Consider the following 88,399-nt stretch of genomic DNA (forward strand, 5'->3'; position numbering starts at 1 on the left):
AAGGACTTCTACAACGCCCTGTTCGACATCGAGTTCCCCGGCGAGGACCGCGGCCGGTACATGGGCGAGGACGGCCGGATGAACCTGCGGCCCAACAACTCCTTCAGCCTGGAGCCCTACGCCCCCGAGCACGCCAAGTACGGCGGTCCGGCCGGTGTCGAACTCGCCGAATGGCACTTCCGGCACTCCAGCGAGCTGGTCATGGACGCCTTCCGCACCATGAACCTCCACCTGCGAACCGTGCTCCTCGGCACCTCCGCCCAGCTGATGATGGTCATGGCCGGCTGCTTCCTTCCCGATGAGGACCGGCTCGCCGAATACCTCGACGGCTACTACGAGTTCTGGCACCGGGCCTTCCCCGGAACGGGCTTCATCGGCTCGAAGGAGTACGAGAGCAACTACGCCGAGACGGCTCCCGCGCTGGGCCGACGCTTCGCCGGTATCCGCAGCGCCCTCGCCGAGGGTGAACTCGGACGGCTGCCGTCCTTCCTGCGCGGCTGGGCGGCCCACTGCCTGGAGCTGCGGGCCCGTATCGAGGACCTCACCGTCCGAGGCGAACTCCTCTTCCCTGCCTGGGACGGCCCCGCCCGCGAGGACACCGGACAGCAACGCACCGAGCCGGCCGACGCCGCACCGCTGGTGCCGCTCACCCAGGTGTCGGCGGTCCTGCCCCGGCTGCTCTCCCCGTACATGCATATGACCAACAACCGCCTGCACGTCACGATCCGCGACGAGGCCTACCTCTCCTTCGTCCTCGGCCAGGTGCTCCGTGATCCGGCGGGCACGAGGACGGCCGACGCATGACCCCCGCCCCCGACCGGGCGACGACCCCGCCCGCGGCCACCTCCCCGAAGGCGGACGCCATTCGCGCGTACCGTCCCGCGCTGCGGCCGGGTGTCCTCATCGGCCCGCCGCTGCTGCGCGGACCCCGTACGGTCCACCTGATCAGACACCCTGTCAGCGGCGCCACCTTTGAGGTCGGTCCCAAGGAGCACTTCCTCATATCCCGGCTCGACGGGACCCGCACCCACGACGACCTCGCACCCGCCTACGCCGAGCGCTTCGGGCGTCGCCTCACCGAGGAGCCCTGGATCCGGCTGCTCGGACTCCTCGGCACCCGAGGCCTGCTGGCGGGCGCCCCGGACCCGCCGGCCGCCGCGCCCCCACCGGCCCGCACCGGCGGCTTCTGGCACGGCACCCGCCGTATGGTCGCCGACGCGGACAGGACCACCGCGCGGCTGCACCACGTCCTGCGCCCCCTGCTGCACCCGGTCGTCCAGCTCCCTCTCCTGGCCGCCGTCCTCATCATGGTGCCGGTACTGGTCTGGCACACCGGGGAACTCATCGACGGCACAGAACAGCTGGTCCGGGAACCGGCCGTCCTGGCGGCCGTCGCCCTCTTCCTCTGGTTCAGCATCACCCTGCACGAACTCGCCCACGGGATCGCCGCGCAGCACTACGGCGGCCAGGTCACCGAGATCGGGCTGCGCTGGCGGTTCCCGGCGGTGATGCTGCACTGCACGGTCGGCAACTACCTCTTCATCCCCGGCCTGCGCGCCAAGCTCGTGATCGCCGGAGCGGGCGCCCAGCTCAACATGGTGCTCCTGCTGCCGTTCGCCGTCTGGTGGTTCCTCCTCCCCGGCACCGACACCGCCCGGCCGCTCCTCGCCGGGCTGCTGTTCCTCGGCAGCGTCCAGGGGCTCAGCAACCTCGTGCCGCTGCCCCCGCTCGACGGCTACCGCATGCTCGGCCACATCCTCGGCACCGCCCGGCTGGCTCCCGAGACCCGCACCTACCTGGCGCTGCGCCGGAGCGGCGGTGAGGCCCGTGCCGCGTACCCGCGCCGGGCCCGGCGCATCTACACGGCGTACGCCGCCGGCTTCGCCCTGCTGGTCCTCCTCGCCACGGGCGGCACCTGCACCGTGGCGTTCCTGCTGCTGACGAGGTGACCCACCGCGCGACCGACCCACCCGACCGGAAGGACCCCCGCACCACATGAGTGAGGTACAGGCGATGCCACCCACACCCCCCGCCGTCCGCGTGGACCACGTCTCCAAACGGTACGGGGACCGGCAGGCCGTCGACGACGTGTCGCTGGAGATCCACCGCGGCGAGTTCTTCGGCCTGATGGGACCCAACGGCGCCGGCAAGTCCACGCTGGTGGAGATCATGGAAGGGCTGCGCCAGGCCGACAGCGGCACGGTCGCCCTCTTCGGGGAGTCACCCCGTCCCCGCAACGTCGCGCTGCTGCCCCGGATCGGCATCCAGACGCAGTCCTCCGCGTTCTTCGTACGGCAGAGCGCGCACGAGCACCTGCGTACCGTCGCCGCCCTCTACGGTGCCCCCCGCACCGCCGTCGACACCACCCTGGAATCCGTCGGGCTCACCGAACAGCGGGACGTCCAGGTGGAGAACCTGTCCGGCGGACAGCGCCAGCGCCTCGCCATCGCATCCGCCCTCGTCCACGGCCCCGAGCTGATCTTCCTCGACGAACCGACCGCCGCCCTCGACCCGCAGGCCCGCCGCGCCCTGTGGGACGTGCTGCGGGCCCTCAAGGCCCAGGGCCGCACCATCGTCCACACCACGCACCACCTCGACGAGGCCGAAGCGCTCTGCGACCGGGTCGCGATCCTGGTGGACGGTGTCATCGCCGTCACCGACTCGCCGCACAATCTCGTCTCCGCCTTCGAGGCCCCCACCCGGCTGATGCTGCCGCTGGGCCGCCTCGAAGAGAAGGAGGCAGCGGACATTCCCGGCGTCGACCGGGTCACCGTCCAGGGCGGCTCCCTCGTCCTGGAGACCCGGTCGGCGGGCCGGGTCCTCAGCGCCATCGACAGAATCACCGGACTCGACGGCATCCAGACCCGCACCGCCGACCTGGAGGACGTCTACCTCGACCTCACCGCCCGGCTCGCCGGTTCCCAGCAGACCCCCAGCCGGAACGCCGACACCACGGAGCACCAGCCATGAGCGCCTACACCGCGCTGACCTCGGCGGGCTACCGCGCCCAGGTCCGCGACAAGACGACCCTCTTCTTCACCTTCGCCTTCCCGCTCATCTTCCTCGTCGTCTTCGGTCTCGTCTTCCGCGGCCAGGCAGTCGAGGAGAGCGGACTGTCCTACCTCTCCTACACCGCCGCCGGAGTGCTCTCCTGGGGCGTCGCGAACGCCGCCGTGTTCGGTATCTCGTTCACCCTGATGCAGTGGCGCAACGACGACATCCTGCGCCTCATCCGGATGTCGCCGTCCCCGCTCTCCGCCGTCATCGGCTCCCGTTACGTCATCGCCCTCGCCGTCGGCACCGTGCAGTCGCTGCTGTTCGTGGGCGTCGCCATGCTCCCGCTGTTCGGCCTCGAACCGGCCTCCGGATGGCCGCTGCTGATCCCGGTGCTGATCCTGGGCATCACCACCTTCCTGCTGCTCGGCGTGATCATCGGGTCCTTCGCCAACACCCCCGAGTCCGTCGCGGCCGTCGCCAACTTCTCGATGCTGCCCATGGCTTTCCTCTCCGGATCCTTCTTCCCGCTGGACTCCATGCCGTCCTGGATGCAGAAGGTCTCGCTGGTCATGCCGCTGCGCTATCTCAACGACTCCGTGTCCTACGCACTCGCCGGACGCGGCGAACTGTCGGACGTCTGGGTGGGCTGTGCCGGACTCGCCGTCTTCGCTCTGGTCTTCGGCACGTTCGCCGTCAGGACCTTCCGCTGGACGAGGTCGTCATGAACACACGGCCGAACGCACCGGCGCCCATGGCCGCCGCCCGGTCCGCGCTCCACACCGCGCTCACCGGCCGCCTGGGCCAAAACATCGCCGTGGTCCCGGTCGGCGCCACCGACGCGGCCCCCGGTGACCGCGGCGCTCCGGACCCCTGGGCGGCCGAGCGCCCCGCCGCCCGAGTCCACCTCACCGCATCCGCGGTCCTGATCGGCCCCTGGGGCGGCGACGGCACGTTCCCCGCCTGCGGGCGATGCCTGGCGATGCGCTGGCAGCGCCTGCGCAGCCGCAGCGAACGCGACGCCCTGGAGACCGGCGGCCCCGACGGCCCCCGCCCCACCGGCGCCTGGCCCCTGCTCACCGACCACACCTACGACTCCGTCGCCGCGCTCTGCCGCGCCCTCCTGGCCGGCCCCGGCGCCGAGCCCCCCGCCGGCCTCCCCGCCGACCGCGCCCTCCCCCAGGTCACCCGTCTCGACCTGACGAGCCTGCGGACCCGGACGTACCCCCTCCTCGCCGACCCGCTCTGCCCCGACTGCGCCCCGCCACCCGTGCCCGCCATGCCCCGCCCGCTCACGCTCGTCCCTCAGCCCAAGCCCGACCCGGACGGCTACCGGCTGCGCCCCGCGTCCGCCTACCCCCTGCCGGAGGAGGCACTGGCCAACCCGGTCTGCGGGATGCTCGGTGGCGGAACCTGGACCGACGTGACGTCGCCGACGACCGCTCCGGTCGCCGGAAGCGCCTTCGTACGCGGCTACGCCGGACTCAACGACGTCACCTGGAGCGGCCAGGAGAACGCCTTCTCCACCAGCCGCACGCTCGCCTTCCTGGAAGGTCTGGAACGCTACGCGGGAACGCACCGCCGCCGCCGGACCACTCCGGTCACCGGCTCCTGGAGCGAGCTGCGGGACGACGCCGTCGACCCCGCCGTCTGCGGGCTCTACGATCCGCTCACCTACCGCGACGACCCGCTCGTCGACCCCTTCGACCCGGACCGTCCCATTCCGTGGGAGTGGGGCTGGTCCCTGCGCGACGAGCGGCCCGTGCTCGTCCCGTCCCGCCTCGTCCACTACAGCGCCGGACTGACCTCCGACAACTTCGTCTTCGAATGCTCCAACGGCTGTGCCATCGGCGGCGGCCTGGAGGAGGCGGTCCTGGGCGGCCTCCTGGAACTCGTCGAGCGGGACGCCTTCCTCAACGCCTGGTACGGCAACGCCCGCCTCACCGAGATCGATCTCACGACGGTCGGCGGCCGGACCGCGCCCGCCATGGCGGAACGCGCCGCGCTCCAGGGATACGACGTCCATGTCCTCGACAACCGCATCGACCTGACCATTCCCGTCTGCACCGCGGTCGCCGTGCGCCGCGACGGCGGTCCCGGCATCCTCTCCTTCGCGGCGGCCGCCTCACTGGACCCGCGCGCGGCGGTCGAGGGAGCCCTCTCCGAAGTCCTCACCTACATTCCGCACCTCTCCCGTCAGACTGAGGAGCGCCGAGACGAACTGGAGGCCATGGCCGACGACTTCGACCGGGTCCGCCATCTCAAGGACCACGCCCAGCTCTACGGCCTGCCCCGGATGGCCCACCACGCCGAAAGCTACCTCCGTCCCCTGGCGGTGCGCCCCTTCGAGGCGGTCTACCAGGACTGGGAGTCCACCGGACGTCCCCGCACCGGCGACCTCCGCGACGACGTCCGGGCCGTCATCGGTGAGCTCACCCGCGCCGGCCACGACGTGATCGTCGTCGACCAGACCGCCCCGGAACAGGAACGCATGGGTCTGCGCACCGTCGCCACCCTGGTTCCCGGTCTCCTGCCCATCGACTTCGGCTGGAACCGCAGACGCGCCCCCCTGATGCCCCGTCTGCGGACCGCTCTGCGCCGGGGAGGCCATCGCACCACCGACCTGACCGACTCGGAGATCCGCATGGTCCCGCACCCGTTCCCGTGAACGGCGAGACGCCCGGCACCTGCCCCGGGGCAGGTGCCGGGCGCAGGGCCCGCTGAGCGCTTTCCGGCGTCCGGTCAGGCGGAGCAGGAGGTGGTGCTGGTGGTGGAGCTACAGGTCGAGGTCGAGCTGGTGCTGGTGGAGCCGGCCAGCACGACCTCGCTGGCGTCCGAGTAGTCGGAGATCTCGAAGGTCTCGGCCTCGAGCTCGAGAATCTCGTCGGCGAGGGTGCTGAGGTTCTTCTCCATGATGACTCCTCCGGTCCGGGCCCACTGTTTTCGGGGGCCACCCGCTGGCGTACACCCGGTGGGATGTACGCCCCCATTGCACCGTCCGTCACTCACCGCTCGGCACGCGTTCCGCTCACACATCGCTGGCACGCGCCGTCAGCGACGCCTCTCCGCCCGATACCCGACATGCCGCCAGGAGCCCGATCACCGTGCCCACTTCACCGAACGCGCCCGCCGCGCCCTCTGTGCTCGCAGCCATCGACGAGGTGATCCGCCCCGCGCTCACCTTCTACCTGGACGTCCACCGCCACCCGGAGGTGTCGGGCCAGGAGGCGCGCACCGCGGCCCTGTTCGCCGAGCGGCTCGCCGCGATCGGGCTCGACGTCACCCGCGACGTCGGAGGCCACGGGGTCGTCGGAGTGCTCCGCAACGGCGACGGCCCCCGCGTCTACCTCCGCGCCGAACTCGACGCCCTGCCCCTGGAGGAGCGGACCGGACTCCCGTACGCCAGCACCAACGGCGCCATGCACGCCTGCGGCCACGACCTCCACCTCGCCGCCGCCGTCGGGACCGCCGATCTGCTGGCCCGCGCCACCACCCGCTGGAGCGGCACCCTCGTCGTCCTCGGCCAGCCCGCCGAGGAGACCCTGACCGGTGCCCGCGCCCTGCTGGAGGACGGCCTGTACGCACGGTTCGGCCGGCCCCGCGCTGTCCTCGCCCAGCATGCCGCACCGCTGCCCGCCGGCCTGATCGCGCACGGCGGCCCGCACGCTCCGGTCGTCGCCGCGAGCGCCGCCCTGACCGTCGTCGTCCACGGCCGGGGCGGTCACGCCGCGACCCCCCAGCTCACTGTCGATCCCGTGGTCACGGCGGCCGCGGTGATCGGCAGGCTCCAGACGATCGTCGCCCGCGAGGCCGCCCCGTCCGAGCAGCTGAGCCTCACGGTGGGCACCGTGCACGCGGGCACGGCCGTGAACGTCATACCGGACACGGCCGAACTCGGCATCGGCGTACGGGCTCTCACCGACGACACCCTGGACCGGGCCCTGGCCTCGATCGACCGAATCGTCCGGGCGGAGTGCGCTGCCTCCGCCTGCCCCCGGGACCCCGGACTCACCGTGGTCACCCGATCCCCGGCGCTGCGGGGCGACCCGGCCGCGACCGAGGCTGTCCGGTCGGCCCACACCGGCCTCCACGGGCCGAGGCAGGTCGTCACCTGGCCCCCGTCCCTGGCCGCCGAGGACTTCTCCCTCTACGGCGACGCGGGCCTGGACCTCCACGGCGAGGCCGGCGTCCCCCTCGTCTACTGGATGCTGGGCACCGCGAGCCCCGCGCGGTGGGCGGCCTCGGGCGGCTCGGACGTCGCCCCCAACCACTCGCCACGCTTCGCTCCGGCCGTCCGCACGGCCCTCCCGGCCGCGATCACCGCCCTCACGGTGGCGGCCCTGGACCGGCTGGCCGGCTGACGGGCGGCTCGTTCACGAGGGCCGGCGGGCGACGAGTGACGGCTCATGGCGAACACCCCTGGACCAGCCCCAGGTACGGCCCGAACTCCGAGGCCAGCGTCAGCCGCCCCAGCTTCTGGTACTCCCGCTGGATCGCGTGGATCAGCGTCGTCATCGTCACCGCGCCCCCCGTGTCCGCCGCCAGGTACGCCGCCGTCACCGCGATCGAGCGGATGTTGCCGCCCGCCAGCTCGAAGTTCTCGGCACAGAACGCGAGGTCGAGGTCCGTGCCGCGCGGAAGCAGCGGGCCCAGACAGCGCTCCCACAGCACCAGGCGCTGCTCCGGGTCCGGGACCGGGAAGTCGATGACCAGATCCAGCCGGCGGGTGAAGGCGTCGTCGAGGTTGGCACGGAGGTTGGTGGCGAGGATGGCCAGGCCGTCGAAGGACTCCATGCGCTGGAGGAGGTACGCGCTCTCGACGTTCGCGTAGCGGTCGTGGGCGTCCTTCACGTCGGAGCGTTTGCCGAAGATCGCGTCCGCCTCGTCGAAGAGCAGGACACCGTTCACCCCCGCAGCCTCGGTGAAGATGCGTTCCAGGTTCTTCTCGGTCTCGCCCACGTACTTGTCGATCACCGTCGCCAGGTCGACCGTGTAGAGGTCCAGGCCGAGATCGGCCGCGATCACTTCCGCCGACATCGTCTTGCCCGTGCCTGAGTCGCCCGCGAAGAGCGCGGACACCCCCCGGCCCCGGCCTCCTCCCGGGCGCATGCCCCACTCCCCCAGCACCCGGTCGCGGTGGCGGGCGCGGGCGGTGAGTTCGCGGAGCTGGGCGTGGGCGTCCGGTGGCAGGACCAGGTCGTGCCAGGTCACGGCGGGCTCGATGCGCCGGGCCAGCCGGTCCAGGCCGGCCGCGTTCTGGGCACGGGCCCCCTGGCGTACGTGGGCAGGGGTGAGCGTTCCGCCGTCGAGCTGCGCAGTCCGGGCCGCGCTGCGGGCAGCACCGGTGATCTGTTCCGGAGTGAGGAGGAACGGGGCGAGGAGGTGGTCCGGGTCGATCGTGGCGGGGAGGGGGGCCGCGGCCGTGTGCGCGTACGCGTCGCTCCACAGCGCACCGCGTGCGGACGGCTCCACCCTCGGGGCGTACAGAAGGAGCGGCGGCGTCGTCGACCAGGACGCGTCCCACGGCACCCGGCCGACCATGACCGTCGGGACGGGCGTGGCCGTGAGCAGCCTGAGCAGGTGCGGGTGTTCGCGGGACAGCGCGTCCAGCGGGGCGCAGACCAGGCCCGCGTGTGTCAGCCGGGCCTCGCGGACCAGGGAGCGCACGGCATCGGCCGGGGCGGGGTCCTCCGCCAGGCGGGCCAGGTCCAGGCCCAGGACCCCCAGGCCCGCGCGTGTGAGCGCGGATGCGGCGAGGGCTGTGCCCGCCCCGCCCTGGTCCTCGCTCAGATAAGCCAGTCCGAGACCGTCGGCAAGGACCCGGGCCAGCGGTGCCGGATCACCGACGCCCGCCACCGCGTGCCACGGTACGAGGAGGTCGGCGAGGCGCGGGTCCCTCGTGTCGTCGCCCAGGAGGTGTGCGGTGACCCGGTCGGGGACGCGCAGTGCGCGGCTCAGGAACGGGCGGTCGAGGTCCTCGGCCAGGAGGAGGCCCGCGTCACGGAGCGGGGCGCGGGCCGCCAGCCGGCCCCGTGCCACCGCGTCGGCCGGTGACAGCCCGCACAGGCCGAGCGCCAGGCCGATCGACGGGCGCCGACGGGTCACGTCGTCGTTGAGGTAGCCGTAGAAGGCCTCGAAGCGGTCGTCCAGATCCGGCACGAGTGCGATCAGCAGGATCTCGATGTCGAGCGCGGTGAGCCCGAAACCGGCCTCCAGAGAGGTGAGCCGGGAGTCTGTGCCCGCTGCCGGGCCGGTCTCCCCCGCCATCGGCTCCGGAAAGCCCCGGGCGGCCTCCTCGTCCAGCAGACGCGCGACGTTCTCGGCCGTGAGGTAGAGCCCCCGGAACTCGTCCCCCGGGTCCGGATCCGTGCTCCGGCGGAACTCGACGGCATGGCGGATGCGCTGCTCGACGTCCACCGCGCGGGCGAGCAGATGGCGCAGATTCGGGTCCTCGGCGGGGTGGCCCGGCGGTGTCATGCGGTGCTGTCCCGCGTACGGCCGTCCTGTGTGCGGCTGTCCTGGGACCGGCCGTCCTGGGAGCGGCTGTCCTGGGTACGCCGGTTCTCGGTGATCCGGAGGGCGAGGCCCCGGCGCGGCTCCGTGGATCCGGGTGGGTCCTCGGGCGCCGGTCGTCCGGGGCGGCTTCCGTAGACCGGGAGCCCGCCGCGTCCCGGCATCGGGTCGCGCCGCGGTTCCGGGGGCGGCGGTACGTCCCCGAAGTCCGCCCGGAGCCCCTCCTCTCCCACCGGCGGACCCGCCGCGTACGTGGGCGACGCCGTGACCGGCACGCTCACCACCAGATCCAGCGAGGGCTTCAGCTCACCGCCCAGGGCGCTCCACACGTCCGCGAACGAGCGGTCCTCCGGCGGCGGCAGAGCGATCGACATCGGGACGGCTGCCCCTATCTCGGCGAGGGAGCCGGCCAGGCGCTCCGGGGGCAGGGCCTCGTACGCCAGCAGACAGCCGAGCAGGGAGGACAACAGCCGGTGCTCGTCCTCGGGGCGCTTGGTCCAGGCCGTGATCAGGTACGACAGCTTGAAGTAGCGGGGCGGGCGGCGCCGCGCGACGACGGTGCCGCGCTCGTCGTACTCGTTGTGGAGTCCGCGCTCGCGGCGTCGCATGTCCTCGCGGATGTCGTAGAGGTAGAGGTTGACCATCGGGGCGTTCACCTTGGCCGCCCATTCCCGGGTCGGTGCGTCGAAGACCACGGCGATCTGACCGCCTTCGAGCACCTCGGCCCGGATCAGGGAGCGCAGTACGTCATCCACTTCGTGGATCATCCGGAGATCGCTCCTGTCATGTCCGTCCCTTGAAGTCCGGTGGCTGGAGGTTGCGTTGGACCACCAGGACCGGTTTCCGGAGGCGGGGAAGGCCGCGGATGTCCGCGCGCAGGACGCGGGGGCCGAGGGTGTCCTTGCGCAGCACCAGCATCTGCACCTCGAACGTGCCGTCGCGGCCCACCCTCACCCCTGACCGGTCACCCGTGATCCCGGTGTCCCAGGTGAGGTGCACGGTCTCGCCGGGCGGACAGTCCTTGCCGCGGGCCAGTACGGGCTGCCCCGGCTTGGCCACCAGTGGGGTGACGGTGAGAGAGGGCTTCAGTACGCGCAGCCGGTCCGTGTCCTTGTTGTTGGCCGTACGGCGGTCCGGGAGCGTGCCGCGCACCGTGGCCCGCACATCGCCGGTGATCGCCGCCCGGTAGGTCGCCGTCTGCGTCACCTCGATCCGGCCGCCCGCCGGGATCGTGCACGGCTCGGCTGCCGTACAGCGGGTGAGGGTCCGCAGGCTCCGGTCCTTGCGGTCCGGCGGGGCCGGCCACGTCGCGCCGAGGACGACTCCCGTGGCGGTGTCCGGACCGGCGTTGGTGATGACGAAGCGGGCACGGGCGGGGCGGGTGACATATGTGCGGCCGGGGCTGACGTCGGCCTTGACCGCGAGCTCCGACGAAGGCGGTGGCGGTGGCGGGTCCGGCGGCGGCTTCAGCACCTCGAAGCGTGCGGTGTCCGTGCCGGTGTTGCCCGCCGTGTCGGTGGCCGAGCAGGTGACCGTGGTCGTTCCGACCGGGAAGAGCGAACCTGACGCCGGCGTGCAGTTCACGGGCAGCTCGCCGTCCTGTGCGTCCGTCGCCGTCGCGGTGTAGGTGATCCGCGCGCCTTCGTCGTTCTGCGGCCTCGCGATGCGGTCGTCCACCGTGACGACGGGGGCGTCGATGTCGTTCACGTCGATGCTGATCTGCTGCTGGAAGTCGGGGTCGGCAGCGGCGGCGGGCCCGATCGTGTCCGTCCCCGGCGCCTGGGTGCCGAGCAGGAACTGCACGGTGCAGGTGAGCGTGGTGCCCTGTGGCGCGTCGGCCGAGACGTCGACGGTCTCCGCGAAGTGTGCGGTCTCGCCGCTGGTCAGCCTACGGCTGGGCGGGTCGAGGGAGACCGTGAGGTGGGGGTCGCAGTTGTCGAGCCGGTAGCCGACCGAGGTGGGGAGGTTGTCGAAGCCGTCCATGATGGCCTGGGCCACCTCGTCGGGCTGGATCCCCTCCAGCAGGCGTCCCTGGGTCGCCTCGATGATGCGTGTCGCCTGTCCCTCCGTGGTCGGCGGCTCCTCGACGTACGTCGGGTTGTCCGGGTTGTGGGCGTCCCCGTTGCCGTTGAGTCCGTCGCCGATCTTGCTGTCCACGTCGACGCCGATCACCCGGACGCCCTTGTCCTGAAGGTCGAAGATCGTGTCATCGATGGTGTGGTGGTTGCTGGGTGCGTGGCTGGAGGCGTCACTCACGAGTACGACGACCGGGTTGGAACCCTCGCGGAAGACGGTCTTGCCCCCGGCCCCGTTGGCTATCTCCCACAGACCGTTGATCCAGTCCTCGGAGGGGCCGCGGCTCTGTCCGCCCAGCACCGTCTTCAGGCCGTTGACGCCTGTCTGAACCTTGCCGACGTCGTCCGTCAGCTCCTGGAGCACCTCGAACCCGGCGTTGAGATCGCCCTCCTGGTCGCCGAACGTGGCGACGGCGAAGCGCGAGTCGGGCTGCTCGGCCAGGATCTTCCCGGTGATGTCGGGGAGGTACTTCTGTACGTCGCCGATGGGCTCGGCCATGCTCTTCGTACCGTCCACCAGCAGCACGACCTCCGGCTTCGGCGGAATGGCCGGTGTACGCACCGACTTGTCCACCCCCGTCGACCCGCCCGGGTCGAGCGCCTCGTGCAGGCTCGCCGGAGTGACCCACGGCTCGGGCGGAACCGGGACAGCGGTGGCCACGCCCGTCCCCGCCGAAGCGGGGGCGAGGCCCGCGGCCAGCAGAAGGAGAACGAGGCCGACCGAGCGGCGCGCACCCGTGAGTCCGCGTGTGAGTCCGCGTGACTGTTTCGCCGGCCGAATCCACCGCACCGAATCTCTCCCCCGCACCCGGACCTCCCACCGAAGAACAGCGCCCCCACGGTCTCGCGGGCGCTCCGCTTCCGCAGTGAGAGGCGAGCCACTTCTCCGGGAAGCCGGAGCTGCCCTTTGGGGCAGCCCCGGGCCACAGGCACCGGACACCCGTACACCGGCGGCCCGCGAAGAGCGCACCGGGCCGCCACCACGTTCCGGGCGCGGAGGTGCCGACCGGGGATCGCGTGAGGACCGGGGATCGCGTGAGGACCGGGCGGGGGCCGGACGAGAGCCGGATGAACCGTCAGATCAGTCCCTGGCGCATGACGTACGCCACCGCGTGGGACCTGTTCCGCAGTTGGAGCCGGGTCATCACCGAGTGCAGCACGTTCTTGATCGTGCGTTCGGAGTAGGCCAGTTTCGTGGCGATGTCCGCGGTGTCATACCCCTCGGCCACCAGCCGCAGCACATCCACCTCGCGTGCCGCGAGCCCGGTGAAGTGCAGACCACGCGGCCCGAGCACCTGTCCCTGGAGCCGCCCCACCTCCGCGAGGAGCCTCCCGAGCAGGTCGGAGGGCAGGTGGCCCTCGCCCCGCGCCACCGTCTCGATGACGTGCACCAGGTGTTCGGGGGTGGATTCCGCCCGCCTGATCACGCCGACGACCCCGCACTCCGCCGCGCTCACCAGCTTCTGCTCATCGATGTCCGTGGTGACCAGCACCGCTCGCGAATCGCTGGTGCGCTGGATGTGGCGCAGCATCCTCAGCACGTCTTCGTCGACCGTGTCCACGACCATGACGACGACCTGGGGGGCGCTCTCGCCCTCGGACCATTCCATGACGTTGACTTCGGGGCGGGCCCTCAACTGACTGGCCACGCCTGCTTGCGAGATCGGGTCCTGAGCCCGTAACGCCACCGTGGTGCGTTCCATGCGTTCCATGCCGATGCTCCCCCTTGGGCAACAGCTGGAAGGCCACAACGTGCCCACGCCCCGCAGCCGTTGTCGTCCGTCTCATTGGATATGAGGCGGGCAAGAGATTCCCGCGTTTACCGGCAAGGAAACTAAAAGGGTGTCAGGGGCACGAGATCTGCCCGAAAGTGTTCCTTCCAGGCCGGTGTCCGACATCGGTGACGACTCTACGGTCCGCCTATGAGTCTCACGGCAAGTCTCGACGCATCGTCCGTCAGCGCCGCACCGGGCGAGGAGACGGCTGTCCCCCTACAGGTCCGCAACTCCGGTGCGACGGTCGAGGAGTACCGCTTCGAGGTGGTCGGTGCCTGCGCCGCCTGGTCGGCGGTGGAGCCGGCGGTTCTGTCGCTCTACCCGGGTGACTCCCGGACGGTTTCGCTCCTGCTGCGCCCGCCGCGCGATGCGACGGTGCCTGCGGGTGAGACACCGTTCGGGGTACGGGTGGTACCCACCGGTGAGCAGGGCGACACGGTGGTGCCGGAAGGCCGGGTGACCGTGCTGCCGTTCACCGAGACGACGGCCGAGCTGGTCCCGCGCAGCTCGCACGGCTCCCGTCGCGGACGGCACCAGCTCGCCGTCGACAACCGGGGCAACACACCGGTCACGGTCCGGCTCGGCGCCCAGCCGGGGAGCGAACTCGCGCGCGTCGCCTTCGACGTCGCCGAGCTCCAGGTGGCGCCCGGCCAGGCGGAGTTCGGAAAGCTGCGGGTGAGGCCCGCGAAGCGGATGTGGCGCGGTACGCCGGTGACGCATCCCTTCCAGGTATTCGCCGCCACTCAGGTGGCCGAGGGGCAGGAACCGGTGGAACCGGTCCTCGTCGACGGCTCCTACCAGCAGGAACCCCTCCTGCCACGCTGGCTGCCCCGGGCCCTGATCACGGCGGCCGTACTGCTGATAGCCCTGGCCGGGATCTGGTACGCGCTGCTGCGTCCTGCCGTCAAGTCCGCGGCGCGGGAGGCGGTCACGCCGGAGGCGGTACGTTCCGCGGCCGCGGCCGACAAGAGCAAGGCGCCGGACCAGGGCGGCACCGCGGGGACGGGCACCGATGCCGGCACCGGTGACTCCGCCGGGGCCGACGCGGGCGCCGGCACGTCGAAACCCACGCCGAGCCCTTCCGCCGAGGCGAGCGCGGGGGCGGGGGCGGGCGACGGAGCGGCCACTCCGACCAGTGCGCAGGTCCGGGTCAGGGACTCGGTGGGCGGCGGTTCGAACTCCTCGACCGCCCTTCAGGTGCCCAAGGGCCACACCTTCCAGCTGACCGACATCGTCGTGCAGAATCCGCAGGGCGACGCCGGAACCGTCGTGATCTCGGCCGGTGAGAACGCGAGTGCGCTGAGTCTCGGGCTGGAGAACTTCCGTGACTCCGACTACCACTTCGTGACGCCGATTCTCGTGCCGGCGGGCGGAAAGGTCACGATGACCATCGACTGCCGGAAGGTCGGCAAGCCGGTGGGTGCCCGCACACCCTCGCGATGCTCCGAGTCGCTGTTCCTCGGCGGCACGATGCGGCCCGACTCCGCCGGCTGACCGGGGCCAGGAGTGCGTGCCGGACCGCCGCCCGGACCGGCACGCACCCACGCGTCCACGAACTCACGCAGGCACGCCCGTGCGCCCGTGCGCCCGTGCGCCCACGCGTACGGGCAGGTGACGGAGGATTCCTCTCAGGCCGGCGGGGCCTCTTCCTCCTCCTCGGGGTTCTTCTCCTCGGCACGCTGGACGAACGACCCCTGCACATCGGCCGGCTGCTCGTCCTCGTCCTCCGTGGCCGCCCGCTGGACGGCGGGGGCGGCGGACGCCGGGACCGGTGCTGCGGCCGGGGCGGGTTCCGGGTCCGACAGCACCCGGTCGGCATTCGCCACGGCCTCCCGTTCGAAACGGTCCGAGGGATCGCTGACCCGGATGCCTCCCGGTGCCTCCGTGCCCTCCACCGGCCCGCTCCGCTGCTGAATCACATGAGTCAGCTCATGGGCCAGCGTCGTGCGGCCCTGCGGTGACGACGGGTCGTACGCGTCACGCTGGAACACCACGTTGTTCCCCACGGTGTAGGCGTGCGCGCCGACGCACTTGGCCGACTCGTGCGCGGCGGAGTCGTTGTGGATGCGCACGTCGGAGAAGTCCGCCCCCATCCGGCCTTCGAGATCCGTGCGGGTCTCGGTGTCCAGCGGGGTGCCCGCGCCCGACGAGATGACGTCGTGGACCGGCGAGCGAGACTCGTCCTCCGAGCGCTCGGCCTCTCCGGCCCTGGCGCGCTGGATCATCGGGCCGAGGGCCGCGTTGCCGATGCTCCGCTGGAGCGCGCTCATTCCGGCCGTACCGACCACGTCCGCCCGGCCGTTGGCCGCTGCCCGGTAGAGGTGGTGGGTGTCGGTTCCCGGATCGTGGGCGCCCGGGGAGCGCTGTGCGACGGAGGGTTCCCCGCGCAACTGTTCCCCCCGCGTCCACTCGTGGCCGTACTCGCTCTCCCGGGGCTGGGCGTTGTGGTGGTCCCGCTCGGGGTCCTGCTCGTGCTCATGGCCGTGGTCCTGTGCGTTCATCGTCGTCTCCCTGACCGCACCGTCGTGGGGGCGCACCGCGCAAGGCCGCGGTGACCGGCCCTCCTGCCGGTTCTCCACCCTCGCGCCGGATTCCCTGCCCCGTCCAGCCCGCGCCCGGCGGGACCGGGGCATCCCGGGCTGCCTCTTGAGGCAGCCGGACCGTACCAACGGCCGCTGCCCGCCGGGCCGGGATGCCGGGAACGCCGTGGTCCGTCCCCCTCCGGGGAACGGACCACGATCCCCGGGCGGACGAGATCCCGCGCCCGGCACGACGTACCGGCGATTCCCCGCCGGGAATGGGGCGGTGCCCACCGGACGCCGCCTTCCGCGGCCTGCGGTCACGGAGCGTTCACGGGAATCATGCCGAGCTGGCGCAACTGTGCGTACACGTCGACCACCCCCCAGATCTCCGCGATACGGCCGTGGTCGAAGCGGACGATGAAGATCTCGTCGTACGTGACGGACCTGCCGGTGGGCGGGAGGCCCCGGTATTCGCCCAGATGGGTCCCGGTGACGGTCTGCCTGCCGGCGCCCTTGTCCCCCTCGGCGATCACGTCCTCGACCGTGACGCGGATGCCGGGAAAGGCTCGCAGGAGCGCCGCCCACACCTGCTTGACTGCCGCCACCCCCGTTTCGCCGCTCGGCACGGGTGCGTGGAACAGCACGTCCGGGGCGACGACCTCGTCGATCATTCTGAAGACAACGTCCAGGTCGCTGCTGTTCATCGCGTCGTGGAAGCGGCCGAACGCCGCCTTGTTGCGCGTTTCCTGCCCTGCAGGCATGTCGTCTCTCCTCGGATCACTTCTGGAGCACGGCCCGGATCACCAGCCTGATCGACACCTTGTTGCCGACCAGGAGACCGCCGCCGTCGGTCCGGGCGGTGACGCCGAAGTCGCGCCGGTCGACGCGCGCGGTCGCGGAGAAGGCGGCCTGCCTGCCGCCGGACGGAGCCGGGCCGAATCCGTTCACCTCGACGGCCAGGGGCACCTGCCGGGTGACACCGTGCAGAGTCAGCTCACCGTCCACCGTCCAGCGGTCGCCGCTTCGGCGGATGCCGGTGGAGCGGTAGCTCATCGTCGGGTGGTTCTCCGCGTCGAGGTAGTCGGCGGAGCGCAGGTGGGTGTCGCGCTTCTCGTTGCCGGTGTCGATGGACGCCGTGTCGATCGTCGCGCTCAGCACCGATTCCCGCGGGTCTTCGCGCGTGACGATCGTGGCCTCGCCGCCGGTGAACCGGCCGCGCACCGTACCGGCCGTGAGGAAGCGGAGGGAGAAGGAGATCTCGCAGTGGGCCGGGCCGGCCTTCCAGGTGCCGGCCCGAAGGCCTGGGATCGTGGCGGTTGCCGGGACGGAGCTCATGATGTCCTTCATGGTTCGGGTGGGTCCCTCTTACCTGGAAGACGAACGGGGCCCCGCCGCGGGGACAGCCCGGGTCAGAATTCTTCGAGCCTCCGGCCGAGGAACCGTCGCTCGGGCGCCGAGGTGGCCAGTGCCATTGCCCGGCGGTAGGCGGTCCTGGCCTCGGTGGCCCGGCCGAGCCGCCTCAGCAGTTCGGCACGGGTCGAGTGGTAGTAGAGGTAGCCGTCGAGGTCGAGACGGTCGACCGCGCGCAGCGCGGTGGCGGGGTCGCCGGCCTGGGCGAGCGCTGCGGCGCGGTTGAGCTCGACGACCGGGGACCCGGTGAGTTCGGCCAGCCGGCCGTACAGCGCGGCGACCCGTGGCCAGTCGACCGGCTGCCGCGACTGCATCGACGCGATCACCGCCTGTACGACATGGGCGCCCCGCCCGCCGAGTGCGAACGCCCGGTCGAGCACGGCCCGCCCCTCGGCCAGCTGCCGGGCGTCCCACAGCGTGCGGTCCTGGTCATCGAGCAGCACCAGGTCCTGACCCGCGAAGCGGGCGTGCCGCCGGGCGTGGTGGATCATCATCAGGGCCAGCAGCCCGTGCACCTCCGGATCGTCCGGCATGAGCCCGGCGAGCACGCGTCCGAGGCGGATGGCCTCGGCCCCCAGGTCGACCCGGCCCCGGTAGCCCTCGTTGTAGATCAGGTAGACGACGGCCAGGACCGCGTCGAGCCGGTCGGGCAGCAGGTGCGCGCCCGGTACGGCGAACGGGATCCCGGTCGCCCTGACCTTCGCCTTGGCGCGCGACAGGCGCCGCTTCATGGTCTCCTCGGAGACGACGAACGCGCGGGCGATCTCCGCGGTCTCCAGACCTTCCAGGGCACGCAGCGTGAGCGCCACCTGCCCCTCCAGTGGCAGCGCCGGATGGCAGCAGGTGAAGATCAGCTCCAGGCGTTCGTCCTTGATCACGGTGTCGTCGAACTCCTCCATGACGGCCTCCGGTGCGGGCAGGAGGCGGATCTTCTCGGCCAGGGTGCGCTCCCGGCGGAGCCGGTCGATCGCCCGGTTGCGGGCCGTCTTCATGAGCCACGCACCGGGTCGCTCGGGTACGCCCGACGCGGGCCAGCGCTCGGCGGCGATCGCGAACGCCTCCTGTGCGGCGTCCTCGCCCCTGTCGAAGTCGCCGAGATACCCGACGAGTGCGGCCAGCACCCTGCCCCACTCGTCCCGGAAGACCTCTTCCAGCGCGGTCAGTGCCGTACCACCGGCCGGATCTCCACCATGCCGTCGTAGCGGGCGGCCGGGACGCGCGACGCCACTTCGATGGCCTCGTCCAGATCCGCCGCCTCGATCAGGCAGATGCCTCCGAGTACCTCCTTGGTGTCGGCGAACGGGCCGTCCGTGACGAGTGTCCGGCCACCGGCAACACGCACGCCCGTCGTCATCTCGACGGGCTGCAACCGCGCCGCCGCGACGCACCGCGTGTCATCGGCCAGTGTCAGGCACCCGGCATATGCCGCCTCGCGTTCCGCGTCCGACAGGGCGTCCTCCTGGCCGGGCGCCGCGTAGATCAGCAGGGCGTACTGCATCGCATCCTTCGAAATGAGTGGGCTCTCACCCACACGACGATCGAGCAGCAGCGTAGGGGACACCGCACAGGGACGCGCGCGGAACCATCCTGCCGGTCGAATGCTCGTTATTGCTCGAAAGTCGGTGATGGTGAACAACTCTTGACATGTCACCGCCGTTCCGGCGAGAGTCGTCTCCGCCAGTGATGCCGGTCGCGTAACGAGGAGCGTTGTCGCATGCCTGAAATCCCTGAAGTCTCACGCCGTTCGGTCCTGGGAGGAACGCTGGCCACCGGAGCGCTCGCGGTCGGGCTCGGCTCGGCCGCCGCACCCGCTTCGGCGGCTCCCGGGTCCGCCGCTGCCTCCCTGCTCGCCGAAGGCGCCCCGCCCCGCCGGGCAGCGGGGCAGAAGTCCATGGTCAATGTCCCGTTCGAGCCGCACACGACGGTCCGCGTGGGTGTCATCGGGCTCGGCAACCGGGGCTCAGGAATGACCACGGGCTGGTCCGTCATCCCCGGCTGCGTGGTGACCGCCGTCTGCGACATCCGCGCCGACCGCGCCAAGCGCACTGCCGACCGGCTGGTGACCGACGGAAAGCCGCGTCCGGCCGAGTTCGGCGGTTCCGACGGCAGTTACGCCGAGATGCTCAAGCGCGACGACATCGACCTCGTCTACATCGCGACGCCCTGGGAGTTCCACTACGAACAGGGCAAGGCCGCACTCCTGTCCGGCAAGCACGTGATCGTCGAACTCCCCATCGCGACCGAGCTCGACGAGTTGTGGGACCTCGTGAACACCTCGGAGCGCACGCGCAAGAACCTCATGCTGTCCGAGAACTGCAGCTACGGGCGCAACGAGCTGGCGATGCTCAAGATGGGCCACGAAGGTGTGTTCGGCGAGCTCACCAACGGTCACGGCGGCTACCTCCACGACCTGCGCTCGTTGCTCTTCTCCGACACCTACTACACCGACTCCTGGCGCCGGCTGTGGCACACCCGCTCCACCGCGTCCTTCTACGCCATGCACGGTCTGGCGCCGATAGCCGCCGCCATGGACATCAACCGCGGCGACCGGATGACGACGCTGACAGCGACCGCGACTGCTCCGCAGGGACTCGCCGACTACCGCGAACGCTTCATGCCGAAGTCCCACCCGTCCTGGAACGAGACGTACATCAACGGCGACCTGGTCACCTGCCAGATCCGGACGGCGAAGGGCCGGACGATCCGGGCCGAGCACGCGGTGAGCGCGCCCCGCCCGTACAGCCGGATCAACTCCCTCGTCGGCAGCCGGGGCATCTTCGAGGACTACGCGGGCACCTCGACCACCGACGCGCGTGTCTACTTCGAACCGGACCACAGCGGCGACACCTGGCGCGACTTCGAGACGTACCGCAAGGAGTTCGACCACTGGCTGTGGAAGGAACTCGGCGACGAGGCCGAGAACGGCGGCCACGGCGGCATGGACTACGTCCTGCAGTGGCGCACGGTCCAGCTGATGCGGGCGGGCCTGGTCCCCGACATCGACGTGTACGACTCCGCCTCGTGGTGCGCGCCCGTTCCGCTGAGTGTCATGTCCCTCGCCGCCAAGGGGCGTCCGGTGGAGATCCCGGACTTCACCCGCGGCTCCTGGGTCAACCTGCGCATGGGTCTCGACTCGCGCACCACCGAGATGCCCCCCGTCGTCTGACGACCTCCCTCTCCAAGGAGCACGCCATGAGACCGGCCCGACTGATCAACCCGCTCAGAGCCGCCGCGGTGGCGGCAGCGGTCCTGCTCGTTCCCGCACAGGCGGCCACGGCCGCGCCCGCGCCGCCGACGGCCACGGCCGAGGCGCGGACCGAGGTGACCGTCTCCCCCGTGGATCTCGACGGACCGGTCATCTCGACGGTGAAGGTGACCGTCAGGAACACCGCTCCGCAGCGCCTGCGTTCACTCAAGGTGTCGTTCGCCGGACCCGTCGGATGGGCGGTCCAGCCGTCCGTGTACACCGTGGACGGATCCTTGGCCATGGGCGCCTCCGCCACCGCGACGTTCCGGATCCAGGTCCCCGAGAAGCGGTCCGGGTTCGTGATCCGCACGTTCACGGCGACCGCGGCCTACCAGGGCGGCGACGGCCTGGGAACCGCCACCGGAACCCGGACCGACCGCTCGGGATCACCGCAGGCGAACCTGGCGGCGGCGTACAACGGTGTGGCGATCACCGACGAGTCCGCCACAGCGGCCGGTGACTACGACGGCGAGGGCAACAGCTTCTCGGCACAGAAGCTGGCCGCGGTCGGTCTCACGCCCGGAGCGAAGGTCGACGCCCTGGGCGCCACACTGACGTGGCCGGACGTGCCCGCCGGCACCAAGGACAACGTGGCAGGTGCCGGGCAGGCCGTCGCTCTGACCGGCCAGGGCTCCAAGCTGGTGTTCCTCGGCTCCGGCGTCGGGAGCGGCGCCACGGGCAAGGCCACCGTGTACTACACCGACGGCACCTCCACCACGGGGTCGTTCGGCTTCCCCAACTGGTCGTTCGACCCGCTCGACGCCCACGGCGCGACGCCGGTGAAGTCGACGGACGGCCGCAACCGGCCCGACGGGTACGGCAACGCCACGGTGAAGTACAGCGTGTTCGCCCACTCGATCGCCTTGGACCCGTCCAGGACCGTCGAGTTCGTAGTCCTGCCGGCGAACGGGAACGTCCACCTCTTCGACATGGCGATCGCTTCCTGAGCGTCGTCCACGACCGGCCGGGTCCCCGGGGGCACTCATCACCCGCCCCCGGGGACCCTCGTGACCGGTCAGCCGTTGGCGAGGAGCTGAAGCGTGTCGATGACACGGTTCGAGAAGCCCCACTCGTTGTCGTACCAGGCGACGACCTTGATGTGCCGGCCCTCGACGCGGGTGAGCTCCGAGTCGAAGATCGACGAGGCCGGGTTGCCCGTGATGTCGGACGAGACCAGGGCGTCCTCGGAGTACTCCAGGACCCCCGCGAGCGGCCCGTCCGCCGCAGCACGGTAGGCGGCCAGCACCTCCTCGCGCGAGACGTCGCGGGCCACTGTCGTATTGAGCTCGACGATCGAGCCGACCGGCACGGGTACGCGGATCGAGTCGCCCGACAGCTTGCCGGCCAGGTTCGGCAGCACCAGGCCGATCGCCTTGGCGGCACCGGTCGTGGTCGGCACGATGTTCACCGCGGCGGCACGGGCACGGCGGGCGTCGCGGTGCGGGCCGTCCTGCAGGTTCTGCTCCTGCGTGTAGGCGTGCACCGTCGTCATGAAACCGTGCTCGATACCGGCGAGTTCGTCGAGGACCGAGGCCAGCGGCGCGAGGGCGTTGGTCGTGCACGAGGCGTTCGAGACGATCGTGTGCAGGGCCGGGTCGTACGCGTCGGTGTTCACCCCGAACGCGAGCGTGACATCGGCCCCGTCCGACGGCGCGCTGACGAGCACCTTCTTCGCACCGGCGTCGATATGGGCGCGGGCGGCCTTGGCCGACGTGAAGCGGCCGGTGGCCTCCAGCACGATGTCGACATCGAGAGCGGCCCACGGCAGCCGCGCCGGATCACGCTCGGCAACCACCTTGATGCGGCGGCCGTCGACGACGAGAACATCCCCGTCGAGCGTCACCGGGCGCCCCAGCCTGCCGGACGTCGAGTCGTAGGCGAGCAGCCGTGCCAGGGCGGCGGGCTCGGTGAGGTCGTTGACGGCGACGACGTCGAGGTCGCTGCCGCGCTCCAGCAGCGCGCGCAGCACGTTGCGTCCGATGCGGCCGAATCCGTTGATGGCGATGCGAGTCATGGGGTGTCCCTTCGTCCCTGCGTTCCGTCACCAAGGTTCGCTCGCGGCACCCTGTCGCGGCAGCGGCGTGAGCGCCACGGTTCGAAAGGATCGCGCCACCCGGCGGCGCGCTACTCGCCTCCGGCGAACGTGCGCCGGTACTCACTCGGTGTGGTGCCGAGAATGCGGTGGAAGTGGAGCCTCAGATTGGTCCCCGTGCCGAGCCCGGTCTCGGCGGCGATCTGCTCGATGCTCCGCTCCGAGCGCTCCAGCAGCTCGCGGGCCACATCGATGCGGGCGCGCATGACCCACTGCATCGGGGTGTAGCCGGTGTCCTGGACGAAGCGGCGCGAGAGTGTGCGCGGTGAGACCGCCGCGTGCCGGGCGAGCGTCTCCAGCGTGAGCGGTTCACCGAGCCGGCCCAGCGCCCATTCACGGGTGGCGGCGAACCGTTCGCCGAGCGGTTCGGGCACGCTGCGCGGCACGTACTGCGCCTGGCCGCCGCTCCGGTAAGGGGCCGCCACCAGCCGCCGGGCCGCGTGGTTCGACGCGGCCACGCCGAGGTCCCCGCGCAGGATGTGCAGACACAGGTCGATCCCGGAGGCCGCCCCGGCCGAGGTGAGGACAGGGCCCTCGTCGACGAACAGCACGTTCTCGTCCACGCGGACGCGAGGATGCTTCGCCGCGAGCGCCCGCGCGTAGTGCCAGTGTGTCGTCGCCCGCCTGCCGTCGAGCAGACCGGTGGCGGCCAGCGCGAAAGCCCCCGTGGAGATGGCCGCGAGCCGTGCGCCGCGGGCGTGGGCGGCGACGAGCGCGTCGACGACGGGGTGCGGCGGTTCGTCGCGGTCGGGAAACCGGTAACCGGGGATGAAGACGATGTCGGCCCACTCCAGCGCGTCGAGGCCGTCGGCGACGTGGTACGACAGCCCGTCACCCCCTGTCACCAGGCCGGGCGCGGCGCCGCACACCCGTACCTCGTACGGCATGCTCGCGCGCGTCGTGAACACCTGGGCGGGGATCCCGACGTCCAGAGGCTTGGCGCCTTCGAGCACGAGGACGGCGACGCGGTGAAGGCGGGAGGCTGGCACGGAAGACAGGGTACGAGGGCCCGGCCGCACCGACGAGCGGGCCGGGTCCCTCGGCGCGGCCGGAACGGCTGCTCGTTCTCAGCCGGCGAACCGGGCCATCCACGCCTCGACGTCGTCGGCCGAGCGAGGCAGCCCCGCCGACAGGTTCTCGTGACCGTCGGCGGTCACGAGCAGGTCGTCCTCGATCCGGACACCGATGCCGCGCCACTCCTCGGGGACGGTGAGGTCGTCCGGCTGGAAGTAGAGGCCGGGCTCGACGGTGAGCACCATGCCCGGCTCCAGGACGCCGCCGACGTATTCCTCGTGCCGGGCCCGCGCACAGTCGTGGACGTCCAGACCGAGCATGTGCCCGGTGCCCGCCATGGTGAAGCGGCGCTGGAGACCGAGCTCGTACGCACGGTCGGCCGGGCCCTCGATGAAGCCCCACTCGACCAGCCGGACCGCGAGATGGCGCTGGGCGGCGTCGTGGAAGTCGCGGTATGCGGCGCCCGGCTTCACGGCGGCCATGCCGGCCTCCTGGGCCTCGTACACCGCGTCGTAGACCTTGCGCTGGAGCGGCGTGAACGTCCCGCTGATCGGGAGCGTGCGTGTGACGTCCGCGGTGTAGAGGGTGTGTGTCTCCACACCGGCGTCGAACAGGAGCAGCTCCCCCGGGCGTACCGGGCCGTCGTTGTCCGTCCAGTGCATGATCGTGGCGTGGTCGCCCGCGGCGCAGATCGTGCCGTAGCCGACGGAGTTGCCCTCCAGGCGCGCGCGGCGCAGGAACGTGCCCTCGATCCACCGCTCGGACGAGGCGACGGCCCCGGAGAGCTCTCCGACCGCGTCGGTGAATCCGCGCACGGTGGAGTCGACGGCCTTGCGGAGTTCGCCGATCTCCCAGTCGTCCTTGACGAGGCGGAGATCGCTGAGCGCCTCTTCGAGGCCGGCGTCGCGCTCCTCGTCGGTGCTGACGGCGGCTTCGAGGGCCGGGTCGACCCCACGGACGATCCGGGTCGGCACGTCGACGGCTGCGAGGTCGTCGGCTGCCGTGCGGACATCGCGGCAGGGCAGACCGAGCACACGCTCCGACTCCGCGAGGGAACGGCGCCGGCCCATCCAGAGCTCTGCCGTGGGGCCGGTCCAGAACTCGTCGTTGTCCCTGCTGTCCCGGGGCAGCTGGAAGCAGTAGGCGTCATGGCCGCCGTCCGCACGGGGTTCCAGGACGAGCGCACCGTCCCGGGCACGGTCTCCCGTCATGTGGGCGTATCCCGAGTACGGGCGGAAGGGGTAGGTGTCGTCGTTCGACCGGACCTTGAGATTTCCCGAGGGGATCACCAGGCGTTCGCCGGGGAAGCGCGCGGAGAGGGCGTCACGGCGGCGGGCCGCGTACGGCGCCTGCTCGCCGGGCTGCAGGTCGTGCTGCTCGGTGTCGGCCCACCCGGTCCTCATCAACGCGGACAGTTCCTCGGAGATCTCTGAGTAGAGACCGTTCTTCCGGCCTTTCGCCACGTCCTGCTCCTTCTTCGGCATGGTTACTCGACGGCAGCACCCGGAAGCTGGACTCCGGGCACACCGCCCTCCCTGCCGCCGGGCCCCGGCGGCTCACGGACGGTATCCCGCGCCGCCCACGTCCGGGGCGCGGGAGTGCCACTGGCACAGATCGGCCACAGGGCGGGCGGAAAGCGTCGATAATGCCGTGTATGACGAACGCGAAACTCGGCGAGGCCCTTCGGCTTCTGGGCGTCGATCCAGTGGCGAGCCGGGTGTATCTGGCGCTCCTGGAGCTGGCCCCCGCACCGCTGAGTGCCATCGGGTCCGCCGCCGGTCTCGGGCGGACGGAACTCGCCAGGGCGTACGCGTCGCTGGTCGGCGCCGGTCTGGCCAGTGCCGCCGAGGAGGGCGAGGATGTGGTGGCCCCGGTGCCGCCCACCGCGGGCCTGGAGATCCTGGCCCGGCACCGGGCGGCCGAGGTCGAGGAGTCGCGCATCGCCGTCGGGGGCGCGTTCGAGTCGTTCCGGCGGCAGCGGCTCGCCGCGTACAACGACCATCTCGTCGAGGTCGTGACCGGGGAGGCGGTGGGCTCCAGGATCCGTCAGGCGTGGGCGAGCGCGCGGGAGCAGATCCGTCAGTTCGAGTCTCCCCCGTACTTTCCGCTCCCTGGAGCGACGGAGGACGCGCTGGCCACGCTCGCCCGCGGGGTCACCCAGCGAGTCGTGTACTCGCGGGCGTCACTGGAGCACCCGGGCCATCTGACCGACGTCATCGAACCGTGTGTCAGGGCGGGCGAGCAGGCCAGGGTGCTGCCGGTGGTACCGGTCAAACTCGTGATCATCGACGACGCGTACGCGCTCGTGTCGTTGTCGATCAAGGAGGCCGACGTACACAACACGATGCTGGTCGTTCAGCCGTGCGGTCTGCTCTCGGCACTCGTGGCACTGTTCGAGCAGTCCTGGCAGAACGCTCTCCCCTTCCACGGCCACGTCACCCTGCCGGGCGGCCTGCCGCCCGGTGACCGCCGGCTGCTGTGGCTCCTCGCGGGCGGCGCGAGCGACGAGGTGATCGCCCGCGAGATGGGCATCAGCCGCCGCACACTGTTTCGCCGCCTGTCGGTCCTGATGGCCCGGCTCGGTGCCGCGAACCGCTTCCAGATGGCGTTGCAGGCGCAGCGCTCGGGTTGGCTGTGACGGGGTACGGCGCCGAGCCGGTGCGCCGCTCGCGCACCGGGTACGGCCCGGATGCGGCAGGCCGTTCGCGGCCGGACCCGTTTCCGGGCCCGGCCGCATCCGTGCGGACGCGCGTTCAGATCAGGTCGGGCTGGGGCTGGGGCTGGGACTGGGAGGGGGTGTCGAGGAAGCCGCCCGACTGGTGCTGCCACAGCTTGGCGTAGGCACCGTCCGATGCGAGCAGCTCGTGGTGCGTGCCCTGCTCGATGATGCGGCCGCGGTCCAGGACGACGAGCCGGTCCATGGCGGCGACCGTGCTCAGCCGGTGGGCCACCACGAGTGCGGTCCGTCCCTCCATGAGCCGCCACAGCGCCTCCTGCACGAGGAGCTCGCTCTCCGAGTCCAGGGCACTCGTCGCCTCGTCGAGCAGCAGGATCGGCGCATCGCGCAGGATCGCCCGGGCGAGTGCGACCCGCTGACGCTGTCCGCCGGACAGCTTCACGCCGCGCTCCCCCACCAGGGTGGCGAAGCCCTCGGGCAGCGCGTCGGCGAACTCCGTGACGTGCGCGGCCTCGGCCGCCCGACGGATCTCGGCGTCGGTGGCCTCCGGTCGGGCGAACGCGATGTTGTCCCGCAGGGAGCGATGGAACATCGCCGGGTCCTGCGGTACGTACGCGATCATGCTGCGCAGATCGGCCTGACGCAGTCTGCTGATGTCCTGGCCACCGATCAGAATGCGGCCGCCGTCGATGTCCATCATCCGCAGCAGCAGCCGGCTGAGCGTGGTCTTGCCGCCGCCGGACCTGCCGACCAGACCGATCTTCGCACCGCTGCGCACGGACAGGTCGAGGGACTCGAAGAGCGGCTGCGCTCCCGCGTGGGCGAACGTCACCTTCTCGAAGCGGACGTCCGCGGCGCGGGAGAGCAGCGGTTCCGGCGACTCCGGGTCGCGCAGGGCCGGCGGCTCCAGCAGCAGACCGGTGAACTGGCCGGCCTCTGTCATCGAGCTTTCCAGCCGCCGGTAGATCTGGTTGAACTCGAACATGATCCGGGTCGCGTTGGTGTAGTACATGAAGGCGACGACCACCCCTTCCACACCGTTCCCGCCTCCGCCCAGCACAACGGCGAGCAGCAGCCCCAGAGCGTTGGTCAGCACGGACAGCGGCGCGACCAGTGTGTCGATGCGAAGGTTGCCGTAGTCCCAGGACCGCAGCGTGAGCCGCCGCGACTCCGCGACGCGGGAGCGGTGCTCGGCGGCCTCACGCTTCTCGGCGGCGAACGCCCGGACCGTCTCCATATTCATCAGGCTGTCGGCCACATGGCCGGACACCCGGGCGATCGCCTGCTCACGCTCTCCCACGAGAACCTGGCGGCGGCGGATGAGAGGTGACACGCACAGCGCCGTCAACGTGATCATCGTCAACAGGCCTACGACGAGCAGCGGTTCGTAGCGCCAGAGCACGACCGATCCGAAGACCAGCGGCACGAAGTTCCCCACGACGGAGAATGTCAGCGTGTCGGCGAACTCCTCGAACCGGGAGGCGAAGCTCAGAACCCTTTTGGTGAGCGAGCCGGCGAAGTTCTCGTGGAAGAACGAGGCGTCCTTGGCGTACAGCTCGTCCATGCCCGTCACATACAGGTGCTCGATGGAGAGGGCGTCCAGGCGGTTCAGGAAGTGCAGGCCGATACGCCAGAGCGTCTCGGCGAGGAGAAGCACGCCGGCGAAACCGATGATGTAGGGGAGCATCGACCCGATCGAGGTGTCACCGTCGCCGGCGATGCGTCCGACGAGTTTCGCGACGACGAGCGGCGCGACGTAGTTGATGCCGATGTTGCCCAGAGCCGGCAGCAGCATCGCGGGCAGCGTCACCCGTTTTCGGCGGGCCAACTCCCTTCCGTAGTAACGAAGTGCGAGGAGCACGGAGCCCCGGCCCGGCGCTTCGTGCGATTCAGGTGATCCCGGTGATTCAGGTGATCCCATTTCAACCCTGTGTGATCGTTCGGCTGCGGGAAGAGACGCCTGCCCCACCGGCCGCGCGAAGTTCCGGATGCGTGTGGAAGCCCCGCCGGGGCGGTCCTGCGACGCACGGCACGCGGCGGTGCGTCGGTGTGAGTACGGGGGGGCGGGCGAGGGCTGTCAGTGTCCCGGCCCGCTGCGGGCCGAGTCCAAGCGTTTTTCTCGGCCACACGCTTTCCAGCCCCTGCGGGACAGCCCTTGCACTGCCGAGAGACGGATCCCCGCCCGGTGACGAGGGTTCCCCGCCGGTGAGAACCTTCCGGCGAAGACCTGGCGCGGGTCCGGTCAGTCCTTAATGGCCCCTTGCCACGACAGTCCCCAGCCGTATTCGAGATCTGCGGCCTGCTGCTTGAAGATGCCGGGCCCCGGGAGCAGGTACTTCGCCTCCCGCCGGACGATCAGTTCCCCGCCGTCGTTCTCGATCAACGCGATCGCGGCCACCTGCGAGGACACGGTGCACTCGTCCAGGTGCATCTCGATCGGCGGGCCGACGGGCGGATACAGCGTGGCGACACCGTTCAGTCCGGCGAAGCTGGAGGCCCCGGCGTAGATGACCACGAACACCAGAAGGCGCTTGATTTCGGCGGCGTGATCGAGATTGATCGTGAGGTTCTCGCCGTCGTCGCTCGTGCCGGTCCGGTCGTCCTGGTCCAACTGGACATAGGGCGGCTGATCGAACGAGCCGAACTGGTTGTTGATGGGGTGAACGATCCCCGTCGCCCCGTTCCGCAGCTCCCACAGACAGGAGAGGTCCAGGTCGACATCCTCCAGCCGGACGGCATCGGCTCCCTTCCGCATCCAGCCGCGCGGTGGCCGGCGGGCGCTCCAGGAGAGGTTGACCCGCATCGCGCCGGAGGTCGCGCCCTGCTTGGTCAGCGAAACCGAAGGGGCTGTCTTCGTCAGGGTGATCTTCGAGAGACTGACCGGCTGCACAGGGGCGGGCTGCGGGGCCGGGGGAAGCGGCGCGGGCGGTGCGGCCTCGTCGACGGTGATCCCGAAGTCCGTGGCGAGCCCTGCCAGCCCGGAATCGTATCCCTGGCCGACCGCCCTGAACTTCCAGACGCCGTTGCGCCGGTACAGCTCCCCGAGCACGAAGGCGGTCTCCGTGGTCGCGTCCGTCGCATCGAACCGCGCCGTCTCGGCACCGCTCACCGCGTCGAGTACCCGCACGAACAATCCGGGCACCTGTCCGAACGTACCGTCCGTGGACGCGGCGACCACGACGGTCCCGATCTCCTGCTCCACCGCCGACAGCGCCACGTCGATCGTCTCGACCGCACCGCCGCCGTCCTGGCGTCTGCCTTCATGGCGCACGGCACCACTGGGGTGAACGGGCTGGTTGTAGAACACGAAGTCGTCGTCCGAACGGACCCGGCCGGATCCCGTCAGCAGGAGTGCCGACACATCCACATCAGGGGCGCCCGGACCTCCGCGCCAGCCGAGCTCCACCCGCACGCGGGCGCTTGCCACCGGCGTGTTGGCGCCCTTGCGCATGGACATGTGGGTCCCCCTCCCTGACCGTTTCCCTACCCCGGCAGCGTACGGAATTCTGCTCAGACTTCCTGCCCGAAAGGATGAATTCCCCTGAATCCAACGGAAGTTGCCGGTCCCCGAGGCCCGGAAACCGCCGAGGAACGCCGATCACGGGTGTTCCGGCGGCGCATCATCTACGCTGCCCCGACAACCAGGTGACCGAGGACGAAGCATGGATACCGGCACGGAGAACCGCGGCCCGCGCATGACCGCCGTGCTGCGTGGACTGCGAGCGCCCAGCCTGGCCCCGTGGGCATTCCTCGACGAGCCACCGGCTCCGCCCCGGCCGGGAGTTCCGCGCGCGGTGTTCCTCGGCGTGTCAACGATTCTGCTCGACGACGGAGAGACCGCGTTCCTCACCGACGGGTTCTTCAGCCGCCCCGGACTCCTGCGCATGCGGTTCGGCCGCCTGCGACCGCATCGCGCGCGCATCGCCGCCGGCCTGCACCGGGCCGGGATCGACCGCCTGGACGCCGTGTTCGTCGTCCACTCGCACTACGATCACGCCCTGGACTCCCCCGTGGTGGCCGCCGCGACGGGCGCCCGCCTCATCGGCTCCCCCTCCACCCGCAACATCGCCCGGGGGCAGGGCTTTCCCGACGAACACTTCCAAGCCGCCGTCACCGGTGTGCCGTTCACGATCGGGCACTTCACGCTCACCGCCCTGCCCGCCCGGCACAGCCCGGGGGACATCGCCCCCGGAAGGATCGACCGGCCGCTGCGGCCACCGGTCCGCGCCACGGACTACAGAACCGGCGACTGCTACTCGCTCCATGTCCGTCACGGCGCACACCGGCTCCTGATCCACGCCAGTGCGCACAGCCTGCCCGGCGCCCTCGACGGCCACCGCGCCGAGACCGTATACCTGGGGATCGGGGCGCTCGGCAGGCAGGACGAGGCGTTCCGGGAGGAGTACTGGCACCGGCTGGTCACGGCTACCGGCGCCCGACGCGTCGTCCCCATCCACTGGGACGACTTCTTCCGTCCCCTCGACCGCCCCATGAGGCCGTTCCGCGCCTTCCTCGACGACTTCCCGGCCACCATGGGCTTCCTGACGTGCAAGGCGGAACAGGCGGGAGTCTCACTGGCCCTGCCCGTCCTGGGCCGCCGGACAGATCCATGGCCGCCCCGGACGGACATACCGCCGCCGGCGTACGCCGGATGAATACGGGGACGGCGGTGTCCCCCGTCGCCCCGCGCCGACACCCTTCGGCGGTCCTCCGCTCGGCAATCTCCGCATGCGCCCGCAGGCAGCACACAGACCCGCAGAAGTGATCGAACACGGCAACGCGGAACGACCTTGTCAGTCGGATCAAGGCAAGTTCGGCCATTCGAAACCGGGTTCTAGATTTCGCCCTCGTGCACCCGTGACGGCGAAAGCGGTTCGCCAGTTGACCGATTACCAGTCCGTGTCACGCCCCGAGGAACACCCCTGCCTCGCCCGCACGTTGCCGCACGCGTTCATCCCGCGTCCGGAGACGTGGCTCCGCGCTCGGGCGCTCTCGCCCCGCCCGGAGCAGCCCCGGGCTTCCTCACCGACGGCCCTCCGGCGGCTGACCGGACCTGCCCAGCAATCGTGACCTCGCATCCCGACACCTGATGGAGAAGCCCGGCTTGGACAGCGAACAGACCAATCTCCACGCATGGAACGCGTACGGCACACACCACATCGCGAGAGGAACGGAGATCCCCGATGCGGACGGCGTCTCCCGGGCCTCCTGGCCGACCGGACCGGGAGTGGAGATCCTCGGTGATCTGGCCGGCCGTCGTGTCCTGGACCTCGGCTCCGGCATCGGGAAGCACGCCGCCCACCTCGTACGCGAGCACGGAGCGGTGGTGGACGCCATCGACTCCTCACCTGGCCAGCACCGACGCGCCCGCGACCGGTACGGCGAACTGGAAGGGCTCCAGCTGTTCCTGGGCGATGCGGTCGATCATCTGCGGTCCGCCGAGCCGTACGACGTCATCTACTCCATCGGCGGATTCCCCTACATCGACCCCCACCGTCTGGTTCCGTCCCTCGCCTCGGCGCTCAAGCCGGGCGGAAGGCTCTGCTTCACCACCCTCCACACGAACAGCCTCGGCGACGGCCCCTCCTCGTCCTTCACCGCCCGGCCCGAGATTCTGCCGCTGACCGGCGGTGACGACCTCACCGTGCACATGTGGGTGCTCACTCCGGAACTGTGGGAGGACCTGCTCACCGAGCACGGACTGCGCGTCGAAAGCGTCGGCGTCCTCGACTGCCCCGACAGCGACAGCCATCTCTCGTACCGTGTCTTCCAGGTACGCAGGCGCACCAGCATCACCTCCCGGCCACGCACCTCCCGGCCGCCCGAGGCCCATGCGGCACTGGGGGTCGGGGCGATCCTCCACGGCCCGCAGGGACTGCTGCTGGGGCGGCACCGAAGAGGCACCCTGGAACTTCCCGGCGGAAGCGTGGAACCGGGCGAGACGCCGGCGGAGGCAGTCGTCCGTGAACTGCGGGAGAAAACGGGGCTCCGCACCCGGCCCGAAGACGTCGTCCTGCTCGGCACCCTCCTCGACGACGCGGACGGGGTCGTGCGCATGACCGTGCCGGCCGTCGTGACCGTCTGGGAGGGCGAGCCGTCCGACCGGCCCGGTGAGAGCGTGGGCTCCTGGCGCTGGTATCCGCCGCGCAACCTCCCCGACGGGCTCTTCGTCCGCAGCGCCCAGATCCTCACCGCCCGGCGTCCCGGGCTCCCCATCGCCCACCCGCCCGCGGCCTTCACTCCCTACGCACCACCGCTGCCGGCTGCCCGGCCCCCTGCCGACGCCCGGCGCCCGCTCCCGGCCGGGCCCACCGACCGCGACGCGAGCAGTACGGCGGTCATTCTCGTCAACAGCCGGGGCCAGTACCTGCTGCATCTGCGTGACGCGAACAAACCGATCTGCGACCCGGGCACATGGTCCCTGGTGGGTGGTGCCCCCGAGGGTACGGAGACGCTCGACGAAGCCATCGCCCGCGAGATCCACGAGGAGACGGGGCTGATCATTCCGGGGCTCGCCGCGTATGCCCCGGCCCGGACCACAAGGTCGCATCTCGCCGGCGGACGCGTTCTGGTCTACGTGGGCCACTGGGACGGCGACGCAGACGCGCTGCCCGTCACCGAAGGCATCATGTTCCGCTGGTTCGACGTGGCCACGATGAAACATCTGACCATGTGCACCTGGGCGCACGAGATGATCCTCGCCCACCACGCCGAGCAGGCGGAGCAGGCGGAGCAGGCCGCTTCAGGCGACCGGGGCCTGCCATCGGATCCCGGTCTTCCCCGGACAAGCGCCACATGAGTGCAGTCGGGTTCCCGGAGTTGCCGCCGGCATCGCCGGGATCCACCATCGTTCAGAAGGGTCAGAACGCGTTGATCAATTCCCCGGTTCATGAGCAGCGTCGCGTCGACGGAGCGGATCGGCAGCCAGGCGTGGAGCCGGGCAGCCATGGGATGAACCCCACGTGGCTGCCGCCGGAGCAGTACGCCGAAACGGTGCTGAAGGCGACCGCGTTCGCCTGCCTGTTCTTCACCGACGAACACGACAATCCGCTGCAACTGAGGGCGGTCTACTCGCGAATCCATCCCTGGCAACTGGTCGGCGGAACGATGGATCCCGGGGAGCGTCCCTGGGAGACCGCCCTGAGAGAGTGCCGTGAGGAGACCGGGATCGTCTTCGACGGTCGGCCCCAACTCCTGGCCTCGGTCTTCGGCCAGCCGGGGGCGGAGTGGCCCTACGCAACGATCGGTTTCGTCTTCGAGGGCGGCCGGCTCACCTCCGACGAGATCGACTCCCTCACCCTGGACCCCGCCGAACACGACGAAGCCCGCGTTCTTCCCCTGCCCCAGTGGCGACCGCATATGCCGCAGCGGGACTTCGACCGCCTGCAGAAGGTGGCGGAGGCTCGCCGGACGGGCAGGACGGCGTACTTCGGATCCTGGGACTGGGAAGGCTGACGCCCGGCCTCCTGTTGCCCGGCCTTCCGTAGCCGGCACAAGCCGCGATCGGGCGGGGCCGCGGCGTGTCCGCGGCCCCGCCCCGGGTCAGCTGGTGGGGAAGTTGTCGGGCGTACTGATCCGGCTCTTGAGCAGCGTCCCCGACTCGGTCAGCACACCGGCGCCGCTGTAGTCGCTGCTCTCGCAGGTACCCGGCTGGAACGCCGCGCTGCTCTCGGGGGCGTCGGAATACGTCCAGTTCGCGTATCCGATCTTCAACTGGTCGAGCAGGTCCAGCCAGGCCGTCGTGCTCTCCCGGTCCAGAGCTCCGCCGCCGGTGGCGCTCACCGTACCGAACTCGGTCACGAACAAGGGCAGTTGAGAGGCCGCTCTGCTCACAGTCGCACGGTAGGTGTCCTTGTGGCTCGCCGCGTAGAAGTGGAAGGCGTACATGATGTTGGTGGCGTTGACCGGGTTGTTGACGATCTCGCTCTCGTTGGAGCCATCAGAAACTCCCAGCGAGGACCAGCCACGGGTGCCGACGATGACGACAGCATCCGGGTCGGCGGCCCGGATCACCGGGATGACCTGCTCGGCGTAGCTCTTGACGGCCGCCCAGCTCACCCCGTTGGGCTCGTTGGCAATCTCGTAGATCACGTTCTTCTTACCGGCGTTGCGGGCCGCGACGGACGCGAAGAACGTCTTCGCACGGTCGAGGTTGAAGTTCGGGTCGCCGGGCGTCAGGGTGTGAAAATCGATCAGTGCGTACATGCCCCGCGCCTCGGCCATGTCGACCAGGCTGTTCACGCGGCTGGTGAAGCCCGCCGGATCGGTCTCGTAGCCGTCCTCCTGGACGTACATGGCGACGCGCAGCAGATCGGCCTTCCAGTCGTTCGCCAGCGCGTCCACGGACGCGTCGTTGTAGCACTGGCTGAACCACTGGATGCCGTGGGTGCTCATCCCCCGCAGTTGTACGGGGCGGTCGTACTGGTTGCACAGGTGCACACCGCAGACGTGAACCTGCCCGTTGATGTCCACCGGGGTGCCACCGTCCGGGTCGGGCGGCGTGGACTCATCGACGGATCCCGAACAGGCAACGCCGTTGAGCGAGAACGCGGTCGGCTTCGGGTTGGCACCCGTGAAGGAACCCACCAGCCCGACATCGGCCGTCGCGCCGGTGGCCAGCGTGCGGTTCCAGTCGATGCCCACGGCGGTGACCGTGGAACCGGACTGCGTCCAGGTGGCGTTCCATCCCTGGACGAGCTTCTGCCCCGCGTCCGGCATGACGACGGCGAGCGTCCAGCCGGAGACGGGTTCACCCAGGTTCGTGATCCTCACACCGGCCTGGAAGCCGCCCTGCCACTGGCTGGTGACCGTGTACTCGGCCTTGCACCCAGTGGCGGCCACCGCCTGGGGGCCGGCCAGCGCCGTGAGGCCCAGAATCGTTACGCAGGCCGCAAGTAGAGCCAAAAGGCGTTTCACAGCATTCCTCCTCGTACGAAGTGGACACGACGCAATGGGAGCGCTCCCGGAACGTGCGGACCAGGGAACCGCCGCCGCGATGGTCTTGTCAGCGGGTGACAACAACTGCGATATAGCGCAGGGTTGACGACTCGTCGTTGCGCGGTCAGCCCATAGGGACGACCACCCCCTGATGTTGCGACCGGCCGGACGCAACACGATTGGGAGCGCTCCCAATTTCGGGGGCCTGCGACGCGTCGTCAAGCTGTTGGACAGGATTCGCCATCACCGGCGTCTCCCGGGCGCGCGATCACCACCATTCGGCCACCACGTGACGGCCGGACGAACCGCCCACGGCCTGCTGGGCCACATTCCGCCGGACGGGCTCCGGCACCCTCAGCGGATTCTCCCGGATACGGCCCGTCGCGTTGATCGCGGACATTGGCGTCGCCCTCGCGGTCCCGCATCTCTCCGACATCGTTTCGCCACCACCCCGTTCTCCGGGTTCCCCCAGGCCGAGCACTCGTCGGGCCGTAAGATCAGGGACTCTTGGGGGTGGGAGCATGCTGAAGCGAAGTTCCGGTACACCGACGCTGGAGGAAGTGGCCGCCCTTGCCGGAGTGGGGCGGGGCACGGTCTCCCGGGTGATCAACAACGCGTCGGGCGTCAAGGCGTCCACACGCCGTGCCGTGCAGCGCGCCATCGACGAACTCGACTACGTTCCCAATCTGGCCGCGCGTTCACTGGCGGGGCGACGCGCGGACGCCGTCGCCCTGGTGATGACGAAGAACGACTGGCGACTGTTCGGAGAGCCGTTCTTCTCGGAGGTCGTACGGGCGGTCGGCGATGCCCTGACCGAAGCGGACGTGCAGCTGCTGCTCACGCTCGTCCGTACGGACACCGAGCGGCAGCGGCTCGTGAAGTACGTGCGCGGCGGCCGGATCGACGGGGCGCTGCTGATGTCCGTACGGGCCGAGGACCGGCTGCCGGACATGCTCGCCGACGCCGGGCTGCCCACGGTGCTGCTCGGCAGGCGCTCGGACGAGGAGCGGGTGACGTATGTGGACGCGGACAACGTCGGCGGCGCGCGGGCAGCGGTTGCCCATCTGACGGGCGGCGGGCGGAAGACCATCGCCGCGATCACCGGTCCGCCCGAGATGTACGCCTCCCAGTGCAGGCTGCGCGGCTACCGGGAAGCGCTGGGCGACGCCGGGCTCGACCAGCTGCCATCCCTGGTCGTACAGGGCGACTTCAGTGAGGCCAGCGGGCGCCGGGCGATGACCGGACTCATCAAGCGGCACCCGGAGGTCGACGCCGTCTTCGCCGCGTCGGACAGCATGGCCGCCGGGGCGATGACCGCCCTGCAGGCCGCGGGCCGCCGGGTGCCGCAGGACGTGGCGGTGGTCGGGTTCGACGATTTCGAACTGGCCGAGCAGTCCGAGCCGCCGCTGACAACCGTCCGCCAGCCGATGGAGGAGATCGGCCGGACCATGGTGCGGCTGCTGCTGGAGGAGATGGACCAGCCGCAGGTTGCCTGGCGCCATGTGATCCTGCGGACGCAATTGGTGGTGCGCGAGTCGACCTGAGAAATCGCCGGACGCCACGGCAGCCGTCGTGGTGTCCGGCGGTGACTCCGGTCGGGGCCCGGAGCCGCGTCCGGAGTCACCGCCGGGGTTCGGTCGGGGTCCGGGGCCGCGTCCGGCGCGCGCACCAGGAGGCACAATCTCGCGGATCTCCTGCTGTCCTCCGTCCCGAGTAGCCATTCCACCCACCGGCCACCCACCGGCACAGCCCGCGCTCCCCGGCATGTGCCGGAAAGTTCGACACCCCCGCGGCCTCGCCCCGATCGGCGACGGCCGTCCGGACCGAGTCAGGAATGGCACCAGAACGTCGAGGTGGAATGCGGCAGCACCCTCACCCTCCTCAACCATCACACAGAAGTCGTACATTCTTTCGGTGGGCAATCACCATCCGGTCACCATTCTTCGAAAACGCGGAGACATTCGCCGATCTGATGAACGCCAGCGGTTCGACGATAAAGGCGACGCCATCATGGATAGAATGCCCCGCTGCCCGCAATAGCGGCCAGCGAGGTCAACAGCGAGGCGGGGAACCGTGACGGAGCTGCGCAAACACGCAACCCAGGACGGTTCCGCCCGCGATTCCGAATATGCGTTCGCTTTTCTTTGCGTGCGACACTTACGCTTTGTTCACAAAACTCTTGAGCGATCTCAGCAAGGAGGCCCACGCAACGGCGGTGGGCCCTTTTGCGTTTCCTCGGGTGTTCGTGACCGCGTTGGTGAGCGGTGTTCGCGACAGGCGCCCACGTCCGGGGCCGCGAAGTGGACATGCCGAGAAGAGCGGGGGCTCCTTTTCCGCGAAGAGAGAGTGTGGAGTGTGATGCCATGAACCGATTGGGCAGAGACTCGCGCCGACCGGTCCGGAGGCCGGGACCGCTGACGCGTGTCGGGTTCTCCGTTCTGCTGCTGGCGGGCGGCGGCGTGGGAGCGGCGGCCGCACCCGCCGCCGCTTCCCCCACGGACGGCACCCTGACAGTCGAGGTGCTGCGCGACTTCTTCGGCACCGGCGTGATCAACCAGACGATGGACGTTCCGCAGCAGGGCATGAAGGTGGAGATCTCCGACCCCGCCGGACACCATGTCACCGGCGTGACGGACGCCACCGGCAAGGTCGTGGTGTCGCAGTCGACCGTACTGAGCGGCGGCCGGTACCGCGTGGACGTCGGCATCCCCGCGTCGCACGGCGACCATCTCCAGGCGGCACCCGCGTCGACGGCGGAGAACCACTTCGACAGCTTCACGTCCTTCGTGGACGTGTCGGACGGAAAGAACGCCTCGGTGGTGACGGGCGTGTGGAATCCGGCCGACTACGCTCTGCCGGACTCACGGTATTTCGTCGCGGTCCAGAACGGTGCGGGCGGGACCGACACCCGGGCTCTGGTGGCGTTCGGGACGGACACTCGGGGCACGTGTCCCGCAGACACGCCGTGCCCCGACACGCTGGCCACCCAGTCCCAGGTGGGCACGACGTACGGACTGGCCTACGACAGGTACCGGGACCGGATCTTCCAGGGCGCGTTCGCCCGCCGGTACACCGCGTACGGGCCGGAGGGCAGCGGTGCGATCTATACGGTGCCGGCCGACGGCGGGGGCACTCCGCAGTTGTTCGCGCGGGTGCCGGGAGCCGGGGTGACACCGCACGATGCCACCCGCATGAACAAGGACGCCGGATTCACCGACGCTCCGGGCAAGGAGAGTCTCGGCGGCGTGGCCCTGTCGGAGGACGGCTCCACCCTGTACGCGGTGAACCTGCTGACCCGCAGCCTGGTCAGCTTCGACGCGGGCGGGGACACCGCCTCGGCACCCGAGGCGACGGTACCGATTCCGGATCCGGGGTGCGCGAGTGCCGTCGACTGGCGGCCGTTCGGTCTCACCGCGCACGACAACAAGCTGTACGTCGGCGGCGTGTGCAACGCGGAGAGCACGCAGCAGCGCGCGGACCTGAAGGCCGTCGTGTACGCCTACGACGGCGAGCAGTTCACCACCGCGCTGACTCAGCCGCTCACCCAGAAGCGCGGCAGCGTGTTCAACTCCGACGCCGCCCAGGCCACCCACTGGAACCCTTGGAACACCGGGCTGGCCACGTGGGACGAGCGCAAGCTGGGCAACGTCTTCATCGATCCGCAGCCGGAACTGGCCTCCCTGGCCTTCGCGCGCGACGGCTCGATGGTTCTGGGATTCCGTGACCGGTTCATGGACGTGCTCAGCGAGGGCGGGCTCGACCCCCGCCCGCTGAACGACACGGCGGAGACGGGCATGTCCGGTGGTGACATCAACATGGCCTGTGCCACGTCCGACGATGGATACGAGTGGGAAGGCACCGGAAGCTGCCCCAACCACGCCACCCCGGCCAACTCCGGTGGCCAGGGCGGCGATGCCGTCGAGTACTTCCCCGGTGACTTCTACGTCGGCGCGCACCAGGAGACCGCGCTCGGGTCGGTGGCATACATTCCGCAGCAGCAGTGGGTCGTCAGCACGGAGTTCGACCCCACCGTCAACGTCGCGACCTCCGGGACCGGCTACCACAACATCGCGAACGGTCAGGGTCCGGGAAACGCTCCGAACGCCAACGCGTACCAGTTCGTCAGCCGGGAGCAGGGCGGGTTCGGCAAGGCGGGCGGCCTCGGTGACGTCGACTTCGCCGCGGCGAACGCGCCGATCCAGATCGGCAACCTCGTCTGGTTCGACGGCGACCACAACGGGATCCAGGACCCGGCGGAAATCCTGCTGCCGGAGGCGACGGTCAACCTGTTGGACGCGGACGGCAAGCAGGTCGCCACGACCAGGACCGATGCTGCCGGCGAGTACTACTTCGGTGGCGTAGGCGCCGCGTACGCACTCACCCCGGGTGCGAAGTACACGGTGCAGTTCAACGTGTGCACCGCGGACACCAGCCTGGTGCCCGAGCAGCCCTCGGCGAGCGAACTGCGGTTCACCCGCCCGCGAGCCGGCGACGACCGTGCGCACGACTCCAACGTGACCCCGCCGGTGGACGGGGAGTTGTGCAACGGCTCCGCACGTGTCACGGCGCCGGACAAGGCGGGCGAGGTCGATCACACGATCGACGCCGGTGTGTACATCCGAAAGAGGACGCCGCCCTCGAAACCGACCCCCTCCCCGAGCCCGACCTGGCCCCCGAAGCACCAGCACCCGCCCACGCATGACACTGCCGGTGGTTCGGGTGGTTGGAGCGGTTCCGGTGGTTCCAGCAGTTCCAGCGGTTCCGGCGGCTGGCTGGCGAACACCGGTGCCTCCGGGCTGCCACAGATGATCGCGCTCGTCGGTCTGGCGGTGGGTGCGGGCGTGGCCATCACGGTCGTGAGCAGGAAGCGTCGCGCCCAGAAGCCCTGAACGAACTACTGATCCGAACAACCGATCACGTCTCGGCCGGTCCACGAGGGCCGGCCTTGGCGTTGTCCGTGGCCAAGAGGGTGAATCAGAAAAGTGGCAGCATCGCGTCACGTGCGGAACGGGAGAGTCCGGCAGGCTCCACCGGACAAGGTCGCCGGTCGGCGCCCATGGCCGCGGCCATGGTGGGCGGCAGCCGTCGTCGGGCCGGCGGCCGTCCTGGTGACCGTGTTGCTGGTCGCGGAGAGCGGCTCCGGCCCGAGCGGGCCTCGCGCCCTGAGTCCGGACGAGGCGGACCGGCTGGCGCTCACTCGGTTCCGCAACTACGAGGCGCACGGCCGCGCGCTGACGATCACCGTCCCGGGAACCGCCGGCCGGCTGGCCGTCACCGGTTCCGTCGACTACGAGAAGCAGATCGGTTACGGGGTGGTGCACGGTACGGGGCGCAACACGTCCAGCGACGGGCTGATCCAGTGGACGGCCGACTCGGTGTTCTTTCATCCGCTGGCGAAGGCCCCGGCGCACCCACCCGTGTCGCCGCCCCGCTCAGGCTGGTTCCGCCGCCCGCTGCAGTCGGCCGGCAGCTCTCTGGACAGTTCGCTGGGCATCGTGCTCAGTCTCGGCAGCGACCGGCCGGACAACGCTCAACTGCTGCCTCAGAACGGCGCCCGCTGGTGGGGGCGGGACCGGGCGGACGGCCATGAGGTGGATGTCATGACCGGCCCGACGCCCGCCGCCCACGACCGCCCCGGTGCAGCCGGCCCCGGCTCGGCGAACCCGGGTTCGGCGAAACCCGGTTCAGCCGACTCCGGTGCGGCCGGCCCGAGCGCGGCGACCTCCGGCGCAGCGAGCAGAGTGCGCTACTGGGTCGGCTCGGACGGCACCATGTACCGGGTCCGCGTCGACCTGGCCTCCGCGCCGGAGCCGGTGGTCGTCGACTTCGACACCCGGAAGTACGTTCCGATCAAGGCCGTATCCGGGGTCTCCACGAGTCCGTAGCCGCTGTTCAGAACAGCTGTACCGTCCAGAACACCTGGACTTTCGGAACAACTGGGCCTTCAGAACAACTGCACCCGTGCGTTCCCGGCGAGCAGGGACACCGGGGGCAACGAGACGTCCGACGTGTCCGGCAGCACCGGAACGGCCGGGACCACGGTGGCACCCTCCGTGGTGGCCCTGGGGAACTGCGGCTGCGCACCAGGTGCTGCCACCTTGGTGAACGCGATACCGCCTGGTGCTGCTGGAGCGTTCCAACTGCTCTCCGGAGAGCTGGACTTGGCCGGTTGGGGGCAGGAGGCGGTGGTTGCGAGCCTGGCCGGTGACGTGGTGCGCAGGTCGTTCCCGCGGAGGCAGTTCCCCCGTCCTCGCGTGGCGGTGGGGAACGTCCATCCGATGTCGATGCCGTTGCCGGTGAACACGTTGTCCACGATCCTGTTGCCGACCGGAGGGATGTCGGAGGTGGCGGTGATCATCAGGCCGGCGTCGCTGTTGTCGGCGATGCGGTTGCGCGTGAACCGGTTGTCGCTGCCGCCATCGACGCCGATGCCGATACCCCATCCGCCATCGGCCTGCTCCGGGGTGGCCCGCTGCTGGTTGGCGGCGATCAGATTGCCCGCGATGACGGCGTCCCGCTGCGGGAGCAGCTTCTCCTGGTGGTCGGAGTTGGTGGTCAGGCCGACCCGATTGCCGACCAGGCGGTTGCCCACCACGTACATGTCCCCACTGGCGTTGGTGCCTTCGTAGCCGATCGCGTTGAGTTCGGCGACGTTGTCCCGCACCACGATGCGACAGGGACTGCACTGTCCGACGTAGATGCCCGAGTCGGCCGAGCCCGACGTGTACGAGTGCTCGATGACACCGTTCTGCGCTGAGAACGCGTAGATGCCGTACAGCCCGTTGCGGGTCGCCGTCACATGGGAGACGAGGAATGACTTCAGGAAGGTGACGGGTTCGTCGCCGGTGTCGTAACCGCCGGACTGTCCCGGCAGGCCGGCGGCGGCCTTCGCCGAGCCGGTGACCAGAACCCCGTTCTGCGTGTTGTTCCGCACGGTCAGGTTCTCCACGGCCACCCCGGGGGCGGAGACAACGACACCGTTCGGCTGACGCAACCGCCCGTCGATGACCACCTTGTGCCGGGACTCGCCGCGCAGCGTGATGCGGGCCGTCTTGATCGTCACCGATTCGTGGTAGATACCCGGGGCGACCAGTACCAGGTCACCGGGGTGGGCCGACGACACCGCGGCCGAGATCGTCGGGGCGTCGGCGGGCACTCGGATGGTCACATCCGCACCAAGCGGTCGTCTGTCTATGCTCGCTCCGTCGTCGCCTCCGCCACAACCGGACACAAGTACCAAGGTGCCCAGCACCGCCGCAAACACGCGAAGAACCGATCGAGGCATGATCCCATTCTGGCACGACGACCAACTCCGCCCCTGCGTGACGAGGTTGGTCGGCGCGTGTGAATTGCTGTGGCACTCTGCACACCATGCACCCTGCTGAGCCGCACCCGTCACGTCGTATGCTCCTGAATGTCACCGGGACCGTGGTGGCCGCCGGTCTGACGGCCGGGTGCACCTCGGACTCCGCCCAGGCGGGCCGGTCCGCCTCCGGCCCGGCGGCCACACCGGCCCCGGTCGTACCGACGGGCCCGCATCAGGCCGGCATCACGCTTCCCCAGCCCGCCCAGGGCAACCTGCTGGCGGTGGTGGCAGACGTCGTTGCGGGCGTGGCTCCCGGTCCTCTTCTGGCCGAACTCGGCCGGGCGATCGGCGGACTCACGGCGGGGACCGACCCCCGGCTGCTGGGCCTGGAGCCGGGCGATCTCACCGTGACCGTGGGCGTGGGCCCCCGGCTGGTGCGCACCGCCGGTGCTTCGCTGCCCGGCGCGGCCGACCTCCCGCGCTTCTCCCGCGAACGGATCGCCCCGCGGGCACGCGGCGGTGATCTGCTGTTGCAGATCTGCGCAGGCGACCCGGTGCTCCCCTCGGTCGTCGCCGCCGCGCTCATGGACCGGGGCGGAGACCGTATCCAGGAACGCTGGCGGCAGTCCGGACGTCGCGGCACCAACGTCTCCCTCGGCAACGGGCGGACCGCGCCACGGAATCCGTTCGGCTTCATCGACGGCATCGTGGGCCCGCATACGAAAGCCGAACAGCGGCACGACCTGTGGCTGGCCCGGCCTTCGGCGGTCGCGGGCGGCACCCTCGCCGTTCTGCGGCGCATGGAACTCGACCTGCCGCGTTTCGCCGCCCTGTCCGTGGCCGAGCAGGAGGCGGTCTTCGGCCGGCGACGGGCCAGCGGTGTGCCTCTCTCCGGGGGCGCAGCGGACTCGGGACCGGAGCTCGGCGCCAAGACGGCGGACGGACGCTATCTCGTCCCCGTGGACGCCCACGTACGCAGGGCGAACCCCGCCGCGGTCGGCGTCGGCCATCTGCTCCGCCGCTCGTACAACATCGACGACCCCGCGCCCGGCCTGCTCTTCATCAGCTTCCAGAACGAGCTGCGGGCCTTCACCGCCACCCTCGCCCGCATGGACGCATCCGACGCACTCCTGGATTTCACCACCACAACCGCCGCCGCGACGTTCCTGGTCCTTCCCGGATTCGACCGACAGCATCCGCTCGGTTCCCGGCTCTTCGGCTGATCGGTCGGCCGGGGAAGGCGAACTCCGCTCGGAACGAGCCTCCCCCCGGCAGATAGGGCCGGCTGCTGTACTGGGTGTGATCCGGGCCGTGGAGCTGCGCCGTCAGCGTGCCACCCAGGACGTACACCAGGCTGAGCACCTGGCACTGGCCCGGGACAGGAGAGCGCCGAGGCCCTGGACAGCAGGTTCCACGCCGGACCCGTCCCGCACGGCGGCGGGCAGATCCGCGCAGACCTCCCGCTGCCGCTCCGCACGGCAGAAACCCCGCTCCGAGCACTGGGGCGGGAGCGCCGCCGGGCGGCCGCCACCAGCCCGACGATCTCCAGCTCCCGTTCGCTGAGCCCGAAGCTGCCGGGTCACCTCAAGACCGTCGAGACGAGGCATGCGGATGTCCGCGAGCACCACCCGGGGCCGCAGCTCACGGGCCATCGCCATGCACTCGACGCCGTCGACCGCCTCACCCACGACGGTGATGCCGGGCTGCGCGTCGAGGATCAGCCGGAACCCGGCCCGCACGAGCTCCTGGTCGTCCGCGACCACCACGTCGATCTCCCTTGCCACCGCACGCATTTCCTACCACACCGCCCGACACCTCTCTCACTCGCGTGATACTCCCCGGCCACGGAAATCCCGGATGCCCCGCATCTCTTTTGAGCACCATCCCGATGACGCGTGGCGCGTAATGAGCGGCGGGGAGAAAAGCCGGGTCAGGCGTCATTACCGACCTGGGCCCCTCTCGTTTCCCCTGTGGGTGCCAGCAAGCCCATGGCATCGATCACCCAGCTGGATTGGAAGTTCACACGTGAGGCCTCAGGCCACCGAGACGCTACATATCGCCGAGCAGCGCCGGGCCGCCGACCGCAGCAGCGGCCACCGCACCCTGTCCGCGTCGGCCGCCGTGCACGCGTCCACCGCCCGCCTCCCCGGACGTGTCGGCCAGGACCACCGTTCTGCGCTGCGCGCCGCACTCGCCGCCGCCTCCGAGGACGCCCTCATCTACGACCTGGACGGCATCGGCCGCCAGTACACCGACCTGTGCGCCGAACTGCCCGGTGTCGCGATCCGGTTCGCTATGAAGGCCTGCCCCGTGGACGAGGTGCTCGGCCATCTCGCCCGGCTGGGTTCCGGCTTCGACGCGGCCGGACCGCAGGAGATCGTCCAGGCGCTGCGCACCGGGGTGGCCCCCGAATCGGTCCACTACGGAAACACCGTCAAGTCCGACCGCAGCATTGCCGAGGCCCACCGGCTGGGCGTGAGTGACTTCGCCAGCGACAGCGTGGAGGATGTCGCCGCGATCGCCGAGCACGCCCCCGGATCCCGGGTGTTCTGCCGGGTCGCGACGAGCGGCGAGGGTGCGTTGTGGGGCCTGAGCCACAAGTTCGGCTGTTCGCCGGATGATGCCCTGCGGGTGCTCGGCGCCGCACGGGCCTCAGGGCTGGTGCCCTCCGGTCTGTCTGTGCACGTCGGATCCCAGCAGATGACGGCGCAGGCTTGGGGAGAGGCGATCGAGACACTGGCCGCCCTGCTTGAGCGGCTCAACCGGCTCGGCATCGTCCCGGACCGGATCAACCTCGGTGGCGGGCTGCCCGCCCTCGGTGTCCTGGACCGGCGCGGGCGGGCACTGCAACCGCCGCTGGAAGAAATGTTCATGGTGATCCGCGCAGGCATGCAATGGTTGCGCTCCGTCAATGCCGCCCCGCTGGACTTCCTGCTGGAGCCCGGCCGCCACCTGGTCGCCGACCACGGAGCGATCCGTGCCCACGTCGCCCGGCTCACCTCCCGCCATCGGCTCGACGGCAGCCGTGAGGACTGGCTATACCTCAGCTGCGGAAAGTTCAACGGGCTCTACGAGATGGACCAGTTGCAGTACCGGCTGGAGTTCCCGGCCTGCCCCGACGGGCAGTTCGTCAACGCGGTCGTGGCCGGTCCGACCTGTGACAGTGACGACGCGTACGCCCAGGACGGCAGGGTACGGGTCCCGCGCACGATCGCCTCCGGCGACCCGGTCTGGGTCCATTCATGCGGTGCGTACGCCGCCGCCTATGCCACCCAGGGGTTCAACGGCTTCCCGCCCCTGCCGTACACCTGCGTCGGCGGCCCGGCTCCGGAAGGAGACGGCGCATGAACGACATCCGGATCCGGCTGCTCCAGGAGGAGGACTGGGCCGAGTTGGTGACCTTGGAGAAACGCGCCTACGCGGCGAGCGGCCTGTCCGAGGGAGAGGCGGCGCTGCGCTCCCGGCACGAGGCCTCGCCCTCGACCTGCTTCGTGCTGGAGCATGCGGGCGTCTTCTCCGGATACCTGCTCGCGCTGCCGTACCCGCTCTTCCGCTCCCCGGACCTGAGCCTGGCCGAAGAAGGCTCGGGTCCGGGCAGCAATCTGCACCTCCACGACCTGGTGATCGCCGAGCGGTCACGCGGCCGGGGGCTGGCAGGCCGGATGCAACGGCACGTGGAGGAGACAGTACGGACGGCTTCCTACGAGACGCTCTCCCTGGTCGCGGTACAGGGCTCGCAGGTGCTGTGGGCCACGCTCGGCTACCGCGCCCGGCCCGAGGTCGGGCTGCCCGCGAGCTACGGTGCCGAGGCGGTCTACATGGCGAAGCCTCTGGAAAACGGCACCACGACGGGGCCGTTGCATGACTTGCCCGTCAATGCCGCCAGCGGACCGCCTCGATGACATCCGCGTCGGTATGCGTCGCGAACAGCTCCGACTCCGCCCGCCGGACCGCAAGCACGGCTTCGTAGAGTTCGGCGCCGAGCGCCTGCCGGAGCACGGCGGACTTCTCGTAGGCGTCGGTCGTCTCCGGCAGGCTCGCCGGAAGGCGTTCGACGCCGCCGAGGGCCGCCGGGTCGCTCCGGGTCTCGGGAGGCAGGGGCAGAGCGGCGTCGAGACCGGCGAGTCCGGCGGCCAGCACCCCGCCGATCGCCAGATACGGGTTGGCGGTGGCGTCGAAGCACTTGACCTCGGCATTGGCCTGACCTGCGGTGGAGCCGGCGATCAGGCGCAGCGCCGCCTCGCGGTTCTCCAGGCCCCAGCAGCGGTACGCCCCGGCGAAGCGGGAAGGGACCAGGCGGAGGTAGGAGGCGACGCCGGGTGCGCCGAGGGCGAGCAGAGCGGGCAACTCGGTCAGTACGCCCGCGAGAAAGTGCTCGGCTTCAGGGTGGAGCCCGTGGCGGCCGGGGCCGCCGTGTCCGAGGTTCCCGCCCTGCCGCCAGAGGCTGAGGTGGAGGTGGCCGCCGTTGCCGATCTCGCCCTCGGTGAAGACGGGCGCGTACGAGACACGCAGACCGTGCCGGGCGGATACGGCCCGGATGGTGTGGCGCACCAGCATCGTGGTGTCGGCCGCTTCGACCGGCCCCTCTGCGGCGACCGAGACCTCGAACTGTCCGGCGGCGTACTCGGGGTGGAGTTGCAGCACGTCCACTCCTTGCCCGGTGAGTGCGCGCAGCAGATCCCGCAGGTAGTCGGAGTGCTCGATGACGCGGGTCATCCCGTACCCGGGACCGGCCGTTGCGGGGGCGCCGGCGGCGTCCGCCACCACCCACTCGATCTCGATCCCGGCTCGCACCGAGAGCCCACGCCGCTCGACGGCCTCGGTGGCCCGTCGGGCGAAGCCGCGCTGGCAGCCGGGGTGCGGGGTGCCGTCCTGGGTGTACCGATCGGCCGGGGCCCAGGCCCAGCCGGGCTGTGCGGCAAGCGGGGTGAGCCGGTCGAGGTCGGGGACGAGCCGCAGGTCGCCCATCGGACCGGTATTCGATGGCGCTTTGGCGAAGGAGTCGTCCACCAGGGAGACATCGAAGCAGGGAAGGGCACCGACACCGTACTGGGCGGCGTGTTCGAGTTGGGCGAGGGGGACGGATTTCACCCGGGTGAGCCCGGCGTTGTCGACCCAGCCGAACACCACCCCGTCGATTCCGTCGGCGGTGAGCTGAGCTTGGGCTGCACGGGCCTGAGCGGCCCGTTCAACCCGGGAGTGTGTGGTGGCCATGGTGTCCATGCTGGTGCTCGCGGCAGCGAACACACCCGTAATCGCCGGGAGTTCACTCGTCCGTGGGCAGACGGGTCAGAGGCATGGGAGAGGCCGGACAACGGTCCGTGAAACCTCGCTCTGCGAGTCCGTCAGGCGTGCCGGAGGCAGAGGGTTCCCCACTGGAAGCCTGCGCCGATCCCCGACAGCACATAGGTGTCTCCCGGAAGCAGGGAGCCTTCGGCGAGGGTGGTGTGCAGCGCGGTGAACAGACCGGCTGATCCGGTGTTGCCCAGCCGGTCGACGGTGATGGGCGCGCGCTCACGGGGAACGCCCAGGGCGGTCATGGCTTCGGTGAGGATGTTCAGGTTGGCCTGGTGCAGGAAGAAGTGCCGGATCCGGTCGACCGGCACGCCGGCGCGGCGGGCCGCGCTGGTGATGCTCTCGGGCAGCCGTGTGGTCGCGGCGTTCCAGACGGCGCGTCCGTCCATGGACAGGTAGTGGTCTCCGGCGGCGACGGTCGCGGGGCTGGCGGGAAGCCGGGAGCCCCCGGCGGGAATCTGGACGCCGTAGGAAAGCTGCGAGCCCAGGCTGTAGGAGAGCAGACCCGCTCCAGGGGTGTCGGTACGGGTGAGGACGACGGCTGCCGCGGCGTCGCCGAAGAACACACCGGTGGTGCGGTCGGTGGGATCGGTGATCCTGGAGGCGCAGTCGGCCGCGAGGAGCAGGATGGTGGTGATGGAGGGGTTCTGCAGGAGGTGGGCGGCGATCAGCATGGCCTGGACACCGGAGGCACAGGCGGCCTGGGTGACGTCCAGGGCCAGCGCACGGTGGGCGCCGATGGCGTCCTTGACGATCAGTGCGGTCGACAGGAGGGGCTGGTCCCCGGTGTAGGAGGCGACGATGACCGCGTCCAGTTGGGCGGGCCCGGTGCCGGCGGCTTCCAGAGCCGGGTGGGCTGCGGCGACGCACATGTCGGATGTCGCCAGAAGCGGGTCCAGGCGGCGGCGTTCGCGGATTCCGGTACGGCTGGTGATCCACGCGTCGCTGGTGTCCAGGGTGCGGGTGAGATCCTGGTTGGTGACGACCGTTGGTGGCAGGTGCATCCCGGTTCCGGCGATGGCGAACGGTACGGACAGGCCCGCACCGGTCTGGTGGACCAGGTCGCGGTCCAGGGCAACTGTCACTCCGCGGCCCTCCGCTCGGGCGCGATCGGTGTTCCCCGAAGAATTCTCATTCCCCATTCCTTTCGATGTCGGCTGCCCAATTCACAGCACTTTCAAAACCTTCACGATTCAAATGCCGCCGCATCATCTCACGGAATTCCGACCCTAAGTTCACTCTTTAACCAAGGAGAGTGAGGAAAGGCTTTCCTGATTGACGTCTGCATGCGGGAATTTCTCCGCCGTGCCGCGAGGACGCGGGGTACGGATAACGGTGGTCCTCGGTTTTCGCATGGGCGTCGGCGTATGCCATCACGCCCTCTCCTCCGACCCGGAGACGCGCATGGGCGGAACGGATGCGCGCCTGCGGGGCACCGCAGGACGCAGGGACGGCACGGAGGCGAGCAGCGTTCGGGTGTAGGGGTGTTCCGGCGTGCGCAGGATCGTCTCGGTGGGGGCACTCTCGACGATCCGGCCGTGCCGCATCACCGCCACGGCATCGGAGACGTGGCAGACCGCCGGCAGATTGTGACCGATGAAGAGCACGGACAGTCCGAGCCGCCGCTGGAGTTCGCGGATCGTGTTGAGGACGGAGGCCTGCACGGAGACGTCGAGCGCCGAGGTGATCTCGTCGGCGATCAGCAGGCCGGGGCCGGCAGCCAGGGCGCGGGCGAGGGAGACCCGCTGGCGCTGGCCGCCGGACAGCTGTCGCGGGAGGCGGTCGGCGAGCGCTGGGTCCAGGCCGACGAGACCGAGCAGCTCGGTGACCCGCTCCGCGCGGGCGGCCCGGTCGAGCCGGTGGAAGACGGTGGCGGCTTCGACGAGCGTCTGGCGGGCCGTCATCCGGGGGTCGAGCGTGGTGTCCGGGTCCTGGAGGACGACCTGGACGAGGCTGCCCAGCCGACGCCGGTCACGAACGGTGCGGGTGCGGACCTCCCAGCCGTCGATCAGCACCCGGCCACCGTGCAGGGGTACGAGGCCGACGATCGCCCCGGCCAGGCTGGACTTCCCGGAGCCGGACTCGCCCACGAGCCCGAGCGTGGTGCCGGAAGGAATCTCCAGCGAGACACCGTCCACAGCGGCGGGGGAGACGCGGGAGCCGGGGTGACGGACGGTCAGGTCGGTCACCTGAAGAGCGGTCATGAAGCGGCCACCGTCTCCAGGACCGGGGTCACCGGTACCGGATTCCAGCAGGCGACCCGGTGGGTGGCGTCGATGTCCCGCAAAGGCGGGACCTGTTCGGCACAGCGGTCGTCGCGGCGCGGACAGCGGGGCTCGAACGGGCATCCCGGTGCGGGCGCGAGCGGGTCGGGCGGCGCGCCCCCGATCGTCGGCAGCGGCCGGCCCCGGTCGGCGGCGAGGTCGGGCACCGAGGCGACCAGAGCCCGGGTGTAGGGGTGCCGGGCGCCGTCGGCGAGGCGGTCGGCGGGCACCTCCTCGACGATGGTGCCGGCGTACATCACCAGGACCCGTTCGCAGAACTCCCCCACGAGTGCGATGTCGTGGCTGATGAACAGGATCGCGGCGGAGGTGTCCCGTCTGATGTCGGTGAGCAGCTGCATGATCTGCCGCTGCGCGGTGACGTCGAGCGCGGTGGTCGGTTCGTCGGCGATGATCAGCTCCGGTCGCGTCATCAGCCCGGACGCGATCATCACGCGCTGCCGCTGGCCGCCCGAGAGCTGGTACGGACGTGAGCGCAGCAGGGCCGGGGACAGGGCGACCCGGCGCAGGGCTTCGGCAGCCTCCGCGGTGGCCTGGGCACGGCTCGTGCCCCGGTGGGCCCGGACGGCCTCGGTGAGCTGGGTGGCGATCCGCAGGGCCGGGTTGAGCGCCGAGGCCGGGTTCTGAAAGATCATGGCCAGAGCCGTCGCGAGGTGCTTGTCCCGTTCCTTGGGCGTCAGGGCGGCGAGGTCGGCTCCGAGCAGGCGCAGGGTGCGCCGGGAGACCCTGGCACCGTACGGAAGCAGGTCGGCGACGGCGAGCGCGGTGAGCGACTTGCCCGACCCCGATTCGCCGACGAGCCCGACGGCCTCGCCCGGCCGCACGGAAAGGCTCACACCGCGCACCGGCCGGATCGCGCCCTCGGGGGTGGGGAGTTCAACGGTGAGGTCCTCGACCTGGAGAACCAGCCCCTCCTTGGCCGGGCCGCTCGGCGCGGGTGCCGGTGCCGGGGTGCGTGGCGCCGGGCCGCGGCGGGCGACGGTCCCGGCCAGGGCCTCGCCGAGCAGCTGGAAGGCCAGGGCCGCGTAGAGAACGGCGAGGCCCGGGGCCAGCGCGGGCAGTGGCTCGGCGTAGATCCGGTCGAGCCCCTGGCTGAGCAGCAGCCCCCAGTCGTAGTCGGGCGGCTGGACGCCCAGGCCGAGGAAGCTCAGCCCGGAGAGCGCGACCAGAGTGGTGCCCGCCGCCGTGGTGGTGCTCAGGAGCAGCGGCTCCGCGATGTTGGGCAGGACATGCCGCCACAGCATCCGGTGCCGGCGCAGGCCGAGGACACGGGCGGCGGCCAGGTGGTCGGTGCCCGCGACGCCCGCGGCCAGGGTCTGGGCGAGCCGGGCGAATCCGGGGACACCCGCCGCCGCGAGGGCCAGCACGGCCCCGGCGGTGCCCGCGCCGAACACGACCGCGAGGAACATCGCGACGAGCAGTGCCGGGAAGGCGAGCAGGAGGTTGATCATCCCCGCGGTCAGCCGGCGGCCTCGCCGGCCGAGAACGGCGGTGGAGGCCCCGACGAGGATTCCCGAACCCGCACCGAGCACCACCGCCGCCAGCGCGAGCAGCAGGGAGGGCCTGGTGGCTGTCAGGACCCGGGCGAGCAGGTCCCGGCCGAGCCCGTCGGTGCCGAAGAGGTGGGCCGAGGAGGGTCCCTGGAGCACGGCAGAGGGGTCCGGGCGGTCGGCAGCCGCACCCCAGACCGGCGGACCGGCCAGGGCGAGCGCGACAAGGGACACCAGCATGACTGCGGCGACCCAGGCGATGGGCGGGAGCCGGAAGCCGGATGGAAGGCGCATGGTCACATCTCCCGGATGGCGGAACGGGGATCGAGTGCGGCGAGCAGAACGTCGACGAGGAGGCCGGCGAGCAGCACGGTGGTACCCAGCACCAGCACCATCGCCTGGACCACCGGGTAGTCCTGCGCGACCGCGGACTGGGCCATGGCGGAGCCGATGCCCGGCCAGGTGAAGACCTTCTCGACCAGCACGGTGCCGGCGATCAGGGCGGGCAGCAGGCTCCCGGCGACGGTGAGCGCGGCTGTGGCCGTGTTCGGTGCGGCGTGCCTGAAGCAGCGACGTACGGGAGAGAGCCGTTTGCTGCGGGCGGTGCGCAGGTAGTCCTCGTTCAGCACCTTCAGCGCCTCCACCCGGACGATGCGCAGCAGGACCGCGGTGGGGGCGAGGGAGAGCGCGAGGACGGGCAGGACGAAGGACCCGACGCCCGCCGCACCCGCCACCGGGAGCAGTTGGAGACCGACGGCGAGCAGTGCGGTGAGGCCGGCGGCGAGGACGAAGTCCGGTACCCCGGCCAGGCCGGCGGTGACCGCGGTGAACGCCAGCTCGGTGCGCGGGCGGCGGCCGTCGAGGGTGCGGACGGCGGCGAGAAGGCCGCCGGGCAGGGCAATGACGAGGGTGACCAGGAAGGCGAGCCCGGCGATCTCCAAGGTGGCAGGCAGCCGGGTGCGGATCATCTCGGCCACCGGAGTGCCGGTGACCAGAGAAGTGCCGAGGTCGCCGTGCACTAGGCCGCCGAGGTAGTGCCCGTACTGGGTGAGGAAGGGGGTGTCGAGCCCGAGGGCGTGCCTGCGGGCGGCCACCAGGTCGGGGGCGGCGTCCACGCCGAGCGCGGCCCTGACCGGATCGCCGGGGACGAGGCGGATCATCGCGAAGGAGGCGGTGAGCACGAAGGCGAGGGAGAGGAGCAGCCGGACGGTGCGGCGCCCCAGGAACACGGTCCAGGGGTGCCGCAGCAGCTGGGGTACGGACATGGCGGGCCCTCGGTCGCTGGGGTGGGCGGTCACTGGTGGAGCCGGATGCTGGTGGGAACGAGCTGGCCGCCGAAGGTGGTGGCGAAGGTGGTGCGGTAGCCGTACACGCTGCTCCGGCCTTCGGCGATCGGCAGCGCGTCGGCCGAGCGGAAGAGCGCGGCGGCGGCCCGGTTCCAGGTTCCGCATCCGGTGGTGTCGGTCTCCCGGAGCGCCTGGGCGACCAGGGTGTCGTACTCGGGATTGGTCACTCCCGCGAAGTTGAGGCCCTGGGCGGGGGCCGCGCCGGAGAAGAAGGGGATGAAGCCGGCCGGCAGCGCGAAGCCAGGGGTACTGCCGACCACCACGTCGAAGTCGGCAGTTTGGTACATGGCGTTGACGAGGGCGGGCAGGCTCTCGGTCACCAGGTCGACCTCGGCGCCGATATCCGTCCACTCCCGGGCCATCAGCTCGGCGACGGAGGCCAGGGTAGGGCCGAGATCGGGGCTGGTGATCAGGCGGAGCCGTAGCACCCGGCCGTCCTTGGTCAGCGGGCCGCCGGCGGAGCGGGTCCAGCCGGCCTCGCGCAGGGCCTCGACGGCGTTCCGCGCGGGCAGGTTGGCATCGGCGAGGTCGGCGTGGCAGACGGCGCCCTCGGCGCCGAGGTCGGCGGCGGGGCTGCCGGTTCCGCCGACGGCGACGTTGGCCAGGCCCTGGCGGTCGAGAGCGGAGACCAGGGCGCGGCGCAGCGCCCGGTCGGCGAGTACCCGTCCGGGACGCTGGTTGAAGAACGTGAGCCCGACCACGGTCGGCACATCGGCGGTGGACAGGCCGTGGCCGGTGAGCCGGGCGCGGTCGGGTCCGCTCACGCCCGCGATGTCGACACCACCGGTGAGCAGCAGATTCGCCGCTGTGGAGGACTGCGGCACCACCGAGATGACGATGCGCGCGGGAAGTCCGGGGCGCCTGGTGGTCGCCCCGGCGGGTCCCCAGGAGTAGTCGTCGCGGACGGTGAACTCGTACGGCCCGCCTGGGGTGTAGCGGGTCAGTACGTAGGGGCCGGTTCCCTGGGTGGCGCGCTCCAGTGAACCGGGACGGTCGAGACCGGCCGGGCAGACGATGGGGAGCAGACCGATGGTGCGGGTGAGGAAGGGGAACGGGGCGGCGGCGGTCGCCGACACCCTGCCGGCCCCTTCGTCGGCGCTCACGGTGAACGGGACATCCGGAAGGACGGTCCGGGCGCCGGCGAGCTGGTTGGCCGGGTCGCTCGCGTAGGTGAGGGCCCGGGCCACGGCCGAGGCGGTGAGGGGGGTGCCGTCGGAGCAGGTGACGCCTGGACGGAGGGTGAAGACGGCCGTGGTGGTGGTGGCCTCCCAGGAGGAGGCCAGGCCGGTGACCAGGGTGCCGTCGGGGGCGAGGTTGACCAGGGAGTCGTAGGCGTAGCGGGCCTGGGCGGCGCCGAAGGCGGAGTACGGGTCGAAGCTCGGTGTCTCGCCGGCCTCGGCGATCCTGACGGTGCCTCGGTGTACCAGGGGGGTGCTCGTCGAGGAGGTGGCTACGCCGCCGCAGCCGCCCAGCGCGACGGCCGCGGCCGTGAGAGCGGCCGCCAGGGCGACCGGCGGAGTGCGTCGGAGCATGGCGTCATGATCGCACCGGAGATGGACCTCGGCGTTCCAACTGACTTGCACGGAAGGCGTGTTCGAACATGGCGAACCGCCAGTCAGCCTGGCCGGGAGCCGCCGGAGGCGACCGGGGCCGTGATTCTCGATTCACCCGTACGAGGAGGCTCCGGCCCGTCGGGCCGGCGCGGGACGGGGCCTCTCGGGCGAGGGCGGCACACCCTTCCACGACACGAAGGCCCCGTGGGCGCGGAATCCACCCGGAACGGCCCCAGGAGCGAGAGCCACAGTTCCGGGGACAGCGGGCAACGGGCAGCGCGGGCAGCGGTGAACACGCAACTTCGCTGGACGATGAACAGGTAATCATTTCGCACAACATTCAGACGTGTGGCGACTGAGGTTACGCAAGAGGGCATTCATCACTCACATGAGTGAACCCGTACAGGGTCATTTGGCTGAACCGGGCGTGGCTCGACTACCGTGATCACGGGATCGGACGGCGCATTCCGGCATCCGGGAATCCGAACTCGTTGGATGAGCCCCGGATTTCGAGATGGAATTCTTCATATCCGCCCGGCTGTGCACTCCTTCGGTGTTCGGCGCTCCCGGGTTCCCTGTCATACGTATGCGTAGAGAGGATGGAACATCATGCCGCCTGTCGTACCGCCCTTCCTGGTCGGCCTCATCGTCGCGCCACTGGCCAAACGACTGCTCAAGCCACTGGTGGGTGGAGTCGTCAAAGCGTCCGTCGGCATCGCGATGGAGGTGAAAAAGGCAGCTCAGGAGGCTGGGGAGAACATCCACGACCTCGCAGCCGAAGTGGCCGCCGATGTGGTGGCAGCCCAGCTCGCCGCCGCCGAGGCCGAAAGCCACTCCGGTGACAGCCGGCACGCCGCTGAGAACACCCCCAAGGCGGAACCGAGGGCCCCGAAGATCCGCGTGACCGCCCCCAGCGCCGCCGGAAAGACGAACTGACAACCCGTAAGGGATGACAGCCGCCGCCTGGCGCGCATTCTGATCGTTTTCGACGGAGTGTGCCCGGGCGGTGGCCGTTGGCAGGGCCGTCCGGCCGAGATTAGCCGTCCACAATATTTCGCTCCGTCGCCGTAATCCGCCGTGTCCGTGGCGGCTCTCCGCGACCTCCGCAAACAGGTGATCGTACACATGCCATCGCTACTGGGTGCCGCCACCGGATTCCGTTCCGTGGAATTGGGTGCGAGCCCGCGCTCGGTCACACCGGGCCGCCAGCGCTGGGACGTCAAGCTGGTCCTCGGACGTCCCCGGACGGCCGAGCTCCTTGCCGCCGCGCTGCGCCACATTCCCGGGATCACCGAGGCCCAGGCCAGCCCCGTCACCGGCGGGGTGCTCGTCCGGCATGATGCGCGACTCCGTGCCACGGACATCGGCAGGATCATCCGCATGGCCGTTACCCGGGTCGCGGCGGAACCGGGCGGAGCGAGGCGTCCGGCACCGGCCCGCCCCGCCCCGGCCCCCCGGTCGGACCGCGGCCCGGCCCCGGGCCCGTTGCTGGCCGTCGGCGGGGTGGCGGCCGGGGTGACGGCCGGGGTGGCGCTGGTCAAGGGGTCGGCGCTGAGCAAGCAGCTGGTGGCTGCGGGCGCGGTTGCCGCGGCGACCGCGGTCGTGCTCCGTAAGGCCTGGCGCGGAGCGGCCGACGCGTCCCGTGACATGACAGGCGCCGGCGCCGAACGCCACCCCTTGCTGGAGATCGTCGGTCCGCACCGGCGCCGCCTCTACCGGGCCGCCGCCCTGTCCGTCGCCTGCCAGGCCGCGGAAATGGCGCTCGGCACCTTCCTCGGCTGGACGGGGCTGGTCCTCATCAAGGGCGAGGCGGCTCCGCTGGTCAGCCTCGGCCTGACCACGGCGTCCGCTCAACTCTGGGGCCTGGCAGGGCTGGTGGCCGTGGCCTGTGGAGCGGTGGCGGGCCTCTCGTACGCCTCGAACCTCCAGTGGCGCCGGCTCGGCCAGGACATCGAGCACGAGTGGCGGGGCCGCACGTACCGACACGTACAACACCTCGAACTGGGACAGCTGGAGGGTGAGCGGACCAGCCGGGTGGCCGGGGCCCTCACCAACGACGTCGGCCAGCTGGGCGCCTTCTTCGCCGGCCCGGCCAACGACGTACTGCAACTCGGCACCAGCACGGCCCTCCTGGTTCCGGCCTTCCTGCTGCTGGCACCCCAGATCGCCTGGATCGCCTTCCTGCCGATCCCGGTCATCGCCTGGCTGTCGCTGCACCACCAGAAGCAGGCCGCGGCGGACTACGCCGCGACCGGCGAGAGCCGGGCCAGGCTGGGCAGTCAGGTGATCAACTCACTCGAGGCCGGAGCGACCGTCAAGAGCTTCTGCACCGAGGACTACGAGGCCGCACGCATCGACGAACTGAGCGAGGCGGTCCAGGAGAGCAGCCGGCAGACCGACCGGAGCACGATCCGCCACGCCGAGACCGTCCGGTCCTGCACCACCGCGTCCATGGCAGGGACCCTGCTGATCGGCGGCCGTTCGGTGCTCAACGGCACCCTGCGCTTCGAAGTGTTCAGCCCACTGATCGGGCTGCCCCAGATGCTGCTGATGCGGATGAGCCGGCTCGGCGGCATCGCCGACCAGTACCAGCGCACCCTCGCCTCGTACGACCGGGTCCAGCGGCTGCGCGCCCTTCCCGTCGAGGCCGACAGCGGCGACGGGACGCTCGAACTCGCCGAGGTGCGGGGCGAGATCGTCCTCGACGAGGTCACCTTCGCCTACCCCGGCCGGCCGACGGCACTGGAGGATCTCTCACTGACCATCCCGGCCGGGCAGGTGACCGCCCTGGTGGGCGCCACCGGCTCCGGCAAGACGACGATCGCCAGGCTGCTGATGCGCTTCCAGGACCCCGGGTCCGGAAGGGTGCTGCTCGACGGACAGGACATGCGTGACCTACGGCGGCACCAGGTACGTCACGCCATCGGCTTCGTCGCCCAGGACCCGTTCCTCTTCGACGGCAGTATCGCCGACAACATCCGCTACGGAACCTTCGGGGCGTCGGACGAGGCAGTGCTCCGGGCCGCCGCCATGGCTGAGGCCCACACCTTCATCACCACGCTGCCGGACGGCTACGACACCCTGATCGGTGAACGCGGGGCCGGGCTCTCCGGCGGCCAGCGGCAGCGGATCGCCCTGGCCCGTGCCATCCTCAAGGACTCGCCGGTCGTGATCCTCGACGAGGCAACCTCCGCCGTGGACAACGAGACCGAGGCCGCCATCCAGCGCACCCTGCGTGGCTTCGCGGCCGACCGCACGATGGTCGTCATCGCCCACCGTCTGTCCACGGTCCGTCACGCCGACCGCATCTACGTCATGGACGAGGGCGGCGTCGTCGCCGAACAGGGCACCCACAACGAACTCCTCGCCCAGCACGGGCTCTACGCATCTCTCTGGCAGCTCCAGGCCGGCGAACTCGCCGCCTGACCGCAGAAAAACGCCGCCCGGCCAGCCGATCGCGTGACACCACCGCGGTCGGCGCGGCCCGGCACGCCCTGCGCGCACGCCTGCCCACACTTCTGGAGGTACCCCCCCCCATGTCCCGTCACGACGGAGACGTCCTTTCCCTGACCGCTGCCCAGCGGGAGATCTGGCTCGCCGAGCAGAGCTCTCGGACACCGATCCCGGGCTACCGGGTCGGTGAGTGCCTGGAGATCCACGGGCCGGTCGACCCCGAGCTGTTCGAAGCCGCCCTGCGCCGGGTGGTCGACGAGGTCGACGCCCTGCATGTGACCTTCGTCGACAACGGTGAGGGACCGCGCCAGATCCTCCGCGAGACCTGGGACTGGGCACCCGCCCACCTCGATCTGGCCGAGGAACCGGATCCCCGCGGGGCGGCCATGGACTGGATGGAACGGGACCTGACCCGTCCGCTGGACCTCGCCCACGATCCGCTGTTCGGCCATGCCCTGATCCGGCTGTCACCGACGGAGTTCCTCTGGTACCTGAACTACCACCACATCGTGCTGGACGCGATCAGCAGCTCCATGGTCCGGCAGCGGGTCGGCGAGGTGTACTCGGCACTGACCGACGGGGGCGAGGTGCCGCCCTGCCCGTTCGGCTCGCTGCGGGATCTCGTCGACAGCGACGCCGCCTACCGGGCATCCGCGGACTTCGAGACCGACCGCTCCTACTGGACGAAACGCTTCACCGACCTGCCCCCGGCGACCCGGCTCACCGGCACATCCGTGACCGACCCGCACCGGTCCCTGCGCGTGGCCGGGGAACGGGAACTCCGGAGCCCCGAGGCGCTGCGGGCGGCGGCGGGCCGGGCCGGAGTCCGCTGGTCCCGGCTGATGGTCGCGGCGACGGCGCTCTACGTCCACCGGCTGAGCGGCGCCCAGGACGTGGTGCTGGCCCTCCCCGTCACCGCCCGTCGAGGCTCGGGCGCCGGCCTCATGGCAGTGCCCGGCACCCTGTCCAACGTGGTGCCCCTGCGCCTGACCGTGCGACCGGACATGCCGTGGGGCGATCTCGTCTCCCAGGTGGCCCGGGAGGTCGAGTCCGCCGTCGCACACGAGCGTTACCGCAGCGAGGACCTGCTGCGCGACCTCGGCGCGCCCGGCAGCATCGGAACCGCGTTCCCGCTGATCGTCAACATCATGGCCTTCAACGCCCGGCCGAGCTTCGCCGGGCGCCCCGCCTCGGTGCACCACTTCGTGTCGGGGTCGACCACCGACCTGGCCGTCTGGGTCTTCGACTACCGGGACGGAAATCCCCCGCTCCTCCGGCTGCACGGCGCCCCGGAGGTGTACGGCGACGACGACCTCGCCGCGCACCAGCAGCGGCTGCTCGCCCTGCTCGACACCGTCGCGGACTGCGACCCGGACGAAGCCGTCGGCCGGATCGGCCTGCTCACGGCCGACGAGCACCACGAGGTGGCGGCCCTCGGCTCCGGCCCGACGGCAGCGGCTCCGACCGAGAGCCTGCCGGAGCTGTTCCGGGAGCACGTCCGGACGGATCCGCACCTCGCCGCGGTGGTGTGCGGCGAGAACTCGCTGACGTACGCGGAGCTGGACGCGCGGGCCAACCGGCTCGCCCATGCGCTGATCGCGCGGGGCGCGGGGCCGGAGCGGCTGGTGGCGGTGGCGCTGCCGAGGTCGGCCGAGCTCGTGGTGGCGATCCTCGCGGTGCTGAAGACCGGAGCGGCGTACGTCCCGGTCGACCCCGAGTACCCGGCCGCCCGGATCGCGTATCTGCTCGACGACGCCCGCCCGGCCCTGACGGTGACCGACGCCCGCAGCGGTGAAGGTCTGCCCGACGGGGGTGCGGGCGGGCGGCTGGTGCTCGACGAGCCGGAGACGGCCGCCCTGGTGGCGGGCTGCCCGGCCACCGATCCGATGGTGGCCGTCGACCCCGGCCACCCGGCGTACGTGATCTACACCTCCGGCTCCACCGGCAGGCCCAAGGGTGTGGTGGCGACCCACGGCGGACTGCTCGATCTGCTCACCGACCACCGGCTGGTGCAGTTCGCACCGCTGCTGGAGAAGCGGCGGCGGCTGCGGGTCGCGCTGACCACCTCGGTGTCCTTCGATGCCTCGTGGAACCAGCTGATGGCCCTCTTCGCCGGCCACGAGCTGCACGTCCTGGACCATGCGACCTGGACCGACCCCGAGGCCTTCGTCGAGTACGCGGCGTGCCGGGGTCTCGACTACGTCGAGGCCACCCCGTCCTACCTTCACGTCCTGGTCGCCCATGGACTGCTCGACCATCCGCGGGGCCGCCCGGCGCTGGTCGCGGCAGGTGGCGAGGCCGTCCCCGAGCAGCTCTGGGAGCGGTTGCGGGCTGTCGGCGGGGTCTCCTGCCTCAACCTGTACGGTCCCTCGGAGTGCACCGTCAACTCGGTGGCCGCCCCCACGGCATCGAGCCCGAGCCCGGTCATCGGCCGGCCCGTCACCAACGCCCGGCTGTATGTGCTGGACGCGGCGTTGCGGCGTGTGCCCTCGGGTGTGCCGGGTGAGCTGTACATCGCCGGTGCGGGACTGGCGCGCGGCTACCTGAACCGGCCCGGCCTCACCGCAGGACGCTTCATGGCCGACCCGTTCGGTGCGGACGGCACACGGATGTACCGCACGGGCGACCTCGTGCGATGGAACCCCGACGGCAACCTGGAATTCCTCGGCCGCACCGACGACCAGGTCAAGGTCCGCGGCTTCCGCATCGAACTCGGCGAGATCGAATCGGTCCTCACCGAACACCCCCAGGTCGCACGCGCCGCCGTCACGGTGCGCACCGACGAGGAACCCCTGCTGGCCGCCTACGTCGTCCCCGTCGAGGGACAGGCCGTCGCGGCCGAAGCGCTGCGGTCCCGGCTGCGGGAGCGGCTGCCCGAGCACATGGTGCCGTCGGCGTTCATGGTGCTGGACGCGCTGCCACTGACCCCGAACGGCAAGCTCGACCGGCGTGCCCTCCCGGCGCCCGGGCGGCAGCTCGTCGCACCGGGCCGGGCCCCGCGTTCCGCCGTGGAGCACCTGCTCTCCGGTCTGTTCGCCGAGGTGCTGGGCCTGGCTCAGGCCGGTGTCGACGACGACTTCTTCGCCCTCGGCGGGCACTCCCTGCTGGCCACCCGGCTGATCTCCCGGGCGCGGTCCGTGCTGGGCGTGGAGCTGAGACTGCGCGATCTGTTCGACGCGCCGACGGTGGCGGAGCTGGCGGCGGCGGTGGACGTCGCGGGCCGGGCGCGCCCGGCCCTGGTGCGGCGTGAGCGGCCCGGAACGGTTCCGCTGTCGTTCGCGCAGCGCCGGCTGTGGTTCCTGCACCGTATGGAGGGCCCGAGCGCCACCTACAACATTCCGCTGACTCTGCGGCTGTCCGGAAGCCTGGACCCGCACGCCCTGCAAGCCGCCCTGTCGGACGTGGCCGAGCGGCACGAGACCCTGCGCACCGTCTTTCCGGTGGTCGACGGCGTGCCGTGCCAGCGGGTGCTCGACCTCGACGCGGCACGGCCGCGGCTGCGGGTGACCGAGCTGGGCGAGCGCGAACTCCCGGACCGGTTGGCGGAGGCGGCACGGCACGGCTTCGAGCTCTCCGAGGAGCCCCCGTTGCGTGCCGAGCTGTTCCGGCTCGGCGCCGAGGAGCACGTGCTGTTGCTGGTGGTGCACCACATCGCCGGAGACGGCTGGTCGACGGGGCCGCTCTCACGGGACCTGGCGACCGCCTACGCGGCCCGGAGCGAGAACGTCAAGCCGCAGTGGTCGCCGCTGCCGGTCCAGTACGCCGACTACACCCTCTGGCAACAGGAGCTGCTGGGCGACGGCACCGACCCCGACAGCCTGCTCTTCGGTCAGCTCGACTACTGGCGGGCACAGCTGGCGGACCTGCCCGAGCAGGTCGAGCTGCCCTTCGACAGGCCTCGGCCGACGGCGATGTCCTACCGGGGCGCCCATCTTCCGGTGCACGTCGACGCCGAGCTGCACCAGGGCCTGCGTGAACTCGCGCGCGACGGCGGAGCCAGCCTCTTCATGGTGCTGCAGGCCGGTCTGGCCGCTCTGCTGGGCAAGCTCGGCGCCGGCACCGACATTCCGATCGGCACACCGATCGCGGGTCGCACCGACGAGGCCCTGGACGACTTGGCCGGCTTCTTCGTCAACACCCTGGTGCTGCGCACCGATCTGTCCGGCGACCCGTCGTTCACCGAACTGCTGGGCCGGGTGCGGGCCGGCGCGCTGGCGGCGTACGCGCACCAGGAGGTGCCTTTCGAGCATCTCGTGGAGGCGTTGAACCCGGCCCGGACGCTTGCCCACCACCCGCTGTTCCAGACCATGCTCACTCTTCAGAACGCACCGTCCGGTGCCTTCGACCTGCCCCATCTGCGGGTGGCGACCGATCTGGTCCACACCGGGACGGCCAAGTGCGACCTGACGTTCGTCCTAGCCGAACAGCCCGGTGAGGACGGGCTGTCGGGCGTGGTGGAGTACAGCACCGATCTGTTCGACGCGGCCACCGTCACCGGCATCGTCGAACGGTGGACGCGGCTGCTGCGCGCTGTCGTCGCGGATCCCGGCCGCAGGATCGGGCAGGTGGACGTACTGTCCGCCGACGAGCTCCGGGCACTGCTGCCGGCCGATGCCGGTCAGGACAGCAGGCTGCCCCGAAGCAGTCTGCCGGCCCTGTTCGAGCGGCAGGTGCGGGCCGCCCCGGACGCCACCGCCCTCACGGACGGCGCGGTCAGTCTGACGTACGGGCAGGTGAACGCCCGCGCCAACCGACTGGCGCACGTCCTGATCGACCGGGGGGTGGGGCCGGAGGACCGGGTGGCGCTGGCTCTCCCCCGTTCGGCGGAGCTGGTCGTCGCGGTGCTCGCGGTCCTCAAGGCCGGCGCCGCGTACGTACCGGTGGACCCGGAGTACCCGGCGGCCCGCATCGCCTATCTGCTCCAGGACACCCGGCCTTCGCTGCTCGTGACGACGAGCCGGACAGGGAAGCTGCCGGGGGCGGAGCACGTGGACCGGCTGCTGCTGGACGCCGACGACCTGACCGGACTGCCGGACGCGAACCCGGAGGTCGCCATCGACCCGGGCCAGGCCGCCTACGTCATCCACACCTCCGGCTCCACCGGTAACCCCAAGGGTGTGGTGGTCCCGCATCGCAACGTGGTGCGCCTGTTCGACACCACGCGGGAGCTTTTCGGCTTCTCCGCCGGGGACGTGTGGACCCTCTTCCACTCCTACGCCTTCGACTTCTCGGTGTGGGAGCTGTGGGGAGCGCTGCTGCACGGTGGCCGCCTGGTCGTCGTGGACCACGAAACCAGCCGCTCACCCGGCCGGTTCCTGGAACTGCTCGCCCACGAGCGGGTGACGGTGCTCAACCAGACGCCGTCCGCCTTCTACCAGCTGATGCAGGCGGACGCGGAAGCCCCGGAGACGGGCGGCCGACTCGCCCTGCGCACGGTGGTGTTCGGCGGTGAGGCGCTGGAACACGCGCGGCTGGCGAGCTGGTACGACAGGCACCCGGTGGACGAGCCGCGACTGGTCAACATGTACGGCATCACCGAGACCACGGTGCATGTCACCTACGCGGCGCTCGACGGGGCCGGCACCGCCGCCGGCCGGATCGGCACCGCCCTCCCGGACCTGCGGGCCTACGTGCTCGACAACGGCCTGCGTCCGGTGGCTCCCGGCGTGCCCGGCGAGCTGTACGTCGCGGGCGCGGGACTGGCGCGCGGCTATCTGAACCGGCCGGGCCTGACGTCCGGGCGGTTCGTGGCGGACCCGTTCGGACCGCCGGGAGCGCGGATGTACCGCAGCGGTGACGTGGTGCGCCGCTCGGCCGACGGCAGCCTGCGCTACGCCGGCCGGGCCGACCAGCAGGTGAAGGTGCGTGGCTTCCGGATCGAACTCGGTGAGATCGAGGCGGCGCTGGCCGCGCATCCGGGGATCGCCCAGGTCGCCGTGGTGTCCCGGCAGGACCGGGCCGACGACACCCGGCTGACCGCCTACCTCGTGCCGGCCGAGGGTGCCGCACCGGGCTCCGCCGACCTGCGGGCCCATCTGGGTGAGCGGTTGCCCGCGTACATGGTGCCCTCGGCGTTCGTCGTGCTGGACGCGCTGCCGCTGACCGTCAACGGCAAGCTGGACCACCGGGCCCTGCCCGCTCCGGGCTTCACCCGGGCGGTCGCCGCCCGGGCACCGCGCACTCCGCAGGAGCAGATCCTCTGCGAGCTGTTCGCGGAGGTCCTGGGGGTGGCGTCCGCCGGTGTCGAGGACGGGTTCTTCGAGCTGGGCGGGCACTCGCTGCTGGCCACCCGGCTCGCCGCCCGTATCCGCGCGACGCTCGGCGTGGAGATGCCGCTGCGCACCCTGTTCGAGGCGCCGACCCCGGCAGGTCTGGCCGCCGCCCTGGCGGCGGCCGGTCCCGCGCAGGCCGCCCTTGTCCGGCGCGAGCGCCCCCCGGTGATCCCGCTGTCGTTCGCACAGCGGCGGCTGTGGTTCCTGCACCAGTTGGAGGGCGCCGGTGCCAACTACCACATCTCCCTGGCCTGGCGGCTGTCCGGAGAGCTGGACCGGCAGGCCCTTGAGGCAGCCGTGGCGGATGTGATGGCCCGGCACGAGAGCCTGCGCACTGTCTTCCCCGCGGTGGACGGAGTGCCGCACCAGCAGGTGCTGGACGTGACGGCGGCCCGGCCTCGGCTGATCATGAGCCGGACCACCGAGGAAGAGCTGCCCGCTCTGCTGACGACGGCCAAGGCGCGCAAGTTCGACCTGTCGGTCGATGTGCCGTTGCGGGCCGAGCTGTTCGAGCTGACGCCGGACGAACACGTCGTCCAGCTGGTGCTCCACCACATCGCGGGTGACGGCTGGTCGCTGGGCCCGCTCGTGGAGGGCCTGACCGCCGCCTACGCGGCGCGTCGTCGCGGCGAGGCCCCGCAGTGGTCGCCGCTGCCGGTCCAGTACGCCGACTACACCCTCTGGCAGCACGAACTGCTCGGCGACGCGGCCGACCGGGACAGCCTGCTCGCCGGCCAGGCCGGCTACTGGACCCGGCAGTTGGACAGTCTCCCCGAGCTGATCCAGCTGCCCACCGACAGGTCCCGCCCGGCGGTCGCCACGCATCGGGGCGGCTCGGTGCTCGCCGGTCTCGACGCCGAGCTGCACCGTGGTCTTCGCGAACTCGCCCGCGCGCACGGGACCAGTCTGTTCATGGTGCTCCAGGCCGGTCTGGCGGCGCTGCTGAGCAAGCTCGGCGCGGGCGACGACATTCCGGTCGGCAGCCCGGTCGCCGGCCGGACCGACCAGGCGCAGGACGAACTGGTCGGATACTTCGTCAACACCCTCGTGTTCCGTACCGACACCTCCGGCGATCCGACGTTCGCCGAACTGCTGGGCCAGGTCCGGGACACCGCTCTGGCCGGGTATGCCCACCAGGATCTTCCGTTCGAGCACCTGGTCGAGGTCCTGAACCCGTCCCGGTCGCTGGCGCACCACCCGCTGTTCCAGGTGATGCTGGTACTGCAGAACGCGCCCCGGGCCGATTTCGCGCTCCCGGGGCTGCGCGTGGACGCCATGCCGTCGGCCTCCACCACGGCCAAGCTCGACCTGATCTTCACCATGTCCGAGCGGCACGCGGAGGACGGCTCCCCGGAGGGGATCGACGGTTCCGTCGAGTACGCCTGCGACCTGTACGACCCGGCCTCCGTCGAGACGATGCTCGGGCGGTGGGAGCGGTTGCTGCGCGCCGCTGTCGCCGATCCGGGGCAGCGGCTGAGCCGGATCGGTCTGCTCACCGCCGACGAGCACCGTGAGCTGACGCGGCTGGGTACCGGACCTGCGGTGGCCGCGGCGCCGGCCGAGATCCTGCCGGAGCTGTTCCGGGCTCAGGTGCGTGAGATTCCCGACGCCCTCGCGGTGGTGTGCGGTGATGTCTCGCTGACGTACGCGGAGCTGGAGGTGCGGGCCAACCGGCTCGCGCACGCGCTGATCGCGCGGGGCGCGGGGCCGGAGCGGCTGGTGGCGGTGGCGCTGCCGAGGTCGGCCGAGCTCGTGGTGGCGATCCTCGCGGTACTGAAGACCGGAGCGGCGTACGTCCCGGTCGACCCCGAGTACCCGGCCGCCCGGATCGCGTATCTGCTCGACGACGCCCGCCCGGTCCTGACGGTGACCGATGCCCGCACCCTCGGCCGGCTGCCGGACGGTGCTGCCGGGCGGCTGGTGCTCGACGAGCCGGAGACGGCCGCCCTGGTGGCGGGCTGTCCGGCCACCGATCCGATGGTGGCCGTCGACCCTGGCCACCCGGCGTACGTGATCTACACCTCCGGCTCCACCGGCAGGCCCAAGGGTGTGGTGGCGACCCACGGCGGCCTGGTCAACCTGTTCGCCAACCAGCGGCCGCTGTTCGCCCTGACCGGCAGGCGGATGCGGATGGGGCTGACCACCTCCGTGTCGTTCGACGGCTCCTGCGACCAGCTGTTCGCCCTGTTCGCGGGCCACGAGCTGCATGTCCTGGACGAGGCGACCTGGTCCGACCCGGAGGCCTACCTCGAGTACGCCGTGCGGGCCGGCCTCGACACGGTCGGCGGCACCCCTTCCTACCTTCGGGTCCTGGTCGAGCACGGTCTGCTGGACGACCCCCGGTGGCGCCCTTCGGTGGTCGCGCTGGGCGGCGAGGTCGTGCCGGAGCGGCTGTGGGAGCGGCTGAGGGCGGCCGAAGGAGTGCTCTCCCTGAACTACTACGGACCGTCCGAGTGCACGGTGGACTCGGTCTTCGCGCCGCTGGCGTCGAGTCCGCGCCAGGTGATCGGCCGGCCGTTCGGCGGTGTCCGGCTGTACGTGCTGGACGCGGCGTTGCGGCCCGTGCCCTCGGGTGTGCCGGGTGAGCTGTACATCGCCGGTGCGGGACTGGCGCGCGGCTACCTGAACCGGCCCGGCCTCACCGCAGGACGCTTCATGGCCGACCCGTTCGGTGCGGACGGCACACGGATGTACCGCACGGGCGACCTCGTGCGATGGAACCCCGACGGCAACATGGAATTCCTCGGCCGCACCGACGACCAGGTCAAGGTCCGCGGCTTCCGCATCGAACTCGGCGAGATCGAATCGGTCCTCACCGAACACCCCCAGGTCGCACGCGCCGCCGTGATGGTCCGTCAGGACGGTTCGCAGGGACCGCGTCTGGTCGCCTACACGCAGGCCGCCGCAGGGATCGAGCATCGGCCCGAGGACCTGCGGGCGCATCTGCGCAAGCGGCTGCCGGAGTACATGGTGCCGGCCGCGTTCGTCTCCCTGGACGCTCTGCCGCTGACGCCGAACGGCAAACTGGACCGGCGCGCGCTGCCCGAGCCCGAGTCCACCGCGACGGCAGTCGGCCGGGCACCGCACTCCCCTCATGAACACGTGCTGGCCGGGCTGTTCGCCGAGGTGCTGGGCCTGGCCCAGGTCGGTGTCGACGACGACTTCTTCGACCTCGGCGGGCACTCGCTGCTCGCTACGCGGCTGGTGGCCCGTGTCCGTACGACGCTGGGCGTGGAGCTGGCGCTGTCCGCCCTGTTCCGCACGCCGACCGTGGCCGGGCTGGCCGCCGGGCTGGGCGGTGCCGAACGGGCCCGGCTCGCCCTGGAGCGGGCAGAGCGGCCCGAGCTGGTGCCGCTGTCGCCCGCTCAGCGCAGGCTCTGGTTCCTGCGCCAGCTGGAGGGTGCGGATTCCGTCTACAACATGCCGCTCGCGTGGCGGCTCTCGGGGCCGCTCGACGTGGCGGCTCTCGAGGCAGCACTGAGCGATCTCACCGACCGGCACGAAACCCTGCGCACGGTCTTCCCGGCCATGGACGGCGTGCCCTGCCAGCGCGTACTCGCCACCGGGGAGGCAGGACCGAAGCTGTCGGTCGCCCCGGCGGACGAGCGGGCCCTGCCGGAACTGCTGGAGGCGGCCGCCGCGCGCGGTTTCGACCTCGCCACCGAACCGCCGTTGCGCGCCGAGGTCTTCGAGGTCTCCGCGCACGACCATGTGCTGCTCCTGGTGATGCACCACATCGCCGGCGACGGCTGGTCGCTCGGACCGCTGGCCGCCGATCTGGCCACCGCGTACGCGGCACGCCGCCAGGGCGGGGCGCCTGAGTGGGCGCCGCTTCCCGTGCAGTACGCCGACTACACCCTGTGGCAGCACGAACTGCTCGGCGACGCGGCCGACCGGGAGAGTCTGTTCGCCCGTCAGACCGGCTACTGGAAGCGGGCACTCGCCGACCTGCCGGAGCAGATCCGGCTCCCCGCCGACCGCCACCGCACCGCGACACCTTCCTGCTCCGGCGGCCATCTGGCGATCGAAGTGGACGCGGAACTCCACGCCGGCCTGGTCCGGCTCGGACGGGAGCACGGCGCCAGCGTGTACATGGTGCTCCAGGCCGGTCTGGCATCGTTGCTGGACAAGCTCGGTGCGGGCACGGACATCCCGGTCGGCAGCCTGATCGCCGGCCGGACCGACCAGGCGCTGGACGACCTCATCGGGTTCTTCGTCAACACCCTGGTGCTGCGTACGGACACCGGCGGCGACCCGTCCTTCGCCGAGTTGCTGGGCCGGGTGCGCGAGGGTGCGCTCGGCGCGTACGCACACCAGGACCTGCCGTTCGAGCAGGTGGTCGAGGCCCTCAACCCGTCCAGGTCGCTCACCCGCCAGCCGCTGTTCCAGGTACTGCTCGCGCTGCAGAACGTGCCCCGCACCGCGTTCGAGCTGAGCGGTCTGGACACCGAGATCGTCCTGGTAGGGACGCCGACGGCGATGTTCGACCTCGGCTTCCACCTGCTGGAGCGCACCGGGACCGGTGGGCCGGCCGAGGGCATCATCGGACGGGTCGAGTACAGCACCGACCTGTTCGACGCGGCGACGGTCGAGACACTGGTCGACCGGTGGCTGCGGCTGCTGGCGGCGGTGGTCGCCGATCCCGGGCGTCCGCTGAGCCGGATCGACGTCCTCACCGCCGAGGAGCGGCGCGAGCTGCTGGTCGCCCGCAACGACACCGCCTGCCCGGCTCCCGACGCCACCCTGCCCGCGCTGTTCGAAGCGCGGGTCCGGACGACGCCGGAGGCCCCGGCCGTGGTGTTCGAGGACACCGTGCTGACGTACCGCGAGCTGAATCTCCGGGCCAACCGCCTGGCCCACGCGCTGATCGCGCGCGGCGTGGGCCCGGAGCAGGTCGTCGCCCTGCGGCTGCCGCGTTCGGCCGAGCTGGTGGTCGCCGTCCTCGCGGTGCTCAAGACCGGCGGGGCGTATCTGCCGGTCGACCCGGACTACCCGGCCGCCCGCATCGGGTACATGCTGGAGGACGCCCGGCCGGCCGTGGTGCTCGACGACCTCGCGGCCGTGACACCGGCCGGGGAGCTGCCGGAGCACGATCCGGCTGTCCCCGCCGACGCCCGGCACCCTGCCTACGTCATCTACACCTCCGGTTCCACCGGCCGGCCCAAGGCCATCGCGATGCCCGCCGAGGGACTGCTGAATCTGCTGGAGTGGCACCACCGGAACGTCGGTGGCGAACCCGGCACGCGCACCGCGCAGTTCACCGCGATCAGCTTCGACGTGTCGGTGCAGGAAATGCTGTCGGCGCTGCTGTACGGCAAGACCCTGGTGGTGCCGACGGAGGAGCAGCGCCGCAGCGCGGAGCTGTTCGCCCGCTGGCTGGAACGGCACCGGGTCGAGGAGCTGTTCGCCCCGAACCTGGTGGTCGAGGCGCTGGCCGAGGCGGCCGAGGAAGCCGGGCTGGACCTGCCGCACCTGCGGCTGATCGCGCAGGCCGGAGAGGCCATGCGGCTGGGTGGCGCCCTGCGCCGCTTCCAGGCGAGCCGGCCCGGCCGGGTACTGCACAACCACTACGGGCCCGCCGAAACACATGTGATCACCGCCTACGCGCTTCCGGCCGACCCCGCCGACTGCCCGCTGCCGGTGCCGATCGGCCGTCCCATTGCCAACTGCCGTGCCTATGTGCTGGATTCGGCGCTGCGTCCGGTGGCCCCCGGTGTACTGGGCGAGCTGTATCTGGCCGGAGCGGGGCTGGCTCGCGGCTATCTGAACCAGCCCGGGCTGAGCGCCGGGCGCTTTGTCGCCAGTCCTTACGGTCCGGCGGGGTCGCGGATGTACCGCACAGGCGATCTGGTGCGCTGGCGTGCCGATGGCGAGCTGGAATTCGGCGGCCGGGTCGACCACCAGGTCAAGGTGCGCGGGTTCCGGATCGAGCCGGGCGAGATCGAGGCCGAGCTGACCGCGCACCCGGGTGTGTCGCAGGTCGCGGTGCTCGCGCGGGAGGACCGGATCGTCGCGTATGCCGTGCCTTCGGACACGACCGGGGCGAGCGGGGTGACTGCGGCGGCCCTGGCCACGTACCTGCGCGACCGGGTGCCGGAGTATCTGGTTCCGTCAGCGTTCGTGCTGCTCGACGCGCTGCCGCTGACACCGAACGGCAAGCTGGACCGGGCGGCGCTGCCCGCGCCGGAGCCGGGTCCGGCCGCCGGTGGCCGGGCTCCGCGCACGCCGCAGGAGCAGATCATGTGCGAGCTGTTCGCCGAGGTGCTGGGCCTTGCCTCGGTCGGCGTCGACGAGGACTTCTTCGCGCTGGGCGGGCACTCCCTGCTCGCGACCCGGCTGGTCTCGCGGGCCCGGGCGACCCTCGGGGTCGAGCTGGAGCTGCGCGCCCTGTTCCGGACCCCGACCGCCGCCGGACTGGCGGCCGGGCTGCACGACGCCGGAACCGCGCGGCAGGCCCTGGTGCCCCGGCCCCGGCGCGAAACGATGCCGCTGTCGTTCGCCCAGCGCCGGCTCTGGTTCCTCCAGCAGTTCGGGGCACCGAGCGCCACCTATCACATGCCGCTGGCCCTGCGGCTGTCCGGAGACCTCGACCGGGCCGCGCTGAGTGCCGCGCTCGTGGACGTGGTGGACCGGCACGAGACCCTTCGCACGGTCTTCCCGCACACGGGCGGCATTCCGCACCAGCGGGTGCTCGGTTCCGACGAGTTCGCCGTCCCGCTGACCGTGCGAACGGCCGGTGAGACGGAGGTGTCAGCCCTGCTCCATGAGGCAGCGGTGCGCGGCTTCGACCTGACATCGGAAGTACCTCTGCGGGCGACGCTGTTCGCGGTCGCGCCGGACGAGCATGTGCTGCTGCTGGTCATGCACCACATTGTCGGGGACGGCTGGTCGATGGGACCGCTCGCCCGTGACCTGGCCGCCGCCTACACCACCCGTCGGGGCGGTGTGGCGCCGCAATGGCCGCCGCTGCCTGTGACATACGGCGACTACACCCTCTGGCAGCACGAGATCCTGGGTGACGAGAACGACGCCGACAGCCTGTTCGCCCGCCAGGTCGCCTACTGGAAGCGGACGCTGGACGGTGTGCCCGAGCAGCTGCGGCTGCCTGCCGACCGGCCGCGCCCGGCCGCGATGTCGTACGGCGGTGATGTGCTGGAACTCCGAGTCGACGCCGAACTGCACGCGGCGCTGGTGGAGTTGGCACGGCGCTCGGGGGCGACCCTGTTCATGGTGCTGCAGGCGGCGCTGGCCGCGCTGTACACCCGGCTGGGTGCGGGTACGGACATCGCGATCGGGAGTCCGGTCGCGGGGCGCACGGACGAGGCGCTAGACGATCTGGTCGGTTTCTTCGTCAACACCCTGGTGCTGCGCACCGACACGAGCGGTGATCCGACCTTCACCGAGCTGCTGGGCCGGGTGCGCGAGAGCGCACTGTCCGCGTACGCGCACCAGGACGTGCCCTTCGAGCACCTGGTGGAAGCGCTGAACCCGTCGCGTTCGCTGTCCCACCACCCGCTGTTCCAGACCGGACTGGTCGTGCAGAACGCGCCGGGCGGCGCCTTCGAACTGCCGGGCCTGCATGTCTCCGGGATGGCCGTGCTCACCGGGACCGCGCGGCTCGATCTGACCTTCGGGTTCGCGGAGGAGTACGGCAGCGACGGCGAACCGGCCGGGCTCAGCGGTGCGGTCGAGTACAGCACCGACCTGTTCGACCGTGCGACGGTCGAGGCCCTGGCCGCCAGGTGGATCAGGCTGCTGGCCTCGGTCGCCGCCGCACCCGGCCGGCCGATCGGTGAGATCGGTCTGCTGTCCGCAGAGGAGAGCGGCGAGCTGCTGCCCGCCATCGAGGAGCAAGCGGCCGGAGCGAGCCTGCCCGAGCTGTTCGCCGCGCGGGTGGCGGCGGCGCCGGACGCGGTCGCGCTGGTCTGCGGCGAGACCGAGCTGACGTACGAACAACTCGACACGAGGGCCAACCGCTTCGCACACACCCTCATCGCCCAGGGCATCGGACCCGAACAAGTGGTGGCGGTCTCCCTGCCCCGCTCACCGGAATCCGTCGTAGCCGTCCTGGGCGTACTCAAAGCCGGAGCCGCCTACCTCCCGGTCGACCCCGCCTACCCCCCGTCACGCATCGCCTACATGCTCGACGACGCCCGCCCCGCCGCGGTGATCGACGACCCCGCCCAGGTGACCGGCAACGACCGGCCCGACACCGACCCCGGCATCCCCCTCGACACCCGGCACCCCGCCTACGTGATCTACACCTCCGGCTCGACCGGCCGGCCCAAGGGCGTCGTGGTGAGCCACTCCGGTGTGTCGGGCCTGGTGGCGGCGCAGGTCGACCGGCTCGGCGTGGCGCCGGGCAGCAGGGTGCTCCAGTTCGCCTCGCCCAGCTTCGACGCGTCCTTCTGGGACCTGTGCAGTGCGCTGCTCACCGGTGCCGCCCTGGTCCTCGCCCCCGCCGAGGCTCCCTTGGAAGCCCTGACGGACCGCCGGCTCTCCGTCACCCATGTGACGCTGCCGCCCTCGGCACTCGCCGCGCTGGACGGCACCGGACTCACGGCTGCCACCCTGGTGGTGGCGGGCGAGGCCTGCCCGCCGGAACTGGTGCAGCGCTGGGCACCCGGGCACCGGATGATCAACGCGTACGGTCCCACCGAGACCACGGTGTGCGCCACCATGAGCGACCCGCTGTCCCCGGGAGCGGGCGTGCCACCGATCGGCCGGCCGGTGGCGGGTTTTCGGACCTATGTACTGGACGAGCGGCTGCGCGTCGTACCACCGGGCGTGCCCGGGGAGCTGTACGTCACCGGTCCGGGTCTTGCACGCGGCTACCTGGACCGGCCGGGGCTGACGGCGGGACGGTTCGTCGCCTGCCCGTTCGGGCCGGCGGGCGCGCGGATGTACCGGACCGGCGACCTGGTGCGGCGTCGGCCCGACGGTGAGCTGGAGTATGTCGGCCGCGCCGACGACCAGGTGAAGGTCCGGGGCTTCCGCGTCGAACTCGGGGAAGTGGAGGCCGCGTTGGCCGAGCACCCCGCCGTCGCCGGGACCGCCGTCGCGGCCCGGGAAGACCGGCTCATCGGCTATGTGGTGGCCCGTCCCGGCCTGGCCCCCCGTCCTGCGGAGCTGGCGGCACATCTGCGCGAGCGGCTGCCGGACTATCTGGTGCCGGCCGTCTTCATGGTGCTGGACGTCCTGCCGCTGACGCCCAACGGAAAGCTGGACCGGGCGGCTCTGCCCGTGCCCGAGGCCGCTCCGGCAGGGAGCGGGCGGGCGCCGCGCACGCCGCAGGAGCAGATTCTCGCCGGGCTGTTCGCCGAGGTGCTCGACACGCCTCGGGTCTCGGTCGACGACGACTTCTTCGGCCTGGGCGGGCACTCCCTGCTCGCCACCAGGCTGGTCGCCAGGGTGCGCTCGGTACTCGGCGTGGAACTCGGGCTGCGCGCACTCTTCCAGACACCCACCGTGGCGGGCCTGGCCGGGGCGCTGGCCGAGGCCGGCCAGGCCCGCCCGGCACTCACCGTGTGCGAGCGGCCGGACACGGTGCCGCTGTCCTTCGCCCAGCGCCGCCTCTGGTTCCTGCACCGGATGGACGCCGCCGCCGCGACCTACCACATTCCGCTGGCACTTCAGCTCGACGGAACCCTCGACCGGCCCGCTCTGGACCAGGCGCTGGCCGATGTCGTGGCCAGGCACGAGAGCCTGCGGACGGTGTTCACGGAGGTCGACGGCGTACCGTGCCAGCGCGTGCTCGAACCGTCCTCGGTCCGACTCCGGGCCCGGACGGCCGAGGTGCCCCGGGCCGAACTGCCGCAGCGGCTCGCCGAGTCCGCCCGGCAGCCCTTCGACCTGGCGGCGGAGCCGCCGCTGCGGGCGGAGCTGTTCGTTCTCGCGCCTGACGAGCATGTGCTGTTGCTCGTCATGCATCACATCGCAGCCGACGGCTGGTCCACCGGGCCGCTGGCCCGTGACCTGGCCGAGGCGTACGCAGCCCGTTGCGAGGGCCGCACGGTGAGCCGGCCGGGCCTGCCCGTCCAGTACGCCGACTACACGCTGTGGCAGCGCGAGCTGCTCGGCGACGCCGCCGACCCGCAGAGCCGGTTCGCCGAACAGCTCGACTACTGGAAGCGGCAGCTGGCCGGCCTTCCGGAGCTGCTTCCGCTGCCCGCCGACCGTCCTCGCCCGGCCGTCGCCGGCTGGCAGGGGGACCACATCGGTCTGGAGCTCGGGCCCGAACTGCACACCGCGCTCGTGGAGTTGGCACGCAGTACAGGGACGAGTCCGTTCATGGTGCTGCAGGCGGCGCTGGCCGCGCTGTACACCCGGCTGGGTGCGGGTACGGACATCGCGATCGGGAGCCCGATCGCGGGGCGCACGGACGAGGCGCTGGACGATCTGGTCGGTTTCTTCGTCAACACCCTGGTGCTGCGCACCGACACGAGCGGTGATCCGACCTTCACCGAGCTGCTGGGCCGGGTGCGCGAAAGCGCACTGTCCGCGTACGCGCACCAGGACGTACCCTTCGAGCACCTGGTGGAAGCGCTGAACCCGTCGCGTTCGCTGTCCCACCACCCGCTGTTCCAGACCATCCTGGCCGTGCAGAACGCGCCGGGCGGCGCCTTCGAACTGCCGGGCCTGCATGTCTCCGGGATGGCCGTGCTCACCGGGACCGCGCGGCTCGATCTGACCTTCGGGTTCGCGGAGGAGTACGGCAGCGACGGCGAACCGGCCGGGCTCAGCGGTGCGGTCGAGTACGCCACCGACCTGTTCGACCGCTCGACGGTCGAGGCCCTGGCCGCCAGGTGGATCAGGCTGCTGGCCTCGGTCGCCGCCGCACCCGGCCGGCCGATCGGTGAGATCGGTCTGCTGTCCGCAGAGGAGAGCGGCGAGCTGCTGCCCGCCATCGAGGAGCAAGCGGCCGGAGCGAGCCTGCCCGAGCTGTTCGCCGCGCGGGTGGCGGCGGCGCCGGACGCGGTCGCGCTGGTCTGCGGCGAGACCGAGCTGACATACGAACAACTCGACACGAGGGCCAACCGCTTCGCACACACCCTCATCGCCCAGGGCATCGGACCCGAACAAGTGGTGGCGGTCTCCCTGCCCCGCTCACCGGAATCCGTCGTAGCCGTCCTGGGCGTACTCAAAGCCGGAGCCGCCTACCTCCCGGTCGACCCCGCCTACCCCCCGTCACGCATCGCCTACATGCTCGACGACGCCCGCCCCGCCGCGGTGATCGACGACCCCGCCCAGGTGACCGGCAACGACCGGCCCGACACCGACCCCGGCATCCCCCTCGACACCCGGCACCCCGCCTACGTGATCTACACCTCCGGCTCGACCGGCCGGCCCAAGGGCGTCGTGGTCGGTCACGGTGGTGTGGCGAGCCTGGTCGCCGGCCAGATCGAGCGCTTCGCGATCGAACCCGGCAGCCGGGTGCTCCAGTTCGCCTCGCCCAGCTTCGACGCCTCGGTGTCGGAGATCTTCACCGCGCTGCTGGGCGGCGCCACGCTGGTGCTGCCCCCCGCCGCCGATCCGCTTGCCGCGCTGACCGACCCGGGCCTCGGTGCCACCCATGTGACGGTGCCCCCGTCCGTACTCGCCGCAGTGCCGGACGGCGAGGTGACCGTATCGACCCTGGTGGTGGCGGGCGAGGCCTGCCCGCCGGAACTGGTGCAGCGCTGGGCACCCGGGCGCCGGATGATCAACGCGTACGGACCCACCGAGACCACGGTGTGCGCCACCATGAGCGACCCGCTGTCCCCGGGGTCCGAGGTGCCACCGATCGGCCGGCCGATCGCCAACGCCCGTGTGTACGTGCTGGACAACCGCCTGCGGCCGGTGCCGCCGGGCGTGACGGGCGAGCTGTACGTCGCGGGCGCGGGCCTTGCGCGTGGCTACCTGGGCCGGCCGGGGCTGACGGCGGGACGGTTCGTCGCCTGCCCGTTCGGTCCCGGTGAGCGGATGTACCGGACCGGCGACCTGGTGCGGCGTCGGCCCGACGGCCAGCTGGAATACGCGGGCCGCGCCGACGACCAGGTGAAGGTCCGGGGCTTCCGCGTCGAGCCCGGCGAGGTCGAGGCCGTCCTGGCCGAGCACCCCGCCGTCGCCGGGGCCGCCGTCGCGGCCCAGGACGACTCGCTCGTCGGCTACGTCGTCCCGCGCCAGGACACATCCCGGGACAACGGTCTGGAAGCGGACCACGTGGGTGAGTGGCAGGACGTCTACGACGCCCTTCCCATCGCTCCCGACGAAGCCGCCTTCGGCCACAACTTCGTGGGGTGGAAGAGCAGTTACGACGGTGCCCCGATCCCTGTCGAGCAGATGCGGGAATGGCGGGACGCGACCGTGTCCCGGATCCTGGCGCTGAAGCCGCGCCGGGTGCTGGAGGTCGGTGTGGGCACCGGTCTGCTGCTGTCGCAGATCGCGCCGCACTGCGAGACCTACTGGGCGACCGACTTCTCCGCCACCGCGATCGATGCCCTGACCGCCCAGGTCGCGAAGGAGGAGCGGCTAACCGGGCGCGTGGTGCTGCAGACCCGTCCGGCACACGACACCGACGGGCTGCCGGCCGGTGAGTTCGACACCATCCTGATCAACTCGGTGGTGCAGTACTTCCCGTCCGCCGAGTACCTCGCGGACGTGGTCGGAAAGCTGATGGCGCTGCTCGCCCCCGGCGGCGCGCTCTTCGTCGGGGACGTCCGCAACCTGCGGCTGCTGCGGCCGCTGACCACCGCCGTGGAGCTGCACCGGGCCGGCGAGGGCGCCGACCGCACGGCCGTGCGCCGCGCGGTGGAGCAGGCTCTCCGGGTGGAGAAGGAACTGCTGGTGGACCCGGACTTCTTCACCGTTCTGCGGGAGAGCGGCGCGGACATCGGCGCGATGGCCGTGGAGGTCAAGCGCGGCCGCCACCACAACGAACTGACCCGATACCGCTACGACGTGACGCTGCACAAGCCGTCCGTCGCCCCGAAGCCCCCGACCGGATCCGTCGAGCTGGCGTGGGGGCGGCAGATCACCGGGACGGCCGGGCTGCGCGATCTGCTCGCCCAGCCGCCCGCCGGGGTGCTGCGGATCACCGGGGTGCCGAACCGCCGTGTGGTGGGGGAAGCTGCCCTGGCCCGAGCGGTACGGGACGAGGACGGGCCGCTCACGGAACTGCTGGAGCGGCTGCACGCCCCGGCGGAGAGCGGCCTGCCCGACCCGGAGGACTTCCACGCCCTCGGGCGGGAGTTCGGCCGCACGGTGACCGTCACCTGGTCGGCCACCGCGGCCGACGCCATGGACGTCGTCCTCGCCGGTCCGCGGGAGCCCCACGGCTGGGCGGCCGACCCGGGCCGGGCGTCCGGTTCCTCCGGCCGGACGCTGTCCTCGCTGACCAACCGCCCGACCGGAAGCCGCGGCACCGGCGCCCTTCTCGGCGAACTCCGGGACTGGCTGCGCGGGCGGCTGCCCGACTACCTGGTCCCGTCGGTGTTCGTCGCGATGGAGGCGCTGCCGCTCACGGCCAGCGGAAAGCTCGACCGCCGCGCGCTGCCCGCCCCCGCCTTCGGTCCGGCCGCTGCCGGACGGGCGCCGCGCACCCCGCAGGAGCAGGTCCTCGCGGAGCTGTTCGCCGAGGTGCTCGGGCTGGCACAGGTCGGGGTCGACGACAGCTTCTTCGACCTGGGCGGGCACTCGCTGCTGGCGACCCGGCTGGCCTCCAGGGTGCGGGCGGCCCTCGGCGCGGAGCTGGAGGTCCGGACCCTGTTCGAGACGCCGACCGTGGCCGGACTGGCGGCGCATCTGGACGGTTCCGGAGCTGCGCGGCCCGCGCTGACCGCGCTGCCCCGCCCGGAGCGGCTGGAACTGTCCTTCGCCCAGCGCCGCCTGTGGTTCCTGCACCGGATGGACGGACCGAGCGCCACCTACAACATGCCGCTCGCGCTGAACCTCACCGGCAGCCTCGACCGGTCGGCTCTGCACGCCGCACTCGCGGACGTGATCGCCCGGCATGAGAGTCTGCGGACGGTCTTCCGCGAGACCGACGGCGTCCCGTACCAGGTCGTACTGAGCGCGGCGCGGGCGCACCCGGCGCTGCCGGTGACCGAGCTCGACGAGAGCCGGCTGGCCGAGCGTCTGGCGGTCACCGCCCGGCGCGGTTTCGACCTGGCCGAGGAGCCGCCGGTCCGGGCAGAGCTGTACGCACTCGCCCCCGACCGGCATGTGCTGCTGGTCGTGGTGCACCACATCGCCGCCGACGGCTGGTCGATGGGACCGCTCTCCGGCGATCTCGCGACCGCCTACGCGGCGCGCTGCCGGGGCGAGGAGCCGCAGTGGTCCCCGCTGCCGGTGCAGTACGCCGACTACAGCCGCTGGCAGCGCGACCTGCTCGGCGACGCCGCCGATCCCGACAGCCTCTTCGCCCGGCAACTGGACTACTGGAAGGGCGAGCTGGCCGGAATCCCGCAGCAGGTGCAGCTGCCCACGGACCGGCCCCGGCCGCCGGTGGCCTCCCAGCGGGGAGACCGGGTCGTGGTCCGGCTGGACCCGGAGCTGCACCAGGCTCTGCGGGATCTGGCCACCGCGCGCGGGGCCAGCATGTTCATGGTGCTCCAGGCCGGTCTCGCCGCTCTCCTGGACCGGCTCGGTGCCGGTACGGACATCCCGATCGGCAGCCCGATCGCCGGCCGTACCGACCAGGCGCTGGACGAGCTCGTCGGCTTCTTCGTCAACACGCTGGTGCTGCGTACCGACACCAGCGGTGACCCCGGCTTCGGGGAACTGCTCACCCGGGTGCGGCAGAAGGCGCTCGCCGCGTACGACCACCAGGATGTGCCCTTCGAGTACCTGGTCGAGGTGGCCAACCCGGTGCGTTCGCTGGCCCATCACCCGCTGTTCCAGATCATGCTGGCCCTGCAGAACGCGCCGCTCGGCGAGTTCGCCCTGCCGGGGCTGGAGACGGGCCACCTGGAGGCGCCGACCGGGACCTCCCGGGTCGATCTGACGTTCAGCCTGGCCGAGCGGTTCCGCCCGGACGGCGGCGCCGACGGGCTGGTCGGCGCGGTGGAGTACGCCACCGATCTGTACGACGCGTCGACCGTGGAGCTGCTGTTCGAACGCTGGGCCCGTCTGCTGCGCGCGGCGGCCGCCGATCCGGACCGGCCGATCAGCCGGATCGAGCTCATGTCCGATGCCGAACGCCACCAGTTGCTGTACGGCTTCAACGATACCGCCGCTGAGCTGCCGTCGGCCTCGGTGCCGGAACTGTTCGCGCGTCAGGTGCGGGCCAACCCGGACGCGGTCGCGGTCGTGGCGGGCGCCACCGAGCTGACGTACGCGGAACTCGACCTGCGTGCGGACCGCCTGGCGAGGGCCCTGATCCACCAGGGTGTGGGACCGGAGACTCCTGTCGCGGTCATGATGGACCGCTCCGCGGAGCTGGTCGTGGCGATCCTGGCGATCATCAAGGCGGGTGGCGCCTACGTACCGCTGGACTCCCGCTTCCCGTCCTCCCGGATCGACCTGATCATGCGGGAGAGCGGGGCCGCCCTGGTGCTCACCCCGGAGGTGTTCGCCGCGCTCGTACGGTCCGCGGCCGCCGGTCCGTACGACGCCGGCGTCCCCTGCGAACCGGGGCAGGTGGCGTACATCATGTACACCTCCGGCTCGACCGGGCGGCCGAAGGGCGTGGCCGTGACCCACGGGGACGTGGCGGGCCTGGCGCTGACGCCCGAGTGGCGTGGTGGCGGACATGAACGGGTGCTGATGCACTCGCCCACGGCCTTCGACCTCTCGACCTACGAGCTGTGGGTTCCACTGCTCAACGGCGGCCGGGTCGTGGTCGCCCCGCCCGAGCAGCTCGACCTCGACCTGCTGCAGCACACGATCGCCACGCACGGTGTGACCGGACTGTGGCTGACCGCCGGACTGTTCCGGCTGGTCGCCGAGGAGCGGCCGGGGCTGCTCGCCGGGGTCCGCGAGGTGTGGACCGGCGGCGACGTGGTCTCCCCCGCCGCCGCGGCTCGGGTGCTCGCGGCCTGCCCCGGCATCGAGGTGGTCAACGGCTACGGGCCCACCGAGGCCACCACTCTGGCCACCTGCCACTCGGTGCGCAGCCTCCCCGAGAACGCGGCGACCGTGCCGATCGGCGGGCCGATGGCGAACATGCGCACCTATGTGCTCGACGACAGGCTGCGGCCGGTGCCGGCCGGCATGGTCGGTGAGCTGTACCTCGCGGGGACGGGTGTGGCCCGAGGCTACTCCGGCCGCCCTGCGCTGACGGCCGAGCGTTTCGTCGCCGGCCCGTACGGGCCGGCCGGGAGCCGGATGTACCGCACCGGCGACCTCGCCTGGTGGCGTCCCGAAGGGACGCTGGAGTTCGCCGGCCGCGTCGACCACCAGGTCAAGCTGCGCGGTCAGCGGATCGAGCCCGGGGAGGTCGAGGCGGTCCTGGCGGGCTGTTCCGGCGTCGCCCAGGCTGCCGTGGTCGCCCGTGAGGACCGGCCGGGGGACAAACGTCTGGTCGCCTACCTGGTGCCCACTCCCGAGGGTGCGCCCGGGACCGCCGAGCTGTCCGCCCGGCTGCGCCGCGAACTGCCCGACTACATGGTGCCGGCGGCGTTCGTGTGGCTCGACGCACTGCCGCTGACCGCCAACGGCAAGCTGGACCGGGCCGCCCTGCCCGCCCCGGAGTACGGGGCGTCGGATGCCGGCCGCGGGCCCAGGACGCCGCAGGAGCAACTGCTGTGCGGCCTGTTCGCCGAGGTCCTCGGGCGGGAGCAGGTGGGCATCGACGACGGCTTCTTCGATCTGGGCGGGCACTCGCTGCTGGCCGCCCGGCTGGCCTCCCGGGTCCGCGAGACACTCGGCCTGGAGCTGGGGCTGCGCCTGCTGTTCGAGGCGCCGACCGTGGCCGGGCTCAGCGAACGCCTCGGTATGAACGGTCCGGACGACGCGCTGGATGTCCTGCTGCCGCTGCGCTCGACGGGGACGGAGACACCGCTGTTCTGTGTGCACCCCGGAGGTGGCATCAGCTGGTCCTACAGCGGGCTGCTGAACCATGTCGGTCCGCAGCACCCGGTGTACGCGATCCAGGCGCGCGGCCTGGGCCGCCCCGAACCCCTGCCGGCATCCTACGAGGAGATGGCGGCGGACTACGCCGACCATGTCCAGAAGATCCAGGCGGAGGGCCCGTACCTGCTGCTCGGCTGGTCCGCGGGCGGGCTGATCGCCCACGCGCTGGCCTGCGAGCTGCGGGCCCGCGGTGAGCGGACCGCGCTGCTGGCGATCCTCGACGCCTATCCGGTGAAGGACGTGCGGTTCGAGGAGGAGCCGGTGCCCACCGTCCGGGACGTGCTCGTCGGGGTGCTCGATGTCGACCCTGCCGAGCTGGACGACCAGGAGATCACCTACGCCGAGGTCGCGGAGGTCCTGAACCGGCGGGGCAGCGCGCTGGCCGGCCTGAACGAGCGCCAGGTGGAGGTGATCGTCCAGATCATGATCAACAACGCGAAGCTGGCGGTCGACTTCGTCCCCGGCAGGCACGACGGCGATCTGCTGCTGTTCAACTCCACGATCGACCGGGGCCACGACGACGCCGGTCCGCAGGTCTGGCGCCCGTACATCGACGGCCGGATCGAATCCCACGAGATCACCACCCGGCACGACCAGATGACCCAGGCGGGATCGCTGGCACAGATCGGGCCGATCCTGGCCGCCAGGATCGGCGAAGCCACGGGTGACACCACTTTTCCCCCTGCCGAAGCCACCGGCGATGCCGGTGACACCACCCTTTCCCCTCTGGAGGACTGACCCATGACCAACCCCTTCGACGACCAGGACGGCACCTTCCTCGTCCTCGTCAACGACGAGAACCAGCACTCGCTCTGGCCGCAGTTCGCGGACGTACCGGCCGGCTGGACCGTCGTCCACGGCCCCGACTCCCACGCCGCCTGCCTGGAACACGTCGAACAGTCGTGGACCGACATGCGGCCCAAGAGCCTGGCCGACGCCATGAACGCCCAGCGGTAGCACGGCCGACGTGACGTCCACCGACACACTGGCCGGGGCCCGCGACACCGCGGGCCCCGGCCGGCCCGACGGCCTCGCCGCCGCTCTGTTCTCCCCCGGGGCCCGGCAGGATCCCTACCCGTTCTACGCCCGCATGCGGCGCGAGGACCCGGTCCACCGAAGCCCTCAGGGCATCTGGTACCTCACTCGGTACGCCGATGTCGAGGCGGCGCTGGGCGACCTGCGGCTGTCCAACGACCGGGACAGAATGACCCGCGCCTACAGCAGGCTCGGCGGCGACCTCAAGGCCCTCAGCCGGCTCACCGACCGGCTCGGCCGGGTGATGACCAACACCGACCCGCCGGACCACGCCAGGCTGCGCGGACTGGCCAACAAGGCCTTCACCGCCCGGCGGGTGGAGGCGCTGCGCGAAGGTGTCCAGCGGATCGTCGACCGGCTCGTCGACGAGGCGGTCGAGGCCGGGCCGGCCATGGATCTGATCGAGGCCGTGGCCTCCCCGCTGCCGATGTCCGTGGTGTGCGAGCTCTTCGGCATCCCGGACGAGGACCGGCCGCAGGTCAAGAGCTGGTTCCGCCGGTTCGGCCGGCTCAGCGAGGACATCGACAAGTCCGAGGCGGCGATCGACCAGTACGAGGAGTACCTGTCCGGGCTCATCCGGCAACGCAGGCGCGCACCGGGCGACGACCTGATCAGCGCCCTGGTCGCCACCCAAACCCAGGACGACCGGCTCACCGACTCCGAGCTGCTGTCCACCTGCTTCGTCCTCATCACCGCCGGCGACGAGACCACCACTCACCTGATCAGCAACGGTGTGCTCGCCCTGCTGCGCCACCCGGACCAGCTGGCCGGGCTGCGCGCGGACCCGGGCCTGATCCGCGGCGCCGTCGAGGAACTGGCCCGCTACGACACGGTGACCCAGGCGATCGTCCGGGTCGTCGCGGAGGACCTGGAGATCGGCGGGAGGACGCTGCGGGAGGGCGAACTGGTGTATCTGTTCCTCGGCGCGACCAACCGCGATCCGGAACGCTTCGAGGATCCCGACCGGCTCGATCTGTCCCGTCCCGGCAACCGGCATCTGAGCTTCGGCCACGGCCCGCACTTCTGCCTCGGCGGTCCGCTGGCCAAGCTCCAGGCGGAGGTGGCCGTCGGCACGCTGGTGCGCAGGCTCCCCGGACTTCGGCTGGCCGACGCACCGGCCCTGGAATGGCGGGACAACCCGCTGCAGCGGCGGCTGGCCTCCCTCCCGCTCGCCTACTGACACCCGAACGACGACGAAGGAGTACCGACATGGCCCGAGAGTTCGAGGTCTGCCGGGAGCAGCATCTGCCCGTCCCGCCCGACCAGGTCTGGGACGCGGTCGCCACCGGCCCCGGCAACCTCGGCTGGCTCTATCCGATGGAGATCGAGCCGCGCGTCGGCGGAAAGGTCACCCGGGGGGACGCCACCGTCGTGACATGGGAGCCGCCCCACCATTTCGCCGTACGGGCGACCCAGGACGGCGGGTTCTCCAACACGCTCAGCTACCGCATCGAGTCGGCCGACGGCGTCACGAGCCGACTGCGCATGGGGATCCACTGGGTGCACACGGGTGTCGTCGACGACGCCTGGAACTGGGACGCCAAAACGGACGTGGCCGAGAAGTACGTCGACTTCCACCAGCACGCCCTCGCCGAGTACCTGCGCCACTTCGCCGGCCGGGCCGCCGTGTACATCAGGTCCCAGCGCCCCGAACCCACTGCCGATCCGGCCGACTTCGCCGCGCTGCGCCGACGCCTCGGTCTCGCCGACGACGCGGCCGTCGGCGACCGGTTCACACTGTCGGCCCCCGGCCCGGAGCGTGAACCCGAGGAGGTGGTCGTCGACTGGCTCAGCACGGACTTCGTCGGACTGCGCGGCCCGGACGCCCTGTACCGGTTCTTCAACGGCAGCACCTGGAACGTGCCGATCGTCCTCGCCCACCATCTGTTCGCCGAGGACACCGACGAGGAACAGACCACCAAGGCGTGGACCGCCTGGCTCGACGACACGCATGCCAGGGAGCACTGATGGAAACCTCGGCACAGACGCTGCTTTTCGCCGCCGAACTCATCGAGGAGAACGGCACCCACACGCTCGTCGTTCAGGACGTGCGGAAAGGCACCGTCCAGTCCACTCCGGTCCCCGGAGCCATGGTCGACAAGCTTCCGGCCTTCCTCGCGGCGCTCACCGCCAAGCTCCAGCCGGTACCACCGCGCCGCCGCTGGTAGCGCGTCGGGAAATCCGGCTCCGTGCGCGGCAGCGCCGGCGGTGAGCCCCTGGACGTCGTCCCATCGCGTCAACGCACAAGCGGAGCTGCCCGTTACGTCGCACCACTGAGCACCGCGGCACCTTCGGGCCGTCGACGCCTCAGGAGTGGGGCGTCGACGGCCGGCGGGTGCCGGCGAACGGGACCGCCGCGGGTCCGGGTCCGGCCGGGAGGTGGGTCACCCCCGGGTCGGCGCGGTGCGCGCGGCCGTCCGGGTCATGCGTTCGCGCGGTAGAGGGAGATCTCGGTCAGGCTCGGGGTGTACTGCTCGGTGGCGATCCGGCCGGTGAGGGCCACCCGGAGCTTGGTGGTGGTGACGCTGTCGAAGCCGGTCACGGTCAGGTCGTGACCGATTCCGGTGTCACGGCTCGCGAAGGTCACCCAGGTGCCCGTCGCCGCGTCCCAGCGCTGGAGCTCGAAGGACTGCACCCGCGGGTTCGTGCCCGAGTCGGTGTACTCGTCCAGGTAGACCTGGTCGAAGGTGGTGTCCGTACCGAGGTCGATGTCGAGCGTGATCGGGTAGGCCGCGTCGTCCGCGGCGGCCCAGCGGGTGGTGAGGTCGCCGTCGGTCAGCTTCTCCGCGCCGAGCGAGCCGTTCGCCCCGGGGTGGGTGGAGCCGGCGGTCACCGGCTTGCCGAGTGCGAGGTCGACGCGGTTGTCGGCCTCGTCCTCGATGGGATCGTCGTCGACCGGGTGGGCGACCCGCTTGCCGGTCCTCGTCTCGGCGATGCCGATGTCGGGGGCGTCACCGTAGTAGAGGCGGGTCCCGAGGAAGTCGGCGGTGCCCAGGTGCGTGTTGTAGCGGCCCGCGTCGATCAGCGGCGAGTCCTTGCGCAGCGAGAAGTGTGCGGCGGCCTTGCGGATGTGGTCCACGCCCGCCCCGGTGACGTAGTCGGCGGGGTCGCCGACGAACTTCGGGTCGGCGCGCAGCCCGTCCGGATCGGCCGGTTCCTGGGTGGAGTGCTTGGCGCCCGCCTCGTAGTAGTCGTTGTGGGAGAACACGGCCTGCCGCAGGGCGCCGGTACGGCGGTACCACGTGTAGCTCTTGCTGCCGAAGACCTGGAAGTCGACCGCATCGTAGTGGATCTTCTGCCAGTTGCTCGGACCGTCGAGGTCATGGACGTAGATGTCCGAGATCCGGAAGTGGTCCATGATGCTGTCCTCGCCGGCCTTCAGCAGGTCGGCGTTGATCGAGACCATGATTCCGTCGCGGACGTACGAACCCTTGGTGATGTCGGTCGCGAAGTCGTCGTCGTTGGACAGCTCGACGTTGTTGATGTCCCAGTACTGCTGGTTGCGCAGCACGATCGCGCCGGTCAGGCCGACGGTCTCGGGGTTCTTCGTGCCGTCCGCCTTGAACGGGCTGGGCACGTTGCCGTTCGTCGCGATGCAGGGGCGGCCGGCGCGCTTGTCGCCGTAGGCCGAGATGGTGACCGGCTTGCCTGCGCTGCCGGATCCCTTGGGCCAGAGCTGCTCGTCCTGCCACTGCTCGCCGGCCTTGAGCAGAATGCGGTCGCCGGGGGCGAACGTCTTGGTGTTCGCCCTGGCCAGGCTGCGCCAGGCGGAGCCGGGTGAGGTGCTGGCCGCGTTGTCGTGGCCGTGCGTGGCGTCGATGTAGTAGTCCTTGCCGCCGGTCCTGTTGGGCTTGTTGCCCGGCCAGGACTGCCCGGCGGCGGAGGCCGGGGCGGCGGTGGGCTGCCCGGGCCGGGCCGCGGCGTGCGCGGCCGGGGCGAGCGAGCCCACGAGCAGCGCGGCGAGCAGGGAGGTCAGGCCCGTGCGGAGCGCCGCGCGGTGATCCGCGCTCGCTTCGGCGCCCCTTCGTCGGTGGGCGGGCCGACGTCGACAGGTCTCATTGCTGCACATCCTTCGCGTTGATGGCGGCCATCGCCGGGGCATCGACGTCCATCGAGACGTCGTCGGCCCGGCGCTGGAGGTATGCGTCGAACTTCTTCGAGACGACCGACTGGCGGATCCGCTGGGCGTACTCGGTGAACGCCTTGTCCCCGTCGGTCTTCTTGCGGTCGAGTTCGTAGTAGGTGATCTGGCCGGTGCCCTTGACGGGCGCGGAGACCTGGCCGGGCTCGAGCGTGGAGAGCACGTTCGGGATGCAGGCAGGCGAGCACGAAGCGGGTGTTGCCGCGCCGGCGAGCCGGGGATGTGGTGCCGCGCCGGGGCTTTCCGGCGGGCGGCTCGGGTTTCGTCGCGGAATCCGCTGAGCCTCGGGGTGGGGTGGAGAGGGTCGTCACCGTGCCGATCCTTCGGTCGTACGAAGCAGTCCTGGGTGAGCCGGGAGGATCTCCCGGGTCGTGGGGGCACCGGCGGCGCCCCGGGTGGACCGGGGCGCCGCCGGGCACGTCAGCTGCCCGCCTGGCGGAGCTTCTCGCTGGCGTCGTTCAGCGCGGACTGCCACGTGGACTCGGTGGTGTCGCCGCTGTTGATGCTGTTGGCCGTGTCGAAGAGCGTGGACTTGATGTCGACACCCGCGACCGGGGCGGTGGAGGCGAAGCCGCCGACGAGCGCGGAGACCGACGGGTCCTCGTAGACCTTGTAGAACTCGGCGCTCTCACCGGTCAGGGTCTTCGCGATGCCCTCGATGGGCTGGATCGCGTTCGACTTGGCGAAGATCGCCGCCGCCTTGTCCGAGTACAGATAGGCGATGAACTCCTTCGCCGCGTCCTTGTTCTTGGCCGCGCCGGGAAGCCAGACCGACTCGACCGAGGTGGTGAGGTGGCGTTTGCCGCCGTCGGTGGCCGCCGGCAGCGTTGTCAGTCCCCACTTGAAGCCTTCCGCGCGGGGGGCATCGGCCATCTCGCCGGTGATCCAGGTGCCGTTCGGCATGAACAGCGCCTTGTTGTCGAGGATCGACTGCTGGTTCTTGGTGAAGTCCTGCTCGTTGGCATAGCCGACGGTTGACTCCGACGCGTAGCCCAGCAGCCTGGTGGTGAGGTCGAGCGCCTTCTTGGCGTTCGCCGTCTTCCAGACGTCCTTCTTGTACGTCATGACGTCGTTGTGGAACGGCTCCCCGCCGACGTCGGCGAGCAGGGCGTAGAAGTACGAGTCGAGGTACCCGGCGGTCGGGTAGGTGAAGAGCGCGATGCCCTGCTTCTTGGCCTTGTCGCCCAGTGCGAACATCTCGTCCCAGGCGGACGGGACCTTCCAGCAGTTCTTCTCGAACAGGCCCTGGTTGTAGAAGAGCCCGGTCGGCGCGTAGTACATCGGCATGAGGTACGTCTTGTCCGTGCCGTACGGGTTGGTGTTGAGGTTGCCTATGACGCCCTGGGTGAGCTTGTCGCCCACGGTCTTGTCCTCGCCGGGGACCTTGGTCTCCAGGACGGGCGTGAGGTCTTCGAGGGCCTTGTCCTTCACCAGGACCCGGCGTTCACCTCGGCCGTCGCCCGCTGGTTCGACGACCTGATCCCGCGTCTGTCCGCGCTCCAGGCGTCCCGGGGCGGCCCGGTCGTCGCCGTGCAGGTGGAGAACGGGTTCGGCAGTTACGGCGACGACCACGCCTATCTGTGCTGGAACCGTACGGCCCTCACCGAGCGGGGCATCGACGAACTGCTGTTCACCGCCGACGGGCCCACCGAGCTCATGCTGGACGGCGGCACCCTGCCCGGCACCCTCACCGCGGCCACCCTGGGCTCCAAGCCGGACGCCGCCCGGAAGCTGCTGGCGGGCCGCCGGCCCGACGAACCTTTCATGGTCGCCGAGTTCTGGAACGGCTGGTTCGACCACTGGGGCAAGAAGCACCATGTCCGGGGGGGTGCCTCTATGTCCTTCGTCAAGGTATCCCTGTCGGGTTTGGTGTGGTTCGGGGTGTTGGGGTTATGCGGCGAGCTCGATGTCCTTCGGT

53 protein-coding genes and 2 pseudogenes (1 of these 55 cut by a window edge) are annotated in these 88,399 nt (G+C 71.1%); 27 read left to right on the top strand and 28 right to left on the bottom strand.

The window, feature by feature from the left end:
- The 5 genes in view from ACZ4LX_RS05600 to ACZ4LX_RS05620 are tightly spaced (at most 46 nt apart) and all read left to right on the top strand, a layout consistent with a single transcriptional unit that may run on beyond the window.
- Nucleotides 1–804: the 3' portion of a lantibiotic dehydratase C-terminal domain-containing protein gene (locus ACZ4LX_RS05600; protein WP_467639399.1), read on the top strand. The gene continues 315 nt to the left of window position 1, outside the view; the window shows 804 of its 1,119 coding nt (coding positions 316–1,119); the start codon falls outside the window, past its left edge; it ends in the stop codon at nucleotides 802–804.
- Nucleotides 801–1,949 (top strand): metalloprotease, encoded by a 1,149-nt coding sequence (locus tag ACZ4LX_RS05605; protein ID WP_467639396.1) that lies wholly within the window; start codon nucleotides 801–803, stop codon nucleotides 1,947–1,949. The genes ACZ4LX_RS05600 and ACZ4LX_RS05605 overlap by 4 nt, the downstream gene beginning before the upstream one ends.
- Nucleotides 1,950–1,995: 46 nt before the next feature.
- Nucleotides 1,996–2,970 (top strand): ABC transporter ATP-binding protein, encoded by a 975-nt coding sequence (locus ACZ4LX_RS05610; protein WP_467639393.1) that lies wholly within the window; start codon nucleotides 1,996–1,998, stop codon nucleotides 2,968–2,970.
- Nucleotides 2,967–3,722 carry an ABC transporter permease gene (locus ACZ4LX_RS05615; RefSeq protein WP_467639390.1) on the top strand — a complete coding sequence of 252 codons (756 nt, stop codon included), beginning with the start codon at nucleotides 2,967–2,969 and terminating at the stop codon, nucleotides 3,720–3,722. The genes ACZ4LX_RS05610 and ACZ4LX_RS05615 overlap by 4 nt, the downstream gene beginning before the upstream one ends.
- Nucleotides 3,719–5,662, top strand: a complete 1,944-nt coding sequence (locus ACZ4LX_RS05620) for a TOMM precursor leader peptide-binding protein (RefSeq protein ID WP_467639387.1) — start codon at nucleotides 3,719–3,721, stop codon at nucleotides 5,660–5,662. Before ACZ4LX_RS05615 ends, ACZ4LX_RS05620 begins: the two co-directional genes overlap by 4 nt.
- Nucleotides 5,663–5,736: 74 nt before the next feature.
- Here ACZ4LX_RS05620 and ACZ4LX_RS05625 read toward each other — a convergent pair whose 3' ends face one another.
- Nucleotides 5,737–5,907, bottom strand: coding sequence for a thiazolylpeptide-type bacteriocin (locus ACZ4LX_RS05625; RefSeq protein ID WP_018555848.1), 171 nt, complete (start codon nucleotides 5,905–5,907; stop codon nucleotides 5,737–5,739).
- Nucleotides 5,908–6,098: 191 nt separating this feature from the next.
- Here ACZ4LX_RS05625 and ACZ4LX_RS05630 point away from each other — a divergent pair, with 191 nt between their 5' ends.
- On the top strand, nucleotides 6,099–7,355 hold the full coding sequence (locus ACZ4LX_RS05630) for an amidohydrolase (protein ID WP_467639383.1): 1,257 nt from the start codon (nucleotides 6,099–6,101) through the stop codon (nucleotides 7,353–7,355).
- A 43-nt stretch (nucleotides 7,356–7,398) separates the two neighbouring features.
- Here the strand turns inward: ACZ4LX_RS05630 and ACZ4LX_RS05635 are convergent, their stop codons facing one another.
- The 4 genes from ACZ4LX_RS05635 to ACZ4LX_RS05650 form a co-directional block, all read right to left on the bottom strand.
- Nucleotides 7,399–9,471: an ATP-binding protein gene (locus ACZ4LX_RS05635; protein ID WP_467639380.1), complete on the bottom strand. Its 2,073-nt coding sequence runs from the start codon at nucleotides 9,469–9,471 to the stop codon at nucleotides 7,399–7,401.
- On the bottom strand, nucleotides 9,468–10,274 hold the full coding sequence (locus ACZ4LX_RS05640) for a Pvc16 family protein (RefSeq protein WP_467639377.1): 807 nt from the start codon (nucleotides 10,272–10,274) through the stop codon (nucleotides 9,468–9,470). Before ACZ4LX_RS05640 ends, ACZ4LX_RS05635 begins: the two co-directional genes overlap by 4 nt.
- A gap of 16 nt (nucleotides 10,275–10,290) precedes the next feature.
- Nucleotides 10,291–12,243 carry an HYR domain-containing protein gene (locus ACZ4LX_RS05645; RefSeq protein WP_467639374.1) on the bottom strand — a complete coding sequence of 651 codons (1,953 nt, stop codon included), beginning with the start codon at nucleotides 12,241–12,243 and terminating at the stop codon, nucleotides 10,291–10,293.
- Nucleotides 12,244–12,658: 415 nt separating this feature from the next.
- The gene (locus ACZ4LX_RS05650) at nucleotides 12,659–13,285 is read right to left on the bottom strand and encodes a helix-turn-helix transcriptional regulator (RefSeq protein WP_467639902.1); all 627 of its coding nucleotides are present in this window, start codon (nucleotides 13,283–13,285) and stop codon (nucleotides 12,659–12,661) included.
- A gap of 219 nt (nucleotides 13,286–13,504) precedes the next feature.
- Between ACZ4LX_RS05650 and ACZ4LX_RS05655 the strand changes: the two genes are divergently transcribed.
- Complete coding sequence (locus tag ACZ4LX_RS05655; RefSeq protein ID WP_467639371.1) at nucleotides 13,505–14,851, top strand: COG1470 family protein; 1,347 nt, start codon at nucleotides 13,505–13,507, stop codon at nucleotides 14,849–14,851.
- A 134-nt stretch (nucleotides 14,852–14,985) separates the two neighbouring features.
- Here ACZ4LX_RS05655 and ACZ4LX_RS05660 read toward each other — a convergent pair whose 3' ends face one another.
- The 5 genes from ACZ4LX_RS05660 to ACZ4LX_RS05680 form a co-directional block, all read right to left on the bottom strand.
- The gene (locus ACZ4LX_RS05660) at nucleotides 14,986–15,858 is read right to left on the bottom strand and encodes an eCIS core domain-containing protein (RefSeq protein WP_467639368.1); all 873 of its coding nucleotides are present in this window, start codon (nucleotides 15,856–15,858) and stop codon (nucleotides 14,986–14,988) included.
- A gap of 338 nt (nucleotides 15,859–16,196) precedes the next feature.
- Nucleotides 16,197–16,640 (bottom strand): ester cyclase, encoded by a 444-nt coding sequence (locus ACZ4LX_RS05665; protein WP_467639365.1) that lies wholly within the window; start codon nucleotides 16,638–16,640, stop codon nucleotides 16,197–16,199.
- A 16-nt stretch (nucleotides 16,641–16,656) separates the two neighbouring features.
- A complete protein-coding gene (locus tag ACZ4LX_RS05670) occupies nucleotides 16,657–17,214 on the bottom strand; it encodes a YceI family protein (protein ID WP_467639363.1) in 558 nt (185 codons plus the stop codon).
- A 74-nt stretch (nucleotides 17,215–17,288) separates the two neighbouring features.
- Nucleotides 17,289–18,410, bottom strand: coding sequence for an RNA polymerase sigma factor (locus tag ACZ4LX_RS05675; RefSeq protein WP_467639360.1), 1,122 nt, complete (start codon nucleotides 18,408–18,410; stop codon nucleotides 17,289–17,291).
- A 38-nt stretch (nucleotides 18,411–18,448) separates the two neighbouring features.
- Entirely contained in the window at nucleotides 18,449–18,787 is a 339-nt protein-coding gene (locus ACZ4LX_RS05680; RefSeq protein WP_467639357.1) for a YciI family protein, read from the bottom strand.
- A gap of 216 nt (nucleotides 18,788–19,003) precedes the next feature.
- Here ACZ4LX_RS05680 and ACZ4LX_RS05685 point away from each other — a divergent pair, with 216 nt between their 5' ends.
- Together ACZ4LX_RS05685 and ACZ4LX_RS05690 are read left to right on the top strand one after the other, a co-directional pair.
- Nucleotides 19,004–20,455, top strand: a complete 1,452-nt coding sequence (locus tag ACZ4LX_RS05685; protein ID WP_467639354.1) for a Gfo/Idh/MocA family protein — start codon at nucleotides 19,004–19,006, stop codon at nucleotides 20,453–20,455.
- Nucleotides 20,456–20,481: 26 nt separating this feature from the next.
- Nucleotides 20,482–21,483, top strand: a complete 1,002-nt coding sequence (locus ACZ4LX_RS05690) for an NEW3 domain-containing protein (protein WP_467639351.1) — start codon at nucleotides 20,482–20,484, stop codon at nucleotides 21,481–21,483.
- Nucleotides 21,484–21,551: 68 nt separating this feature from the next.
- Here the strand turns inward: ACZ4LX_RS05690 and gap are convergent, their stop codons facing one another.
- From gap to ACZ4LX_RS05705, 3 genes are all read right to left on the bottom strand, one after another.
- On the bottom strand, nucleotides 21,552–22,550 hold the full coding sequence (gene gap / locus ACZ4LX_RS05695) for a type I glyceraldehyde-3-phosphate dehydrogenase (RefSeq protein ID WP_467639348.1): 999 nt from the start codon (nucleotides 22,548–22,550) through the stop codon (nucleotides 21,552–21,554).
- A 110-nt stretch (nucleotides 22,551–22,660) separates the two neighbouring features.
- On the bottom strand, nucleotides 22,661–23,617 hold the full coding sequence (locus ACZ4LX_RS05700; protein WP_467639345.1) for a GlxA family transcriptional regulator: 957 nt from the start codon (nucleotides 23,615–23,617) through the stop codon (nucleotides 22,661–22,663).
- Between the two features lie 78 nt (nucleotides 23,618–23,695).
- The gene (locus tag ACZ4LX_RS05705; protein WP_467639342.1) at nucleotides 23,696–25,105 is read right to left on the bottom strand and encodes an aminopeptidase P family protein; all 1,410 of its coding nucleotides are present in this window, start codon (nucleotides 25,103–25,105) and stop codon (nucleotides 23,696–23,698) included.
- A gap of 191 nt (nucleotides 25,106–25,296) precedes the next feature.
- Between ACZ4LX_RS05705 and ACZ4LX_RS05710 the strand changes: the two genes are divergently transcribed.
- Nucleotides 25,297–26,280, top strand: a complete 984-nt coding sequence (locus ACZ4LX_RS05710) for a LuxR family transcriptional regulator (RefSeq protein WP_467639339.1) — start codon at nucleotides 25,297–25,299, stop codon at nucleotides 26,278–26,280.
- A 115-nt stretch (nucleotides 26,281–26,395) separates the two neighbouring features.
- Here the strand turns inward: ACZ4LX_RS05710 and ACZ4LX_RS05715 are convergent, their stop codons facing one another.
- Together ACZ4LX_RS05715 and ACZ4LX_RS05720 are read right to left on the bottom strand one after the other, a co-directional pair.
- Nucleotides 26,396–28,240: an ABC transporter ATP-binding protein gene (locus ACZ4LX_RS05715; protein ID WP_467639336.1), complete on the bottom strand. Its 1,845-nt coding sequence runs from the start codon at nucleotides 28,238–28,240 to the stop codon at nucleotides 26,396–26,398.
- Nucleotides 28,241–28,561: 321 nt separating this feature from the next.
- Nucleotides 28,562–29,770 (bottom strand): TerD family protein, encoded by a 1,209-nt coding sequence (locus tag ACZ4LX_RS05720; RefSeq protein WP_467639899.1) that lies wholly within the window; start codon nucleotides 29,768–29,770, stop codon nucleotides 28,562–28,564.
- Nucleotides 29,771–29,981: 211 nt separating this feature from the next.
- Here ACZ4LX_RS05720 and ACZ4LX_RS05725 point away from each other — a divergent pair, with 211 nt between their 5' ends.
- The 3 genes from ACZ4LX_RS05725 to ACZ4LX_RS05735 all read left to right on the top strand — a co-directional run bounded on the left by ACZ4LX_RS05725 (nucleotide 29,982) and on the right by ACZ4LX_RS05735 (nucleotide 33,774).
- Nucleotides 29,982–30,974: an MBL fold metallo-hydrolase gene (locus ACZ4LX_RS05725; protein ID WP_467639333.1), complete on the top strand. Its 993-nt coding sequence runs from the start codon at nucleotides 29,982–29,984 to the stop codon at nucleotides 30,972–30,974.
- Nucleotides 30,975–31,423: 449 nt separating this feature from the next.
- On the top strand, nucleotides 31,424–33,118 hold the full coding sequence (locus ACZ4LX_RS05730) for a bifunctional class I SAM-dependent methyltransferase/NUDIX hydrolase (protein WP_467639330.1): 1,695 nt from the start codon (nucleotides 31,424–31,426) through the stop codon (nucleotides 33,116–33,118).
- A gap of 152 nt (nucleotides 33,119–33,270) precedes the next feature.
- Nucleotides 33,271–33,774 carry an NUDIX domain-containing protein gene (locus ACZ4LX_RS05735; RefSeq protein ID WP_467639327.1) on the top strand — a complete coding sequence of 168 codons (504 nt, stop codon included), beginning with the start codon at nucleotides 33,271–33,273 and terminating at the stop codon, nucleotides 33,772–33,774.
- A gap of 87 nt (nucleotides 33,775–33,861) precedes the next feature.
- Here ACZ4LX_RS05735 and ACZ4LX_RS05740 read toward each other — a convergent pair whose 3' ends face one another.
- Together ACZ4LX_RS05740 and ACZ4LX_RS05745 are read right to left on the bottom strand one after the other, a co-directional pair.
- Nucleotides 33,862–35,235: a cellulase family glycosylhydrolase gene (locus ACZ4LX_RS05740; RefSeq protein ID WP_467639325.1), complete on the bottom strand. Its 1,374-nt coding sequence runs from the start codon at nucleotides 35,233–35,235 to the stop codon at nucleotides 33,862–33,864.
- A 289-nt stretch (nucleotides 35,236–35,524) separates the two neighbouring features.
- Nucleotides 35,525–35,656, bottom strand: coding sequence for a hypothetical protein (locus ACZ4LX_RS05745; RefSeq protein WP_467639322.1), 132 nt, complete (start codon nucleotides 35,654–35,656; stop codon nucleotides 35,525–35,527).
- 121 nt (nucleotides 35,657–35,777) lie between these two features.
- Between ACZ4LX_RS05745 and ACZ4LX_RS05750 the strand changes: the two genes are divergently transcribed.
- The 3 genes from ACZ4LX_RS05750 (at nucleotide 35,778) to ACZ4LX_RS05760 (ending at nucleotide 41,141) form a co-directional block, all read left to right on the top strand.
- Nucleotides 35,778–36,800 carry a LacI family DNA-binding transcriptional regulator gene (locus ACZ4LX_RS05750; protein ID WP_467639319.1) on the top strand — a complete coding sequence of 341 codons (1,023 nt, stop codon included), beginning with the start codon at nucleotides 35,778–35,780 and terminating at the stop codon, nucleotides 36,798–36,800.
- Nucleotides 36,801–37,619: 819 nt separating this feature from the next.
- The gene (locus tag ACZ4LX_RS05755; RefSeq protein ID WP_467639316.1) at nucleotides 37,620–40,145 is read left to right on the top strand and encodes an SdrD B-like domain-containing protein; all 2,526 of its coding nucleotides are present in this window, start codon (nucleotides 37,620–37,622) and stop codon (nucleotides 40,143–40,145) included.
- A gap of 219 nt (nucleotides 40,146–40,364) precedes the next feature.
- Complete coding sequence (locus ACZ4LX_RS05760) at nucleotides 40,365–41,141, top strand: hypothetical protein (protein WP_467639313.1); 777 nt, start codon at nucleotides 40,365–40,367, stop codon at nucleotides 41,139–41,141.
- Nucleotides 41,142–41,200: 59 nt separating this feature from the next.
- On the opposite strand, the gene ACZ4LX_RS05765 is transcribed toward ACZ4LX_RS05760, so the two are convergent.
- Entirely contained in the window at nucleotides 41,201–42,541 is a 1,341-nt protein-coding gene (locus tag ACZ4LX_RS05765; RefSeq protein ID WP_467639310.1) for a right-handed parallel beta-helix repeat-containing protein, read from the bottom strand.
- A gap of 86 nt (nucleotides 42,542–42,627) precedes the next feature.
- Between ACZ4LX_RS05765 and ACZ4LX_RS05770 the strand changes: the two genes are divergently transcribed.
- Nucleotides 42,628–43,785: a Dyp-type peroxidase gene (locus ACZ4LX_RS05770; protein WP_467639307.1), complete on the top strand. Its 1,158-nt coding sequence runs from the start codon at nucleotides 42,628–42,630 to the stop codon at nucleotides 43,783–43,785.
- 345 nt (nucleotides 43,786–44,130) lie between these two features.
- On the opposite strand, the pseudogene ACZ4LX_RS05775 reads toward ACZ4LX_RS05770, so the two are convergent.
- Nucleotides 44,131–44,355 (bottom strand): annotated as a pseudogene (locus ACZ4LX_RS05775) (response regulator); the annotation flags it as partial.
- A gap of 328 nt (nucleotides 44,356–44,683) precedes the next feature.
- On the opposite strand from ACZ4LX_RS05775, the gene ACZ4LX_RS05780 reads away from it, so the two are divergent.
- Nucleotides 44,684–45,910: a type III PLP-dependent enzyme gene (locus ACZ4LX_RS05780; protein WP_467639896.1), complete on the top strand. Its 1,227-nt coding sequence runs from the start codon at nucleotides 44,684–44,686 to the stop codon at nucleotides 45,908–45,910.
- Entirely contained in the window at nucleotides 45,907–46,464 is a 558-nt protein-coding gene (locus ACZ4LX_RS05785) for a GNAT family N-acetyltransferase (RefSeq protein WP_467639304.1), read from the top strand. Before ACZ4LX_RS05780 ends, ACZ4LX_RS05785 begins: the two co-directional genes overlap by 4 nt.
- Here ACZ4LX_RS05785 and ACZ4LX_RS05790 read toward each other — a convergent pair.
- The 6 genes from ACZ4LX_RS05790 to ACZ4LX_RS05815 form a co-directional block, all read right to left on the bottom strand.
- Entirely contained in the window at nucleotides 46,436–47,776 is a 1,341-nt protein-coding gene (locus tag ACZ4LX_RS05790) for a type I glutamate--ammonia ligase (RefSeq protein WP_467639299.1), read from the bottom strand. The two genes, ACZ4LX_RS05785 and ACZ4LX_RS05790, sit on opposite strands and share 29 nt — an antisense overlap.
- 131 nt (nucleotides 47,777–47,907) lie before the next feature.
- A complete protein-coding gene (locus ACZ4LX_RS05795) occupies nucleotides 47,908–48,942 on the bottom strand; it encodes a 3-oxoacyl-ACP synthase III family protein (protein ID WP_467639296.1) in 1,035 nt (344 codons plus the stop codon).
- Between the two features lie 288 nt (nucleotides 48,943–49,230).
- A complete protein-coding gene (locus tag ACZ4LX_RS05800; RefSeq protein ID WP_467639293.1) occupies nucleotides 49,231–50,061 on the bottom strand; it encodes an ABC transporter ATP-binding protein in 831 nt (276 codons plus the stop codon).
- Nucleotides 50,058–51,923 carry a dipeptide/oligopeptide/nickel ABC transporter permease/ATP-binding protein gene (locus ACZ4LX_RS05805; protein ID WP_467639290.1) on the bottom strand — a complete coding sequence of 622 codons (1,866 nt, stop codon included), beginning with the start codon at nucleotides 51,921–51,923 and terminating at the stop codon, nucleotides 50,058–50,060. Before ACZ4LX_RS05805 ends, ACZ4LX_RS05800 begins: the two co-directional genes overlap by 4 nt.
- A 2-nt stretch (nucleotides 51,924–51,925) precedes the next feature.
- Nucleotides 51,926–52,894 carry an ABC transporter permease gene (locus ACZ4LX_RS05810; protein WP_467639287.1) on the bottom strand — a complete coding sequence of 323 codons (969 nt, stop codon included), beginning with the start codon at nucleotides 52,892–52,894 and terminating at the stop codon, nucleotides 51,926–51,928.
- Nucleotides 52,895–52,923: 29 nt separating this feature from the next.
- A complete protein-coding gene (locus ACZ4LX_RS05815) occupies nucleotides 52,924–54,507 on the bottom strand; it encodes an ABC transporter substrate-binding protein (RefSeq protein ID WP_467639284.1) in 1,584 nt (527 codons plus the stop codon).
- 630 nt (nucleotides 54,508–55,137) lie between these two features.
- Here ACZ4LX_RS05815 and ACZ4LX_RS05820 point away from each other — a divergent pair.
- The 7 genes from ACZ4LX_RS05820 to ACZ4LX_RS05850 all read left to right on the top strand — a co-directional run bounded on the left by ACZ4LX_RS05820 (nucleotide 55,138) and on the right by ACZ4LX_RS05850 (nucleotide 84,508).
- Complete coding sequence (locus ACZ4LX_RS05820) at nucleotides 55,138–55,464, top strand: DUF5132 domain-containing protein (RefSeq protein WP_467639281.1); 327 nt, start codon at nucleotides 55,138–55,140, stop codon at nucleotides 55,462–55,464.
- A gap of 189 nt (nucleotides 55,465–55,653) precedes the next feature.
- Nucleotides 55,654–57,954 (top strand): ATP-binding cassette domain-containing protein, encoded by a 2,301-nt coding sequence (locus ACZ4LX_RS05825; protein WP_467639278.1) that lies wholly within the window; start codon nucleotides 55,654–55,656, stop codon nucleotides 57,952–57,954.
- Between the two features lie 110 nt (nucleotides 57,955–58,064).
- The gene (locus ACZ4LX_RS05830) at nucleotides 58,065–82,043 is read left to right on the top strand and encodes a non-ribosomal peptide synthase/polyketide synthase (RefSeq protein WP_467721098.1); all 23,979 of its coding nucleotides are present in this window, start codon (nucleotides 58,065–58,067) and stop codon (nucleotides 82,041–82,043) included.
- Between the two features lie 3 nt (nucleotides 82,044–82,046).
- Nucleotides 82,047–82,262, top strand: coding sequence for an MbtH family protein (locus ACZ4LX_RS05835; protein ID WP_123467710.1), 216 nt, complete (start codon nucleotides 82,047–82,049; stop codon nucleotides 82,260–82,262).
- Between the two features lie 10 nt (nucleotides 82,263–82,272).
- On the top strand, nucleotides 82,273–83,520 hold the full coding sequence (locus ACZ4LX_RS05840) for a cytochrome P450 (protein ID WP_467651452.1): 1,248 nt from the start codon (nucleotides 82,273–82,275) through the stop codon (nucleotides 83,518–83,520).
- A gap of 29 nt (nucleotides 83,521–83,549) precedes the next feature.
- The gene (locus ACZ4LX_RS05845; RefSeq protein ID WP_467651451.1) at nucleotides 83,550–84,308 is read left to right on the top strand and encodes an SRPBCC family protein; all 759 of its coding nucleotides are present in this window, start codon (nucleotides 83,550–83,552) and stop codon (nucleotides 84,306–84,308) included.
- Nucleotides 84,308–84,508, top strand: a complete 201-nt coding sequence (locus ACZ4LX_RS05850; RefSeq protein ID WP_467651450.1) for a hypothetical protein — start codon at nucleotides 84,308–84,310, stop codon at nucleotides 84,506–84,508. Before ACZ4LX_RS05845 ends, ACZ4LX_RS05850 begins: the two co-directional genes overlap by 1 nt.
- A 254-nt stretch (nucleotides 84,509–84,762) precedes the next feature.
- Here the strand turns inward: ACZ4LX_RS05850 and ACZ4LX_RS05855 are convergent, their stop codons facing one another.
- The 3 genes from ACZ4LX_RS05855 to ACZ4LX_RS05865 all read right to left on the bottom strand — a co-directional run bounded on the left by ACZ4LX_RS05855 (nucleotide 84,763) and on the right by ACZ4LX_RS05865 (nucleotide 88,017).
- Nucleotides 84,763–86,409 (bottom strand): discoidin domain-containing protein, encoded by a 1,647-nt coding sequence (locus ACZ4LX_RS05855; protein ID WP_467651449.1) that lies wholly within the window; start codon nucleotides 86,407–86,409, stop codon nucleotides 84,763–84,765.
- The gene (locus tag ACZ4LX_RS05860) at nucleotides 86,396–86,644 is read right to left on the bottom strand and encodes a hypothetical protein (protein ID WP_467651448.1); all 249 of its coding nucleotides are present in this window, start codon (nucleotides 86,642–86,644) and stop codon (nucleotides 86,396–86,398) included. The genes ACZ4LX_RS05855 and ACZ4LX_RS05860 overlap by 14 nt, the downstream gene beginning before the upstream one ends.
- 257 nt (nucleotides 86,645–86,901) lie before the next feature.
- A complete protein-coding gene (locus ACZ4LX_RS05865) occupies nucleotides 86,902–88,017 on the bottom strand; it encodes a carbohydrate ABC transporter substrate-binding protein (RefSeq protein WP_467651454.1) in 1,116 nt (371 codons plus the stop codon).
- On the opposite strand from ACZ4LX_RS05865, the pseudogene ACZ4LX_RS05870 reads away from it, so the two are divergent.
- Nucleotides 87,919–88,399: pseudogene (locus ACZ4LX_RS05870) on the top strand (beta-galactosidase); the annotation flags it as partial. The gene ACZ4LX_RS05865 and the pseudogene ACZ4LX_RS05870 overlap by 99 nt on opposite strands.

Source organism: Streptomyces sp. NPDC026062, from assembly GCF_055568375.1.

What these genes read in the sequence shown, in the direction of transcription:
- ACZ4LX_RS05855 (WP_467651449.1), bottom strand. Translation starts at nt 86,409, where the DNA reads ATGTGCAGCAATGAGACCTGTCGACGTCGGCCCGCCCACCGACGAAGG.
- ACZ4LX_RS05615 (WP_467639390.1), top strand. Translation starts at nt 2,967, where the DNA reads ATGAGCGCCTACACCGCGCTGACCTCGGCGGGCTACCGCGCCCAGGTC.
- ACZ4LX_RS05670 (WP_467639363.1), bottom strand. Translation starts at nt 17,214, where the DNA reads ATGAGCTCCGTCCCGGCAACCGCCACGATCCCAGGCCTTCGGGCCGGC.
- ACZ4LX_RS05745 (WP_467639322.1), bottom strand. Translation starts at nt 35,656, where the DNA reads ATGTCCGCGATCAACGCGACGGGCCGTATCCGGGAGAATCCGCTGAGG.
- ACZ4LX_RS05785 (WP_467639304.1), top strand. Translation starts at nt 45,907, where the DNA reads ATGAACGACATCCGGATCCGGCTGCTCCAGGAGGAGGACTGGGCCGAG.
- ACZ4LX_RS05790 (WP_467639299.1), bottom strand. Translation starts at nt 47,776, where the DNA reads ATGGCCACCACACACTCCCGGGTTGAACGGGCCGCTCAGGCCCGTGCA.
- ACZ4LX_RS05850 (WP_467651450.1), top strand. Translation starts at nt 84,308, where the DNA reads ATGGAAACCTCGGCACAGACGCTGCTTTTCGCCGCCGAACTCATCGAG.
- ACZ4LX_RS05635 (WP_467639380.1), bottom strand. Translation starts at nt 9,471, where the DNA reads ATGACACCGCCGGGCCACCCCGCCGAGGACCCGAATCTGCGCCATCTG.
- ACZ4LX_RS05655 (WP_467639371.1), top strand. Translation starts at nt 13,505, where the DNA reads ATGAGTCTCACGGCAAGTCTCGACGCATCGTCCGTCAGCGCCGCACCG.
- ACZ4LX_RS05710 (WP_467639339.1), top strand. Translation starts at nt 25,297, where the DNA reads ATGACGAACGCGAAACTCGGCGAGGCCCTTCGGCTTCTGGGCGTCGAT.
- ACZ4LX_RS05830 (WP_467721098.1), top strand. Translation starts at nt 58,065, where the DNA reads ATGTCCCGTCACGACGGAGACGTCCTTTCCCTGACCGCTGCCCAGCGG.
- ACZ4LX_RS05650 (WP_467639902.1), bottom strand. Translation starts at nt 13,285, where the DNA reads ATGGAACGCACCACGGTGGCGTTACGGGCTCAGGACCCGATCTCGCAA.
- ACZ4LX_RS05720 (WP_467639899.1), bottom strand. Translation starts at nt 29,770, where the DNA reads ATGCGCAAGGGCGCCAACACGCCGGTGGCAAGCGCCCGCGTGCGGGTG.
- ACZ4LX_RS05715 (WP_467639336.1), bottom strand. Translation starts at nt 28,240, where the DNA reads ATGGGATCACCTGAATCACCGGGATCACCTGAATCGCACGAAGCGCCG.
- ACZ4LX_RS05765 (WP_467639310.1), bottom strand. Translation starts at nt 42,541, where the DNA reads ATGCCTCGATCGGTTCTTCGCGTGTTTGCGGCGGTGCTGGGCACCTTG.
- ACZ4LX_RS05640 (WP_467639377.1), bottom strand. Translation starts at nt 10,274, where the DNA reads ATGATCCACGAAGTGGATGACGTACTGCGCTCCCTGATCCGGGCCGAG.
- ACZ4LX_RS05620 (WP_467639387.1), top strand. Translation starts at nt 3,719, where the DNA reads ATGAACACACGGCCGAACGCACCGGCGCCCATGGCCGCCGCCCGGTCC.
- ACZ4LX_RS05755 (WP_467639316.1), top strand. Translation starts at nt 37,620, where the DNA reads ATGAACCGATTGGGCAGAGACTCGCGCCGACCGGTCCGGAGGCCGGGA.
- gap (WP_467639348.1), bottom strand. Translation starts at nt 22,550, where the DNA reads ATGACTCGCATCGCCATCAACGGATTCGGCCGCATCGGACGCAACGTG.
- ACZ4LX_RS05770 (WP_467639307.1), top strand. Translation starts at nt 42,628, where the DNA reads ATGCACCCTGCTGAGCCGCACCCGTCACGTCGTATGCTCCTGAATGTC.
- ACZ4LX_RS05660 (WP_467639368.1), bottom strand. Translation starts at nt 15,858, where the DNA reads ATGAACGCACAGGACCACGGCCATGAGCACGAGCAGGACCCCGAGCGG.
- ACZ4LX_RS05835 (WP_123467710.1), top strand. Translation starts at nt 82,047, where the DNA reads ATGACCAACCCCTTCGACGACCAGGACGGCACCTTCCTCGTCCTCGTC.
- ACZ4LX_RS05800 (WP_467639293.1), bottom strand. Translation starts at nt 50,061, where the DNA reads ATGACCGCTCTTCAGGTGACCGACCTGACCGTCCGTCACCCCGGCTCC.
- ACZ4LX_RS05690 (WP_467639351.1), top strand. Translation starts at nt 20,482, where the DNA reads ATGAGACCGGCCCGACTGATCAACCCGCTCAGAGCCGCCGCGGTGGCG.
- ACZ4LX_RS05685 (WP_467639354.1), top strand. Translation starts at nt 19,004, where the DNA reads ATGCCTGAAATCCCTGAAGTCTCACGCCGTTCGGTCCTGGGAGGAACG.
- ACZ4LX_RS05805 (WP_467639290.1), bottom strand. Translation starts at nt 51,923, where the DNA reads ATGCGCCTTCCATCCGGCTTCCGGCTCCCGCCCATCGCCTGGGTCGCC.
- ACZ4LX_RS05610 (WP_467639393.1), top strand. Translation starts at nt 1,996, where the DNA reads ATGAGTGAGGTACAGGCGATGCCACCCACACCCCCCGCCGTCCGCGTG.
- ACZ4LX_RS05665 (WP_467639365.1), bottom strand. Translation starts at nt 16,640, where the DNA reads ATGCCTGCAGGGCAGGAAACGCGCAACAAGGCGGCGTTCGGCCGCTTC.
- ACZ4LX_RS05820 (WP_467639281.1), top strand. Translation starts at nt 55,138, where the DNA reads ATGCCGCCTGTCGTACCGCCCTTCCTGGTCGGCCTCATCGTCGCGCCA.
- ACZ4LX_RS05625 (WP_018555848.1), bottom strand. Translation starts at nt 5,907, where the DNA reads ATGGAGAAGAACCTCAGCACCCTCGCCGACGAGATTCTCGAGCTCGAG.
- ACZ4LX_RS05825 (WP_467639278.1), top strand. Translation starts at nt 55,654, where the DNA reads ATGCCATCGCTACTGGGTGCCGCCACCGGATTCCGTTCCGTGGAATTG.
- ACZ4LX_RS05725 (WP_467639333.1), top strand. Translation starts at nt 29,982, where the DNA reads ATGGATACCGGCACGGAGAACCGCGGCCCGCGCATGACCGCCGTGCTG.
- ACZ4LX_RS05750 (WP_467639319.1), top strand. Translation starts at nt 35,778, where the DNA reads ATGCTGAAGCGAAGTTCCGGTACACCGACGCTGGAGGAAGTGGCCGCC.
- ACZ4LX_RS05605 (WP_467639396.1), top strand. Translation starts at nt 801, where the DNA reads ATGACCCCCGCCCCCGACCGGGCGACGACCCCGCCCGCGGCCACCTCC.
- ACZ4LX_RS05815 (WP_467639284.1), bottom strand. Translation starts at nt 54,507, where the DNA reads ATGCTCCGACGCACTCCGCCGGTCGCCCTGGCGGCCGCTCTCACGGCC.
- ACZ4LX_RS05845 (WP_467651451.1), top strand. Translation starts at nt 83,550, where the DNA reads ATGGCCCGAGAGTTCGAGGTCTGCCGGGAGCAGCATCTGCCCGTCCCG.
- ACZ4LX_RS05810 (WP_467639287.1), bottom strand. Translation starts at nt 52,894, where the DNA reads ATGTCCGTACCCCAGCTGCTGCGGCACCCCTGGACCGTGTTCCTGGGG.
- ACZ4LX_RS05680 (WP_467639357.1), bottom strand. Translation starts at nt 18,787, where the DNA reads ATGCAGTACGCCCTGCTGATCTACGCGGCGCCCGGCCAGGAGGACGCC.
- ACZ4LX_RS05735 (WP_467639327.1), top strand. Translation starts at nt 33,271, where the DNA reads ATGAACCCCACGTGGCTGCCGCCGGAGCAGTACGCCGAAACGGTGCTG.